General features: G+C 27.5%; 87 protein-coding genes and 1 other annotated feature (1 of these 88 running past the window's edge). Of the genes, 67 read left to right on the top strand and 20 right to left on the bottom strand.

The features are described 5' to 3' along the window. On the bottom strand, nt 1–848 hold an 848-nt coding region (locus CLPU_RS09760), incomplete at its 3' end, for a DMT family transporter (RefSeq protein WP_050355470.1). A gap of 164 nt (nt 849–1,012) precedes the next feature. Here CLPU_RS09760 and CLPU_RS09755 point away from each other — a divergent pair. From CLPU_RS09755 to CLPU_RS09725, 7 genes are all read left to right on the top strand, one after another. Further along, nucleotides 1,013–1,591, top strand: a complete 579-nt coding sequence (locus CLPU_RS09755) for a hypothetical protein (RefSeq protein ID WP_050355469.1) — start codon at nt 1,013–1,015, stop codon at nt 1,589–1,591. Nucleotides 1,592–1,691: 100 nt separating this feature from the next. Beyond that, entirely contained in the window at nt 1,692–2,552 is an 861-nt protein-coding gene (locus CLPU_RS09750; protein WP_050355468.1) for an ETX/MTX2 family pore-forming toxin, read from the top strand. 379 nt (nt 2,553–2,931) lie between these two features. After that, a complete protein-coding gene (locus tag CLPU_RS09745; RefSeq protein WP_050355467.1) occupies nt 2,932–3,765 on the top strand; it encodes a TrmB family transcriptional regulator in 834 nt (277 codons plus the stop codon). Between the two features lie 36 nt (nt 3,766–3,801). Then, on the top strand, nt 3,802–4,521 hold the full coding sequence (locus CLPU_RS09740; RefSeq protein ID WP_050355466.1) for an alanyl-tRNA editing protein: 720 nt from the start codon (nt 3,802–3,804) through the stop codon (nt 4,519–4,521). Between the two features lie 449 nt (nt 4,522–4,970). Beyond that, nucleotides 4,971–6,917 carry a ribosomal protection-like ABC-F family protein gene (gene abc-f / locus CLPU_RS09735; protein WP_050355465.1) on the top strand — a complete coding sequence of 649 codons (1,947 nt, stop codon included), beginning with the start codon at nt 4,971–4,973 and terminating at the stop codon, nt 6,915–6,917. 118 nt (nt 6,918–7,035) lie between these two features. Continuing rightward, on the top strand, nt 7,036–7,428 hold the full coding sequence (locus CLPU_RS09730; RefSeq protein WP_050355464.1) for an OsmC family protein: 393 nt from the start codon (nt 7,036–7,038) through the stop codon (nt 7,426–7,428). 208 nt (nt 7,429–7,636) lie between these two features. Next, complete coding sequence (locus CLPU_RS09725) at nt 7,637–8,071, top strand: S-ribosylhomocysteine lyase (RefSeq protein ID WP_050355463.1); 435 nt, start codon at nt 7,637–7,639, stop codon at nt 8,069–8,071. 38 nt (nt 8,072–8,109) lie between these two features. Here the strand turns inward: CLPU_RS09725 and CLPU_RS09720 are convergent, their stop codons facing one another. The 3 genes from CLPU_RS09720 to CLPU_RS09710 all read right to left on the bottom strand — a co-directional run bounded on the left by CLPU_RS09720 (nt 8,110) and on the right by CLPU_RS09710 (nt 10,222). Then, nucleotides 8,110–8,802: a 5'-methylthioadenosine/adenosylhomocysteine nucleosidase gene (locus CLPU_RS09720; RefSeq protein WP_050355462.1), complete on the bottom strand. Its 693-nt coding sequence runs from the start codon at nt 8,800–8,802 to the stop codon at nt 8,110–8,112. Nucleotides 8,803–9,047: 245 nt separating this feature from the next. Beyond that, on the bottom strand, nt 9,048–9,365 hold the full coding sequence (locus CLPU_RS09715; protein WP_050355461.1) for a MazG nucleotide pyrophosphohydrolase domain-containing protein: 318 nt from the start codon (nt 9,363–9,365) through the stop codon (nt 9,048–9,050). A gap of 269 nt (nt 9,366–9,634) precedes the next feature. Further along, nucleotides 9,635–10,222: a DJ-1/PfpI family protein gene (locus CLPU_RS09710; protein WP_050355460.1), complete on the bottom strand. Its 588-nt coding sequence runs from the start codon at nt 10,220–10,222 to the stop codon at nt 9,635–9,637. A gap of 458 nt (nt 10,223–10,680) precedes the next feature. Between CLPU_RS09710 and CLPU_RS09705 the strand changes: the two genes are divergently transcribed. The 8 genes from CLPU_RS09705 (at nt 10,681) to CLPU_RS09670 (ending at nt 18,293) form a co-directional block, all read left to right on the top strand. Beyond that, nucleotides 10,681–11,901 carry a Tm-1-like ATP-binding domain-containing protein gene (locus tag CLPU_RS09705; protein WP_050355459.1) on the top strand — a complete coding sequence of 407 codons (1,221 nt, stop codon included), beginning with the start codon at nt 10,681–10,683 and terminating at the stop codon, nt 11,899–11,901. 18 nt (nt 11,902–11,919) lie between these two features. Then, nucleotides 11,920–12,747: a phosphoenolpyruvate hydrolase family protein gene (locus tag CLPU_RS09700; protein WP_050355458.1), complete on the top strand. Its 828-nt coding sequence runs from the start codon at nt 11,920–11,922 to the stop codon at nt 12,745–12,747. 356 nt (nt 12,748–13,103) lie between these two features. Next, nucleotides 13,104–13,358 carry an acyl carrier protein gene (locus CLPU_RS09695; protein ID WP_050355457.1) on the top strand — a complete coding sequence of 85 codons (255 nt, stop codon included), beginning with the start codon at nt 13,104–13,106 and terminating at the stop codon, nt 13,356–13,358. Beyond that, a complete protein-coding gene (locus CLPU_RS09690) occupies nt 13,359–14,555 on the top strand; it encodes an aminoacyl--tRNA ligase-related protein (RefSeq protein ID WP_050355456.1) in 1,197 nt (398 codons plus the stop codon). Continuing rightward, a complete protein-coding gene (locus tag CLPU_RS09685) occupies nt 14,545–15,018 on the top strand; it encodes a GNAT family N-acetyltransferase (RefSeq protein WP_050355455.1) in 474 nt (157 codons plus the stop codon). The genes CLPU_RS09690 and CLPU_RS09685 overlap by 11 nt, the downstream gene beginning before the upstream one ends. A gap of 13 nt (nt 15,019–15,031) precedes the next feature. Next, the gene (locus CLPU_RS09680) at nt 15,032–15,916 is read left to right on the top strand and encodes a hypothetical protein (RefSeq protein WP_050355454.1); all 885 of its coding nucleotides are present in this window, start codon (nt 15,032–15,034) and stop codon (nt 15,914–15,916) included. 406 nt (nt 15,917–16,322) lie between these two features. Further along, nucleotides 16,323–17,171, top strand: coding sequence for an MBOAT family O-acyltransferase (locus CLPU_RS09675; RefSeq protein ID WP_157857720.1), 849 nt, complete (start codon nt 16,323–16,325; stop codon nt 17,169–17,171). A gap of 315 nt (nt 17,172–17,486) precedes the next feature. Then, nucleotides 17,487–18,293: an alpha/beta fold hydrolase gene (locus tag CLPU_RS09670; RefSeq protein WP_050355452.1), complete on the top strand. Its 807-nt coding sequence runs from the start codon at nt 17,487–17,489 to the stop codon at nt 18,291–18,293. Nucleotides 18,294–18,374: 81 nt separating this feature from the next. On the opposite strand, the gene CLPU_RS09665 is transcribed toward CLPU_RS09670, so the two are convergent. Then, nucleotides 18,375–20,282: an ABC-F family ATP-binding cassette domain-containing protein gene (locus CLPU_RS09665; protein ID WP_050355451.1), complete on the bottom strand. Its 1,908-nt coding sequence runs from the start codon at nt 20,280–20,282 to the stop codon at nt 18,375–18,377. A gap of 348 nt (nt 20,283–20,630) precedes the next feature. Here CLPU_RS09665 and CLPU_RS09660 point away from each other — a divergent pair, with 348 nt between their 5' ends. The 13 genes from CLPU_RS09660 to CLPU_RS09600 all read left to right on the top strand — a co-directional run bounded on the left by CLPU_RS09660 (nt 20,631) and on the right by CLPU_RS09600 (nt 32,566). Next, nucleotides 20,631–21,824, top strand: a complete 1,194-nt coding sequence (locus tag CLPU_RS09660) for a class I SAM-dependent rRNA methyltransferase (protein WP_050355450.1) — start codon at nt 20,631–20,633, stop codon at nt 21,822–21,824. A 654-nt stretch (nt 21,825–22,478) separates the two neighbouring features. Then, complete coding sequence (locus CLPU_RS09655; RefSeq protein ID WP_050355449.1) at nt 22,479–22,952, top strand: GNAT family N-acetyltransferase; 474 nt, start codon at nt 22,479–22,481, stop codon at nt 22,950–22,952. After that, the gene (locus CLPU_RS09650) at nt 22,949–23,476 is read left to right on the top strand and encodes a GNAT family N-acetyltransferase (protein WP_050355475.1); all 528 of its coding nucleotides are present in this window, start codon (nt 22,949–22,951) and stop codon (nt 23,474–23,476) included. Before CLPU_RS09655 ends, CLPU_RS09650 begins: the two co-directional genes overlap by 4 nt. 135 nt (nt 23,477–23,611) lie before the next feature. Then, nucleotides 23,612–24,175 (top strand): TetR/AcrR family transcriptional regulator, encoded by a 564-nt coding sequence (locus CLPU_RS09645; RefSeq protein WP_050355448.1) that lies wholly within the window; start codon nt 23,612–23,614, stop codon nt 24,173–24,175. Between the two features lie 83 nt (nt 24,176–24,258). Next, nucleotides 24,259–24,921 (top strand): hypothetical protein, encoded by a 663-nt coding sequence (locus CLPU_RS09640; RefSeq protein WP_050355447.1) that lies wholly within the window; start codon nt 24,259–24,261, stop codon nt 24,919–24,921. Between the two features lie 373 nt (nt 24,922–25,294). Then, on the top strand, nt 25,295–26,524 hold the full coding sequence (locus CLPU_RS09635) for a 4Fe-4S binding protein (RefSeq protein WP_050355446.1): 1,230 nt from the start codon (nt 25,295–25,297) through the stop codon (nt 26,522–26,524). 54 nt (nt 26,525–26,578) lie between these two features. Beyond that, a complete protein-coding gene (locus CLPU_RS09630; protein WP_050355445.1) occupies nt 26,579–27,043 on the top strand; it encodes an FMN-binding protein in 465 nt (154 codons plus the stop codon). Nucleotides 27,044–27,566: 523 nt separating this feature from the next. Next, nucleotides 27,567–28,280, top strand: coding sequence for a lysophospholipid acyltransferase family protein (locus CLPU_RS09625; protein ID WP_050355444.1), 714 nt, complete (start codon nt 27,567–27,569; stop codon nt 28,278–28,280). 277 nt (nt 28,281–28,557) lie between these two features. Further along, nucleotides 28,558–29,040, top strand: a complete 483-nt coding sequence (locus CLPU_RS09620) for a MarR family winged helix-turn-helix transcriptional regulator (protein WP_050355443.1) — start codon at nt 28,558–28,560, stop codon at nt 29,038–29,040. Nucleotides 29,041–29,128: 88 nt separating this feature from the next. Then, nucleotides 29,129–30,304 carry an ArsA family ATPase gene (locus tag CLPU_RS09615; protein WP_050355442.1) on the top strand — a complete coding sequence of 392 codons (1,176 nt, stop codon included), beginning with the start codon at nt 29,129–29,131 and terminating at the stop codon, nt 30,302–30,304. Beyond that, nucleotides 30,297–30,500 (top strand): hypothetical protein, encoded by a 204-nt coding sequence (locus CLPU_RS09610; RefSeq protein WP_050355441.1) that lies wholly within the window; start codon nt 30,297–30,299, stop codon nt 30,498–30,500. The genes CLPU_RS09615 and CLPU_RS09610 overlap by 8 nt, the downstream gene beginning before the upstream one ends. 243 nt (nt 30,501–30,743) lie before the next feature. Next, on the top strand, nt 30,744–31,262 hold the full coding sequence (locus tag CLPU_RS09605) for an RNA polymerase sigma factor (protein ID WP_050355440.1): 519 nt from the start codon (nt 30,744–30,746) through the stop codon (nt 31,260–31,262). Beyond that, a complete protein-coding gene (locus CLPU_RS09600) occupies nt 31,259–32,566 on the top strand; it encodes a DUF4179 domain-containing protein (RefSeq protein ID WP_050355439.1) in 1,308 nt (435 codons plus the stop codon). The genes CLPU_RS09605 and CLPU_RS09600 overlap by 4 nt, the downstream gene beginning before the upstream one ends. Nucleotides 32,567–32,776: 210 nt before the next feature. On the opposite strand, the gene CLPU_RS09595 is transcribed toward CLPU_RS09600, so the two are convergent. Further along, a complete protein-coding gene (locus tag CLPU_RS09595) occupies nt 32,777–33,283 on the bottom strand; it encodes a GAF domain-containing protein (protein WP_050355438.1) in 507 nt (168 codons plus the stop codon). A 198-nt stretch (nt 33,284–33,481) separates the two neighbouring features. Between CLPU_RS09595 and CLPU_RS09590 the strand changes: the two genes are divergently transcribed. The 3 genes from CLPU_RS09590 (at nt 33,482) to CLPU_RS09580 (ending at nt 38,533) form a co-directional block, all read left to right on the top strand. Beyond that, nucleotides 33,482–34,714 carry an ArsB/NhaD family transporter gene (locus tag CLPU_RS09590; RefSeq protein WP_050355437.1) on the top strand — a complete coding sequence of 411 codons (1,233 nt, stop codon included), beginning with the start codon at nt 33,482–33,484 and terminating at the stop codon, nt 34,712–34,714. Nucleotides 34,715–34,827: 113 nt separating this feature from the next. Continuing rightward, nucleotides 34,828–36,225 carry a DEAD/DEAH box helicase gene (locus CLPU_RS09585; protein WP_050355436.1) on the top strand — a complete coding sequence of 466 codons (1,398 nt, stop codon included), beginning with the start codon at nt 34,828–34,830 and terminating at the stop codon, nt 36,223–36,225. 121 nt (nt 36,226–36,346) lie between these two features. Next, nucleotides 36,347–38,533, top strand: coding sequence for a DNA topoisomerase III (locus CLPU_RS09580; protein WP_050355435.1), 2,187 nt, complete (start codon nt 36,347–36,349; stop codon nt 38,531–38,533). A 122-nt stretch (nt 38,534–38,655) separates the two neighbouring features. Here CLPU_RS09580 and CLPU_RS09575 read toward each other — a convergent pair whose 3' ends face one another. Further along, nucleotides 38,656–39,588: a DMT family transporter gene (locus CLPU_RS09575; RefSeq protein WP_050355434.1), complete on the bottom strand. Its 933-nt coding sequence runs from the start codon at nt 39,586–39,588 to the stop codon at nt 38,656–38,658. A 150-nt stretch (nt 39,589–39,738) separates the two neighbouring features. On the opposite strand from CLPU_RS09575, the gene CLPU_RS09570 reads away from it, so the two are divergent. Together CLPU_RS09570 and CLPU_RS09565 are read left to right on the top strand one after the other, a co-directional pair. Continuing rightward, nucleotides 39,739–41,091 (top strand): aminotransferase-like domain-containing protein, encoded by a 1,353-nt coding sequence (locus CLPU_RS09570; RefSeq protein WP_050355433.1) that lies wholly within the window; start codon nt 39,739–39,741, stop codon nt 41,089–41,091. Between the two features lie 80 nt (nt 41,092–41,171). Then, the gene (locus CLPU_RS09565) at nt 41,172–42,161 is read left to right on the top strand and encodes an ornithine cyclodeaminase family protein (RefSeq protein WP_050355432.1); all 990 of its coding nucleotides are present in this window, start codon (nt 41,172–41,174) and stop codon (nt 42,159–42,161) included. A 156-nt stretch (nt 42,162–42,317) separates the two neighbouring features. Here the strand turns inward: CLPU_RS09565 and CLPU_RS09560 are convergent, their stop codons facing one another. Further along, nucleotides 42,318–43,376, bottom strand: a complete 1,059-nt coding sequence (locus tag CLPU_RS09560; protein WP_050355431.1) for an acyltransferase — start codon at nt 43,374–43,376, stop codon at nt 42,318–42,320. Between the two features lie 704 nt (nt 43,377–44,080). Here CLPU_RS09560 and CLPU_RS09555 point away from each other — a divergent pair. From CLPU_RS09555 to CLPU_RS09495, 13 genes are all read left to right on the top strand, one after another. Further along, complete coding sequence (locus CLPU_RS09555) at nt 44,081–46,042, top strand: endonuclease MutS2 (RefSeq protein ID WP_050355430.1); 1,962 nt, start codon at nt 44,081–44,083, stop codon at nt 46,040–46,042. A 295-nt stretch (nt 46,043–46,337) separates the two neighbouring features. After that, nucleotides 46,338–46,634: a hypothetical protein gene (locus CLPU_RS09550; protein WP_050355429.1), complete on the top strand. Its 297-nt coding sequence runs from the start codon at nt 46,338–46,340 to the stop codon at nt 46,632–46,634. 12 nt (nt 46,635–46,646) lie between these two features. Then, nucleotides 46,647–46,931 carry a GNAT family N-acetyltransferase gene (locus CLPU_RS09545; RefSeq protein WP_157857719.1) on the top strand — a complete coding sequence of 95 codons (285 nt, stop codon included), beginning with the start codon at nt 46,647–46,649 and terminating at the stop codon, nt 46,929–46,931. 232 nt (nt 46,932–47,163) lie between these two features. Next, entirely contained in the window at nt 47,164–47,904 is a 741-nt protein-coding gene (locus CLPU_RS09540) for a spore coat protein (RefSeq protein ID WP_050355427.1), read from the top strand. A gap of 363 nt (nt 47,905–48,267) precedes the next feature. Then, nucleotides 48,268–49,479, top strand: coding sequence for an NADP-dependent isocitrate dehydrogenase (locus CLPU_RS09535; protein WP_050355426.1), 1,212 nt, complete (start codon nt 48,268–48,270; stop codon nt 49,477–49,479). A 188-nt stretch (nt 49,480–49,667) separates the two neighbouring features. Further along, a complete protein-coding gene (locus CLPU_RS09530; RefSeq protein WP_050355425.1) occupies nt 49,668–50,309 on the top strand; it encodes a lactate utilization protein in 642 nt (213 codons plus the stop codon). Nucleotides 50,310–50,414: 105 nt separating this feature from the next. After that, a complete protein-coding gene (locus CLPU_RS09525; RefSeq protein ID WP_050355424.1) occupies nt 50,415–50,822 on the top strand; it encodes a DUF2000 domain-containing protein in 408 nt (135 codons plus the stop codon). 55 nt (nt 50,823–50,877) lie between these two features. Beyond that, the gene (locus CLPU_RS09520; RefSeq protein ID WP_050355423.1) at nt 50,878–51,678 is read left to right on the top strand and encodes an AraC family transcriptional regulator; all 801 of its coding nucleotides are present in this window, start codon (nt 50,878–50,880) and stop codon (nt 51,676–51,678) included. 194 nt (nt 51,679–51,872) lie between these two features. Beyond that, on the top strand, nt 51,873–52,799 hold the full coding sequence (locus CLPU_RS09515) for a DMT family transporter (RefSeq protein WP_050355422.1): 927 nt from the start codon (nt 51,873–51,875) through the stop codon (nt 52,797–52,799). Nucleotides 52,800–52,912: 113 nt separating this feature from the next. Further along, complete coding sequence (locus CLPU_RS09510) at nt 52,913–53,497, top strand: RNA polymerase sigma factor (protein ID WP_050355421.1); 585 nt, start codon at nt 52,913–52,915, stop codon at nt 53,495–53,497. Beyond that, nucleotides 53,472–54,278 carry an ABC-2 transporter permease gene (locus CLPU_RS09505; protein ID WP_050355420.1) on the top strand — a complete coding sequence of 269 codons (807 nt, stop codon included), beginning with the start codon at nt 53,472–53,474 and terminating at the stop codon, nt 54,276–54,278. Before CLPU_RS09510 ends, CLPU_RS09505 begins: the two co-directional genes overlap by 26 nt. A gap of 11 nt (nt 54,279–54,289) precedes the next feature. After that, entirely contained in the window at nt 54,290–55,156 is an 867-nt protein-coding gene (locus CLPU_RS09500) for an ABC transporter ATP-binding protein (RefSeq protein ID WP_050355419.1), read from the top strand. Then, a complete protein-coding gene (locus tag CLPU_RS09495) occupies nt 55,157–56,368 on the top strand; it encodes an ABC transporter permease (protein ID WP_050355418.1) in 1,212 nt (403 codons plus the stop codon). It abuts the gene before it with no gap. A gap of 58 nt (nt 56,369–56,426) precedes the next feature. Here CLPU_RS09495 and CLPU_RS09490 read toward each other — a convergent pair whose 3' ends face one another. Next, a complete protein-coding gene (locus CLPU_RS09490) occupies nt 56,427–58,013 on the bottom strand; it encodes an ABC-F family ATP-binding cassette domain-containing protein (protein WP_050355417.1) in 1,587 nt (528 codons plus the stop codon). A gap of 372 nt (nt 58,014–58,385) precedes the next feature. Between CLPU_RS09490 and CLPU_RS09485 the strand changes: the two genes are divergently transcribed. The 4 genes from CLPU_RS09485 to CLPU_RS09470 all read left to right on the top strand — a co-directional run bounded on the left by CLPU_RS09485 (nt 58,386) and on the right by CLPU_RS09470 (nt 62,412). Then, entirely contained in the window at nt 58,386–59,486 is a 1,101-nt protein-coding gene (locus tag CLPU_RS09485; RefSeq protein WP_050355416.1) for a sulfate ABC transporter substrate-binding protein, read from the top strand. Nucleotides 59,487–59,563: 77 nt separating this feature from the next. Then, nucleotides 59,564–60,415: a sulfate ABC transporter permease subunit CysT gene (cysT, locus tag CLPU_RS09480; RefSeq protein ID WP_050355415.1), complete on the top strand. Its 852-nt coding sequence runs from the start codon at nt 59,564–59,566 to the stop codon at nt 60,413–60,415. A gap of 11 nt (nt 60,416–60,426) precedes the next feature. Further along, nucleotides 60,427–61,308, top strand: a complete 882-nt coding sequence (gene cysW / locus CLPU_RS09475) for a sulfate ABC transporter permease subunit CysW (RefSeq protein WP_082154168.1) — start codon at nt 60,427–60,429, stop codon at nt 61,306–61,308. Between the two features lie 30 nt (nt 61,309–61,338). Then, entirely contained in the window at nt 61,339–62,412 is a 1,074-nt protein-coding gene (locus tag CLPU_RS09470) for a sulfate/molybdate ABC transporter ATP-binding protein (RefSeq protein WP_050355414.1), read from the top strand. A gap of 147 nt (nt 62,413–62,559) precedes the next feature. Here CLPU_RS09470 and CLPU_RS09465 read toward each other — a convergent pair whose 3' ends face one another. Together CLPU_RS09465 and ilvA are read right to left on the bottom strand one after the other, a co-directional pair. Further along, the gene (locus CLPU_RS09465; protein ID WP_050355413.1) at nt 62,560–63,111 is read right to left on the bottom strand and encodes a DUF4240 domain-containing protein; all 552 of its coding nucleotides are present in this window, start codon (nt 63,109–63,111) and stop codon (nt 62,560–62,562) included. 116 nt (nt 63,112–63,227) lie between these two features. After that, a complete protein-coding gene (gene ilvA / locus CLPU_RS09460; protein ID WP_050355412.1) occupies nt 63,228–64,472 on the bottom strand; it encodes a threonine ammonia-lyase in 1,245 nt (414 codons plus the stop codon). A 128-nt stretch (nt 64,473–64,600) separates the two neighbouring features. Further along, nucleotides 64,601–64,851 (bottom strand) — a binding site (T-box leader). A gap of 237 nt (nt 64,852–65,088) precedes the next feature. Here ilvA and mntA point away from each other — a divergent pair. The 8 genes from mntA (at nt 65,089) to CLPU_RS18135 (ending at nt 73,311) form a co-directional block, all read left to right on the top strand. Further along, nucleotides 65,089–65,502, top strand: coding sequence for a type VII toxin-antitoxin system MntA family adenylyltransferase antitoxin (mntA, locus tag CLPU_RS09455; protein WP_050355411.1), 414 nt, complete (start codon nt 65,089–65,091; stop codon nt 65,500–65,502). Between the two features lie 244 nt (nt 65,503–65,746). Then, nucleotides 65,747–66,133, top strand: a complete 387-nt coding sequence (locus CLPU_RS09450) for a (deoxy)nucleoside triphosphate pyrophosphohydrolase (RefSeq protein WP_050355410.1) — start codon at nt 65,747–65,749, stop codon at nt 66,131–66,133. Nucleotides 66,134–66,421: 288 nt separating this feature from the next. Then, nucleotides 66,422–67,039 (top strand): DUF4004 family protein, encoded by a 618-nt coding sequence (locus CLPU_RS09445; protein ID WP_050355409.1) that lies wholly within the window; start codon nt 66,422–66,424, stop codon nt 67,037–67,039. Between the two features lie 9 nt (nt 67,040–67,048). Continuing rightward, on the top strand, nt 67,049–67,840 hold the full coding sequence (locus CLPU_RS09440; RefSeq protein ID WP_050355408.1) for a hypothetical protein: 792 nt from the start codon (nt 67,049–67,051) through the stop codon (nt 67,838–67,840). Between the two features lie 149 nt (nt 67,841–67,989). Next, nucleotides 67,990–68,928: an ABC transporter ATP-binding protein gene (locus tag CLPU_RS09435; protein ID WP_050355407.1), complete on the top strand. Its 939-nt coding sequence runs from the start codon at nt 67,990–67,992 to the stop codon at nt 68,926–68,928. Between the two features lie 12 nt (nt 68,929–68,940). Next, on the top strand, nt 68,941–69,684 hold the full coding sequence (locus CLPU_RS09430) for an ABC transporter permease (RefSeq protein ID WP_050355406.1): 744 nt from the start codon (nt 68,941–68,943) through the stop codon (nt 69,682–69,684). Next, on the top strand, nt 69,681–70,673 hold the full coding sequence (locus CLPU_RS09425) for an ABC transporter permease (protein ID WP_050355405.1): 993 nt from the start codon (nt 69,681–69,683) through the stop codon (nt 70,671–70,673). The genes CLPU_RS09430 and CLPU_RS09425 overlap by 4 nt, the downstream gene beginning before the upstream one ends. A 61-nt stretch (nt 70,674–70,734) precedes the next feature. Beyond that, entirely contained in the window at nt 70,735–73,311 is a 2,577-nt protein-coding gene (locus tag CLPU_RS18135; RefSeq protein WP_050355404.1) for a winged helix-turn-helix domain-containing protein, read from the top strand. A gap of 95 nt (nt 73,312–73,406) precedes the next feature. Here the strand turns inward: CLPU_RS18135 and CLPU_RS09415 are convergent, their stop codons facing one another. Continuing rightward, entirely contained in the window at nt 73,407–74,186 is a 780-nt protein-coding gene (locus CLPU_RS09415) for an ABC transporter permease subunit (RefSeq protein WP_050355403.1), read from the bottom strand. After that, entirely contained in the window at nt 74,179–75,087 is a 909-nt protein-coding gene (locus CLPU_RS09410; protein ID WP_050355402.1) for an ABC transporter ATP-binding protein, read from the bottom strand. The genes CLPU_RS09415 and CLPU_RS09410 overlap by 8 nt, the downstream gene beginning before the upstream one ends. 209 nt (nt 75,088–75,296) lie before the next feature. Between CLPU_RS09410 and CLPU_RS09405 the strand changes: the two genes are divergently transcribed. The 3 genes from CLPU_RS09405 (at nt 75,297) to modB (ending at nt 77,232) form a co-directional block, all read left to right on the top strand. Next, on the top strand, nt 75,297–75,638 hold the full coding sequence (locus CLPU_RS09405; RefSeq protein ID WP_050355401.1) for a winged helix-turn-helix domain-containing protein: 342 nt from the start codon (nt 75,297–75,299) through the stop codon (nt 75,636–75,638). 110 nt (nt 75,639–75,748) lie between these two features. Further along, nucleotides 75,749–76,552, top strand: coding sequence for a molybdate ABC transporter substrate-binding protein (gene modA, locus CLPU_RS09400; protein WP_200898556.1), 804 nt, complete (start codon nt 75,749–75,751; stop codon nt 76,550–76,552). 17 nt (nt 76,553–76,569) lie between these two features. After that, on the top strand, nt 76,570–77,232 hold the full coding sequence (gene modB, locus CLPU_RS09395) for a molybdate ABC transporter permease subunit (protein ID WP_050355400.1): 663 nt from the start codon (nt 76,570–76,572) through the stop codon (nt 77,230–77,232). A 120-nt stretch (nt 77,233–77,352) separates the two neighbouring features. On the opposite strand, the gene CLPU_RS09390 is transcribed toward modB, so the two are convergent. Beyond that, a complete protein-coding gene (locus CLPU_RS09390; protein WP_097677560.1) occupies nt 77,353–78,099 on the bottom strand; it encodes a carbonic anhydrase in 747 nt (248 codons plus the stop codon). Nucleotides 78,100–78,508: 409 nt separating this feature from the next. On the opposite strand from CLPU_RS09390, the gene CLPU_RS09385 reads away from it, so the two are divergent. From CLPU_RS09385 to CLPU_RS09370, 4 genes are all read left to right on the top strand, one after another. Continuing rightward, nucleotides 78,509–78,886 (top strand): PH domain-containing protein, encoded by a 378-nt coding sequence (locus CLPU_RS09385; protein ID WP_050355399.1) that lies wholly within the window; start codon nt 78,509–78,511, stop codon nt 78,884–78,886. A 186-nt stretch (nt 78,887–79,072) separates the two neighbouring features. Then, complete coding sequence (locus CLPU_RS09380) at nt 79,073–80,014, top strand: MerR family transcriptional regulator (protein ID WP_050355398.1); 942 nt, start codon at nt 79,073–79,075, stop codon at nt 80,012–80,014. 316 nt (nt 80,015–80,330) lie between these two features. Continuing rightward, entirely contained in the window at nt 80,331–80,825 is a 495-nt protein-coding gene (locus tag CLPU_RS09375; RefSeq protein ID WP_050355397.1) for a DUF2975 domain-containing protein, read from the top strand. A gap of 14 nt (nt 80,826–80,839) precedes the next feature. Next, nucleotides 80,840–81,070 carry a helix-turn-helix domain-containing protein gene (locus CLPU_RS09370; RefSeq protein WP_050355396.1) on the top strand — a complete coding sequence of 77 codons (231 nt, stop codon included), beginning with the start codon at nt 80,840–80,842 and terminating at the stop codon, nt 81,068–81,070. A gap of 784 nt (nt 81,071–81,854) precedes the next feature. Here the strand turns inward: CLPU_RS09370 and CLPU_RS17525 are convergent. The 5 genes from CLPU_RS17525 to CLPU_RS09345 all read right to left on the bottom strand — a co-directional run bounded on the left by CLPU_RS17525 (nt 81,855) and on the right by CLPU_RS09345 (nt 84,954). Further along, nucleotides 81,855–82,010: a hypothetical protein gene (locus CLPU_RS17525; RefSeq protein ID WP_164492057.1), complete on the bottom strand. Its 156-nt coding sequence runs from the start codon at nt 82,008–82,010 to the stop codon at nt 81,855–81,857. 39 nt (nt 82,011–82,049) lie between these two features. Continuing rightward, complete coding sequence (locus CLPU_RS09360) at nt 82,050–83,222, bottom strand: ABC transporter permease (protein WP_050355394.1); 1,173 nt, start codon at nt 83,220–83,222, stop codon at nt 82,050–82,052. Beyond that, entirely contained in the window at nt 83,212–83,940 is a 729-nt protein-coding gene (locus CLPU_RS09355; protein ID WP_050355393.1) for an ABC transporter ATP-binding protein, read from the bottom strand. The genes CLPU_RS09360 and CLPU_RS09355 overlap by 11 nt, the downstream gene beginning before the upstream one ends. A gap of 95 nt (nt 83,941–84,035) precedes the next feature. Further along, nucleotides 84,036–84,746: a DUF3169 family protein gene (locus tag CLPU_RS09350; RefSeq protein WP_157857718.1), complete on the bottom strand. Its 711-nt coding sequence runs from the start codon at nt 84,744–84,746 to the stop codon at nt 84,036–84,038. Continuing rightward, nucleotides 84,733–84,954 carry a helix-turn-helix transcriptional regulator gene (locus CLPU_RS09345; protein ID WP_050355391.1) on the bottom strand — a complete coding sequence of 74 codons (222 nt, stop codon included), beginning with the start codon at nt 84,952–84,954 and terminating at the stop codon, nt 84,733–84,735. Before CLPU_RS09345 ends, CLPU_RS09350 begins: the two co-directional genes overlap by 14 nt. Before the next feature lie 294 nt (nt 84,955–85,248). Between CLPU_RS09345 and CLPU_RS09340 the strand changes: the two genes are divergently transcribed. Together CLPU_RS09340 and CLPU_RS09335 are read left to right on the top strand one after the other, a co-directional pair. After that, the gene (locus CLPU_RS09340; protein ID WP_050355390.1) at nt 85,249–86,013 is read left to right on the top strand and encodes a nucleotidyltransferase domain-containing protein; all 765 of its coding nucleotides are present in this window, start codon (nt 85,249–85,251) and stop codon (nt 86,011–86,013) included. A 233-nt stretch (nt 86,014–86,246) separates the two neighbouring features. Further along, nucleotides 86,247–87,020 (top strand): methyltransferase domain-containing protein, encoded by a 774-nt coding sequence (locus CLPU_RS09335; RefSeq protein ID WP_050355389.1) that lies wholly within the window; start codon nt 86,247–86,249, stop codon nt 87,018–87,020. A 165-nt stretch (nt 87,021–87,185) separates the two neighbouring features. Here the strand turns inward: CLPU_RS09335 and CLPU_RS09330 are convergent, their stop codons facing one another. Continuing rightward, nucleotides 87,186–87,394, bottom strand: the 3' portion of a protein-coding gene (locus CLPU_RS09330; protein ID WP_050355388.1) for a hypothetical protein. 190 nt of this gene lie beyond the right edge of the window; only the last 209 of its 399 coding nucleotides appear in the window; the start codon falls outside the window, past its right edge; it ends in the stop codon at nt 87,186–87,188.

The raw sequence follows: 87,394 nt of genomic DNA, 5'->3' as shown, positions 1-87,394 counted from the left end.
ATGATATGATAATAATATAATCTTTCTTTCAAGAAAACAACACCAGCTATTATAGAGATAACAGTTCCTAAATTTACGAAAACACTCATCTTAGAAGCTTCGATTTTTGATAGAGCATAATTAGTAAGTAAAGAGCTAGCTAATGATGATAGTACTCCAAGATATACTACAGATATTATAAAATTTATATTACTAGCAGGAACGAAGAAATTACTTATATCTCCATGAATTAAATGTTTTAAAATAGATGTAACACCGAAAACTATAAAACTAATAGTACTCATCATGTAAGTTAATTCTATATTTGTGATATCTTTTATTAACTTTCTAGCCATAACACTATATCCAGAAAAAGATAGTGTTGATAATAATAGTAAAGCAATACCTTTAAAATTGGCAAAATTAAAAGATGAACCTTTCATTATCAAAATATAAATAACTCCTGATACTGACAGACCTACAGATATTTTTTGAAATATAGTTGTCTTTTCTTTTAAAAAATAAGTAGCTAAAATTAATGTAAATATAGGACCTGAGGCTTGAAAAATTGCTGCTTCAGATGATGTAGAGTGCATAAGTCCAAAAGTCTGAAGACTAAAAAACATTAATGGATATAGTAATGCAGCAGGAAGAATTCTCATAAGCTTTTCTTTAGTGTAGCTAACATTAATGCGTTTAAATAAAATAGGAATTGAAATAGCTATGAAAGATGCAGTAAAACGATATGCCAATACGTCAACTGGATCTGATGTTCTCAGAGCTATTTTTGTAAATAGAAATGAGAGCCCTACAATGATAGAATATGATATAGCTGCGATATAAGCTCGGCCATATTTATTGTTTTTCAATTTTATTCCCCGCCCTTTCTTATTTTCTATTTTATGATATTATAGCATAATTATGTTTATGAAAGAAATAATTGACTTAGATACTTGTTATATAATCTATAGAGACATCTATTTGTAAAATAAGAGTATTTTATGATTTTATTTTTAGAAGGAGTAAATAAGATATGAAGGTAAGATTAAAATCAAAATCTATATTAATGATTATTACTTTATTAATGATATTCGTAGGTTGTTCATACATTAATAAAGAAGTAAATCAAGTAGGAAAGACAAATTATAGGACAATTTCAGAGAAAGATATTTCATCATTTGTTAAGAGTCAAAACCCTAAACCAAATGAGGTAAAATTTATAGATAAAAAATCAGCAGTTGTCTTATATGATAATAAATTTGAAGTAATTCGTAAAAGTAAAGATATTAAAGTTATTAAGATGATAAAAATAGATAAAAACAATGATTTTAAGATAAATGCTTATTCTGTTAATTCAGGTAATCCTAATATTATTTTAACGATAAATAATAATGATTTAGCTAAGAAAACTTATGCTACAATAGTAAAATTTCCTGGTGAGGAACCAATTACGAAATTAACGTATCAAAGAAATATATTATGCTTTATAAAGAACAGTAAAAGTCAATCTAATTTCTTGAATGGAGATTTTGAGATTACACTATATGATGAAAAATGGAATCCAACTGGAACATATGATGGAGTAATAGTTGAAAGGAACATAATAAAATGATAGAGATAGGTAAGGTATCAAATATAACATAAATTTTATCTCTTCCTAATAGATATAGTAATAATCGGAATGGAATAAAGATTGATAAGGGGGGATAAGAATGAAAAAAGATTTTATTGATGGCAATGATGAAGATAGTACCTCGCTAGAAAAAGAAGTTTCATCTGATTCACAGAAATCGATAGTAGATATTGATGCCAAACTTAATAATATGGTAAGGTCTTTTGTTGATAACTTTAATAAACAAAGTAATTTTCATCTTATTTATACAGACTTTACTTATAGTAATGTTTTATTATCAGGTACGAATCTTGAGTCTACAAATGTTACGAAAACAAGGTCTTTAAGTTTTGCTTCTAGTACACTTCATAACGATACTGATCAAACTCAAACTCTGTATAGTGATGAATTTAGTTATACTTTTACTAATTCAAGGACCACAACTACAACACATGGAGGTACATTTGGAACAAATGTAAATACTAAAATCGGAATTCCATTTATTGCTCAAGGTGAATTAGAAATTAAACTCGAATATAATTTTTCAAGTTCTAATAGTAATACAACTAGTGAATCCTTTACATTAACATCACCACGTCAACCAGTTGAAGTTCCGCCTCATAAAATATATAAAGTTGATACTTACTATGAACAAAAACATACATCTGGAAATGTTCAATTAAATGCTGATGTAGAGGGTAATATTATTTTTCAAACTAATATTAATGGATTGCCAAGCAGACCAGAAGTTAAATACATTGGTAATATATATAAAGGAGCAAGTGATAGTGTATTAGATGGAATAACTAAGTCTCCACATCATCCATATGCAGTAAGGTTAATTGGACAAGGAAAATTTGAGGTTGAATACGGAAGAAACTTATTAGTAAAAGTCTACGATATAACTGAAGATAAAGATTCACCTTCGTTAGTAGACACTTTAACAATTAAATTAGATTAATATTAATGTAATACTACAACTTTATTTAGAAAAGTTATTTCTATAATTAAAAAGAATAGCTATTCCCTCATAAGTCAATATTATCTATGGATCTAGGAAAATTTTATAGATTTTATTGAACTTATCTTATTTTCTAAAACTAACAAAAAATAAACCAAGGATTTAAGAAATCTAAGGTTTATTTTTTTATTGGTAGTTTATTGACAATTACTTTAGTAGCTACTATAATAACAACTAATAGTAGTTACTAAAGTAACTACATATTCTGTTTTACCTAAGAATAAATAAAAAATATATAGCGTTACATGTGTAAATATTAATGATTTTGAGGTTAATTATAAGTTAAATAAAAGCTCAAAAGGATAGGTGAACAAAATTTATGAATAAGAATATAGGAATTATTGAAGATATGAAGATGCTTGGCTTAAGTGAATATGAGATTAAAGCATATTTAAATCTTCTAGAATATTATCCAGTTAATGGTTATACCTTAAGTAAGAAGTCAGGTATTCCAAGATCGAGGATATATGAGGTATTAGAAAACCTTAAAAATAAACAGATAGTATTTGAAGAAAAGGATGATAAAAATACTTATTATCAACCCCTTAATCCTAAATTGCTAATAAAAAAATTTAAGCAGAACTTTGATAACGTGCTAGATAATATTGAGCAATATACTGATAATATTTATTCAGAGGAAAATAGCGATAATAAGTTAATTGTTATTAAGGGAAGAAATAAAGTAATTGATTATTTAAATTTATTGATATCAGATGCTACGAAAAGAATCTCTCTTTCAATATGGGAAGAAGAAATAAATGATATTTATCATTCTTTATATAATGCTATTAATAGAGGAGTTGTAGTAAAAGGAATATATTTTGGAAGAAATAATCCTTTTAAGGAATTAGTTACACATAGGAGAATAGAAAGATATTTATCTGAGAAAAAAGAAAGATATATGACTGTTACTATTGATGGAGTCCATGTAATATATGGTGTCGTATCAAGAGGCGAAGAAAGTAAGGTTACATGGGCAAAGGATATAGATTTTGTTGACATGAGTGAGGACTATATTTCTCATGACTTAATGGTTAATCTCTATTCTAATAAATTATCAAAGAATGAAAGAGAAGAGTATGAAAATTTTTTAGATAATGTAAGAAAAGAATATTTTAATTATACAGAGGAAGAATTTAATAATTTCAAATAAATTTTAAATTAATTATTTAATAAGGAGGAAATAGAAATGAGTAGCCAATTAATATTTCAAGAAGATAGTTATGTAAGAGAATTTGATTGTAAGATTATTAGTGTAAACGAGGAAGAAAATGCTGTAGTGCTTGATAAAACTGCCTTTTATCCAGGTGGTGGAGGACAACCCTGTGATTTAGGTGTATTGGAAACAGCTTCAAATACATACACCATTACAAAAGTTAAGAAAAAAGGTGATCATATATATCATTATATTGATGGAAAACTTCCTGAAGTTAATGAAGCTTGTACAGGAAAAATAGATTGGGAACGTAGATACAAACTAATGAGAACACATACTGCAATGCATATTTTATCTGCCGTTGCATGGAGAGACTATAAGGCACAGGTAACTGGTGGTGATATGGAATTACTAAAGGGAAGAATGGATCTTGAATTTGAAAACTTTGATAAAGAATTAATATTAGAAATTGAAAAGAAAATTAATGAAGAAGTAGAGAATGGAAGAAGTATTAAGATAGATATTCTTGAAAGAGAAGAGGCTTTTAAAATACCAGACTTAATAAGGACAAAGATAAATCTTCTTCCAGAAGGAATTAGAGAAATTAGAACAGTTGAAATAGAAGGATTAGACTATCAAGCAGATGGAGGAACTCATGTAAAAAATACTACCGAGGTTGGAAAAGTAAAAGTGGTAAATTATAAAAGTAAAGGAAAAATCAATAAAAGACTTTATATTGAATTAGAAGATTAATTTATTTTACAAATAAAAACAAATTAGAGTAGCATTATTGAAATCGATATGATAAAGTAATAATAAGGATAAAGTAATATGAATATTATAAAAAAGGAGGATAGAAAATGGACTTTAATATTAGCAATATGACAGACAAAAAACAAAAGTATAGTAGTTCCATTGCAAAAAATGGAAATATCCCATTTCACGGGAGTAGTCTGTCCTTTTTTAAGTATATTGCTAATATAAGTGTGAATCCATAAGTCTATTTATATCTTTCTTAGTAGATAAAAATGATTTTAAAGCTCTATGGATTTTCCATAGAGCTTTTTTATACTTAAAAAGAACAGCTATTCCTAATAAGCCAGTATTATCCATAGATTTAGAGAAAATTCTATGGATTTTATTAGGCTTATTTTATTTTGCTAAAAAATTAATATTTTTAATACAAATAGGAGGAATTATACATGATAGAATTAGCATTAAACAAAGTTTCAAAATATTATGGAGCTACAATGGTATTAGAAGATATAACTTTTGAAGTGTATAGTGGAGAAAAAATTGGATTAATAGGAAGAAATGGTTGCGGAAAAAGTACTCTTCTGAAAATAATAGAGGGAATAGAAAATCATGATGAAGGAGAAATTGCTTTAAGAAAAGGAGCAACTATAGGATATTTAGATCAAATTCCAAGTTATGAGGAAGATATGAAGGTAATAGATGTTCTTAACTTAGCATTTGATGAAATTCATAAGCTCTCAGAAGAAATGAAATTACTAGAAAATAAAATGGCATTATCTCAAGGGAAAGAATTAGAAAAGATTTTATATAAATATGATGAGATTCAAAAAAACTTTGAAGCATCAGGAGGATATGAAATAGAAGAAAAGCTAAGTAAGATTTGCAATGGTCTAAAAATTACTGATAGCTTTAAAGAAAGAATTTTTAATAGTTTAAGTGGTGGAGAAAAAACTACTGTAATATTAGGTAAGATATTACTAGAAGCACCTGATATTTTACTTTTAGATGAGCCTTCTAATCATTTAGATTTAAACTCTATAGAATGGCTTGAAGACTATCTAAGAGATTATAAAGGAGTATCTATTATTGTATCCCATGATAGATACTTTCTAGATAGAGTTGTTAATAAAGTCGTAGAAATTGAGGATAAGATATCTACAGTATATATAGGAAACTATTCTGAATATGTTAAAGAAAAAGATGATAGAATTATGAAAATGTTAGAGGCTTATGAAAATCAACAGAAAAAGATAAAATCAATGGAAAAATCCATTAAGGATTTAAGAGAATGGGGGAGAAGAGCAGATAATAATAAGTTTTTTAGAAGAGCTGCTAGTATGCAGAAACGATTAGATAAAATAGATAGAATTTCAAAACCTAAAACTGAAAAGAAAAATATAAAACTAGAAGTTGAATTAAAAAATCGTTCAGGAAAAGAAGTTATAAGAGTTAAAGAATTATGTAAGAGATTTAATGATAAGGTTTTGCTAGATAATGCAGACTTTCTTTTAACTTACGGTGAAAAAGTAGCACTTATAGGGAAAAATGGAACAGGAAAATCAACTCTTTTAAAGATACTTTTAAGAAACTTTGATGAAAGGTTTAATTTTGAAGATTATTATCAAGACAGTGGTATAGCAGAATTAGGAGCTTCAATTAAGTTAGCTTATTTACCTCAAAATGTAGCTTTTCAAAACGAAGATGCTACAGTTTTAGAATGCTTTAGAGAAGATATCGTTATAACTGAAGGAAAGGCAAGGGAATATCTAGCAAGATATATGTTCTTTGGTGAGGAAGTATTTAAAAAGGTCAAAAATCTTTCGGGAGGAGAAAGAAGTAGACTATGTTTATGTAAGCTTATGTATAATGAAGTTAATTTGCTTATACTAGATGAACCTACGAATCATTTAGATATTGATTCTAGAGAAGTATTGGAAGAATGTTTAAGTGAGTTTGAAGGTAGTATCTTCTTTGTATCTCATGATAGATATTTTATAAATCAAATATGTAGTAGTATAGTTGAATTAAATAATGGAAAACTACAACACTACAATGGTAATTATGAGTATTATAAGTCAAAGGTAAAAGAGAATGAATTAAAAAGTACGTTAACTATAAAAGAAAAACCTGTTAATAAGACTAATCATAAAAGTTTTTATGAAGATAAAAAGATGAAGTCTGAAAATAAGAAGAAAGAAAAAAAGTTAAAAAATATAGAAGAAGAAATATCGTCTTTGGAAATAAGATTAAAAAATATTGAAATAGAAATGATATCAGATACTTTAGACTATGACAGTCTAAATACTTTATATGAAGAAAAGGTATCTATAGAGAACAAGCTGGAGAAACTTTTAAATGAGTGGGAAGAATTAATTAGTATAATAGATAGTTAAAAATTATAGAAAAGATTAATCCTATCATAAAAAGTAAAATTCTTATTCTTACTATGCTTATATATATAGGAAAGGGGTACAATATGTTATATAACTATAACATTAGGGAGTTGGTAATATGTCATTAATAGAAGTATCTTTTCCAGGGGGGAAAAAACTAGAAACGAATATAAAAGGATTTACAGTAGATACTGATCAACCTGTGAATTCAGGTGGTGGAGGTTCAGCTCCAACGCCTTTTGACTTGTTTTTATCTTCAATAGCAGCTTGTACTGGAGTAACTGCATTAAGCTTTTGCCAAAGTAGAAACATAGATACTAAGGGACTAAAGTTATCTTTAGATACGGAACGTGATGAAGAAACAGGTATGATTTCTGATATTAAAATGGAGCTTACATTACCAGAAAACTTTCCTTCAAAATATGAGGAAGCTATTAGAAAAGCTACAGACTCATGTACGGTAAAAAAACATATTATAAATTCACCAGACTTTAAAGTTATATTAAAATAATATAAGACAATGAATATATTCTATTATAAAAGAATAGATTTTTAGACCAAATAAAGTATACGTACTATAGGAATAGTATAGCATTTATATGTTATACTATTTTTATATTATAGTATATTCTAAGTTTATGGATGTATTTGTATTTAAAAAAAGCGAGTTTTAAGATAGAATATTGTTTAAACATATAAACAAATAGGGAGGGTTAAAAATGAAAGTAGAGAGTTTTGAGTTAGACCACACAAAAGTTAAGGCACCTTATATTAGAAAAGCATCTTTATATAAGGGAGAAAAAGGGGATGTAGTATCAAAGTTTGATTTAAGATTTATGCAACCAAATAAAGGAGAAATGCAAACAGGTGGTATACATACATTAGAACACTTACTAGCAGTTTACTTAAGGGACGAAGGAATAGGAGAAGAAATAATAGATCTATCACCTATGGGATGTAGAACAGGATTCTATTTTACTATATGGGGTGACAAAACAGAAGAAGAAATTAAAAAGCCTCTAGTTAATGCATTAAAGCTTGTAGTAGAAACAAAAGAAATTCCAGCTGCAAATGAAATTCAATGTGGAAACTATAGAGATCATTCATTAGAAGCAGCTATTGAATATGCAAGAGGATTTGTAAATAACATATAATAAATAAAAGCTAGTATTTCAAATACTAGCTTTTATTTTTACATATTATTCATCATTGTTTTTAATATATTACTTGAGTTTTCAACTGCTATATACTTGAACTTTTCAAAGTCCATGTGAGCTCCTGTATTTGCATTATCTGATATTGAACGTATAACTATAAAAGGTATTTTATTTAAATGACATACATGAGCTATACTTCCGCCTTCCATTTCACATGCAAGTCCTCCAAATTGACTATCTAACCATGATAACTTATCAGGACATGCAATAAATTGGTCACCAGTTAATATTCTACCTACATATGTCTTATGATTAGTTGCAGATTCACAAGCTTTTTTAGCCAATTCTACTAATTCTTTATCACATTTAAAGTCAAAAGTATCTAGTCTAGGAACTTGTCCATACTCGTCTCCAAAAGAAGTGGCATCAACATCATGTTGTACTAGATTTTCAGCTACTACAATATCTCCAGGAACAATGTCTTTACCTATTCCACCAGCAATACCTACGTTAACTACCTTATCTACATTAAATTCTGATATTAGTATCTGTGTACATACAGCGGCATTTACCTTACCTATACCACAAATTACAGCAACAACTCTTTTCCCTGAAAGTTCACCTATGTGAAATTCCATATTAGCACGAACTTCTGTTTTTTCTTTTTTCATTTCCTGATGAATTATTTCTAATTCTTCAGTCATAGCCACAATAATACCTAAAGTCATTTCAATTCCTCCATAAATAAATTATAAGATACATTCGATTATATCAGAAAAATAGAAGACTAGAAGAAATAAGTTGTAAATTTATTATAGTTTTTCCTTTAACATAGTGGTTATGAAAATAGTAAGAACTGTATATTTTTTTATTTGACTGTGTTTTAATTGAATGTTGAAATATTAGATGATTTTAGAGTATGATTTTTATTTAACCTCTAATTCGCTTTTTAGGAATATTGTATAATTAAATTTTATCTTCCGGAGCCTAAATTACCTTTATTAATAAACCTTTTTTCATATTTATCAAGAACATAACTTAAGCAATCTTTTAAATTAGTATTAGTTTCATTTGCTATACAAATAAGAGAAAAAAGCACATCTCCAATCTCACTTTCCCATTCTTCAGTTTTTTCAAATGGCTTGTTTCCATAGTTAGTTCCTTTTAAAATTTCTTTTGATAACTCTCCTACTTCTGATACTAAGTCGATTATTCTAGTATTAACATTTAATTTTAATTCTTTATCTTTAGTGAAATTACTTACTTGCTTTTGGGCATCTAGTAAATTCATATTTAACCTCCATAATTTTTATGGAATATTTTATAAATGTTCATTTAAGAATTGCTACGCTATATACTTGTGAAATATAACTTGAATAAAATACTTGACTTGTACAGATTTCGGTTACCTTTTTTAAGTTTTACGGATATATCTTTGCTTATTATACTTCTCATTTCTTGATACTGATTAAGAATGACAGTGTAGACAGATTTTTTTATATCTATATACACATTCTATAATAAATATCTATTTTCAACATTTATTTAAAACATAGCCTTTTATTTGATGAATCCCATAAGTTTTTTTACACGATTACAATTTTCTTTAGATGTTAGTAACTCAAGAAGCATAAAAGCTACATCAAAGGCTGTTGCAGGATTATAGGAGGTAATGATATTTTGATCAATAACTATAGGTTGATCTTTCATGACATTTGCACCAAATTCAGCAAGCTGTTTTTGTCTTATAGGATTGAGGTTATATGTTGTTGCACTTCTTCCTTCTAAAATTCCACTTTTAGCAACTACAAGAGCGCCAACACAGATAGAGGCAATGATTTTACCAGCTGAATTGAATTCCCTAATTAAGTTAAGTACATCTTCATCGTATGCATCATCATAAAATCCTGCTTCTTCAAATCCACCAGGTAAGGCTAAAGCTTCAAAATCATTAACATTTACTTCACTTATATGCATTTCCGGAATTACAGTGAAGTTCCATGTACATTTTAACTTTTCTCTAGTTCCAACTGTGACTAAATCTGTAGACCCATCACCTTGAAGCTTATTCCACCCTATAACGTCTGTAAAAACACTTGCTTCCACAGCTTCGAAGCCATTAGGAAGTAATAAACAAATCTTTTTCATAAAAGCACTCCTTTCTATATATAGATTATACTCAATCATATTAAAAAAATACAAGATACAATTGGTAGAATTTGTAATGAACTTTAATCTTATTTTAAAATGTAAAAAGACATTAATTAAAATATGTAAGACAATTGAAAGCAACAATTAAACATGTATTTAAAATAACATATGGTGAAAGAATAAACATAAAAGAATATTTTATTTAAGAAGATTGAAGTATATATTAAAAAATTATTTGATAAAAAAATTCTAAAATAATGTATATATAAACTCGATACATATATTTTTTATGATGTTGATTTTGTATCAAAATAGTGCTTATAAGAAAGAATTATAAGGTATAAGTTTAATAGGTATTGTTAATTTCGCAAAATTAAAGATATATGATTTATTTAGATATAAAAAACTATAGCTATAAAGTAATTATTATAAATATTTAAGATAGGAGGTTAGAAATGAAGAAGAACATTGTTATTATAGGAACTTTAGATACTAAAGGAAAAGAATTTCAGTTTGTAAAAGATATTATTGAAAGTCAGGGGATAAGTACAACAGTTATAGATGTAGGAGTGGTAGGAGAACCATATTTTACTCCTGATATAACTAAGGAAGAAGTTTCTTCAAGATGTGGAGTAACTATTGCAGAGCTAATAGGAAAAAAAGATAGAGGATATGCACTAGATGTTATGATGAGAGGCTGCGGAGAAATAGTGAAAGAGCTCTATGAAAATAAAAAGTTAGATGGTGTAATTAGCTTAGGTGGATCTGGGGGAACTAGTGTAGCTACATATGCCATGAGACAACTAGAAGTCGGGGTACCTAAGGTTATGGTATCTACTTTAGCATCTGGAGATACGACTCCTTATGTTGGAGAAAAAGATATTACAATGATGTATTCTGTAGTGGATATAAGTGGAGTTAATAGAATTTCTTCTAAGATTTTTTCTAATGCAGCAAATGCTATAGTTGGAATGGTGAAGGGAGAAGAGATTGAATTAGAAGAAGAAAGACCTCTTATAGGAGCTACTATGTTTGGAGTCACTACAGAAGCCGTAACTAAAGCAACTGAATACTTAGAAGATCAAGGGTTTGAAGTATTGATATTTCACGCTACAGGATCTGGAGGGAAAGCAATGGAACACTTAATAAGTTCTGGTTATATAAAGGGAGTTTTAGATCTTACTACAACAGAACTATGTGATGAATTAGTAGGTGGAGTTTTGAGTGCTGGTCCAGATAGATTGACTGCAGCTAGTAAGAAAGGAGTACCACAAGTAGTGTCTACAGGAGCTATGGACATGGTTAACTTTGGACCTATAGAAACAGTTCCTGATAAATTTAAAAATAGAAAATTATACAAGCATAATGCTACAGTTACTCTTATGAGAACAACTGTAGAAGAAAATAGGGAGCTAGGTAAAATACTAGCTGAAAAATTAAATAAGTCTGTAGGTGATACGGTTCTATGTTTACCTTTAAAAGGTATTTCAGCTATTGATAAAGAAGGGCAAGTTTTTTATGGAAAAGAGGAAGATGAAGTCTTATTTGAATCTATAAGAAATCACATAGACAATAAAAAAGTAAAGTTAGTAGAGATAGATAGTCATATAAATGACTCTAACTTTGCATTATACATGGCAAAAACTTTAACTGAATTAATAGATAAAAATAACTAATAATGGAGGTATGTTTAAATGGCATTTTCAAGACAAGAGATTTTAGATAGATTAAAAAAACAAATACAAGAGGGAAAAAGTCTTGTAGGAGCAGGAGCAGGAACAGGAATATCAGCTAAATGTGCTCAAGCTGGTGGAGTAGATTTGATAATAATATACAATTCAGGAAGATATAGAATGGCTGGAAGAGGTTCATTAGCTGGGCTTATGCCTTATGGAGATGCTAATGCAATAGTTTTAGATATGGCAAGTGAAGTATTACCTGTAGCTACTGAAACACCTGTATTAGCAGGAGTTTGTGGTACAGATCCATTTAGACTTATGGACAAATATTTAATTAAATTAAAAGAAACTGGATTTTCAGGAGTTCAAAATTTTCCTACAGTAGGTCTTATAGATGGGGTATTTCGTCAAAATCTTGAGGAAACAGGTATGGGATATGATCTAGAGGTTGAGATGATAAGAAAGGCTCACGAACTAGACCTTTTTACAACACCATATGTATTTAGTGAAGAAGATGCTATGAAAATGGCAGAAGCAGGTGCAGATATATTAGTAGCTCATATGGGACTTACTACTAAAGGAACAATTGGAGCTAAGACTGCTTTAACATTAGATGATTGTGTTAAAAAGATACAGGCAATAGCTGATGCAGGTAGAAAAGTAAATCCTGAAATATTAGTAATCTGCCATGGAGGACCTATAGCAGAACCAGAAGATGCAAAATATGTACTCGAGAGAACCAAAGGTGTTGATGGATTCTTCGGAGCATCTAGTGTAGAAAGGATACCTACAGAAAAAGCTATAACTAAACAGGTAGAAAGATTTAAAAATATAAGTAAATAATTGAAAATAAATTATATAACTAAAAACAAAGATTACTATTACCAAACCACACGTCTAAACTTAACAGATGTGTGGTTACTTAGTTTTTGTTAAATGTATATTATGAGCTTAATATGATTCTAAACTTTCTCAAACTTAGTAAAATAAATGTCTGAGAAATATGAAGTTTTTCAAATTGGGTTGTATCAGAAATTGAAAAAATGTATAATAAGAAGAAGATATTTGTGTAATATTGTAGAGTAGAATACATAAATTGTAAAATGGTGGATTGTAAAAAAATTCAGTTAGAGTAAAAATCTATCTGAATTAAATTTTATTTGATAAAGAATTATTATTATAAATGGGGGTTGTGTAAAATGTTTGATAGAACGGAAATAGTAGAAAAACTTACTGATTATATTGTTGAGGAATTTGAAATTGAAGAAGACGATGATTTTGATGGAGACGTACATCTATTTGACTATGGTTATGTAGACTCATTTGGCGCAGTAGAAATAATGTCTTTTATTGAAAAAACTTTTGGTGTTGAAATCACTAACAAAGATCTAATTATGTATCCAATGAATACAATTAATGAGATAGCTGAAGTTATTGAAATGAAGGTGAAGTAAATGGAGAAAATAATATTTGATATTAATGATATTGACGATAAAGTTTTGGGACAACTTTGTTATTCAATATATTTTATAGACGAAAATATTGAAGATGTTAGATTAGAAGAAGATTCTTTAATAATAGAGCATAAATCCATAAGAGAAGAAATAATTAAAGACAAAGTAAAAGAGCTAGTTGAAAGATATTCAAAAAATGAATTTCCTTTAAAAGATCAAATAGTATTTACTAATAATAAAGATGTTCCATTTAAAGAAAACATTATTGAAGTAATGGTAAATAAAAAGATCATAAAACAAGTAGATTTAGGTATGTATATTTTTCGTGAGCCTTTTATAACTTTATTAAAGTTTTTTGATGATTATTTTGTATCTAATATCGCGAAAAAGTTTAATGCTAAACATGAATATTACCCAGTTGTGATTAAGTCTGATACATTAAATAAGACAAATCACTTTACTTCATTTCCTGAACATGTTCATTTTGTAACACATCTAAATGAAGACATTGACTTGATAAAGTTATTTATCGATGAGATAAACAAGTCAAACGGATGGAACGATAACGTTGAAATAGACTTTAACGAATATTTTAAAAAGCCACAACACATGATTAATCCTGCTACATGCTATCATTGTTATGAGGGGATGAAGGGAGAAACATTAGATGGAGATGGAACTGTAGTAACAGCAGTTTCAAAAGTTCATAGATATGAGTCTAAAAACCATAAAGATATTGGACGCTTAATGGATTTTACAATGAGAGAAATTATCTTCGTAGGTAATCCTAATTTTGTTAAAGAGAATAGAGCTAAATCTTTGGATTTATTAAAAGAGATAATAGAACGATGGGAACTAGACTGTTGGATAGAAAATGCTAATGACATGTTTTTTACAAACGATTTTCAAGTAAAAGCGTCGTTCCAAAGAAAAAATGATATGAAATATGAGTTGAAGATGAATATACCATACTTTAATAAAGCCATATCAGTATCATCTTCAAACTTCCATAGTGCAACATTTGGTAAGGCTTTTGACATAAAATCAGGAAAACGTCCAGTAGTAACAGGCTGTTTAGCTTTTGGATTAGAAAGATGGGTAATAGCATTTTTATCACAATACGGACTAGATTCAGAGCTATGGCCAAAAGAGCTAAAAAAAGATTATGATAATTGGTGTGAGAAAAATGAAATATAACATTAGAGAAATGAAAGCAGAAGATATTGATACAGTAGCTAGTTTGTATAAACAAATGTATCAAGAACAAAAAACTATGGGAATGGTTTTTGATTTTAATGAAGAGACACTTGATAGTAGGTTACAAATATATTTAAAGTCTAAATTTAATATGTGTCTAGTATTAGAAGATATAGATGGACAAGTAGTAGGGATGGCTATAAATAGTCTAGTGAAAATTCCTAACAAATATACTTTAGAAAATGATAAACTAATAGGTTTTATTGATGATGTATATATAGAAAAATCACATCGTAAAAAGAATCTGGGCGGATTATTAGTAAAAGAAGTTGAAAAAAGATTTAGAGACTTAGGCATTAATTATGTAGAACTAAATGTTCTTAATGAAAATAGTGTAGGAAAGATGTTTTGGAAGTCATTAGGTTTTAATGATGTTATACAAGTAATGTATAAGAAACTGTAGGCTGGTGTTTAAATTGAAGGGAAATAAAAAATATAGTAGGTACTTTATAATAGCACTTGTATTAATTTTAACTGTATTTGAGTTCTTTATAACGAAACTAGATCCAATCAATAAGAATCTAGTTTTTTATCAAAATGATTTTTCAAAAACGGTTCATTCAAACCCAGAGATGCCATGGAAAAATATTTTCTATGGCAGTTCAATTGTGGCAGGGGCTTTTATGGATGAAAAGACAAGTACAGATTATGTGAATATGGGTATAAGATATGGAAAAATAACAGATTTAGAGGAAATGCTTAAAAAAAATATGTTAAAAGTTGAAGACAATATAGTTATAGGAATGAATGTATTTACATTTTTAGATGAGCTTCCTACAGACCCTTACTATATATGGCATAAGAAGATATATGAACCGTATCTATACTTTTATAGAGGACCTATTCTAAAATATATTGAGACTACTTACGAACAGTTAAAAAACAATGAGGAAATTAATCAAGTACCAGACTGGGTTCTACAAAAACAAATTAATCATGGGCGTTTATCTAAAGAAGAATTAGATAAGAAGAAAAATGAATATAAAAAGCGTTACGGAAATCTAAATATAGATGATTTCAATAAAAATATAGAATCATTAAAAAGAGTAATAGATTATTGTGACAAAAACAATATAAGACTTAGAGCTATCTGGATGCCTTGGAATCCTGTAGATACGCAATTTAGTTATGTTGATGAACTAAAAAAAGAAGTAAATTCGATATTTAATAATAACAAAATTGAAGTTTTAGATTGGACTAATAAGTACGAAGAAAAATACTTTCATGATTTAGGTCACTTAAACTTTGAAGAAGGAGCACCTAAATTTACGGAGGAGATAGATAAATGGCTAAGCAAATAGTAAGGAAAACTTTTGAGGTATTATTATATCTTGGAATGATTATATTAATACAAATCTTTTTTTCAGAGCAAGCAGCATTTATATATGAGGGATTCTAATGTGGTTTATCGATATTGGTAACCTGTTTTATTTACTCATATTTTCAGTTTTTATTATAGTTTGTAATAGTTTCTTAAAAGATAAGTTTATACTTATTAGAAGAATTTGCTTGCCTGTGTTTTTTATTTTTTTCATTTTTTCTTATAATAGAAAATTGCTTGTTTTCTATTTGGTATATATATTATTAAACTATGTATTTGCCCAAATAATATCCTACTTAGATAGGCTTAAGAAGGCGATATTTTTAATATCTATTGTTTTCAATGTACTCGTTGTAATTTTATTAAGATCTGAAGGTATCTATAAAATGGGGATCCCATGGTTAGATGTGGTATTAGTAGTTGGATTAATATATAATCTATTAAAAATGATAGATCTTCAATTTTATGCTTACTATATGAGTGAAAAAATAAATTTATTTGATTTAGTTACTTACATTTTATTTGTTCCTGCATTTACATCAGGACCGATAATGCCATATAGAGCTTTTAATCAACAGCTTTATAGTTATAAAGAGGTTGATAGTATAAGTATAGAAAAGTTTATCAAGAGAATAATAAGAGGATTATTTAAAAAGATAGTTATAGTTAAATTATTTTCTTATATATATTATTCTTTGCTAGGATTAAAGATAAATATCTTTATAAGTATTTTAATTTTGATGAGTTATTATATACTTTTATATTTTGACTTTGCAGGATATACAGATATTGCAATTGGATTTGGAGGATTGATGGGATTTGATGTACCTGAAAACTTTAAAAAACCATTTACATCGCCAACACTTACACAATTTTGGCGTAACTGGCATGCTACATTAGGAGATTGGTTCAGAAGTCATGTATTTATGCCTTTTGCTCAATTTAGTCAATCTAGGATTTTCGTTGGAGCTCTTTCTTTTATGATTATGTTTTTAATAGGACTGTGGCATGGATTCAATAATCTTTTCATTCTATGGGGTATATACCATGGGATACTGTTATTTTTAGAAAATGTGTTGAATTTAACTATGGTTAATAAAAGAAAGGTTAAAAAAAGTTACTTCATATTTAGATGTGTAGCTACCAATACTTTAGTTGGTTTTGGAACAATATTCTTTAGTGAGAATATTGAAATAGCAAAGAAGATACTACATGGGTTTACGAAATTGTGGTAAGATTTAAAAATATTTTTGTAGAGTATAATTAAAAAGCTAATAATTCTATATAATATTTGTTTGAAATAATTACCGTATCATAAGATTGATACGGTTTTATTTATATATAAATCTTTAAAATATATAAAATAGATATTAATGTATTTACATTAATACTACATGAATGATGAATGCCCTGCGAAAGACTTAGAATATTGTAGTATAGAATTATATAATAAGTAAAATAATATATTGAAGATATGAAGGAGCAAATTTAAATATGACTTAATATGTTATATATTTTCATAGGTATATTTTATATATCATGAAAAAGGAGTGATAGAAATAATAGTTGAACTTAATGGAATAAATCTATACTATGATGTAAATGGCGGTGGAACTCCAATTATATTTATACCTGGACTAGGTGCAACTCATACAATGTTTGAACCTCAAGTAGAATATTTTAAGAAAAAATATCAAGTAATTACACTTGATCTTAGAGGAAATGGTAAATCAGGAAAGTTAAATGTTCCTATACGAAAAGGACTTGAAACTCAGGCAAAAGATGTTAAAGAGCTCATGGATTACTTAGATATTAAAGAGGTAGTCTTTGTTGGTGTATCCTATGGGGGAATATTTTTGCAAAAGTTTTATTCTATGTTTTCAGAAAGAGTCAAGGCTTTAATAATAGTTGATAGTTTTTCTCATACACATCCTAATACATTGTTTGAAATATTAAATAAAATCAGTTCTTATAATGTCTTGTTATATTATACACCTAGAAAATGGATGGCTAGTTTCGGAAAGAAATACTGGGGAAAAAGATGGGGTAAAATTGTTGGTAAAGAGATTGAAAATATTGTACTAAACATGAGAAGAAGAGAAACTGTAAAACAAAGGCTAGAAATTAATTCTATTGATTTTAGAAAAGTACTTCCTAAAATTAATGTACCGACATTAGGTATAGTAGGAAATCATACAAAAACAGGAGTAAAGCTTATGAAAGATGTTATTTATAACATTCAAAATGGAAAATTAATAATATTTAAAGATTCGTTTGATCCAAGTAATTTATGTCAGCCTGATAAATTTAATAGAGTTGTCGATAATTTTTTAAGTGAAAATAACCTTAATATATAAGTTAGTCAGATGAATTTTATATGTGTTTAGAAAAGTTTAATTAGCAAAAACTAAAAAATCAGTCTAGTAAAGACTGATTTTTTAGTTTTTGTTATCATTGATTTGTTTTTCTAGATTAATAAAATACTCTTGACGTTCTAGTTTATATAAAAGTTCATCTTCAGTTTTTTCTTTTTTCTCTAATAATTCTTGTAACTTAGTAAAATCACTAGAGTATATTACTAGTTCGTTTTCTATTTTTGTTAATGCTTCTTCTAATTTTTCTATTTGTGAATCTATTTGTTCATATTCTAATTTTTCTTTATAAGAAAATTTAAGATTTTGAGATTTGGGCTTAGATTGTTTTTGAGTTTCTTTTTTCTTAGGAGCTTCTTCATTAATTACATTGCATATACTATCTTTTTTATCCATATAATCAGAGTGATTTCCTACGTTAACAATGATGTTACCATTACCTTCAAATGAAAATATTTTGTTACATATTACGTCTAGAAAGTATCTATCATGAGATACTGTTACGACAGGACCATTAAATTCTGATATATAGTCTTCTAGTACTTTTAAAGTATCAATATCTAGATCATTAGTTGGTTCGTCTAATATTAGAACATTTGGAGAAGTCATTAATACTTTAAGAAGATATAGTCTTCTTTTTTCTCCACCTGATAATTTTGAGATATATGACCATTGCATATCAGAGGTAAATAAAAATCTCTCCATCATTTGAGCTGCGCTTATCTTAGTACCATCTGCTGTAGTAACATATTCTCCACTTTCCCTTATATATTCAATAGCACGTAGATTGGTATTCATATCTTGAGATTCTTGTGAAAAGTATCCTATATTTACTGTAGATCCAGTTTCTATACTTCCTAAGTCACATTGAAGGTTACCCATAATAATATTCAAAAGAGTTGATTTACCTATACCGCTATTTCCGATAATACCAATTCTATCACCTCTTAAGAATGTATAAGTGAAGTCTTTTATAATTGTTTTTTCTTCAAATGATTTAGATATATTATTTATCTCTATAATTTTTTGTCCTAATCTAGATCCACCTACAGATATATCTAAGTTAGATTCACTTATATCTACTTTAGAGCTTTCTAAAGCTTCAAATCTTTGGATTCTTGCTTTTTGCTTAGTTGTTCTAGCCTTAACCCCTGACCTTATCCATTCAAGCTCTTTCTTATATAGTCTTTGCCTTTTATGCTCAATTACAGCTTCTAGATTTTGTCTTTCTAACTTTCTTTCAAGAAATTCAGAGTAGTTGCCTGTGTAAGTATATAGATTACCACCATCAAGCTCTAATGTTTTATTAACAATTCTATCTAAAAAGTATCTATCATGGGTAATCATAAGTAGAGCACCTTTTCTGCTTTGAAGATATTCTTCCAGCCAATTAATAGTATCACTATCCATATGGTTAGTAGGTTCATCTAGTATTAGTAAGTCACAAGGTGTAATAAGAGCACTGGCCAAAGCTACTCTTTTTTTCTGTCCACCAGAAAGTACTTTGATTTTTTTGTCAAACTCAGTGATTCCAAGCTTAGTCAAGATAGTTTTAGCTTGACTCTCAAGGTCCCAAGCATCTAGTGTAGTCATATCATCTGACAATTTAAGGAGACGTTCTTGTAGCTTTTCATTGTTTTCAGATTTTGAAATAGCACTTAATGTTTCTTCATATTGTCTTATTAATTTCATAATTTGAGAATCACCTTTAAATACTTGCTCTAAGACTGTTGCTTCAGGATTAAAGTCAGGATTTTGATGGAGATACTCTATAGTAATTCCTTTTGGGATAGTTATAGATCCACTATCTGGAGTTTCATATCCTGCTACTATTTTTAATAGTGTAGATTTACCAGTACCATTTATACCAATAAGACCTATTTTTTCATCATTACTTATATTAAATGAAATATCTTTAAAGAGAGTTTTGACTCCATAACTTTTAGATATATTTTCACCAGATAAAACATTCATTCAGATCATCCTTTTACGTTTAAATTTATCTCAATACATTCTATCATAAATTAATATAGACTTTAAATTTTATAACGAAATATTTCTTTATACAATAGGATTAATATGATATAGTCAATCAAAGTTAAGTTATAATGTATAGAATTGTTGATTTTAGAAAACATAATAATCAAGCTTTTAGTAAGATAAATTTTGACAATGACTTGTATCTTAATGAAAATAAGACATTTATATAAATGATAAATTAGTAGTTTATAATTAGTATATGATAAACTATTGAGTAGAAAGTATATAATCATATATTTATTTTACATAGATAATACAAAAACAATGGATAGGATGAAGAATATGAAAACAGAAGTTACTTTAAAGGTAAAATCAAAGTTTGTCAATAAATTTAAAAATGGATATCCACTAATATTTAAAGAAGCAATAATGAATATAAATGATGTTGATAAAGAAGGGGCTATAGTTAAGCTCATAGATGAAAAGAATAAATTTATTGGAAGAGGATACTATGGAAAACAAAATAAAGGATATGGATGGATTCTTAGTAGAAAAGAAAATGAAAAAATAGATAAAGCATTTTTCGAAAGAAAGATAGCATCTGCTTTAAATAAAAGAGCATCTTTCTATAACAGCCAAGATACAACTGCATTTAGAGTATTCAATGGTGAGGGTGATGGAATAGGAGGATTGACTATTGAATACTTTGATGGATATTACTTAATAAACTGGTATAGCAAAGGGATTTATAAGTTTAGAGATCATGTAATAAATTCACTAAAAACATTAGTAGAGTTTAAAGGTATATATCAGAAAAAGAGATTTGATACGGAAGGTAAGTATATTGAAGAAGATGGATTTGTTCTTGGCGAAAGAGGACAGTTTCCAATCATAGTTAAAGAAAATGGAGTAAACTTCGCTATATATCTAAATGAAGGAGCTATGGTAGGAGTATTTTTAGATCAGAGAGATGTTAGAAGAACTATTAGAGACAAATATGCAAAAGGAAAGACTGTTTTAAATACATTCTCTTATACAGGAGCATTTTCAGTATTTGCTGCTTTAGGTGGAGCTATTAAAACAACTAGTGTTGATCTTGCAAATAGAAGTCTAAGTAAGACTATTGAACAATTTAGTATAAATGAAATAGACTATGAGGCTCAGGATATAGTAGTAGAAGATGTGTTTAACTATTTTAAATATGCTGTAAAAAGAGAGTTGAAATTTGATATGGTAATACTTGATCCACCAAGTTTTGCTAAGTCGAAGAATTTCAAGTTTAGTGCATCAAAGGATTACAAAGACCTTTTAAAAGAAGCTATAGCTATAACAGAAGACAATGGTGTAATAGTTGCATCAACAAATTGTAGTTCTTTTGATATGAATAAATTTAAAGGATTTATTGATATGGCATTTAGAGAAATGAGCAAGAAATATAAGATTATAGAGGAGTTTTCACTTCCATCAGATTTTAGAACTATAAAAGAATTTGAGGAAGGGAACTATCTTAAGGTTTTATTTATTAAGGTGTACTGATATTTTATACTTATTAACAAGTTTTCTTAGAGACAGATAATCTTACTTTTATTTTCTTATATTCATGGATAATATATTTGATTTATAAATATATATGATAAGATTATTGTAATAAAGCACAGAATATATTACCAGAATTGTGATTAAACTTATTCAATAATATATAGAAGATTGATATTTATATATACCTATAAAACTTGAAAATAAGAAAAGTTTGGGTAGAAAATAGAGAGACTTTCAGCGGATACAACCAAGGAATATCTGTTAAAGAACTTAGTAAAGAGTACTATCTTACTGAGAATAGTATCAGAAGAATAATCAGACGAGAAAAAGAAAAAATATAAATACAAATCGGTATTTTGATATATTAACTTATATAATCAAATATCGATTTTTTATTTGAAATTTTAGAGTTAGATATAACCTGCTTTATTACATAATAGTTTATGCTCTTGAAATAGTAGTAAGAGAAATACTATAATTTTATTAAAATATAAAATTAAGTAAAGTTAAAGGATATATGTTAGTATATAATCATATAAATTTTGAGTTAAGTAAGTACAAAACTAAAAGAACAATGTGGAAGACTAGGTAAATCAAAAGACAGTGAAACTATACTATAAATGACCACAGCTTTGAAAGGAGACGGTATGTATGCTTATAAGAGAGATAGAAAAGAAAGACAATGAGAGAATAGAAGAAGTTATAAGAACTTGTCTAAAAGAATTTGGTGGAGACAGGGAGGGACTTGCTTGGGAAGATCCTGAGTTAGCATGTCTTTCTGAAGCATATAAAGATAAAGGATCACGATACTGGGTTGTAGAAAATGAAGGTGAAATTATAGGAGGATGTGGTATAGGTCCTATAAAAAAACTTGAAGGAGTATGTGAATTGCAAAAAATGTACTTTTTAAAAGAGAGTAGAGGTACAGGAGCAGCAAATAAACTTATGAAAATAGCTTTAGATTTTGCTAAAGAAAATTATGATAAATGTTATCTTGAAACCTTAAGCAATATGGAAGCTGCAAATAAATTTTATCAAAAATATGATTTTAAAAAACTTGAGAAACCTATTGTTGATACAGGACATTTTTCATGTGATGTATGGTATATAAAGGATTTAAAATGATCTATATAGAAACGGAACGACTAATTTTACGAGATTGGAAACAATCAGATTTAGAAGAGTTTAGAAAAATTAACTCAGATGAGGTGGTTATGGAGTATTTTCCAAAAACTCTTTCAGAGCAAGAAACAGATGCGATGTATGAAGCTATTCAAAAAGAATTTGAAGAATATAATTATGGATTATATGCAGTAGAAGTAAAAGAGAATAAAGAATTCATTGGTTTAATAGGATTTCATAGAGCAACGTTTGATTCAGATTTTACACCGTGTGTAGAAATAGGATGGCGTTTGAAGAAAGAAGCTTGGGGAAAAGGATATGCTACAGAAGGCGCAAAAGCTTGTTTAAAATACGGATTTGAACAGTTAGGTTTTGAAGAAATATATAGTTTTACAGCAAAAATAAATACACGTTCACAAAATGTAATGAAGAAATTAGGAATGAATTACGTAAAGGATTTTAACCATCCAAAAGTTGAAAGTGATAGCGTTTTATATAAACATGTATTGTATAATATTAGGGCTTAAATCTAGAATATTATGATTTATTATAATTTTGCTTAACTAAGTTAGATTGACAAATTTTTTTGATATGATACAATGAAAATGAACATTGTTCATATCAAAAAATGAATGTATAATTTTTTGAAAAGGATGTTTTAGATGGCAAAACAAAAGTTGAATTGTAAAGAAACTATATTGAATTCTGCAAGAGAGATTGCCTTTGAAAAAGGTCTTTCTAATGTAAATATTCGAGATGTGGCAAAAAAAAGTGATATTGCTTTGGGGACAGTTTATAATTATTTTCCTACAAAAGGGGACTTACTTGCATCGGTTATTGAAAGTTTTTGGATTGATGCAAGAAGTTATATATACCTACATTCAGATACAAACCACGATTTTTATGAAAACATACAAAATATGTATAAAAATTTAAGTTCCTATTTTTATGAATTTGAGAAAAACTGGCTGAATCAAATTGCTTTAATAAAATCGGAAGATAAAGTAACAGGTAAGCAGAAAATGGACGAATATTTATTAGAAATTCAAAAAGAAATCATTCATTTAATGGATATGGATCAAAACATAAAAAATCATAAATGGACAGAAGCTTTAACAAAAGAAAAATGTGCTTCATTTATTTTAAATAATTTTATGTTTATGATAAATAAAAAAGAGAATAACATTGATTATTTTATTGAAATTTTAAAACGAACATTACAATAATCATACACGTGCCCTTATACAAAATAAGGGTATATTTTGAAACAATAATGAACAATGTTCATAATAAGATTTGAGGTGATGATATGCAAGCGATGGGAGAAACTATATTTGATATTATTTACTTGTTTACTGTAATTTCAATGGGTTTCATCATGGTAAAGAAGGGTAAAGACGAAAAGCAATATAAGTTGTTTGGATGGATGGCTGTATTATTAGGATTCGGAGATGCATTTCATCTGGTTCCAAGATCATATGCATTATTAACAACAGGTTTAGAAGCTAATGCAAAAGCTCTTGGTTTTGGAAAATTTGTTACATCTATAACTATGACAATCTTTTATATCATATTGTATCATATATGGCAGATACGCTATGAGATAAAAGATAGAAGAAGTCTTACACAAATTGTTTATGCACTAGGTATTGTTCGAATCTTCTTATGTTTCTTACCACAAAATGAATGGTTTAATTATAATGCACCAGTAATTTGGGGAATTATTCGAAACATACCTTTTGCTCTTATAGGGTTAATTATTATTTATTTATTTTTTACAGAAGCAAAAAGGAATAACGATGTTAATATGAGGTTCATGTGGCTAGCCATTGTTCTTTCATTTGGATTCTATATACCAGTTGTTCTATGGTCAGACACAATTCCTCCTATAGGAGCACTAATGATTCCAAAAACAATTGCTTATGTATGGGTTGTTTTTATGGGATATAAAGACATGAAACAAAATATATAAAAATATATAAATGTAAATGGAGGTGTAACAGAATATTCTGTTGCACCTCTAATCATATTATATTTAGCTTTAACAATAAGAAATGTTTTATATGAAAAAAACATATTAAAATTTAAAAGATAAAATATATGAAATATATACGGACTTCCTCGACTCTAATATATATGAAGAAATGCCAAATATTATTGTTGATAATGTTTCTACATCAGTAAATTGCTAATGTATATTTATTCAAAGATTATTAAATTAAATTCTACTATTTAAACTTTGTATTAAATTTATCAATATAGAAAAATAGTTGTTGCAATTATCATAATATCTTTGGTAAAATAATGAAGTGAAAATGATAATCTATTTCAATAAGGAGGTGTAAATGATTAATAAATTAAAAAAAAGACAAAATATTCAAATATTCTTCTTTATTACACTATTTACCATAACAATTTCTAAAACAATGGAGTTAAATATTTTACCTGATAGACTTAATGCTCTAAATACACTATGCCCAATTGGAGGTGTAGTAAATACTGTTGACTTTTTTACTGGAGGAATGAGTCTTCTTAAAGAAGATGGGCTAATAATATTAGGAAGTATACTAATAACACTTATTTTAGGTCCAATTTTTTGTGGATGGCTATGTCCATTTGGAGCTTTTCAAGAGTTTATATATAAAATATCAAGTAAGTTATTTCCAAAGTCCAAAAGAAAATTAAAACTAAGTGAAGAAATGGATAAAAAATTATCAGTTTTAAGATATATATTACTTTTACTTGTAATTATATTAACTGTAAATGGATATCATTTAATACTTTCTACTATTGATCCTACATATTCTTTACTTTATATACCTTTAGGATATTTTAATGCTTTGGGAATAACATTATTTATTTTCATCATAGTTATAGGAATATTCATAGAAAGAGCTTGGTGTAAATACCTTTGTCCATATGGAGCCTTATTAGGGATTTTAAATAAGTTAAAAATATTTAAGATAACTAGAAAAGATCAAACATGTATTGGCTGTACAAAATGCAATAGAAAGTGTCCTATGGCAATAGATATTACAAAATATGATGAAGTAAATAACTTAAAATGTGTATCTTGTATGGAATGTATAGAAGATAAAGTATGTCCATCTGCAAATACATTAATATTAGAATCATCTATAAAGAATAAAAAAATTGAGAAATACGTGGTAAAAGAAGTACTATTACTATGGTTAGTTTTAATATTCATTATTCCTTTTTATAATGATATATCTAATTTTAGTAATTTAGAAGAGTCACAAGCTGTACGTGCTAGTACTGATAATATAGTGATGAAAAATAATGGTAGTTATAAAGATGGAGAATATATAGGAAAGGCAAAAGGATATAAAAGTATTATTAAGGTCAAGGTAAAAATACAAAAAGGAAAAATAATAGAAGTAAAAATTATATCTCATGATGAAACAGAATCTTATGCTAAAAAGCCAGTTGAAATTATACCGAATCAAATAATAGAAAAACAATCTACAGATGTAGATGTAGTATCAGGTGCAACATGGACAAGTGATGCTATAAAGAATGCAGTAAATGATGCTCTTATAAAATCAAAAAAGTGAAATATTTAACTTTGTATGTATAATTTTAATGGATTAAATAAATGGAGGGAATTTATGAAAAATAAAATGATGGGATTTATAGGTTTTATTGTAGCTATAGTTTTAATTGGAAACTTTTATTATTTAAATAATTTTAGAAGTTATATAGCTTCATTCAATCTTAAAGATACAGTAAAAAAGATTGAAGATTTAGAAAAGAAAAACAATGATCTTAATAAGAAAATAGAATCTTTAGAAGCTTCTGTAGGTTCTAGTGAAAAGTCATATAAAGATGGAGAATATACAGGAGAAGCAAAAGGATTTAAAAGTACTATCAAGGTTAAGGTAAATGTTAAAGACAGCAAAATAAGTGATGTAAAAGTCATTTCACACGATGACACTCCATCTTATGCTAATAAACCAGTAGAGGAGATACCAAAGTTAATAGTTGATAAACAGTCTACTAATGTAGATGTAGTATCAGGTGCGACAATTACAAGCAATGGCATAAAAGACGCGGTAAACAATGCTCTTAAATAGTAAAAAAATAAGCTTAAAATATACTGGGTAGAGTATATTTTAAGCAAAAAATAAAATTAAAAATAAATTTACATCCATTAAAATTATAACATAAAAAATAATTAAAAGATTATAAGATAATAAGATTATAAGAAGTAATAATAATCATTATAAATATTCTAACCTATATTCTTAATATTCTAGGAGAAGTATTAGTTATATAACTAATACTTCTCCTATTTAATATGTTAATTTATGTATTAGAATGTAGTTCTTATGTATACAAATTAGTAAGGTAAAGAGTTATATTAGTTATTTTTTTAAATTTTCATTATTAGTAATGGTTAATATTATAATTTAAATAAACATTTTGACAAAATATACAATTAAAAAAGATAAAAATATGTTATTATTATTTGATAGTATGATTTTATTTGAATACATACTTAAAGTATATTTTAGTATTTTAATTTTTCTATTTAAATATTAGATAAATATAATAAATTTATAATGTAAATATTCAAATTAGATAGGAGGAAAGGCTATGTTAAGGACGATAGTATGGTTTATTTACTTTTGGGTAAGTTTAGTTCTTCTACTACCATCTTTACTTAGAGTTAAGATACTAGATAAGTCAGGGAATATAGCTAAACGTGATGAAGTTGTTAATAGAAAGGTGAAAAAGTGGGCTAAATCAGTACTTGTATTAAGTGGATGTGAAGTTAATGTTATAGGTGAAGAAAATGTTCCTGAAGATGGTTCTGTGCTTTTTGTAAGTAATCATCAAGGAAACTTTGATATTCCTATATTACTTACTTATATACAAAAGCCAAAGGCATTTTTAGCAAAAAGTGAACTGAAAAAACTTCCCATGATAAATAAATGGATGAAATACTTAAACTGTATATTCTTAGATAGAAAAAATCCTAGAGAATCAATAAAAGCTATTAATAATGGAGTAGAAATATTGAAAGAAGGATATTCTCTTGTAGTATTTCCAGAAGGGACAAGAAGTAAAGATGGGAAATTAGGAGAGTTTAAATCAGGTTCATTAAAATTAGCTACAAAATCAGGAGTTCCAATAGTTCCTGTTACAATAAAAGGATCTAATAAAATAATGGAGAAAGGTAGTTTAATTATTAGACCTGCTAAGGTAGAAATTATTATTTCTCCTCCAATAGAGGTAAATGATAATCAAAGTAAAGATACAAAGGAACTTACAGAAGTTGCACGAAAAGCTATATGTGAAAATTTATAGTGAAAAAGATAAAAAATAAATTACTATAAAAGTAATTACTTATTACATAGTAAATGTCAAATATAGAGAAAGATTAACTTTAAAAAGAACTCTTACAACGAATAGGAGTTCTTTTTTATTTAATAACTAGCAACTTTGATTTAAGGGTTGCTTTATTATAGTATATTTAAAATAATATTATAATTAATTTAATACAGATAATTGACAATATTATAGTAATATAATATATTTATAAATAATACTACGTGTGACGAAATATTTATGAGGTGAAATTATAATGAAACAAGATCAAATTCTTAATATGTTTCTTGATAACATACAGAAAATTCTTTATCCTCAAGAATGGATCGATATAGATTTTAAGTTATCCAAAACAGAACTTTTTACTATGCTTATAGTAGATAGACACGGGGAAGTCATTATGAGTAATATAGCTAATAGCCTTAACATATCTATGAGTACAGCTACAGGTATTGTTGATAGATTAGTAAGTAAAAATTATTTAAAAAGAGAGAGAAGTACCAATGATAGACGTATAGTAGTTATAAAACTTTCTCAAGAAGGAAAAGAAATAATAAGCAATTTAAAGGATACTCTTAATCACTATATTAGTAATATATATGAGACTTTAACAGATGAGGAAGTAAAGCTTCTAAGTAAAATAATTCTAAAGGTTATAAGAGTATTTAGTGATGAAGACAAACAAGATAATGTAGAAAATGAAAACAAGAAAACTATTAAGAAAATAAATATTGAATAGATAAGCCCATTAATAAATGGGCTTAATATCAAAAAAATACTTCGTCAAACGTAATATTCGTTAGAAAAAATAATAGGGGGAATGTATAATGAGAATTATACTATATACTGGAAAAGGTGGAGTAGGAAAAACAAGTATAGCAGCAGCTACAGCAGCAAAGAGTGCACAAAGTGGTAAAAAGACATTGATTATTAGTGCTGATCCAGCTCATAGTCTAGGAGATGCTTTAGATATTTCATTAGAATCAGAGCCAATAGAAATTATGGAAAATATGTGGGCTCAAGAAATTAATACACTTTATGAAATGGAAAAAGGATGGAAGAAAGTTCAAGATTACTTGACATCACTGTTTACTGCTAAAACTGTAAAGGATATTACAACAGAAGAGTTAACTATATTTCCAGGGATGGAAGATCTACTAAGTTTACTTAGAATTTTAGATTATTATAAGAGCAAAACTTATGATGTTATTATAGTAGACTGTGCCCCTACAGGAGAGACTTTAAAATTATTAAGTTTTCCAGAAATGTTAAGATGGTGGATGGAAAAGCTGTTTCCACTAAAACGTAAAGCTCTTAAAATACTCGGACCAGTAGCACAACCAATATTAGGATTACCTATGCCAGATGACTCTGTAATGGGAGAAATAGAGAATCTTTATATAAAATTAGATGAAATGAGAAATATTTTAATAGATAGAGATACTACAAGTATACGAATAGTTGTTAATCCGGAAAAGATGGTAATTAAGGAATCACAGAGAAGCTTCACTTATTTAAATATATATAATTTCAATGTAGATTCTATTATTGTAAACAGAGTTATTCCTGATGACGTTAATGAAGGATACTTTAAAGAATGGAAGGAGATTCATAAGAAGTACTTGAAAGAAATTCATGATAGTTTTTCGCCTGTTCCTATTTATCATGCTCCACTGTTTGATCAAGAATTAGTAGGGATAGATATGTTAATTAAAATGAGTAATATTATATTTAAAAATGATAATGCAGTAGATATCAAATATAGTAATAGAACACAAAAGATTGAGAAAATTGATGACGATTATGTTTACTCAGTATATATGCCATTTATGAAAAAACAAGACTTAGATCTTAATCAAAAAGGTGATGAAATAATCGTTAGAGCTGGAGATATCAAAAGGAATATTATTCTTCCTAGAACACTAACTAAATTGTCTATCAAAGAAGCTAAATTTGATGATGAAGTATTAAAAATTCGATTTGGTGGTGAGGAAAATGAATAAAGAGTTATTTAAAGATTTAATTACTTTAAAGTTGAGAACAGTGGAAAAAATTATTAAAATATGTCCATTGAATATTCCTATAAATAAGGCTTATGAAGATTTAATTCATATTATAAATGAATCTACTTCTGAGTATATCCAAGAAACAAAAAAAGAAAAGGACAATGAAGAAATAAAGAATATCAATATTAACTAACTTTACCATTATGATAGTTTAGAATTAGATATAAATTTAATTAAAAGACATTAAAATTCTACTTTAAAATAATAAGTAGAATTTTAATGTCTTTTAAGGGTAATCATTGTTATATTTATATATAGGTTTATTAAGAAGAATATTAATAATAACGATAAAAATACATTTTATATCAAATATTTTATATAAAAATGAACTTTTCAATCTGAAACTTACTCTTATATATGAAAGAGAGGTGAGAATATGGATACTATTTTACTAGTAAAGAAAGCAAAACAAGGAGATAAGGATGCATTAGTTCAACTTATTATGTTAAAAAAGCAAGACTATTATAAACTTGCATACGTATATATGAAAAATCCTGAAGACACGCTAGATGTAATGCAAAATATGATCGTCATTTTGTATGAAAATATTGGTCAATTAAAAGATAACAGTAAATTTTATAGTTGGAGTAAGACTATTCTAGTAAATTGCTGTAAAAATTATTTAAGAAAAAATAAAAAATTGATTTCATTAGAATATGTAAAGGAACAGTGCTATGAGGAAAATTTTCAACAGAAAGATGAAGAAGTTATGATAGAAGAGTGCTTATCCCAATTAAAAGAAAAACACAGAGAAGTTATAAAACTGAGATATTTTCTGGATTTAGATTACAAGACAATTTCTAATATACTAAAAATACCTGTTGGAACGGTTAAATCTCGTATTCATATTGGACTTGAAAAATTAAAAGAGATATTTGGAGGTGAAGAACTATGAATAAAATTGAAGAAATCCTAAAAAAGAGAAAAAAAGAATTAGATAATATAGAAATACCAGAAGAATTAGAAATGAAATTACATGATGCGTTGAAGGATAAGAAAATATCTTCAACTAGACATAGAAAGTGGAAAATGAAAGCTGCGGCATTATTTCTTATAGTTATTTTTATGGGATATAATATTAATACTTTGGCTCTCTATGGCAAAAAACTAGTTGGATATGATGAGATTATGAATGAAACTTTAAAAGAACTTAATGAATTACAGAAAGGACAATCTATAGATAAAAGTTATACTTTTAAGAATGGAGTTACTATTACACTAGATGGAATAATGATAGATGATAATCAGCTTTTAGCTTATTATACTATAAAAGATCCTAATGGAAAGATTAATGATGCAAATAGTAACCTAACTATAGATATGATTGGGACTAAAGGTAATTATTCTATGGAAAGTAGTCAAGGATTGACTAGTAATGAAAAAACTGAGGCGAAATATATTGCTAGTTTTGCTCCTCCTAGTTTCTACGAAAAAAAATTAAAAATGAATATTACTTTGACAGAAGGAAATAAGAGAGAAACTGGAGAGATTACTTTCAAACTAGATAGGAATAAAGCTATGGGATATAGTCTAAAGAAAGATATTAATAAAGATATTAAAATAGATGAAGGTAAAATAAGATTTGATTCTATAACAGCTTCCCCTACTGCTACTGTTATTAAAGGAAGACTTCAGAATACCTTAGGTTTAGTTTTAGATCATGTTAATAAAAAACGTTTTAAACCGGAACAACTAGATGTAAGACTTATTGCTAACGGAAAAGAACTTTTAAATTTAAGTTCAGAAATAAGTACTAATATAGGCGGCATAAAGTTCAAACAAGAATATGATGCATTACCTGATAACTTAGAAAGTTTACAGATTTATATTATAAGTTTTAGCGCAGATCATGACGTTTATAAACAAATTAAGCTTGCAAGAAATAACAAAGTTAAATCTATAAAAATTCTAGATAATAAAATAGATATTAATAAAGTATATGAATCTAAAGGAAAAACATATGTTACTATTACTACTGAAGAAAATGTAGTTCTTTCAAAGGTACATTTATTAATAGACGATAAGAAAGTAAAACTAGAAAATACAATTTCAAATAAGCATGATAAAAAAGAAAATGGAGTTACCACTCATACTAGAACTCTTTGTTTTAAAGGAACGGGAAAAAGCTTAAAATTAGATATTAAAAGATTAAAATATAATAAGAACTATAATCAAATTATAGATATACCTGTAAAATAAGAAGGATTAACTTTAATACAGCATTTGAAAAGCATATCCAATATAGTTTTAAATTTATTGTATCAAAGACTAATTTAATTTTTATAAATAAAATGCTCTTCTAGTTATGTTTTAATAAAATTAAAAGCATAACTTATGAAGAGCATTTTAAAACTATAGAAGAGTTATATATTAACTTTCAAAAGGATAAATATAGTGATAAACGAAACATTATATTCTAGTAACTTCATTCCAATCAATATATTTGTTTAACTTTTCAACAAGTTTTTCCATATATTCAGCTTCAAGTTGTGTAAATCTATCAATTTCAGGGCTGTCTAAGTCTAGCACACCATATACTATATTATCTTTAATAATTGGTATAACTAGTTCAGAATTAGATGCATTGTCGCATGCAATATGACCTGGAAATTCATGTACGTTTGGAACTAGTTGAATTTTTCTAGTAGTTACTGCATTGCCACATACTCCAGATGATAGCTTTATCCTATTACATGCTGGAAGACCTTGAAAAGGACCAAGTACAAGTTCATTATCTTTAATTAAATAAAATCCTGCCCAGTTTAGTTTGTCTATTAATATATTTATGAGAGCAGAGACATTCGATAAATTTGCTAATGTATCTTTTTCTGAGCTTAATTGTCCTTCAACCATAAGAAGAAGGTAATTAAGCTTTTGTTTTTCACTCATTTTTTCTATACCATCTAATTTAAACATATTAAGTCTCCTTTTATTCTAATAATATTCATATAAAGATATTAGCATTTTCTAAGATATGAAGTATGTAGACTTTAAAGTTAAAAGATAAGATTAATTAATTGTAATGCAAAATATCTTAATATATAATAACACCGTATATATTAATTAAATATATTTTCATTTTATAACACAACACAGTTAGGAGAAAGCATAAAAATGATTAAAGCAATTATTATATTTATAATTACTTACATACTTATTTCAGGTAAACGATTAAACAGAATCAAGATAGGGCGCCAGGCAGGTGTGTTATTAGGGACAGTTTTAATGGTTATTAGTAGAGTGATAAAGCCAGAACAAGTATATCAATTAGTTAACTGGGATACTATTTTGCTTTTATTAGGAATGATGATCATTATTGAACATCTAGCTGAAGCAGAGTTTTTTACACTAGTAGCAAGATGGGTACATTCTAAAAATTTATCATCAAAGAAACTTTTAGCATTATTAGTTTTTGGTACAGGGATATTAGCTGCATTTTTAGTTAATGACATAGTGTGCATATTTTTTACCCCACTTTTACTAATAATGATTAAAGAAAGGAATCTCCCACCATTACCATTTTTACTAGGACTAGCTACATCTACTAATATAGGAGGAGTAATAGCTTTTACAGGAAATCCTCAAAATATGATTATAGGAAACTTATCAGGAATATCTTATGGAAAATTCTTTATTCTAATGTTACCAATAGGAATCTTAGGATTAATAGCTAATTATCTTATATTATTGCGTATGTATAATAAAGACATGTCAATTGACGTTAAAAATATAGAGTTAGGAGAAAAACCAAAGGCTAAACCTTTACTTAAACGTTCTTTATTCGTAACATTTTTAGTTATTATTGGATTCTTTATATTTAAGAACATAGCTTGGGTAGCAATAAGTGGAGCAACCCTCTTATTTGTAATTTCAAATCGAAATGAAACAACACTATTAAAAAAACTAGACTGGAATTTACTATTATTCTTTTCAGGACTTTTTGTTGTTATAGGTGGACTTCAAGTTTCAGGAGTAACAACTGCAATATTAAGTAAGACATCGAGTTTCTTAGAAGATGGATTCTTAAACTTTTTTTCTTTTGGTATTTTGAGTATTTTAGGCTCTAATCTTTTTGCTAATGTTCCGTATGTTCTAGTAGTAGCAGAAAGTATTCAGAAACTAGCTGATCCTACATTAATGTGGTTTACATTGGCTTTTACAAGTACAATAGCAGGTAACTTGACAATTTTAGGTGCCATAGCCAATGTTATTGTAGTAGAACGAGCAAGGGGAATTTGTAATATTAGCTTTTGGGATTTTTTTAAGTTTGGACTTCCATGTACTTTAATTAACTTTATAATTGGAATGTTATTTTTATGGGGATATCATTTGATAGGTTGGATTTAACATTTTTAAAGACTTATTTTTTGAGATTTTTGATATTAACAGTATTAATATGATAGAATAAATCTTCTAACTAATACTAATAATAAATAGAAAATAGAGAGGTAACTAACATAATGATGATTGATTTTGGAACTATAGGAATTAGTAATAAATTGAAAAGTATATTAAATCAAAATGGAATAACGAAACCAACTTCTATCCAAGTTAAGGCTATTCCAGAGATAATAAAAGGAAAAGATGTCATAGCACAAGCTCATACAGGAACGGGAAAAACTCTGGGATTTATGCTACCTATGATGGAAAGTATTAATGCAAGCCAACCTTTTATACAAGGATTAATTATCACTCCTACAAGAGAACTAGCGATTCAGATTACAGATGAAGCTAAAAAACTTGCGCCATATAAAGACGTTAATATATTAGCTGCATATGGCGGACAGGATGTAGAGAAGCAGATAAAAAAATTAAAGAAGGGTATTCATATAGTGATTGGTACTCCAGGTCGTTTATTGGACCACATTAGAAGAAAAAGTATTAATTTTAGTAAACTTAAAATGCTTGTACTGGATGAAGCTGATCAGATGCTTCATATGGGCTTTTTAAAAGAGGTAGAAGAAATAATAAATAAGACACCAAAAGGAAGACAAACAATGCTTTTCTCTGCTACAATGAATAATCAGGTACGCTCACTTGCTAGTAGATATATGAAAGAACCAAGTGAAATACAAGTTAAGGGAAGTAATGTAACTTTAGATGAAATAAAGCAGTTGGTTGTTGAAACAACAGATAGAGGAAAACAAGATGCACTTTGTAGTATTATTGATGAATACAATCCTTTTATGGCAATAATATTTTGTCGTACTAAACGTCGTGTAAGTGCACTTAATCAAGCTTTAAATAGACGTGGATATGATTCAGATGAAATACATGGTGATCTTAGTCAGGCAAAACGTGAGAAAGTAATGAAAGCATTTAGAAAAGCAGAGATACAACTTCTTGTAGCAACAGATGTTGCTGCTCGTGGATTAGATATAGAAGGAATAACACATGTATTTAATTATGATATAGCACAAGATCCAGAAAGCTATATCCATCGTATAGGACGTACAGGACGTGCAGGTCAAACTGGTGTTGCTGTTACTTTTGTAGCTCCTAAAGATAGACAAGAATTAGATATGATTGAAAGAAAAATAAAAATGACTCTAGAAAGAAGAAAGATAGTCAAAGAAAAAGATCATGAAAAGGATAAAGCAATAAATAAGTTTAATGAAAAAGAAGATAAGGCGCATAGTAAATATAGACGTTCTAATAATGATAGAGGTAATAAGTCTAGAAGTGGGAAAGGCAACAATACTAGAAAATCATCAAGAAGTAATAAGACTGATGAGAGAAGTAAAGACTATAAAGGAAGAAATTTAGGAGATAAAAAGCAAAATTTTACAGGTGGAAGATCAAGTAAAAGAACTCAAAATTCAAAGAAAAATAGATATTCAAAAGATAGAAAGTTTTAACTTTAAAATAAAACCACGACTATATTAAGTTAAGTACATAATATAGTCGTGGTTTTCCCTTTTGTGTTAGAATAGATTAATATGGACTATAAATTATAGTTGTTTTGAAAGGATTGTTAATATGAATAAGAAATTGGTGTTAGCTGAAAAGCCTTCTGTTGGAAGGGATATAGCTAGAGTATTGAATTGTAATAAGAAAGGTAATGGATACTTAGAAGGTCAAAAATATATAGTTACTTGGGCTTTAGGTCACTTGGTTACACTTGCTGATCCTGAAGATTATAATAAAAAATATAAGTCATGGAAAATTGAAGATTTACCAATGTTACCTTCTAGTTTAAAACTTAATATAATTAAGCAAAGTCGTAAGCAATTCTATAACGTTAAGGAACAAATGAATAGAAAAGATGTAAATGAAATTATAATAGCTACAGATGCTGGTAGAGAAGGTGAACTTGTAGCTAGATGGATAATAGAGATGTCTCATGTTAAAAAGCCAATTAAACGTCTTTGGATTTCTTCTGTTACGGATAAAGCAATTAAAGATGGATTTAATAAATTAAAAGATGGTAGAGCATATGAAAATCTTTATGCATCGGCTGTTGCTAGAGCAGAAGCTGATTGGATTGTAGGTATAAATGCCACACGTGCTTTAACTTGCAAGTATAATGCTCAACTTTCTTGTGGAAGAGTTCAAACCCCTACACTTGCTATGATTGCAAAGAGAGAAGAAGAAATTGAAAATTTCAAACCAAAAGATTTTTATGGTATTACGGCTTCAGCTAAAAATTTAAAGCTTATATGGCAAGACAAACATACTAAAGATATAAAAACTTTTGATAAGGGAAAGTGTGATAAAATACTGAAGTCTATAAAAGGAAAAGATGCGAAGATTGTAGCTATAGATAAAAATCATAAAAAAACATTCTCGCCACAACTATATGATTTAACAGAGTTACAAAGAGAAGCAAATAAAATATTCGGTTATTCTGCAAAGGAAACACTTTCTATTATGCAAAAACTTTACGAGCGTCACAAGGTATTAACTTATCCAAGAACTGACTCAAGATACATATCTGAGGATATAGTGGATACATTAAAGGATAGGGTTAAAGCTTGTAAAACTGGACCATATAATGCACTAGCTTCAAAAGTATTAAAAAGTAACATAAGAACAAGTAAGTCGTTTGTAGATAATAGCAAGGTTTCTGACCATCATGCTATTATACCTACTGAACAACCTGTATTTTTAAGTGAGTTAAATGATAAAGAGCGAAAAATATATGACATGGTAGTTAGAAGATTTTTAGCAGTTTTATATCCGCCTTTTGAATACGAGCAAACAACTATAAAAGCTCAAGTAGGAGATGAAATTTTTACAGCCAACGGAAAAGTAGTTATATCTCAAGGTTGGAAAGAAGTTTATGCAAATATATCCGAAGAAGATAGCGACTATGATGATGCTTTAGACCAAACGATTTCTAAATTAAATAAAGGAGATGTTTTAAATATATCTTCTGTTACACAAACTAAAGGACAGACAAAGCCGCCTGCACCTTTTAACGAAGGAAGCTTACTTTCAGCTATGGAAAGTCCAGTTAAATATATGTCTAATGAAAGTAAAGATCTAATTAAAACCATTGGCGAAACAGGAGGAATTGGAACAGTAGCTACAAGAGCAGATATTATTGAAAAGTTATTCAACAGTTTTCTTATTGAGAAAAAAGGAAAAGATATCTTTATAACTTCTAAAGGAAGACAACTTCTTGATTTGGTTCCTGAAGAATTAAGATCGCCTGCATTGACTGCAGAATGGGAACAGAAGTTAGGATATATAGCTAAAGGAAGTCTTAATAAGGATAGCTTTATTAGCGATATGAGAAGATATGCAAAATCAGTTGTTAATGAGATAAAAAATAGTGAAGATAAATTTAAACATGATAACTTAACAAGAAACAAATGCCCAGAATGCGGTAAATATATGCTCGAGGTAAATGGAAAAAAGGGAAAGATGCTTGTTTGCCAAGATAGAGAATGTGGACATAGACAAGGTGTTGCCAAGATAACCAATGCTAGATGTCCTAACTGTCATAAAAAATTAGAACTACGTGGTGAAGGAGAAGGACAGATTTTCACATGTAGATGTGGATATAGAGAAAAGCTTTCTGCTTTTAACGAAAGAAAGAATAAAGAAAGTAATAAGGTGTCAAAGAAAGATGTGTCAAAATATCTTAAAAAACAGAAGGAAGCGAGTAATGAATCAATTAACTCCGCTCTTGCAGATGCATTGGCTAAGCTTAAACTCTAAAAATTTTAAAGAGTAGAGTTGTTAGCGCAATAGGTTATTAATAATATTTATACTAATAACTATAAAGGCTATTCATACTCCAGACTGTGAGATGAATAGCCCATTTTTTATATAATATTGTCTTATAAATTTTGATCTAATCGTTTTCTACTGCCAGTAAAGCAATTTGCACCTATTACTCCAGCAATAATCATCAATGAACCAATTATATGATAACTATATATACGTTCTTTTAAAAAGACAGCTCCAGCAAAGATAGAAACAACAGTTGTTAAATTAACAAATACATTCATTTTAGAAGCTTCTATTTTAGAAAGAATATAGTTAGTTAAAGCTGATGTAACTAAACATGCAAGAATTCCAAGATATAGCATTGATAATACGAAGCTTAAATTACTAAAAGGAGTAAGGAATTGACTTAAAGTATTATCTGATACATGTTTGCCTATTGCAGCAATATTGAAAATGATAAATCCTCCAGTTATCATGTAATATGTTAGTTCTACAGCATTAAAATCTTTAGAAAGCTTTCTTGCAAGTATACTGTATCCTGAAAAAGAAAGACAAGATAATAGTAAAAATATAATTCCCTTATAGCTATTAAAACTTATACTCTCACCTTTCATCATAAACATATATAGAACACCGAAGAAAGATAAAAATATAGACACCTTTTGAACTAAATTTGTCTTCTCATTTAAAATTAGAGAAGATAAAACCATTGTGAATATAGGTGTAGTTGCTTGTATAATACCTGCTTCTGATGATGAAGAAAAACTAAGTCCAAAAGTTTGAAGACTAAGAAAAAGAGTTGGATAGAATATAAGTAAAGGTAAGACTTTAATAACATATTTTTTCTCGAATCTCACTTTTATCCATCCTAAAGCAACAGGGATAGTTAAAGCTATAAATGAAACTGCAAATCTAAGGGCTAAAACATCTAAAGGGCTAGAATATTTTAATGCAATTTTAGTAAACAAAAATGAAAAACCAATTATTACAGCATATAGAACTGCTAACATATATACAATAAAAATATTATTATTTTTTTTCATAAGTAAGCCTCCTTAAGCCATACTATTCGTAGAAATTGAAAATTAAATAATTTTGGCCGAATGATATAATTATAGTATGGCAATATTGAAAGGAAGAATACGCATTAATACAAACTGTACTGGTACACTTATATTGGGGGTTATTGAAGTATGAAGTATGAAGATATTACAAACTATATTAAACAAAAAATTGAAAAAGGAGAAATAAAATCAGGGGATAAACTGCCAACAATTAGAAAAATGGCAGAAATACATAAATGTAGTAAGAGTACTGTAGTAAGAGCATATGATGAATTAGAAAAAGAACATGTAATTTATTCTGTTCCTCAAAGTGGATACTATGCAATTGAAAAGAAAAAAATGCATAATAAAGCAAAAAATGAATATATTAATTTTTCATCTATATCTCCAGATCCAGATATATTTCCATATTTAGAATTTCAACATTGTATGGATAAAGCAATGGATGTTTATAAGCAAGATATATTCACTTACAATACTGATAATGGGCTTAGTTACTTGATTGATGTTCTTGAAAAACATCTTATGAATTATCAGGTGTTTACAAAACCTGATAATATTTATGTTACTTCGGGAATCCAACAAGCATTATCCATTCTAGCGGAAATGCCATTTCCGAATAATAAAAAATACGTTCTTGTAGAACAGCCTACATATAATATTTTTTTAAAGCTTCTTGAGTTAAAGAAGATACCTGTTATTGGAATAGAAAGAGGAGTAAAAGGGATAGATTTAAATGAGCTGGAAATGATATTTAAAAGAGATAATGTTAAGTTTTTTTATACTATGCCTAGATTTCAAAATCCATTGGGAACATCTTATACGGCTAAAGAAAAAGAAGCAATTGCTGATTTAGCTCGAAAATATGATGTTTATATTGTAGAAGATGATTATCTTGCAGACTTAGAAAATGATAGTAAGGCTGATCCTATTTATACATACGATCGCTCTTCTCATGTTATATACTTAAAAAGTTTTTCTAAAATACTATTTCCAGGTTTAAGATTGGGTGTTGCTGTTATACCTGACTCTATGAAAGATAAGTTTTATTTATATAAGAAGCTTACAGACTTGGATGCTTGTATGATATCTCAAGCTGCACTTTCAATTTATATTAATAGTGGTATGTTTGAAAGATATAGAAACAAGATATCAGAAATTTATTTAGAAAGAATTAATTGCTTAAATAATGCTTTAAACTATTATAATGACACAGAATTCTTGAAACATGAAAATATAACTTCTGGAATTTTTAATCACTTAACGTTGCCATTAACGTTTAACATTAATAAACTAATTAGTAACTTAAAGAAGAAAGGAATAAGGGTTCAATCAGGAGAAACTTTTTATCTATCTAACAGTTCTAACAATAATAAGCTAATTAGATTAAGTATAACTAGAGTAAATGAGGAACAAATTTATGAAGGTATAAGTGCTATAATTGATGAAATAAAAAAACTATATGATCTTTCATTTTATTAAGATTTTAATAAATAAATTCATGTTATTCGATTAAAATCACAATTCGATGGTATATAATATATGTTAAAGGAGGAATTAAAATGTTAGTTTTAACAGCGGAAGATATTAAAAAAGTTTTTAGCATGAATGATGCAGTTCAGGCTTCAAAAGATGCATTAAGAATGTACACATTAGGAAATGTAGAGATACCTTTAAGAGTGAATATAGATGTTCCTAAATTTAATGGACAAAGTTTATTTATGCCAGGATATGCAGAAGAGATAAACTCTGTTGGTATAAAAATAGTTTCAGTATTTCCACAAAACGCAAAGAAAGGAATACCATCTGTTCCAGCTAAAATGTTACTATTAGATGGAGAAACAGGGGATGTGGTTTCTATAATGGATGGAACTTTTTTAACTCAGTTTAGAACAGGAGCAGTTGCAGGCGCCGGTACGGACATATTATCTAGAAAGGACTCAAAGACTTTTGCTCTATTTGGAACAGGGGGTCAAGCTTCCTCACAGCTAGAAGCTGTCTTGTCTGTAAGAAAAATTGAGACAGTTAAAGTATTCGATATTAACAGTGAAAAGGCTAAAGAATTTGTGAATGATATGCAACAAAAGTTTAGTGACTATGGAGTTAAAATACTAGTAGCAGATAGCTCAGAGGATGCAATTAAAGATGCAGATATAATAACTACAGTAACTACAGCAAAAAGCCCAGTATTTGATGGAAGGCTAGTAAAAAAAGGAACACATATAAATGGTATAGGTTCATATACTCCTGAGATGCAAGAAATAGATGAGTTTATTTTAAAGAATTCTCAAGGGATATTCTTGGATACTAAGGAGGGTGTACTTAGCGAAGCTGGAGATTTAATCACACCAATGAAAAAAGGAATTATAGATGAAAGTGATATTACAGGAGAGTTGGGAGAAGTAATATTAGAGAGAGTTTCAGGAAGACAGTCACCACAAGATATCACTATATTTAAGTCTGTAGGAAGTGCAATTTTGGACTTAGTTACTGCATATAGAATATATGAAAAAGCTTTAGAATTAGGAGTTGGAACAAAAATAGAGATATAGTTTAGATATTTAGGATTTCTCTATTGATGATATTTAAAGCTTAAAATGGAGATACGAAAATAATAACTAACTTATTTTTCAGTAAGAAAAGCGTCAAATTATAAGTTTATAATTTGACGCTTTTTTTAATATTACTCTTATTATGAGAAATATTCACTATAATAATTTTTTAATCAAAGGAATCTTCTGTAAAATTTTCGTAATTATAAAACAGGCTATAAAAATTAGTAGCTGAAAGACTAAACACGCTAATAACCAATTTAAGTTATTGTTTAGGAACGATGCAACATTATCCAAACGTATTATTAACATATTGTGTAAGAGATAAATGCCAAATGTAGCAGATGAAATACTAGATAATATACTTTGTATTCTATCTGAAAAAACTATATTAGAGAAAATGTGTTTAAATAAAAAGAACATAGGTATAGCTAAAGACATAATTGTAGCCAATCCAACATTGTCTAATTTTAATATAACTTGACCATGACTATAGTATTCTCTCGATGTTAGTATAACTTGAATAGCTAAAGAAAATATAAATAAAACGCTCAATATAATCATGGCTTTTTTATATTTTTTTTGAGGTATCTTTATATTGTCTATAAAGTATCCAAGTATAAAATAACCGATATAAGTTGAAAAAATTGGTATAGTGAAAAAGCGTGAGTATTGAATTGTAGGAAAATATAATGTTACTAGAGGATATATTCCACTAAATATAATAAATACTACATTAAAATATATAAAGTCCTTATAATTAAAGTTTTTAATCATTTTTCTAATCATAGGTGTCATAATATATAATCCTAAGAGCATGTACAAATACCAGTATGGAATAGTTACTGGTTCTTTTATAATCTTTCCTAGAAAGACTATAGGATTAAATAAATTAAAATTTTCTACAAAGATAAACTGATATGTAAAAGAAAATACAATAATAGTAAGAATTATCCTAAGTATTTTTTTGGAAAATAATTGTTTATAAGTGTAATCCTTTCTTAAAAGTAATGCTCCAGAAAGCATGACAAAAATGGGTACAGCAGCTTTACTTACAAAAAAATATGTTATCGATAAATACCAAGTAGGTGATGGTTTAGTAGATAAAAATATAAAGCTGACAGTATGATTAACTATTACTAAAAAACAGGCAAATGTTCTTAGAAAATCATAATAAAGTACTTTGTTTGTAGTGTTTTCTTTAATTTTTATCATAATATTCTCCTTATTTATAAGTTAAATTTGCATTAAAACAACTAATTAAGTTTAGCTTTAAAACTAGCAAAGTGTGTATTTTAAAATTAGAATGATTTGGGGAATACCCAGTATTGCATATTATAACATTATAATATAAAAATTGACTAAATTGTTAATATTTATTATAAAATAGTGATTTTATTGTAGAAAATGTATGAAACTTCAATTTTACTCAAAGGAATATTAGTTCTATTAAGTTAATTTCAAAGATTATATTGTAAATTACTTGGAAAAGAAGTATAATATAGTTATACTCAAGTTAAAGGAGATTGTTTTATGAATGAGGTTGTTCTTAACTAAGCGAACTTAATATCGAGTCTTAAATAATTTTTTAAAACCTACGTTTGATAGGTTTATTTGTTGACGCATTTTTTAGGACTTGAGCTTAGAATAGAACACGGTTATACAGTCTCTTTATTTATATGTTATATGAAGGAAGGATTCCGTGCTTTTGCACGGTTTTTTTGTACCTTTTTATAACTATGCCTTGAGTTATAATTCCATTTAAAGGAAAACTATAGTAAAGATGATTTTAAGGCTGTAGATAGACATGTGTTTATCTATGGCCTTTATTTATTTTAAGGGGGAGTGAAGCATGTTAAGTGTGCTAGTAAAAATAACTAATATTAAAACAGTAATAAAAAAAGGTGGAGGGATAAAAATTGAATGAAAAATCTATAGAAATATTAGAATACAATAAAATAAAAGAACAACTTAAAGGATTTGCATTATCAGATATAGCGAAGGAAAGAATAGACAGACTTGAACCATCAGTAGACATAAAAGTAATTGAAAAAGATATGAAAGAAACTAGTGAAGCAAGAGCTATTATAGATATAACTTCTAGTATTCCAATCAATAGCTTGAAAGGAATAAAGCAAATTAAAGAAAAATTAGAAAAAGGAGCTATATTATCTCCAGAAGATTTAGAGTCAGTGTCAGACCTTTTAAGAGAAATTGAAAGACTAAAAAGGTTTATGAAAGATAAAGAATACAATGCTCCAACTATAACTACTTTTGCTCGTTCCACTTATGAACTTTATACAATAAGAGAAGAAATCGATAGATGTATTTTAAGAGGAAGAGTAGATGATAGAGCAAGTTCAAAACTTTCTAAAGTAAGAAAAAGAATAAATATATTAGAAGACAGAATAAAAAGTAAACTAGATGGTATTTTAAAAAATGAAAGTTATAAGGGATATATGCAAGATCATCTTGTAAGTCAAAGAGGTGGAAGGTATGTAATACCAGTAAAAAGTGAATATAAAAGACAGGTAGATGGAGAGATTCATGATAAGTCTCAAACAGGATCAACATTGTTTATTGAGCCTAAAGAAATAAAGAAAATTCAAGATGAACTTAATATATGCAAAATAGAAGAAGAAAAAGAAGTATATAAAATATTATCTTATTTAACTGATATTTTGTTTAATAATAAAAAAGAACTAAATATTAATATTGAAGCTATGGCATACTACGATTTTATATTTGCTAAAGGTAAATATAGTAAATCAATAGATGGAGAAGAAGTTTCTTTTAATAATAGAAACTATATAAATATAAAAAGAGGAAGACATCCACTAATAGGTAAAGAAGCAGTACCACTAGACTTTACTGTAGGAGAAAATTATCAAGGAGTAATAATTACAGGTCCAAATACAGGAGGAAAAACAGTAGCACTTAAAACAGTTGGATTACTCACGATGATGGCTCAGTCAGGACTCCATGTACCAGTAGATAAAGAAAGTGAGTTCGGAGTATTTATTGATGTTTTAGTTGATATAGGAGATGGGCAAAGTATAGAACATAGTTTAAGTACATTCTCATCCCATATAAAAAATATTATTAATATATTACACTGTGCTGATAAACATACTTTAGTTATAATGGACGAAGTAGGTTCAGGAACAGATCCAGCAGAAGGAATGGGAATTGCTACAGCTATACTTGAAAAACTCTATGATAAAGGAGCTACAATCTGTGCAACAACTCATTATAGTGAGATAAAATATTTTGCACAAGATCATCCAGGATTTATAAATGGATCTATGGCTTTCGATATAGAAACTTTAAGACCTCTTTATAAGCTTAATATAGGAAAAGCTGGTGAAAGTAATGCTTTTCTAATCGCATTAAGACTAGGAATGAGTAAGGATATAATAGAAAAAGCTCACCAAGTAACTTATAAAGAATATAAAGATTATTCAAATTATGAATATAAAAAGGATGAAAGCAAAGAGACTTTAGATAAAGATATTGTTAAATCTCATAAAGAGCAAAAAGTAAAGTTTAAAGAGGCTAAAGAGCGAAGTAAAATATCAGAAGGATTAAATAAGACTTCCGAATTTGCTATAGGAGATAGTGTATATGTAAGTTCTATGAAAAAGACAGGTGTTGTTTGCGAACTTGAAAATTCAAAGGGAGAATACACTGTTATGATAATGAATAAAAAGCTTAAGATAAATAAAAAAAGACTTTCATTGCATATAAAGAAAGAAGAATTATATCCTGAGGATTATGATCTAGATGTAGTTCTTAAAAGTAAAGAGTATCGTAAGAAAGACAAAATGATGAAGAAGAAACATGTAAAAGGAGTAGTGATTGATGTAGATAATGAGAACTAGAATATTGAATGTGAAAATGTAGCTAACTTAATATTCTATAAAAGAAGGAACTTGGCTAAATAGCCAAGTTCCTTTTTATAAGCTATGTTTTAATATAATGTTTAAGATGCTGCATCATGCTAAGTATGGAGTCAACATATTAAATAACGAATGAAATTAATACAATAAATACAATTTATTGGAAGCGATGATATAATTACTATATAAACAAGTGTAATAGTTAGTAGGTAATTTTCTTAAAGAGCAAAGTAAAGAGTATTTATATTTTATATATGAAGAAAGGATTGAAATTTACATGGAAAGCTATAAGATAATGAAGTTAAGAGACTTAGATGAAACCTATATTTACAAAACAGTTAAGCTCTTTGTTGATGGATTTCACAATGTAATAACTGTTTCAAAAGACAAAGAAATATTGCGCCAACTGTTTTATTCTACAATAATACCTGATATGTTTTACGTTTGTCTTGATGGTGAAGAAGTAATAGGACTTTTAGGATATGGGAACAAGCAGAAACGTGCTGTTTATTTTAACAAAGAAATATGTAAAAAACTTTTTGGAAAGCTTAAGGGTAGTTTAGTTTGTTGGTAGATGAATATGATTATGGGAAAACCTGTAGTAAAAGAAGACACAGAGTGTTCTATCGACTTTCTTACTACGGATGTCAATTATAGAAGAAAAGGCATTGCTACGCAACTTATTGGTTACATATATAAAGATATGAATTATGAAAGTTATCTTCTAGAGGTATTTAGTACTAACACAAATGCAAAAAGATTATATGAAAAACTTGGATTTGAAACACAAGAAATTCAAAAAAACATTTTTATAAGGTTACGTGGTTTAGGTTCAATAATAAAGATGAAAAAATACGTAAACAAGAAATAAGTAAGTAAATTTATTTTCAATAAAATATAAGGTAGAATAAGTGTAAAAATATATAGTATCAGGATCATTATAAAACTTAGCTTTTTTATGATAAAATAAACATAAATCAATTACAATTAAATCAAGATAGTTGTTTCTTATAATAGAATATAAATAAATATTTTTCTAATGTGTTCCTGTTTGTATCAAGTACATATTATATCAATAAGAATCTAAAAAAGGAGGATATAATATGTACTACTATGACCATTTTTATTATCAAAATGAAATACCAGCTGATAATAAGTTCTATGTATTAGATTCCAAACAAGGAGATGTAAATGGAGATGGAATATTAGATGATGTTTTTCTAATAGGAACTAGACCTTATGGAACAGAAAGTCCTTTTAGAGATAATATAACCTTAGTTATTCAAGATGGTAAGAAAGGTAGATATATAAGAGTACGATTAGAATCAAATGCAGGATATAATCCAACTATATTTTTAGGAGATTTTACAGGGGATAAAGTAGATGATATATTAATTAGTATTGATTCAGGAGGCAGTGGTGCTATTGGCTATTACTATGTATATTCAGCCTTAAATAATCAACCTAAAAAGATATTTGATTACGAAAAGTTTAATGAAGAATATAAGTATGAAGTGAATTATAGAAATAATTATAAAGTAGAGGTAGTAAGTAAAAATTTAAATAAAAGATATATTATAGATATTAGATATAAAGGTAAAGAATACTTATCAGAAATATATGATGCAAATGGAAAATTAAAAGAACCTATTAAAGGAGATGTAATGGCTTTAAGTGGATTATATCCTATTGATTTTGAAAGAGATGGTACTTATGAGTTATATGCAATACAAAGAATCATAGGAAGATATAATGCTGATGGATTAGGATATGTTCAAACTTCGTTAAAGTGGAATGGTTCTAGATTTATTCCTTTCTCACAGAATGTAGCCATATTTGGATAAAGAATATTATAGAAAATACATTCAAAATTATTATTTTTAAAGATCAAAAAGAATAATTATACACATTTATAATAAACTTGCTCTTATGTCAAACATAAGGGCTTTTATCTTTTAATACTACTGTTCTTATTGATAAAATGACAAACCAATGTTAAGATTATATATATTGTGAATTATTAGAAAAAATTATTAAAATATTAAAATACCTTAATTTAATATATATAGTCAGTTATTTTAACTTTTATAGATGATTAAAAACTTAGTATATATTCAATTTTAAAAATTGAGTTTTTAAATATTTACTTAAGCTTATTTATTTTCAGCACTAATATATGATAAAAATTAAAGAAAAGAGGGATAAGAATGGTTGATAAAATTAAGATGAACTTGCCAATCGTAGAGATGGATGGCGACGAAATGACTAGAATAATATGGAAAATGATTAAAGATACACTTTTAGAGCCATATATAGATTTAAAAACAGAGTATTATGATCTTGGATTACAAAAAAGAGATGAAACAGATGACCAAATTACTGTAGATGCAGCTAATGCAATAAAAAAATATGGTGTTGGTGTAAAATGTGCTACTATAACTCCAAATGCTGATAGAGTTAAAGAATATAACTTAAAGAACATGTGGAAAAGTCCTAACGGAACAATCAGAGCGATTTTAGATGGTACTGTATTCCGTACACCTATTATAGTTGATAGTATAAAGCCTTATGTGAAAACTTGGAAAAAACCTATTACAGTTGCAAGACATGCATATGGAGATATATACAAAGATGTAGAATGTCGTATAGAAGGACCTGCTAAAGTAGAGCTTGTAGCTACTTATGAAAATGGAGAAGTTTCAAGACAAACTATACATGAATTTAAAGGACCTGGTGTTACATTAGGTATGCATAACCTAGATAAGTCTATTGAAAGTTTTGCTAGAGCTTGTTTTAACTATTCACTCGATATTAAACAAGACTTATGGTTTGCTTCAAAAGATACTATTTCTAAAACTTATGATCATAGATTTAAAGACATATTCCAAGAAATATATGATAGTGAGTACAAAGAAAAGTTTGAGGCTGCTGGAATATCTTACTTCTATACACTAATAGATGATGCAATAGCTCGTGTTGTGAAATCAGAAGGTGGAATGGTTTGGGCTTGCAAAAACTATGATGGTGATGTAATGTCTGACTTAGTTGCTACAGCTTTTGGAAGCTTAGCAATGATGACATCTGTACTTGTTTCACCAGAAGGATACTATGAATTTGAAGCAGCTCATGGAACAGTTCAACGTCACTATTACAAACATCTTGAAGGAGAAACTACATCAACTAACTCAATGGCTACTATCTTTGCATGGACAGGAGCTTTAAGAAAAAGAGGAGAACTTGACAATATCAGTGAATTAGTTGAATTTGCAAATAAACTTGAAGCTTCATGTATAAGAACTATAGAAGAAGGGGTTATGACAAAAGACCTTGCATCTATTTCAGAAGTTCAAGATAAGAAAATCGTAAACACTGAAGAATTTTTAACTGAAGTTAAAAAGAGATTAGACGAAACTCTTTAATATATAAAAATAGCTATGGATCAGGGACTCCATAGCTATTTTTAATTTGTACATTTTAATTAAGATATTTAATGTCCATTATTTCTAATATATTATTAATGTTATAATTATATAAAATATTTAGCTTTATTTAAATTAGAATATAAAAATAATATCTATAGATAATATGTTATATGGGAGTGGTAAATTTGGATAACAATGTCTTATGGTATATAGATAAGCAGATTGAAAGAACTATCAGTAATCTTAAAAAACGTAATATGGAAGGTTACTATGTTAAGGATGAGAAAGAAATAATAGAAAAGTTAAAAGAGCTTATACCAGAAAATTCTATAGTTGGTGTAGGAGACTCTATGACGTTATTTGAAGCTGGTGTTATAGATTTTCTTAGAAAGGGTAATTATAAATTTTTAGATAAATATAAAGAGGGTATCACAAGTGAAGAAAAGAAAAATATATATTTGCAAAATTTTTCTTCTGATACTTTTCTATGTAGTACAAATGCATTAACTGAAAATGGAGAATTATATAATATTGATGGAAATGGAAGCAGAGTAGCCCCTATGATATATGGGCCTAAGCAAGTGATTATAGTAGCTGGAATAAATAAAATAGTTAGAGATATAGAAGAAGCTGAGAAAAGAGTTAGAAATTATGCTGCCCCTATAGATGCTAAAAGATTAAATAAAGATACACCCTGTACTAAATTAGGACAATGCGTAGACTGTAAGAGTCCAAATAGAATATGTAATGATTTTGTGACCATTACAGGACAATTTGTTAAAGGAAGAATAAAAATAATCATCGTAGGAAAGCAGTTAGGATATTAATAACTATATATTTAATTTCTTTGCTATAGCAATTTTTTACTATACTTCTTTTTATAATTTTTCTATAATACTTTTCAAGCAGGAAATAAAAAGGAGAGAAGTATTATGAAATGTGTAATGATAATAGATAAAGAATTGCCAATAGGACTAATTGCTAATACTACAGCTGTTCTTGGTTTAAGCCTAGGGGGAAATACTGATGGACTAATAGGACCGAAAGTTGAGAATAAGGATAATTATACACATATAGGGATTACAAATATTCCTATACCTATTTTATCTAGCACTAAAGAACAGATTAAAGAAATACATAATAGACTAGCGTTAGAAAATCACAATGATATAACTATAATAGACTTTAATTCATTAGCTCAGAAATCAAAGAGTTATTGTGATTATGTAGAAAAACTAAACAACACTTATTTAGATGATTTAAATTATTTAGGAATATGTATATATGGACCTAAAAAATTAATAAATAAAATAAGTGGCAACATGAGTATTTTGAAATAGGTTGTTTTTTATATGTAATTTCACTTTGGTATACTTATAAATGAGGTGAAAACTAATGAGGGAAGTAGAGTATTATAGGGATAGGAACTTTCCTGTTTTTGAGATAAAGAGTTGCGATGAAATGATACATTCTTCTAAACAACATGCACATCAAGAACTATCTGTAGGAATAGTGTATAGAGGTTCGAGTGTAGTGTACTGTGAAAGAATAAAAAGAAAGGTTGAATCAAATAATGCTGTTTTTATAGATTCTGGAGTTATGCATGATTGTAATCCAACAAATATAAATGAATGGAAGTTTAAGATGTTATATTTAAAAAGAGATTGGTTTGAATCTATAATGAGTATGAGACATAAGGGATTTACTATGAATATAAAGAAAATGGATGATAATGATGTTAGCCTCATAAATAATATGATACACGATCTTCAAAGTAATTGTAGTGAAATAGAAAAGGAAACAATACTAATATCTATACTAGATTATCTGTTTAAGATAGAAGACTACTTTAGTTACAAGTTCTATAAAGATGGTCATGATATAGACGCAAGTTACAAAATTAAAAAGTTTATAGATAACAACTTTACAGAGAAGATTTCACTAGAGAACCTATCAGAGTATAGTGGATTTAGTAAGTATCATATAATTAGACTTTTTAGACAAAACTTTAATACTACTCCACATGAATATCAAATATTGTTACGAATTAATTATGCAAAAGAAGAATTAAAAAAGGGAAAGAACATTTCAGAAATTACTCAAAGTACAGGATTCTTTGATCAAAGTCATTTTACTAAAAAATTTAAGCAATACTTCGGAATTACTCCACTAAAATATTTATTATCTACTAACTAGTATCTTAGTAATTTCACATTATAAAAATAATTTTATTTGATGATTAACAATTCTAATACTTCTATTTACATCAAGTAAGAGAAATAATGTACAATATATAGATTAATTTAAATACAATTGAGCTTAAGAAAAATTGATATATGAACTAAGCTTTTAACTTTAGTTATAATAAACTATTTAAAGAGGAAAAATATATGAAAAATAAACGATTATTAGGACACTTAATGGCTTTTACAACTATATTAGTATGGGGAACAACATTTACTTCAACAAAGGTTTTACTTAGAAATCTTAGTCCTATAGAAATACTATTTTATAGATTTTTAATAGCATACTTAGCTTTATTGTTGATTTATCCTAAATTTAATAAAATAAATAATATAAAAGAGGAACTACTATTTTTATCATTAGGAGCAAGTGGTGTAACATTATATTTTCTAGCTGAAAATACTGCTTTAAAGTATACCTTAGCATCAAATGTTGGATTATTACTAGCAGCATTACCTATAATAACTGCAATTCTTGCTCATATTTTTATTAATGATGAAAAGTTTCATAAGAAACTGTTAGTCGGATTTATTTTTGCAGTTCTAGGTGTATTTTTAGTTTTATTTAATGAAAGATTGGTTCTAAATGTAAATCCAATAGGAGATATATTAGCAATAATTGCAGCAGTTATTTTTTCTGTATATTCAATTTTGTTGAGAAAAGTTGATATCAATTATAGCCATATATATGTTACTAGAAAAGTATTTTTTTATGGATTAATGTTTATGGTACCTGTACTCTTAATAAGCGATTTTCAATTTAGAATTAGCTGGGTTAAAGATCTAAATATATTATCTAATATGTTATTTTTAGGATTAATAGCTTCTGCTGTGTGTTATGTTATGTGGAACAAATCTATTAGTATAATAGGTGTGGTAAAAACAAGTACTTATGTTTATCTTTCACCAGTCATCACTATGATAGCGTCATCATTAATTCTTAAAGAAAAAGTAACCTTAATAGCTATTTCAGGGATGTTACTTATATTATTAGGAGTATGTGTTTCAGAGCATGGGGATAAGTTATTTAAAAATAAGAATAAAGTTAAATATAAATCACAAAAGCTTTCTTAGAACTTATTTTCTAAGAAAGCTTTTATTATTTTAAGTTTTAATATAATAAATCTTTGATAAAATTAAACTTTTTATAGTTTTATATCGTATCATATACGAGAGGAGGGAAAATATTGGCAATAAAAGATGAAGAATTAGTACGAGAGATTCTTAATGGAAATCAATCATCGATGGAAGTTTTAGTAAACCGTTATTATAAACTGATTCACGCGGTTATATATAGGAACTTTGGAGATTATCATATAGCTATGGATTTAACTCAAGAAACATTTGTTAAGACACTTAGAAAATTAGAAACCTTCGAAATTGATAAAGGAGACTTTAAAGGATGGATTTTAAAAATAGCTATAAATACTTCTAAAGATTATTATAAGAGCTCATATGTAAAGCATAATTTGCCTCATGAATCTCAAAGTGTTTACTTTTCTAAAGAAACATCAGAAAAAGATAATATAATCAATATTTTAGAAAAGAAAGAAAAAAGATTACAGGTGAAGAACGCTATCTTATCATTACCATATGAGCAACGATTAGCACTTATATTAAGGTATTATCACGACTTAAAGATAAAAAATATAGGAGACATAACTGATACAAATGAATCTACTGTAAAATCAAGGCTAAGACTAGGAATAGAAAAACTTAAAAAATTGCTAGATAGAGGTGAAAAAAATGAAAAATTCAAAAAAGAAATTTAAAGATACAGACTTTCTAGAAGTTTCAGATGAAGATTTAATGAAATTTATAGATGAAATAAATGAATATAGTATTGAGGTTCCTAGTCAAAATGAAATAAACACGTGTATAGAAAATTTAAGGAAGCATGTTCCTAAGAAGAAAAATTTGCTAGATATTTTAAAAAATATCACAAAAAGAATTGAGATAGATTTAAGTTATATGAATAAACTTTACTGGACTATAAATATCTTAATATTTTTAATATCTTATTTATTTATTATAACTAAAAATATAAGTCCTTATGGAGTAATAGTTTTTATATCTCCTATACCTCTGATATTAGGATTCACAGAGATATTTAAGGGAAGAGAGAATGGCATGATCGAACTTGAGCTAAGTTTTAAAGTTTCAGCTAGAGAGATAATTTTATCTAGAATGATTATACTGGGAGCTTTCAATATTGCTCTGAATTTAGTCATGGCTATTATGATTTCAAGAAGTTACACAGGGTTAAATCTATTAAAAGTAAATATAATGTGGTTAACTCCCTTTATATGGGTTAACTTTGTATCTTTTATGATAGCAAAAAGAATTAGAAGTCAATATGTATCATTTGGAATGATAGGAACATGGATATGTTCAATTTTATTAATATTTAACAGTCCAAAAGTTGTAGAAAAATTTATTAATATAAATACTGGAATATACATTTTAATTATATTAGTTGGTATTACTTTGATGGCTATTCAAGTTAAGAAATATATTAAAGAAGGACTAATTAATTTTGATTATCATAGTTAGGAGTTGACTTAATGAAACTAGAGATGTTAAATATAACAAGGAAATTTTCTGATAAAGTTGCTGTAAATAACTTTTCTTTTACTATGTGTGAAGGGGTATATGGATTATTAGGTCCAAATGGTTCAGGAAAGACAACTTTAATGAGAATCCTAGCGGATGTATTAAGGCCTACAAGTGGAAAAGTTCTCGTAGATGGGATAAATAAAAGTGATATGGGAGAAGAATATAGAGACCTATTAGGTTATCTTCCACAAGATATAGGATATTATAAAAACTTTACACCTCAGAAGTTCTTAGAATATATAGGTGCATTAAAAGATATAAACAAAAAGGAGGCCAAAGAAAGAATTGATACTCTTTTAGAAATAGTAGGTCTTACCAATGAAAGAGGAAAAAAAATTAAAAAACTTTCTGGTGGAATGAAACAGAGACTTGGAATAGCACAGGCTCTTTTAAATGACCCTAAAATTTTAATATTAGATGAGCCTACGGTAGGTCTTGATCCTAAAGAGAGAATTAGATTTAGGAAATTAATTTCCGATATATCAAAAGACAGAATAGTTATTTTATCTACTCACATAGTATCAGATATAGAGTATATAGCAAAAGAGATAGTTTTAATAAAAGAAGGTAACTTTATAAAATCATCGACCTGTAAAGGATTGTTAGAAGAACTAAATGGAAAAGTATGGAGTATAACTATAAATGAAGAATCTCTGAGTGACTATGAAGCTAATTATCAAATTGTAAATATGATAAGAAAAGAAGATGGAATTGAGCTAAGAATATTAAGTAATCAAGAGGTTGATAATACAATAGGGATTCAGCCTAACCTTGAAGATGTTTATATGTATTACTTTAATGAAAGGGTGAATTAGATGGAGCTTTTAAAATATGAATTATATAAAATATTTTCGAGGAAAAGTATATATATAGTCTTTATACTAATGATTTCAATTACTTTTTTACCAAGAATTATAAGTGAAAACCAATGGATAAAAAAAGCATATGAATATAGTCAAGAAGAACTATATAATTACTTGAAGCAATTTGAAGGTAGTATAAATAAAGAGAAAGAAAACAAGCTTAAGGAATTAGTAGATGAAAATAATAAGGATAAAGAGTATTATAAAAAAAGTAAGTATGTATATTTTAACTATATGGTTCAAAGTAGACCAAGAGTAATAGCTATTTCAGATATATTGAGACATGAAAAAAAGCCCTTTAAATTAGAAGAATATAGTTACCTTAATAATGATTTTAAAGGATATACAATGGATGAACTTGAAGAAAGTTTAAGCAATCTTAAAAATGAGGGAAAAAAGGATACATATGACTATAAAAATAAATTATTGGCAAAACAAATGTACGAGAAGTTAAAGCAACCTGAGTTCAAATATGCAGAGGTAGGAAGTATTATCTATGACAATAATATAATATTTGCAGTACTTTTTGGTATAATGCTTTCTCTAGGTATTTCACCTATTTTTTCAGAAGAGTATAAAGATAACGTAGCACCCTTAATATTGTCAAGTAAAAAAGGGAGAAAGAATATTGTTAAAGTAAAGATTATAGCATCAATTATATATTCTACACTTATAGTATTACTGATTCATTTTATGGAGATTCTTACTACAATAAAGACATACGGTATTCATGGATATGAAGCTCCTATTCAAAATATGCTTGGATTCATTAATTCACCATATAATTTAAGTATAGGTCAGTTTTGGGGAATATATGTATTAACTAGTATTATAGGAGCAATATTATTTTCATTAGTTATAATTTTAGTATCACAAATTAGTAAATCATCAATGATTACATTATTTACTTCAGCATGTATACTTTTCTATCCTATAATTTTAAAAGATATAATACCAAATAAAATAGAATTCAAGAAGGCATTAATCGATATAAGTATTACTCAAATTTTAAATGTTAAAGGTATATACCAATTGTTTAGTACTATTAATATATTTGGAAAACCTATACTTTATCCATATTTTATACTAATTTTTAGTATTATATTAGGAGGAGTGCTGTGTCTATTTATACATAATAGTGTGAAAAAACAAGAAATATCATAGACTATATTTCAAATAAAAAGAGTACCAGGATTTTAGATCTGGTACTCTTTAAAATATATTACTTTTTACTTTCTAAATATTCATCATATGTCGTTTGCTTATCAATTAAACCTTCAGGAGTAATTTCAATAATTCTATTTGCTATAGTTTGAATAAATTGATGGTCATGAGAAGCAAATAAAATATTACTCTTATAGTCTTTAAGACCATTATTTAGAGCAGTGATAGACTCAAGGTCTAAGTGGTTTGTAGGTTGATCAAGAATTAATACATTTCCATTACTTAACATCATTTTTGAAAGCATACATCTAACTTTCTCTCCTCCAGAAAGAACTTTTGCTTGTTTTAAAGCTTCTTCTCCAGAGAATAACATTCTTCCTAAGAATCCTCTCAAATAACTTTCAGATTTTTCTTCAGAGAACTGACGTAACCAGTCTACAAGATTTAAATCTACGTTATTGAAGAATTCAGAGTTATCTTTAGGGAAATAAGAAGTAGTGATAGTAACTCCCCATTTGAAAGATCCACTATCTGGTTCCATTTCACCTGTTAATATTTTAAATAAAGTAGTATTAGCAAGTTCGTTTTCACCTACAAATGCAATTTTATCATCTTTACCTACTGTAAAGCTTATATTATTTAGAATTTTTTCACCATCTATTGTTTTAGATAAGTTTTCAACCATCAGTATATCATTTCCAACTTCTCTTCCTATAGTAAATCCTACATAAGGATACTTTCTACTAGATGGCTGGATATCATCTAAAGTAATTTTATCAAGTAATTTTTTACGAGAAGTAGCTTGTTTAGACTTAGAAGCGTTAGCACTAAAACGTGCAATGAATTCTTGTAATTCTTTAATTTTTTCTTCTTTTTTCTTATTCTGATCTCTCATCATTTGAAGGGCTAATTGACTTGATTCATACCAGAAATCATAGTTACCAACATATAACTTAATTTTTCCAAAGTCTACATCAGCTATATGAGTACAAACTTGATTTAAAAAGTGTCTATCATGAGATACTACTATAACTGTACCTTCAAAATTTATTAAGAATTCTTCTAACCAGTTAATTGAGTTAATATCTAAGTGGTTAGTAGGCTCGTCCAAAATCAAGACTCCTGGTTTTCCAAATAAAGCTTGTGCTAGTAATACCTTCACTTTTTCAGCACCTGTTAATTCTGATACTGTTTTATAGTGAAGTTCTGTACCAATACCAAGACCTTGAAGTAAAGAAGAAGCTTCTGGTTCTGCTTCCCATCCATCTAATTCTGCAAATTCACACTCTAATTCTGAAGCTTTTATTCCATCTTCATCAGTAAAGTCGGGTTTTGCATAGATAGCATCTTTTTCTTTCATGATTTCATAAAGTCTAGCATTTCCCATTATAACAGTATCTAAAACTGGATAATTATCATACTGATAATGATCCTGTTTTAAAACAGACATTCTAATATCAGAAGGAATACTAACTTCTCCTGTATTTGGATCTATTTCTCCAGATAAAATTTTTAGAAAAGTACTTTTACCAGCACCATTGGCACCTATAACACCATAACAATTCCCTGGAGTAAATTTTATATTTACATCTTCAAAAAGTTTTCTTTCTCCGTACCTTAAACTTACATTAGTTACAGTAATCACAGCAATACCATCCTCTACCTAAATTTTAGTAATCTCTGCGTATTATATCATAAATCTGCTATGATTTCATCTATGAAAATTAAGATTTAATAGAATAAAGTGGAGAAGTAATATATTTTATTACACTGTTGAAATTCTCCACTTAAAAGCTTATCTATTATAGAAAAGATAGATGAAATAGAAAATTATTCTTGACAATACATAAAATGGACACTAAAATAGGATTAACCAATAGGAATAGTATGAATTAAATTGAGTTAAAACTTATAATTTTTATAAGATAAATAAAAATTAATATTTTATTTTTAATTAATAGTATTATCAAGCATTAATGGTCTTTTATGATAATCAGAATATAAGGGGGATGGGATTATGCCAAAGTTAAAGAAGGGAAACAAGAAATTTTTAAAAGGAAAGCTTAGAATCATATTATTAGTTATAACTATTATAGCCACTTTAGGAACACTAGCAGGTTGTGGAAAGAAAGAAACTAAAAAAAGTAAAGATAATAAAACACAACAAGCTTCAAGCTCTCAACCTATAAAATTGCTTAATGTTTCATATGATCCAACTAGAGAATTATATAAAGAATTCAATGAATCATTTATTAAACATTGGAAAGAGAAAACAGGAGAAGTCGTTGATATACAACAGTCTCATGGTGGATCGGGAAAACAAGCACGTTCAGTTATCGATGGATTAGAAGCTGATGTTGTTACGTTAGCACTTGCATATGATATTGATTCAATTAATACGAAAAAGGAACTTATTAAATCTGACTGGCAAAAACGTCTTTCAGATAATTCAACACCTTATACATCTACTATTGTTTTTCTAGTACGTAAAGGGAATCCTAAGAACATTAAAGATTGGGATGATTTAGTAAAACCAGGCGTTTCAGTTATTACACCAAATCCAAAAACTTCTGGAGGAGCTCGCTGGAACTATCTCGCAGCTTGGGGATATGCATTAGAGAAAAATGGTAAGGACCAAAATAAAGCCAAAGAATTTGTACAAAAGTTATTTAAAAATGTACCAATTTTAGATACAGGGGCTAGAGCTTCTACTACAACATTTGTTGAACGTGGTATAGGAGATGTTCTAATAGCTTGGGAAAATGAAGCTTATTTAGCTGATAAAGAATTTGGAGAAGGAAAGTTTGAGATAGTTATACCTTCGGTAAGTATCTTAGCAGAACCACCAGTATCAGTTGTAGATTCTAATGTAGATAAAAAAGGAACACGTAAAGTTGCTGAAGCATATCTTGAATATCTTTATTCAGATGAAGGTCAAGAAATTGCTGCTAAGAATTTCTATCGTCCAAGAAGTGAGAAAGTATCTAAAAATTATGAAGATAAGTTTCCTAAGATAAACTTATTTACAATAGACGAGGTTTTTGGAGGATGGCAAAAAGCTCAGGAAGAACACTTTAATGATGGTGGTATCTTTGATGAAATATATATAAAGAAGTAATGAAATGAATAGAATGATGGACCTTTTAGGTTCATCATATCTATATTAAGAACTATTTCAAGTTAAGAGGTGTTTATATGAAGTCATTTGTTAAGTCCTTAAAAATTAAAGAATATAGTATAATACCAGGTTTTGGACTGACAACAGGCTTTACAATATTGTATATAAGTTTTCTGATATTAATCCCTTTATCTATGGTATTTATAAATTCATCAAACATGGGATGGGATAATTTTTGGAAGGTAGTTACTGAAGAAAGAGTTTTAGCTTCTTTTAAAATAACATTTGGAGCTGCTTTCATAGCTACTCTTATTAATACAATATTCGGATTGTTGTTAGCATGGACGTTAGTTAGATATGATTTTGTAGGTCGTAAGATTATTGATGCTATTATTGATTTGCCATTTGCTTTACCAACAGCAGTAGCAGGTATAACTTTAACCACATTATATTCTCAAGAAGGTTGGATAGGTAAATATCTTAATTTACTAGGAATAAAAGTTTCTTTTAGTTTTCTAGGTATAGTTGTAGCACTTAGTTTTGTTGGGTTTCCATTTGTAGTTAGAACAGTTCAACCAGTTTTATTAAATCTTGATAAAGAATTTGAAGAAGCTGCATCTACCTTAGGAGCAACACGAATACAAACTTTTATTAAAGTTATATTTCCAGAAATGTTACCAGCTTTATTAACAGGATTTTCTTTAGCATTTTCTAGGACTTTAGGAGAATATGGATCAGTTGTATTTATATCTGGAAACATGCCTATGAAAACGGAAATATCGCCATTAATCATAATGACTAAACTAGAACAGTATGATTACTCTGGAGCTACGGCAGTTGCTGCTGTAATGCTGATAATATCCTTTATTATGCTCTTTATTATAAATTTATTTCAATGGTGGAATGCCACTCGACATAATATAAGATAGGGGGTGAGGATGTGAGCGAAAGTATTGCTATTGAAGAAAAGAAAGTTCCTACACCTAAAGTAAAAAATAGTTCGATAAAGGAATCGAAGATAGTTCGTAACATATTAATATTTATTTCTATGATTTATGTTGCACTGATATTAATAGTACCATTAATTGCTGTTTTTACTAAAGCATTTGAAAAAGGATTTTCTGTATATATGGGTGCTATTACCGATCCTATGGCATTAGAGGCACTAAAATTAACCTTATTAACTGTAGCAATATGTGTCCCTATAAATACTATTTTTGGAATAGTTGCTTCATGGGCAATAGCTAAATTTGAATTTAAGGGAAAAAATTTATTAATTACTATTATTGACTTGCCATTTGCAATTTCACCAGTAATAGCTGGATTTATTTTTGTACTACTATTTAGTGATACACACGGATTATTTGGAAATTGGCTATCATCTAATAATATAAAGATAATTTTTAATACACCTGGAATCATTATTTCTACTATATTTGTTACTTTTCCTTTTGTTGCTCGTGAGCTTATACCATTAATGCAATCTCAAGGGAGTTCTGAAGAAGAAGCAGCTTTGACTCTTGGAGCAAGTGGATGGAAGACTTTTTGGTTAGTTACATTGCCAAATATAAAGTGGGCTCTTTTGTATGGAATAGTGCTCACAGCAGCTAGATCAGCTGGAGAGTTTGGAGCAGTATCTGTAGTTTCAGGACATATTAGAGGAGTTACAACTACGCTACCTTTACATGTAGAAATATTATATAACGAGTATAACTTTACATCTGCATTTTCTGTAGCATCTTTACTAACTATCATAGCTGTGATCAATCTTATAATTAAAAATATCGTTGAGAAACAGAACAGAAAAGAGTTAGATAAGTAAAATCAATATATGAAGTAAGGGGAGATTGTTGTGGGTATAGAAGTAACTAATATATCTAAAAATTTTAAAGATTTTAAAGCTCTGAACGATGTTAACCTAAAAATCAATACAGGAGAACTGGTTGCACTATTAGGTCCTTCTGGTTCAGGAAAAACCACTTTATTAAGAATTATTGCAGGTCTTGAGAATCCAGATGAAGGGAACATATCTTTTGATGGAGAAGATCTTACGGATAAAAAAGCACAGGATCGTAATGTAGGATTTGTATTTCAACATTATGCCCTATTTAAACATATGACTGTTTTTGAAAATGTAGCTTTTGGATTAAAGGTACGTTCACGTAAATATAGACCTAGTAAAAGTGAAATTAGTCAAAAGGTTAGTGAATTATTAGAACTTGTAAAAATGAGAGAACTAGCAGACAGATATCCTTCACAGTTATCAGGTGGTCAAAGACAAAGAATTGCTCTTGCTAGAGCTTTAGCAGTAGAGCCTAGAGTGCTTTTACTTGATGAACCTTTCGGTGCACTTGATGCTAAAGTTCGTAAAGATTTGAGAAGATGGTTAAGGAAGCTTCATGACGATATGCCAATTACCAGTATATTTGTAACTCATGATCAGGAAGAAGCTATGGATGTAGCAGATAGAATAGTTATATTAAATGGTGGAAAGATAGAACAAATAGGAACACCTGAAGAGGTTTATGAAAATCCTGAAAATCCTTTCGTCTATAACTTTCTTGGTAATGTAAATTTATTTCATGGAAGAGTTCATAATGGTAAGGTACAAATTGGTGGACTTGAACTTGATGCTCCAGAATATAATAATACTACTAATACTGAAGCAATAAGTTACGTCCGCCCACATGATATAGAAATAAGAAGAGAAAATAAAGGAGAAGATTTCATAAAATCAAAAGTGTTCTTTATTAGATCAATAGGACCTATAGTATATTTGGAACTAAAAAGAGAAGATACAGGAGAATATTTAGAAGCAGAATTAACTAGAGAAACTTACCTAAATTTAAATCTTAAAGTAGGAGAAGAAGTATTTGTAAGACCTAAAGATGTAAAGGTATTTATACCAGAGGATTATGTTATTTAGTAGTTAATGTTTTACTATAAGTGTTTGACAAGAACTACATTAATATATAAAAAAGCCTTTTAAAGTATATGATATAAAAAACTATGTTTACTTTAAGAGGCTCTTTGTTTTATGAGAAATGAGAATAAGTTACATATATTATTTATATTAACCTAATGGATTTTCTCCAAAACGATCCCATAACTTTGGAAACAGAACCATCAAATCGTCTTCATCTTCCCAATCAAATTCTATGTTATCTCGATTACATTCATATTCTCTTTCTTCTACTCTTGATAGAAATTCATCTGAGGCTTCATCACAGTCAACATCACCTGTCTTTTTCAATGAATAAGCTTCCATTGCAATATAAAGCATATCTTCTAGTTCTGGAACAATTTCTTCTTCTTCATAAAAATCTGGAATGCATTCTGCAAGAAATTCAGGGTTTTCTAATGTTAATTCAAATATTTCTTGTCCCTGTGCAATAAGCCAACATCTGAAATATTCAAAGCAATCATCTGAACATCCACCCATAATCAAATATCCCGCACCCCATAAATGAGATGTGTAAGATTTATCTAAAGCATTTTTTAAGTGAATTTCATAATCTATAATTTCATCATCTGTTTTTTTAGATAAGTGTTCAATCAGCCATTCAAAAGGTTCATCATAAGACTGCATCTGTTTAATAATATCCCAAAATTCTTTTTCATTCATTTGTGTATACTCCTTTATCCAATTTTAGTTCTAATATTGCTATATAATCTTTTACTTTAATTTAACTATATCTTATTATGGAGTATAGGTTAAAACTAAACAATAGTTTTTTATAATTAATAAACCCTAGTTATACTATATCCTTTTTGTTGTAATACAGATAGAATCTGCTCAATATGCTTATGTCCATTAGTTTCAACAGTTACTTCAAGTTGTACTTGAACAAATCTATCAATAGCTTTAAATTGATTATGCTCTAGTTTAACTATATTTGCATTCAAGTCCGAGAGTATTTCAGAAACTTTTAAAAGTTCTCCAGGCTTATCAGGTAAATCAACAGAAAAACAGAAGATACGTCCACGTGATAATAGACCTTGGTTAATCATAGATGATATATTTAGAACGTCTATATTACCACCACTAACAACACAGACTACTTTCTTATTAGTTTCTTTAACTTTCTTAAGTCCTGCTAGAGATAGAACTCCTGAATTTTCCCCTATGAATTTATGCTTTTCTAAAAGAATTAAGAAAGATTCCATGATGTCAAAGTCTGAAACAGTAACAATTTCATCTACATATTCTCTTATAATTGAAAAGTTCAAATCACCAGGTTCTTTTACAGCAACTCCATCAGCAATTGTATTAACTTTATCAAGATAGGTAAGTTTATTATTATCCACAGATAATTTCATAGCTTTTGCCCCTTCAGGCTCTACCCCTATAATTTTAACATTAGGATTAGCAGACTTAGCAGCTATAGCAACACCACTGATAAGACCACCTCCACCTATAGGAACTAGGATACAGTCTACATCTTTTAGTTCTTCTAATATTTCAAGTCCAATAGTTCCTTGACCTTCAATTACATCTAAGTCATTGAAAGGATGAATAAATACATATCCGTTTTCTTTTTCTAATCTTCGTGCTTCTGCATAAGCTTCGTCATAACAATCGCCACATAGCACTACATTTGCACCATAACTTTTAGTTGCTTCAACTTTAATTAGTGGTGTTGTTTTAGGCATTACAATAGTCGCTTTTACTCCAAGCTTTTGAGCAGCATAGGCAACGCCTTGAGCATGATTTCCAGCAGAAGAAGCAATAAGACCTTTCTGTCTTTCTTCTAAAGATAATTTGCAAATTCTGTTGTAAGCACCACGAATTTTAAAAGAGCCTGTAGTTTGTATATTCTCTGGTTTTATATAAACTTCATTTTCATATTCTTCACTAAAAATATTACTATATATTAAATTAGTTTTCTTTAGTGTACCTTCTAGATTCTTTCTTGATTCTGGAAAGTTTAAGTGTTTTACAATATTATTAACATCAAAAGATTCTTTTTTATTTAAAACAGCCATGATTTGATCCCTCACTATTATTATTTTATATAAACAATTAATTTCTAATCTTATCTTATTAGATAAGTAAATTTTCGATTTAAAGGTAACTTATATAATAAAAAAGCTCGCCCATGAAAGATAATTCTTTCAAGGACGAGCATAACTCGCGGTACCACCTTGATTATATTCATTAAAAAATGAATATCCCTTTTTCAGTTCCAGCAAACCTAAGTCGTTAACGAGACTAGTCGATATCTTCTAATAGTAAAAAGTTATTTTTACGTTCAAAGATATAGCTCAGGAGTGATCTGTATTTTTGCACAGTATTGACTTTCACCAAACGTCAACTCTCTTGAACTGTTAAACATAAAATACCATTCTCCATCTTAGCAAATATTGACCAAATTTTTAGAATATTTTATTTAATAACTTAACATGATTTCTAAATGTTGTCAAGAAAAATAAAAAAGTTAAGTATGAATTTTAAAAATAAGTAGTTTTATTTATAAAGTATGTTTAATTAAGAAAATATTATAAAGACTTCTATTCACAACTATGAGAATAATAGGTACAATATGATATATATGGTAATTACTTTAAAAAGATCGACCTGATAATATAAAGTTATCAAGGAGTGAAAAAAGTACAAAAAAATTTTAATGAAGTTAATAATATTTTAAAAGAAAATATAGGTTATTTAGCGGAGAAGTATAATATTGTTCTGATATACGTTTTTGGCTCATATGCAAAGGGAACAAATAATCATAATAGTGATTTAGATATAGCTATCTTGACAAAAGAAAAGTATGATTCCTTTATTAAGTTAGAAATACTAGGTGAGCTTATAGATATTTTTAAAAGAGATGATATAGATCTGGTTATATTGAATAAAGCAACATCTGTTATGAAGCATCAAGTAATAAAATATGGGAAACTAGTTTATATGAAAAATGAAAACATAAAAGTGGAATTTGAATCAAAAGTTCTAAGTGAATATATGGATATGGAGTACTTTAGAAGAGTTCAAAGAACTCTAATTTATAAATAAGATATTATTTTAGATGTTTTAAATAATAGATTATATGACTTTATTAACTTTATAGGCTATATAAATAGATGGATAGATACAACTAATATAATTTAATATTATCTAAATAAAAGGGAGATAATTATATGTATACATTTGTTCCTATAAATACAGTTATAATTATACTATTTACCATAATATTAATATATGGTATAGGAAAAGTTATATTTAAATATAAACGAAAGTAAAAAGAAAGGAAACACAAATGATAGACGTTGTTGCTGGTATATTAATAGATAATAATAAAGTACTTATTGCTAAAAGAAAAGAAGGAAAAAGTATGGCTGGATATTGGGAGTTTCCAGGAGGAAAAGTAGAATCAGAAGAAAAACCAGAAGATAGCTTAATAAGAGAACTAAGAGAAGAGATGAATATTAAAATTGATATTGATAAAAAGTTCGGTGAAAGTATATATGACTATGGCAATATAGAAATTAAACTTATTGCATTTTTAGGAAAGATTATAGAAGGAAACATTACTTTAAAAGATCATGATGAATATAGATGGGTCGATTATAAGGACTTGGATAAGTTTACTTTTTCACCTGCAGACATTTCTTTTGTTAAAAAGTTATGTATTAAAGGACTATAGATTTAAAATGATTTATCATTAAGAGCATTATTATAAAATCTTATTATATTTTAATTTAAAAGCATATTGAGTAATAGACTATAAAAAAGTGGCTATTGTAAGTAAAAACAAATAGCCACTTTTAATATATAGATATTTATATAATGTTGTGGACAATTATATAGATTAATTTTAGCTTTTATGTAATAAAGTAAACAAGATTAATATTGTAAAAAAATAGCTTTTAGTTATTAAAAAAATATTTACAACGTAACAATGTTATGTTACATTAATTATAGGGGTGATTTAATGAATGAGGAGCTAATATCTAAGAAAGAGTTGTTAAAATCAACAGGTATATCTTATGGTCAACTCTATAGATGGAAAAGAAAAAAACTAATACCAGAAGAATGGTTTATAAAAAAGAGTAGCTATACTGGGCAAGAAACATACTTTCCTAAAGAAAGTATATTACAAAGAATAGAGACTATAATGAACTTAAAGGATGATATATCTTTAGATGAATTAGCAGAGATGCTTTCTAATAAAGGATTAAAAAGAAAAATAATGAGAGAAGAATTACTTGAGAGAGGCATAGTTTCTGAAAAGATTCTAGAAAGTTACGAAACAATGTTTCGTCATCAAGAGTCATATGATTTTGATAGAGTAGTTATAATAAGTTTATTTAATGATATTCTGAATTCTAACAAAATCTCTATATCAGAGACTAAAGGTATGATTAATTTAATAAATAATACTTTTGATAACATTACAAATGATACAAGAATTATATTTATAAAGTCACTAGGAATTGGTGGATGGATACTTACAAAAGACAGTGAAATAATCATAGATAATTCATTTGAAAAAGTATTTGATATAAATATTTCTCAATTTATAAGTAATTTAAAATTAAAATTTGATTAGGAGGTAATTATGAATTCTTTTGATAATAAAGATTTAAAAATAAATGGATCCGGATCTTTTGCAGGAGGAGAGTTTGATACTGTAAAAGTTAATGGCTCTGGTAGAATAACTAGTGATGTAAAAGCAAAATTTATAAGAATAAATGGTGACGTTTTATTCTCAACTAATGTAGAAGCAGGAGAATTTAAAGTTTATGGAAATTGTAGAATAGATGGAAATCTAAATGTTGATACATTTAAAGTATATGGATCTAGTAGTATAGAGAAAGACATAAAAGCTAATGAAATGAAGATTTATGGTGATACGATAATAAAAAATAATTTATCAGTAAACAGATTGTCTATTACAGGTTCCGTAAGTTGCGATAAATCTATTAAAGGTGAGAATATTGATATATATGGAGAACTTATTACAGACGAGGACTTAGAAGGTGAGAACGTAAAGGTATTAGGAGCTATTGAAGTCAACGGATTATTAAATGCTGAAGAATTACTCATAGAGAGTTATGGTACATCGAAAGTTAAAGATATAGGGGCTACTACAATATCAATAAAAGAAAACTTAGAAATGGATTCTTTATTTATGAAACTTGTTAGACTATTTAAGAGAAAGACAGGAAACCTAATTGCAGAAACTATAGAAGGGGATAATATTTATTTAGAAAAGACGACAGCTAAAATTGTAAGAGGAAATAATATAGTTATAGGAAAAGGATGTAACATAGAATTAGTGGAGTATAGAGATTCATTAAATATAACTGATGATGCTAAAGTAGACAATTCAAAAGAAATAGATGAATAATCAAAAATTATATCAAGAAGGTTATCATAATTTTAATTACAATTTGATAATTAAAATTCTAAAAATATATTTAATCAAAAATCAACCTAACGGTTGATTTCTTTTTTTAGTTTATTTTCTATAATAAATTAAGAAAGGAGATGCGATACATGGAAGCAATGATATGTGTAGAAAATATAAATAAAAGCTATAAAGATAATAAGGTATTAAAAAATATATCTTTTGATGTGAATAAAGGTGAAATTCTATGCTTTCTAGGACCTAATGGAGCAGGCAAGAGTACAATGATCAATATTCTATCAACTGCTCTAGATTATGATAATGGAGAGATCAGATTTTATGGGAGAAAAGTAAGAAAAAACGATAGAGATTTTAAAAAAAATCTTGGAATTGTACCTCAAGACTTAGCTATTTATGAAGATATATCAGCAGAAGAAAATGTTAAATTTTTTACATCTCTTTATGGAATAAAGGGAAAAGCACTAAATGAAAATGTAGAGAAAGCATTAGATTTTGTTGGACTGTTAGATAGAAGAAAAGACAAACCTAAAACTTTCTCAGGTGGTATGAAAAGAAGACTTAATATAGCGTGTGCAATAGCTCATAATCCCAAAATAATTATAATGGATGAACCGACAGTAGGAATTGACCCACAATCTAGAAATCATATACTAAATTCTATTAAAATGCTAAGAGACAAAGGAGCTACAATTATTTATACAACTCATTATATGGAAGAAGTTGAAGAGATATCTACCAGAATTATCGTTATAGATCATGGAGAGATTATAGCAGAGGGCACTAAGGAAAAGCTTAAAGAAAAGTTTGATAATGAAAAGATCTACTATATTGAAATAAATAATGTGGAAGATTTGAATAAAGATGAGTTTTTTCATATTGAAGGTATAAAGGATGTAAGTATACAGAATGGAAGTATTAAGGTATCTACACTAAGGGGAATAGAAAATCTAGATAAATTAATTGCTTTTATAATGAAAAAAGGACTAAAAATCAATAATTTAATTACTGAAACTCCTAGCTTAGAAACAGTATTTTTAGAGCTTACAGGTAGAACTTTAAGAGATTAGGGGGGTTATAAAATGGTTTTTTATACTCTGTTTAAGAGAGACTTAATAAATATTGTCTTAAATCCTGTGTTGTTTTTATCTAATACGATATTTCCTTTTCTACTTGTGTTATCATTAGGATATTTAATGAACGGGAATTATCAAGGAAATGAAGTAACTTCATATGATTACTATGGTATTACTATGCTGATATTTACTACATTGAATGTTTCTATGACGTCAGCTAATAGCTTCATGGAAAAGAGTTTAAAGAATAGTAACTTAAGAGTTTTGTATTCTCCTATTAGAATTTCATATGTTTATTTATCTAAGATTCTAGCAACTTTTGTATTCACTTCTATATGTCTATTACTTCTAATGATATTTTCCAATATAGCTTTAGGTGTAAACTTCGGAGGGGCAAAAGTTATATATGTTATTATGATGATTTTATCCTTTAATCTACTATCTTGTACTATAGGTGTATTTTTCTGCTGTATTTTTAAAGGTGAAGAGTTATCTAATAAAATATTAAGTATAGTAAATAATATTCTTGCAATTTTAGGAGGGTTATTTTTTCGAATAAGTGGTTTTGGTAAATTAGCAGAAAAACTTTCAAGTATATCCTATGTTAAATGGATACTAGAAGGAATATTCAAAGTCATATACGATCAAGATATAAGTTATTTCTTACCTGTTACAATAGTTCTTTTAATGCTCTCTGCTATTTTAATGTTAGGCTGTAAATTTGTCTTTAGAATGGAGGATTATGTATGATGGGTGTGTGGGTTATATTAAAAAATAATTTTCGTAGAGCATATAGTAATAAAAATTATGTTACTAACTTTCTAATAATGAGTTGTTTATCCCTTATTCTTGCAGTATACTTTACATCTCATTTAAAAACTGATTTAAATATAGCTTGGGTTACGAGTTCTAATGATATTCCTAAGATATCTTCATACTCAAATATAGAAATATTAAAAGAAACTCCTAGCAAATCTGAACTTGTTATGAATAAGTATGATGCAGTAGTTATTGAAAAAGGAAATAAGAAGTATGAAGTGAATACTATTAAGGGTAAAGACTTTAAAGCAAAAATTGAAAATTTTATTAAAAATCCATCTGAATTTAATCCGAATAATGAAAATGAAAATAAAAGAGGAGTGGGCACTAATATATTAGGATATATGCTTATGTTCATATTATTACAAGGTGTATTTTTTATGAGCTTTTTTACAGAAGATAAAGAAAATAAAGCTTTTAAAAGAATTATTACCTCTCCTATATATATGAGAAATTATATAGCTGGACATTGTATTTTTAACTTTATTATAGTTTATGTTCCTATATTGACTATGCTATTTATAATAAAACAAATTTTTAAGATAGATATAGGGTTTAGTTATTCACAGTATGGGTATTTATTAGGAATTATCGTATTGTTTTCAGTAGCTTTCTCTTTATTCATATCAACTGTAGTTGAAAAAATGGATGATGTTATGAGCCTATCTTCTAGCATTATTGTTTTAACTTCAATTTTTTCAGGGAGTTTTTATTCTATAAATAATACTAATATATTTTTGAAGAAACTTATAAATTTACTTCCACAAAAGAATTATTTAGATCTAGCCCAGGGTATAGAGAGTGGAAAGCCTATTATGAATTACGTACCTCAAATTGGGTATCTATTAACTTTAGTGATTTTACTTTATGGTTGTGGAATAATTATCTGTAAAAGAAAATTTAATGAAGGGCGATATTAATATGTTATTGTAATATAATAAAAATTAAAGAGATATATTAATCGTTGATTAGGGTGATTATATGAAGTCTAATTTGAAGTTCATATCTACAAAGCTAAAAATGCCTTCTCCAAGAAAAAACTATATTATAAGAGAAGAATTATTTAAAAAGCTAGAAAATATTTTTAATTACAAAGTTACTATGATTAGTGGTATGGCAGGAAGTGGCAAAACCACTCTGCTAACTTCATTCATTAAAGAAAAAGAATTTACTAATTTTAGATGGGTTACATTAGATGATGATAACAATAACGTGTTTTCATTTTGGTATTATTTTTTAGAAGCAGTTCAAGGTATTCTAGGAGATCAAAGTAAAGATATCATAGATTTATTTGAAAAAATAGTTCATAAGGAAGATATAGAAAATATAGTAACTATTCTGATTAATCAACTTCAGATAAATGAAGATATATTTATTATTTTAGATGATTTTCAATATATAAAAGATGAATACTTAATAAAGACTATAGAACTTTTCATAAAATATTCTTCTGAAAAGATTCATTTAATAATATTAACACGTGAAGAATCAAAGATTTACTTAGGACATTTAACTATATCTGGAAGTCTTTTAGAAATATCTGAAAGAGAATTAAAATTATCTAGTGATGAAGCAATGAGCTTCTTAAAAGGTACGTTAAATTTAAACTTAGAAAGTACACTTATTAATAAGATGGAAAAGATATCAGAAGGCTGGATAGGAGGACTGCAGCTTATTGCTTTAGCATCATCTAATAATAAGAATTGGATAAAAGATATTAAAGTGTTAAATAAATATGTCGTTGAATATCTGTCCAATGAAATATTACAATCCCTAAAAGAAGAAGAAAAGAACTTTTTAATTAGAACTTCTATTTTAAGATATTTCAATGAAGAAATTTGTAACAATCTTTTAGACAAAAACAATTGTGGCGAGATTATAGATGTATTATTAAGTAAAAATCTATTTTTAATTACTATAGATGAAGATAAACATCTATATAGATACCATAATATATTTGGTAGATTTCTAAGACTACAATTTTCTAGTCTTGATGAAAATATAAGAAGGGATATTCATTTAAAGGCGTCTGAAATATATGAGCGAATAGGGGACTTAGATGAAAGTATAAGACATGTACTAGACATAGAAAACTATAAACAGGCAATAAGAATCATAGAAAAAATGGGACAAAATCCGAAAGGATGGGAATACTTACATCGAATACCTTTAGAATATATTAAACATAATAGAGATATTACTTTACAAAAGATTTTTTATCATTTTTGTAATATGGAATTTGAACAAGGAAAACATATGTTAGATGTATTAAAAAATCAAATAGAGGATGAAAAAGTATTAAGAATTCTCCAGTTTTCAATGTTATTTATTGAAGATAAATATTTAGATGAAGATACTATATCTCTACAAGATATAGAGGAATTAAATTTAAGTAATGTAACAAAATCTATAGTTTATTTAGAAATGTCTGTTTTCTTAAGTATGAGAAGTAAATATAAAGAAGCATTAGAACTAATAAATAAAACTATAGAAATAGAAAAACATATTGAAAACCCATATATTAGATTCTTTATGTTAACTTTAAAGGCCCAAATTAAAGAAGAATTAGGGGATTTAAATGAGTCTGAGGTAATTTATAAGGAAAACTTCAAATTAATTGAGAAACATGCTTTCTTATATCCACTATCTGCTAATAACTATATAGCGGCTACAGGTGTATACCTAAAAAACTTAAACTTGGATAAAGCAGAGGAATTTTTAAATAAAGGTAAATTTGTAATGCACAAAAGTTATATTTCTTTGAATAGAGGATATATGCATAACCTTATGGAGCTCTATATTTTAAGAGGTAGTAGAAAAGAAGCATTGGAACTAATTAACGAACTTGTAGAACTTGATACTCATGAAAATTCTATGTATGTTGCATCTATATTAAAATACTTACTTATTTTAGATAATATGGATAATGAGCTATTGAAGAAATTTATAGATATGTATAAAAGTAATAATGGAAAATCAATTAGATTAGAAGACCATCTCTTATATGCAAGGATATTGTTATCAGAAAATAGAAATGAAGAAGCATTAGAGTTAATTGATACAATTCTTTATATTACTAGAAAAGATAAAATTAAAGTTGCATTGATAGAAGGATTATTTTTAAAAATAAATATTTTAGAAAAGGATTTTCAATATAATAAAAGAGAAATTATAAACTTACTGAGAGAAGCAGTTTACTATAGCTATGAAAATAATATTAAGTTTTCATATATTTTGGTAGGAGATAAGGTTAAATCGTGGATTAATCTACTTAAATCTGAAAGAAAAGAAGATCTGAGTACACCTGAAATAAATTTTTTAAATGAGATTATGTTGATTTTAAATAAAGACTGTGAAGAAAAGATTTTAAGTAATAGAGAAATAGAGGTTTTAGATGAAATAGTTACAGGGGCTTCTAATAAAGAAATAGGAGAAAGACTAAATATATCTATTTCCACAGTAAAAACTCATATTATAAACATTTATTCTAAGCTCCAAGTTTCAAACAGAGTGGAAGCTATAGAGAAAGCAAGAAAAAAAGGTATAATAACTAGCTAAATATAAGTAGAGATATAGGCTAAAAGGCAAATAAATTATATTAATATAATTTATTTGCCTTTCAAGCTTTTGAGTTTTAACTTATTAGATTATATTTAAATTAACTTTTCAATACTAAATGATTTTGATACTTTTTTGAATAAAAATATATCAATCAAAATAATACAAGCACCTAAGATTAACAATAAAGGAGTATCTAAAAGAAATAAACCTGTTCCTTGACCTACCATAAGAAGTACCACTGGTATTACAATAAAGCCTACCATTTGCTGAGATTCTTGAAAATTAGAGGCTTTAGCTGATATTAAGATAATAAATAGTAATCCTAGCGTTGTAATTGCAGGACACAGCCAAAACAATAAGATTAGCCATTTAACATTTGGAAATATCAGTTTTCCAAAATACATTATGCCTCCTATATTTATTACTATACCAAATAGAAAAAAAGAAATAACAGTTACAATATAAGAAGGAATTAGTATACCTATAGCTTTAGATAGAAATAATTCTTTTATATCAATAGGGGTATATAATATAGTTTCAAGAGTTTTTCTTTCTTTTTCTCCTACTATGCTACTAGCGCCGATAATACTTGAAGACATTATTGGAATGATAAGAAAAAGTACAGGAAATATATAGTTCATAACAATGTAAATTATTCTTTGAGAGTTTCCTTTAATTTCAGCATTCATTGGTATAATTTTTAGTAATTGGTCTATATCAGAAAAATTGCCGTATCCTCCTAAGAATATCATGATGATAGGTAGTATTACAGATAATACAAGAGGAACTATTATCATAGGAATCCAAATTTGTTTACTTGAAAATAGCTCTTTAATATCTTTATATATTAATGCCTTCTTAATACTACTCATTGCCTTCACCCCTTTGATAAGCGAAATATAGATCTTCTAAGTTCCAACGAACTTGTTTTGCCTCATAAATTTTTCCGTTTTGATTAATAATTTGCGCTAATATATTAGGAATATCTTTTTCATTATTAATAGAAATTTTAAAAAGATCATCTTGTGTTTTTTGTAATCCATAAATTGAAGGAATATCTTCACCTTTAATTTCTAATGTAATATTTTCATCCTTTTTTGATAATAGTTCTTGAAAAGTTCCGAAGCCTAATAGTTTTCCTTTATCTATAAATCCATATAATGTACAGATTTCTTCTGCATATTTTAATTGATGAGTACATAAAAAAACAGTAACTTCTTGCTCTACAGCCATTCTTTTTATTAAATCAAGAACAGTCTTTGAAGATTCAGGATCAAGTCCAGAAGTTGGCTCGTCTAAAAATAATATTTTAGGACTATGAAGTAGAGTACGAGCTAAAGATAGTCGTTTTTTCATACCTGTACTAAATGTTTTTACCTTTTTATCTTTGGCTTCTAATAGTTTAAATTCACTTAAAAGATAAGAAGACTTACTTTCTATTTCATGGCTTTTCATGTTAAACATACTACCAAAAAAGTGTAAGTTTTCTTTTGCACTTAAGCTTTCATAAAGTCCAGCATTTTCTGTCATTACACCACAGATGCTACGAATATTTTTTCTTGATGTTACAATATCATCTCCAAATATTTTCCCCTTTCCTTCTGTTGGGTCTAATATTCCATTTAAAACTCTTATGAGAGTTGTCTTTCCAGCACCATTAGGTCCTAAAAAACCAAAAACTTCTCCTTTTGGAATGGAAAAAGTAATATCCTTTAAGACATACTGATTTTTATCATAACTTTTTGATAAGTTATTAACTTCAATGGCATACACAATTAATCCACTCCTTAATTACATATTTAGATAAATATCTAATTATATTTTAATTCATTTTTAAAATAACTGCAATACCTATAGAATATTTAAATAAGAATTACCTTTATATAGTGCTATAATAATATTAACGTCATGTATTACTCGGTTAGTTTATTTTTTAAGATAATATCGTATAGTTTATATAATAAAAGATAGGGGTGCTTTTAATGCTAGAATTAAGATTTAAAATTTGGCTAGAGAAAGATGGAAAAGCATTTGGATTAGGTCCATATGAACTTTTAAGAAGGGTAAGAGAAATGGGATCATTATCAGAAGCTGCTAAAAGTATGAAGATGTCATATAATAAAGCACATAATTTAATGAAGTCCATAGAGAAACAATTAGGCATTAAGCTTTTAGTTACTAGAGCTGGAGGGTCTAAAGGTGGCGGTTCAGAACTTACAGAGGAAGCAGAGAATCTTATGGAAGCCTATAAAGAATTTCTAGATGAATGTACAGAAGCTTTAAATAATATATTCCAAAAACATTCCCAAAATATGAAATTCTAGCATAATTAGACCAAATGTCGAAAAAAACATTTTACAATACTTAAAAAAAACGTTATACTTAAGTTGGTATAACGTTTTTTTATTATGAAGATAAAAGGAGGATATAAAAAATGAAAATTAAAATGAAAAGCATGTTGTTGATTTTAACAATCTTGCTTAGTACATTATCTTTCGCAGGTTGTTCTAAAGCAAAGGAACAAACTCCAGATAAAACTTCTAAAGAACCTTCTAAAACTATTACTGTATCTGCAGCAGCAAGTCTTAAAGAATCATTAGATGAAATCCAAAAAGATTTTGAAAAAGAAAAAGGAATAAAACTTACATTTAACTTTGGCTCATCAGGAGCATTACAAAAGCAAATTGAAGAAGGAGCACCGGCAGATGTATTTATATCAGCAGGTAAAAAACAAATGGATGCTCTTGAAGAAGATAATCTTATAGACAAAGATACTAGAAAAGATTTACTTGGAAATAAACTTGTATTAATAGTACCTAATGAATATAAAGATAAAATTAAATCAATTGACGATTTAGCTAATAGTAGCGAAAAAATTAGTTTAGGTGAAACTGAAAGTGTTCCAGTAGGGCAATATTCGAAAGATGCTCTTACATACTTGAAGCTATGGGACAAGTTTACTGATAGAATTGTATTTGCAAAAGATGTAAAGCAAGTTGTTTCTTATGTTGAGAAAGGTGAAGTAGCAGGAGGAATAGTTTATAATTCTGATGCTACTGTAATAAAAGATAGCTTTATTGCACAAACTTTTGGAGAAGACACACACAAGCCAATAGTATATCCAGAAGCAGTAATCTCATCAAGTAAAGATAAAGAATCAGCAAAAACATTCTTAGAATACTTAGATACTAAAAAATCTAAGGAAATATTTGAAAAATACGGATTCGTTGTTAAATAAAAAGTAGGTAGATAATAATGATACTAAGCCCAATACTCATATCTATTAAAGTAGCTTCCATAGCAACTATTTTTACTATTATTTTAGGAGTTTTTCTGGCACACGTATTTATAAAATATGAATTTAAAGGTAAAGGGCTACTTGAAGTTTTAGTTACATTACCTATGGTGTTACCACCGTCTGTTACAGGATATGGGCTATTAATACTTATAGGTAAGAAAGGATTATTTGGGAAATTACTTTATAACACATTTGGGATAAATCTTGTATTTACTTGGGTTGCGGCTTGTATAGCAGCAACTATTGTTTCACTACCTCTTATGTATCAGAGTTGTAAAGCAGCATTTTTGAATGTAAACAATACTTATGAAAATGCTGCACGAACTCTAGGTGCGAGTGAAAAAAAGATATTTTGGAAAATAACATTACCATTAGCTATTCCAGGAATTATAAGTGGGATTGTACTCTCCTTTGCAAGGGCTATAGGGGAATTTGGAGCAACTCTTATGGTTGCAGGAAATATTCCAGGAAAGACTGAAACTATTCCATTAGCAATATACTTTGCTGTTGAAACTGGAAATACGAAAGTTGCTAATACATTAATGGGGGTAGTAGTATTATTTAGCTTTATACTTATATATAGCCTTAATGGTTGGTTAAAGAAGAAAAACTATAAATAAAGTTGACAATTATAATATCTAACCGTTTTAATATGTTTTTATATAATAAAAACTGGACATTATGATAATGTCCAGTTTTTTGTATGACTAATAATTATAAGTTAAAATAACTAGTATAAACTAGTCCATAAATTTAATTTCACCAGTTTCAATGTTATACTTTGCACCTACAACTTCAATTTGTTTATTTTCTAAAAGATTTTTAATAACATCACTTTTCTTTATTTCATCTATGCTATTTCTGATATTTTCATCTTCAGAATTTTTATATACTTCTTCATTTTTATTAGAAGAAGCCTTTACCTTTTCATATGAAGGCTTTATCTTGTTAACAACTTGAGCAATATTTTCTGAAACAGAATGGCCATCTACAGTAGCTTTAACAGCTCCACATTTTTCATGTCCTAATACTACAACTAAAGGAGCTTTTAATTCACCAACACCATATTCTATACTTCCTAATGATATAGATTCAACAACATTTCCAGCATTACGTATTACAAATAAGTCTCCTAATCCTTGATCAAAAACAGTTTCAGGTGGTATTCTTGAATCTGAGCAAGAAAGAATAACAGCAAAAGGTTCTTGACCTTTTTGTGAAAGCTCTCTAATTTTTTTTACGCTAAAATCTTTATTTGATATTTTTCCAGTAGTAAACCTTTTATTACCTTCTAATAACAGGTTTTTAGCTTCTTCTGGACTGCTTATATTTGCAGGTCTACTATACATACTCTCATTCTTAGTAGACTTATTTTCTACATCAACTTTCTTTTCGGGCATAGGTTTCTCGCATCCTGAACTCAAAATCATTATTCCCCCTAAGCATAGAGCTAAAATTATATCTTTCAATATAAACTTTTTTTTCATTTTTTTCAAGACCTCCTTTTAATTTTTATAATAATCAGTAAAATAATTAAGAAATTACAAGTAAAAGAATAAAAATGCAATTAATTTAGGAATAATCAAGACAACTCATTTGAAAAGATTATTATTTATTGAAATTTTGATAAGGGAAATTTAATTTTGATTCATTAATAATGATAAATATAAATGTAAAAATATTCAATGAGACTAATTTCCTAATTATTAATGAATATCACTTATATATTCTTATAATAGGCAAATATTGATAATAAAATCATAGAAATAAGGAATATTATATATCCTATAATTTCCACAATGCTTACTAAAAATAACATGTACTTATTATAATAAGTAATATATAATTTATGTTATTAAAAATACGAATCAGATATATTACTTAGGAGGTTATATAATGGGACTATTTAGTGGATTGATGGGAAATGCTTCGGAAGCTAAAGTAGAAAAAGTACAATCAGAATATGAAGATATACTATCTTCAAGTGAAAGAGTAGAAAAGGCATATAAATTAGTTCGTGATATGTTTATTTTTACAAATAAAAGATTGATTTTAGTTGATAAACAAGGGATGACAGGAAAGAAAGTTGAGTATCATTCAATTCCATATAGAAGTATTACTCATTTTAGTATTGAAACTGCAGGACATTTTGACTTAGATGCTGAGTTGAAAATATGGCTTTCAGGAACAGAATTTCCTATAGAAAAACAATTTAACTCACAATTAAATATATATGAACTTCAAAGAGTATTAGCTGAATATGTTTTAGGATAAGTAAAAAAGCAAGGTTTGATAAATCTTATTTTAGTGAATATGAGATTTAAAAACTTTGCTTTATTTTTCGATTTAACCAGAGTACTAACTTTATAAATACATATATACTAACTTTAAAATTGATTATAAAGAAAGTATTGACTATTACCTAACGTCATAGATTATATTATCTTTGAGGTGATAAATTTGAAAATTAGTGAAGTATCAAAAATAACTGAGCTTACTAAAAGAGCAATCAGATATTATGAAAACGAAGGATTAATAAATCCTAACATAAATGAAGAGAATAATTATAGAGAATATGATGAAGAGGATGTAAATAAATTAATTAAAATTTCATTACTTAGACAGCTTGACTTAAGTATAGATAATATAAAAGATATAATAAATAAATCCATTAATATAAGAAATCTTTTAAAAAATCATGTAAATAAGCTTGAAGAAGATATTAGTCAAATGGAAAAAAGCAAGACTCTAATAGAATCTATTATTAATGATACTAGTAACATAGATTCAGAAAAAATTATAGAAAAAATGAAACTACTAAGAAATTATATTGATTCAAATGATAAGCAAAAACAAGGTTATATAAAAAGACAACTGCAAAGGATTTTTCCAGATAAGTTTGGTATAATTCTAACACTTAGATTTGTTCCTTTCTTAAATGAACCTATAGATAGTCCTGAAAAAGAAAAAGCATGGATTGAAATAGTTAAATTTTTAGATGAGGCAGAAGAAATTAGTTATCCTGAAGAGATAGAAAAATCCTTTGAAAATATATCATATGATGATTTAGAAACTATAATGGAAGGAACTTATAAAGAATTAAATGTACTTATTAATCCTACAAAAGAAGAATTAGAAGAATATAAGAAAAAGTTAATAGAGTTTATGGAAACATCAAGTAAAGATAAAGAGTTTAGAAAAGCTTACTCTGAATTAGCTAAACCACGTAATAAAATGAGAAAACAACTATCAGATATTGGCTACTATGATAAGTTTACTGAGAATATGAAGATATTAAGCAAAGATTATAAAAAATATCATGAAAATCTCATAAAATTAGATGACGAACTTGGATTAGAATATGATGAAGAAGGATTTGTAATTTTAAAAGAAGATTTATAAACGCAAGATTGGTATAAAAATTTTCCCGGGAAATGTTGCTGAAAAATCTCAATTTGTCACTAATTTAGAATATATTTGTTAAAAGATAAGTCCTCATAAATATAATATATATCTATAATAGTATGTTTTTAAATTTATATTTAGAAGGTATAGAAAATGTAGAGTAATTAGTTAAATTATCTTTAAAATACATATATAGAATAAAAAAGAGAACTTTTATAAAAGTTCTTTTTTATTGTTTAACTTTATATATTTATTGACAAACGATAAATATATGTGTAAAATAATAAAAAAAAGAAAGTTGAGGTTAATAAATATGAAGAAAAACATAAATTCTAAAATATTAGATTTAATTGTAGCTTTAGGGATTATACTTACATTAATATCACTCTTAGGAACACCATTAGTTTTAACTGCTTTTTTCAAAACACAGCTTTTAGATCCAGAGATATATCATAGTTTAGTAGTAGACATTACAGCCTGTATTTATATATGTGCGGTACCTTATCTTATAGCATTGTTTAAACTTAAAAGATTGTGCAAACTAGTAGTAAAAAACAATCCTTTTTCAATAGAGGTTCCTAAATCTCTAAAGATTATTTCCACATGTGCTTTTAGTGAGGTAATATTATTCAATGGATGTTTAGCGTATCTTTACTATCTTCAAAATATATACTTATATGCATTAACTGTTGTACCAGCGATCATAGTTACATTTGTGTCTATATTTATAGGTTTTTTAGGATTAGTACTAGCACAACTATTTGAAAAAGCTATAGCTATAAAAGAAGAAAATGATAAAACAATTTAGAAGGGAGTATTTTCATGCCAATTATAGTTAATTTAGATGTAATGATGGCTAAAAGAAAGATTAGTTCTACAGAACTTTCTAAGGAAATGGGTATAACTATGGCTAATCTTTCAATCTTAAAGAATAATAAGGCAAAAGCTGTACGTTTTTCTACACTTGAATCATTGTGTAAAATTTTAGACTGTCAACCTGGGGATATATTGGAATATGTAGATGAAGAAGACGATGTAACTAAAGATTTTTAAAGAATATATTAATATAGATTTAGGTTGTTAAATGACTAAAATTACAACTTAAAAAAGCATGGTGATGAGTATGTCAAGAAATGTTAAATGGCTATTTATTGTATGGGCTTCTATATTAGCTTCACATTTTATTGCAATGATTTGCATGGCTTCTAACGATGTAAATATTAGATTTATGATTATTATCCCTTTTTATATAGAATTACTTGTGCTTGTATTTATCCATTTAATTATGGTTCACAAAATTAATTGGAAAAATACTCTCCTAAATATTGTAATTGCATTTTTAATCTATATACCATTTATCTTTTTTCTAGATTACCTTAATTCAATAGGTCCCGAAACTTACGACGCTATTTTTTTACGAATACAAAGATCGATCTTATATTCTTGTCGTTATTATTTAATTCCATCTATTATAGGCTTTATACCAGCTTATATTTCCACGAGAAAATAATGACTCTATCTCAATAGTCAAGGAGTAATATTCTTAGGAATTGCTCCCTGATTTTTTTGTATGCAAATGAATCTAAAACATATCCAGCTATTTCAATTTATTGAATTTTAGTATGAATTAATTTTTATTGGTAGAATTCTGTTTTAGAAATTATCAAAGTTTTTGTACTCACAAAATTATTCTTTTTATAATTTTAATTTCTGTGTGTAGTTCTTGTTTTTTTCATATAAAAACCTCCTAAAGTAGATTATATTAAGGACTTTAAAAAATATCTACTTTAGGAGGTTTTATAATTACCAAGGTGAGTTTTAATTTATAGCTATAAAATTATCTTTTCTCAGTTAATAAAAGTAAAAATGTAGCTAAAGGTCCTAAAAATAAAGATAGTAAAAACCAATTAAAACCAGATCTATTTTTACATTGAGCTAATCCAGCATTAATTAAAGACAATGTACCCCAGCCAACAAAAAATTCACTTTTCATAAAGAACATACCCCTTACTATTTATGTTGATACCTAATTTTAATTTCTAAATAGTACAGATTCTTTTTTTAACATATTTGTTGTAAATAAAAGTGATACTACTAAATATAAGACAATCCATCCTACTACTATCATTATGTGATTTACATTAATTACGTTAACTATAGATTCTTTCATTAAAGCTATAATATTAACTATAGGTATATGGAAGTAGTATTTCGGTATAGATTGACCATCCAAAAACATTCCAAAGTAAGCAGGAACCATTGCGATGAAAGTCATAGGGGCAAGATAAGTTTGACCTTCTTTGAAATTCCTAGCATAAAAACTTATAGCTAACTCTATTCCAGAAAATACTAAAGTTAAAGCAATACATGATAATATGGCTACCACGATAAATAGTGGTTGCATCTTTACTCCTTCACCTGCAAAATTTGGGTTTATCTTAGTGGCTATTACAAAACCAATTATAGATGCTATAGTTCCTAATATACTACTTAAAACTACTGCAAGATACTTACCTGCTAATATAGAGGTTCTACTAGCTTTAGTAGTAAAAAGAGGTTCTAAAGTTTGTCGTTCTTTTTCACCAGCTCCTAAGTCAACAGCAGATGCTATACCCCCTACAGCACTCCAAATAACAAGGATCATAGGAGCTATTAGAGAAAACATCATAATATTTTGACCATCTTCTTTAGAAACTGATTTGGTTTCTATATTTAAAGGTTCTAATAGGCTAGTATCAATACCTTTACTTTGAAGTCTTTGATTAAGAATATTGGCAGAATATTGTTGTAAGATCACTTGAAGTCTACCATATGCTGAACTAGATTTCTGACTAGTTTGATTATAAGTTATTTTAATATTTCCTTTATATCCACTTTGTATACTTTTATCAAAATCATTATCTATATTAACTATGGCTTTGATATCAAGCTTTTCTAAAGCTTTATTAGGATCATTTGTATTTACTACTTTTATATCTTTATTATTAGAAAGATAGTTATAAAGACTATTGTTTTCTCCAACTAAAGCTATTTGAACAGGTTCTTTGCCGTCTTTTTCAAAATCAGACATAGCCAATCCCATAACAAAAGCTATTATAGGAAATATAATTATGGGTATAAGTATTTGAGATATAACTGTTTTTTTATCTCTAAAGATATCTTTAAGTTCTTTCATTAAAACTATTCTTATATATTTAAATAGCACTTTTATCACCTACCAATTCAACAAAGATTTCTTCTAAATCTTTGTCATATTTATTTTTAAGTTCATCTAAAGTACCTACATAGACAATTTTACCTTTATTAATAATTCCTACACTATCACATAATTTTTCAACTTCATCCATATGATGACTAGAGAATATTATAGTTTTACCTTCTTCTTTTAATGATTTTATAAAGCCGTGTACTAATCTCGTTACTGTAACATCTAACCCTGATGTTGGCTCATCAAAAAGCATTATTTCAGGGGAATGAACTATGCTTCTGGCTATAGCTACTTTTTGTTTCATACCTTTAGAAAACTTTCCAACTCTTCTATCTATATATTCATTCATATCTAATATATCAGACAACTCTTTTATTCTTTTATTAATATCAGTTTTACTCATACCGTTTAACAAACCAAAGTATTCCATATTTTCTCTTGCTGTAAGTCTGTCATATAGTCCAGTTTCACCACCAAATAATATTCCTATTTTACTCCTAACACCCTCAGGATTCTTGACCAAGTCATATCCTCCTATATTAGCAGTACCAGAGGTAGGTTTTAGCATTGTTGAAAGTAGTCTTAATGTAGTAGTTTTTCCGGCACCATTTTCACCTAGAAGACCGAATACTTTTCCTTTTTCTACTTTAAAAGATACATTTTTAACTGCCTCGAAATCTTTAAATTTCTTTTGCAAATTTATAACTTCTATCACGTTACCACCATCCTTGTCACTTTTTTATATAAAAAGATTTAGTATTTTAAAGAATTAGATAAATATGAAAGTTTATGCTACTCAATACAAACATACTATTCATTATTAAATTTTCTAGCTTCACAGAAATAAATAAGTTTTTGTGATATCCATAATAAAGTTACTATTACTATACTTAATGAAGATAGACTAAAAAGCATAGATGCTAATATTATAAAAGTTAAAACGATGGAATATATGAAGTCCATAACTCTAAATGTTTTATAAGATGATTTATAAATCATCCATTTTTCACCTTCATCTAGTTTATCAAAGCGATCTTTATCTGCATTTAAGGACATAGGATCAATAGCTTTTTTAGGATATAGTTTATTATGATATTTAAATACTATACCTTGTAAAATAGCACCTGTTAATATGATTATAATGCCTGTTGATATATGAAAAATATTATTAAGAGTTGTAATAAAAGATATTAAAACTCCATACCATCCAAGAAATAAAATACTAAAAGAAGTACTTGTGAACATAGTAAATTCAAGCTTTTTTTCTATATTTCTAGCAACTTCACTATTTTTGTCATGGGATTTTGAATATTTAACTATATCAATTAGATTTTTTGTAGTTATTAAAATTGTAACAATAAAGAAAACTATTCCTAGCTTATAGAATAAATTATATGAAAACTTACTAAAAGGAATAGACAATCCATTATATTTTGATGATAGAAATCCCACTATACCTCCAATAAATGCAAATATACCCGTAACAATAAAGAAATGAATTCTTTTTTTACTGATCTTCATCATCTTCATCCTCCTCTAGTCGAAAAATTTCTTCCACACTTGATTCGAATACTTTAGCGATTTTTAAAGCTAGAAATACAGAGGGAGAATAGTCACCTTTTTCAATGAGTCCAATAGTTTGTCTAGAGACATCAACTAGCTTACCAAGTTCTGATTGACTTAAGTTGAATCTAGCCCTCATTTCTTTTACTCTATTCCTTAGTTCCAATAAACCACCACCTGAGCTCTGAAGTTCATATTTAACTAGTTACTTTTACATAATTATATGCATATAACTCCAAAATGTCAACTAAAGTTGTCATTTTGTTAAAGAAAGTTTACATCATCCTTAAGAAAACTACTATCTACTTTTAAAACTTTATATTATTATTTAGAAAAAACCATTATAGAATATTAGAGAAATTATTTAGCAAATAGTTTTAGTTATGGTATAAGTTATATTAAAATGGAGAATAAGAATCTGATGTAAAAATACAACATTAAATATAAAGGGAGAATTAAAATGAGAGAAAATATAATTGAAAAGTTAAAATATATAGAAGAGAAAGAAAATATAAAAATATTATTTGCAGTTGAATCTGGAAGTAGGGCATGGGGGTTCCCTTCTAAGGATAGTGATTATGATGTTAGGTTCATATATATACATCCAATCGAATGGTATTTATCTATTGAAGAAAAGAGAGATGTAATAGAATATCCTATAGATAATCTATTAGACATAAGTGGATGGGACATAAAAAAGGCACTAGGACTATTTAAAAAATCAAATCCTTCTTTTATGGAATGGATAAATTCTCCGGTAATCTATAGAAAACAAGGAAGTTTTTTAGATAGAGTAAAGGATTTAAGTAGCATATACTTTTATCCTAAAGCCAGTATGAATCATTATTTGAATATGGCAACTAGTAACTATAAGCATTACTTAATGGGAAATCAAGTAAAAATAAAGAAATATTTTTATGTATTAAGACCTATCTTAGCATGTAAATGGATAGAAAATGAAAAGACAATAGTTCCTATGGAGTTTGAAGTACTTTTAAATAGTCAAGTGAAAGATGATGAACTATATCATGAGATAAAGACACTATTAGATATGAAAAAATTAGAAAAAGAGTTTGATACTAGGGCTAAAATTAACATTATTAATAACTATATTGAAAAGGAACTTAAACATTATAATGAATATGTTAAGTCTATAGAAGATAAAAGAGAATTGAGCTTTTCGGCTTTGGATCAGTTGTTTATGGATGTTCTAAAAGAAAGTTAGGATGAATAAGGTAATACTTTTATTTCTAAAATATATAAAGTTACATAGAATATAAAAACAAACTCAAATAAAAATGTAAGGGATTTAAACTAAGAAGAAAGGAGATTAAAATTTGTATATTTATTATATTATGTATGGATTGTAACAAACTATAAGAGGTCCTCCTTAAGTATATCAAAATAGCTTTATCAATTAACTAGATAGGAAAGATTTTAGTAAATAGGAGGGACTATATGAATTATAATAATCTTTCTAGTAAAGATTTATTTGATTTTTTAATAAAAGAAGTAAATGTGAATTTTGAAGGATGGGACTTTTCTTATATAGAAAGTACAGGAAGAATGCAGGAATTTCCTTTAACTTGGAGCTATAGAAATAAAATAATATCAAAAATTGAAAGTGCGAAATCTTTACTTGATATGGGGACTGGAGGCGGAGAATTTCTTTCTTCTATAAAACATATACCAAATTATACTTGTGCAACGGAAGGATATAAACCAAATATTACTGTAGCAAAGAATAAATTAGAACCATTAGGAGTTAAGGTTTATGAATTAGAAGATGATAGTAGATTACCCTTTGATGATAAGACATTTGATATTATAATAAATAAACATGAATCTTACTGTATAAAAGAGGTAAGTAGGATATTAAAAGATAAAGGTAAATTTATAACTCAACAAGTTGGAGGAGAAAATGATAAGGAGATAAATATTATTTTTAAAACTTCTAAAGGTACTGACACTAACTGGAATTTACAAATAGCAGTTAATGAACTCAAAGACTTAAGTTTAAGAATATTAGAACAAAAAGAAGACTTTGTAAAAACTAGATTTTATGATATAGGAGCAGTAGTATACTATCTTAAAGCCACACCATGGCAGATTCCTGATTTTACTGTTGAAAAATATTTTAATCATCTTCTAGAAATATATAAGATTATAGAAAGAAAAGGATATATAGACTTTACGTGTCATAGATTTTTTATAATAGCAGAAAAAGAATAAATACTATTAAAATATCTTCTATAATTATAGAAGATATTTTTTATGAGCTAAAGCAAGAGTAGAGTAAAGTTCTGTTTTAAACCTATTGCTGCTAATAAAGTATAAATCAAAAGACAAGTTTAAACTTGTCCTTCTTGTTGTTTAATTCGTCTATTATGAACAATACTATTTATTGTTTTGTACTTCGCTAATTGAATCTTTATTGTTTAAATAAAAAATTGCCAAGAAAATTATTAAAGCAAAGCTTGTTGCCATTATATCATTTATATCAAATGGGCTATTAAAAAATAAATCATGAATAATTTCTGAACCTAAACTTAATACCCAAATAGCTATGGATGTTACAAGAGCGTACTTAAATGTAAACTTTCTTT

The organism is Gottschalkia purinilytica (assembly GCF_001190785.1).
GTDB classification, from domain to species: domain Bacteria; phylum Bacillota; class Clostridia; order Tissierellales; family Gottschalkiaceae; genus Gottschalkia_A; species Gottschalkia_A purinilytica.
This window is presented reverse-complemented; position numbering and strand designations above follow the sequence as displayed.

Coding starts and splice junctions, on each gene's coding strand:
- CLPU_RS09575 (WP_050355434.1), bottom strand. CDS start 39,588: ATGAAAAAAAATAATAATATTTTTATTGTATATATGTTAGCAGTTCTA.
- CLPU_RS09385 (WP_050355399.1), top strand. CDS start 78,509: ATGGGACTATTTAGTGGATTGATGGGAAATGCTTCGGAAGCTAAAGTA.
- CLPU_RS09750 (WP_050355468.1), top strand. CDS start 1,692: ATGAAAAAAGATTTTATTGATGGCAATGATGAAGATAGTACCTCGCTA.
- CLPU_RS09640 (WP_050355447.1), top strand. CDS start 24,259: ATGCAAGCGATGGGAGAAACTATATTTGATATTATTTACTTGTTTACT.
- CLPU_RS09745 (WP_050355467.1), top strand. CDS start 2,932: ATGAATAAGAATATAGGAATTATTGAAGATATGAAGATGCTTGGCTTA.
- CLPU_RS09655 (WP_050355449.1), top strand. CDS start 22,479: ATGCTTATAAGAGAGATAGAAAAGAAAGACAATGAGAGAATAGAAGAA.
- CLPU_RS09700 (WP_050355458.1), top strand. CDS start 11,920: ATGGCATTTTCAAGACAAGAGATTTTAGATAGATTAAAAAAACAAATA.
- ilvA (WP_050355412.1), bottom strand. CDS start 64,472: ATGGCTGTTTTAAATAAAAAAGAATCTTTTGATGTTAATAATATTGTA.
- cysT (WP_050355415.1), top strand. CDS start 59,564: ATGAAGTCATTTGTTAAGTCCTTAAAAATTAAAGAATATAGTATAATA.
- CLPU_RS09540 (WP_050355427.1), top strand. CDS start 47,164: ATGTACTACTATGACCATTTTTATTATCAAAATGAAATACCAGCTGAT.
- CLPU_RS09370 (WP_050355396.1), top strand. CDS start 80,840: ATGCCAATTATAGTTAATTTAGATGTAATGATGGCTAAAAGAAAGATT.
- CLPU_RS09675 (WP_157857720.1), top strand. CDS start 16,323: ATGGGGATCCCATGGTTAGATGTGGTATTAGTAGTTGGATTAATATAT.
- CLPU_RS09630 (WP_050355445.1), top strand. CDS start 26,579: ATGAAAAATAAAATGATGGGATTTATAGGTTTTATTGTAGCTATAGTT.
- CLPU_RS09665 (WP_050355451.1), bottom strand. CDS start 20,282: ATGAATGTTTTATCTGGTGAAAATATATCTAAAAGTTATGGAGTCAAA.
- CLPU_RS09620 (WP_050355443.1), top strand. CDS start 28,558: ATGAAACAAGATCAAATTCTTAATATGTTTCTTGATAACATACAGAAA.
- CLPU_RS09605 (WP_050355440.1), top strand. CDS start 30,744: ATGGATACTATTTTACTAGTAAAGAAAGCAAAACAAGGAGATAAGGAT.
- CLPU_RS09715 (WP_050355461.1), bottom strand. CDS start 9,365: ATGAATTTACTAGATGCCCAAAAGCAAGTAAGTAATTTCACTAAAGAT.
- CLPU_RS09590 (WP_050355437.1), top strand. CDS start 33,482: ATGATTAAAGCAATTATTATATTTATAATTACTTACATACTTATTTCA.
- CLPU_RS09585 (WP_050355436.1), top strand. CDS start 34,828: ATGATGATTGATTTTGGAACTATAGGAATTAGTAATAAATTGAAAAGT.
- CLPU_RS09720 (WP_050355462.1), bottom strand. CDS start 8,802: ATGACTTTAGGTATTATTGTGGCTATGACTGAAGAATTAGAAATAATT.
- abc-f (WP_050355465.1), top strand. CDS start 4,971: ATGATAGAATTAGCATTAAACAAAGTTTCAAAATATTATGGAGCTACA.
- CLPU_RS09335 (WP_050355389.1), top strand. CDS start 86,247: ATGAATTATAATAATCTTTCTAGTAAAGATTTATTTGATTTTTTAATA.
- CLPU_RS09595 (WP_050355438.1), bottom strand. CDS start 33,283: ATGTTTAAATTAGATGGTATAGAAAAAATGAGTGAAAAACAAAAGCTT.
- CLPU_RS09340 (WP_050355390.1), top strand. CDS start 85,249: ATGAGAGAAAATATAATTGAAAAGTTAAAATATATAGAAGAGAAAGAA.
- CLPU_RS09710 (WP_050355460.1), bottom strand. CDS start 10,222: ATGAAAAAGATTTGTTTATTACTTCCTAATGGCTTCGAAGCTGTGGAA.
- CLPU_RS09600 (WP_050355439.1), top strand. CDS start 31,259: ATGAATAAAATTGAAGAAATCCTAAAAAAGAGAAAAAAAGAATTAGAT.
- CLPU_RS09405 (WP_050355401.1), top strand. CDS start 75,297: ATGCTAGAATTAAGATTTAAAATTTGGCTAGAGAAAGATGGAAAAGCA.
- CLPU_RS09650 (WP_050355475.1), top strand. CDS start 22,949: ATGATCTATATAGAAACGGAACGACTAATTTTACGAGATTGGAAACAA.
- CLPU_RS09635 (WP_050355446.1), top strand. CDS start 25,295: ATGATTAATAAATTAAAAAAAAGACAAAATATTCAAATATTCTTCTTT.
- CLPU_RS09705 (WP_050355459.1), top strand. CDS start 10,681: ATGAAGAAGAACATTGTTATTATAGGAACTTTAGATACTAAAGGAAAA.
- CLPU_RS09645 (WP_050355448.1), top strand. CDS start 23,612: ATGGCAAAACAAAAGTTGAATTGTAAAGAAACTATATTGAATTCTGCA.
- CLPU_RS18135 (WP_050355404.1), top strand. CDS start 70,735: ATGAAGTCTAATTTGAAGTTCATATCTACAAAGCTAAAAATGCCTTCT.
- CLPU_RS09390 (WP_097677560.1), bottom strand. CDS start 78,099: ATGAAAAAAAAGTTTATATTGAAAGATATAATTTTAGCTCTATGCTTA.
- CLPU_RS09550 (WP_050355429.1), top strand. CDS start 46,338: ATGGAAAGCTATAAGATAATGAAGTTAAGAGACTTAGATGAAACCTAT.
- CLPU_RS09725 (WP_050355463.1), top strand. CDS start 7,637: ATGAAAGTAGAGAGTTTTGAGTTAGACCACACAAAAGTTAAGGCACCT.
- CLPU_RS17525 (WP_164492057.1), bottom strand. CDS start 82,010: ATGAAAAGTGAATTTTTTGTTGGCTGGGGTACATTGTCTTTAATTAAT.
- CLPU_RS09430 (WP_050355406.1), top strand. CDS start 68,941: ATGGTTTTTTATACTCTGTTTAAGAGAGACTTAATAAATATTGTCTTA.
- CLPU_RS09740 (WP_050355466.1), top strand. CDS start 3,802: ATGAGTAGCCAATTAATATTTCAAGAAGATAGTTATGTAAGAGAATTT.
- CLPU_RS09565 (WP_050355432.1), top strand. CDS start 41,172: ATGTTAGTTTTAACAGCGGAAGATATTAAAAAAGTTTTTAGCATGAAT.
- CLPU_RS09350 (WP_157857718.1), bottom strand. CDS start 84,746: ATGAAGATCAGTAAAAAAAGAATTCATTTCTTTATTGTTACGGGTATA.
- CLPU_RS09485 (WP_050355416.1), top strand. CDS start 58,386: ATGCCAAAGTTAAAGAAGGGAAACAAGAAATTTTTAAAAGGAAAGCTT.
- CLPU_RS09730 (WP_050355464.1), top strand. CDS start 7,036: ATGTCATTAATAGAAGTATCTTTTCCAGGGGGGAAAAAACTAGAAACG.
- CLPU_RS09425 (WP_050355405.1), top strand. CDS start 69,681: ATGATGGGTGTGTGGGTTATATTAAAAAATAATTTTCGTAGAGCATAT.
- CLPU_RS09570 (WP_050355433.1), top strand. CDS start 39,739: ATGAAGTATGAAGATATTACAAACTATATTAAACAAAAAATTGAAAAA.
- CLPU_RS09545 (WP_157857719.1), top strand. CDS start 46,647: ATGGGAAAACCTGTAGTAAAAGAAGACACAGAGTGTTCTATCGACTTT.
- CLPU_RS09415 (WP_050355403.1), bottom strand. CDS start 74,186: ATGAGTAGTATTAAGAAGGCATTAATATATAAAGATATTAAAGAGCTA.
- CLPU_RS09435 (WP_050355407.1), top strand. CDS start 67,990: ATGGAAGCAATGATATGTGTAGAAAATATAAATAAAAGCTATAAAGAT.
- CLPU_RS09500 (WP_050355419.1), top strand. CDS start 54,290: ATGAAACTAGAGATGTTAAATATAACAAGGAAATTTTCTGATAAAGTT.
- CLPU_RS09515 (WP_050355422.1), top strand. CDS start 51,873: ATGAAAAATAAACGATTATTAGGACACTTAATGGCTTTTACAACTATA.
- CLPU_RS09625 (WP_050355444.1), top strand. CDS start 27,567: ATGTTAAGGACGATAGTATGGTTTATTTACTTTTGGGTAAGTTTAGTT.
- CLPU_RS09525 (WP_050355424.1), top strand. CDS start 50,415: ATGAAATGTGTAATGATAATAGATAAAGAATTGCCAATAGGACTAATT.
- CLPU_RS09685 (WP_050355455.1), top strand. CDS start 14,545: ATGAAATATAACATTAGAGAAATGAAAGCAGAAGATATTGATACAGTA.
- CLPU_RS09660 (WP_050355450.1), top strand. CDS start 20,631: ATGAAAACAGAAGTTACTTTAAAGGTAAAATCAAAGTTTGTCAATAAA.
- CLPU_RS09375 (WP_050355397.1), top strand. CDS start 80,331: ATGAAGAAAAACATAAATTCTAAAATATTAGATTTAATTGTAGCTTTA.
- CLPU_RS09580 (WP_050355435.1), top strand. CDS start 36,347: ATGAATAAGAAATTGGTGTTAGCTGAAAAGCCTTCTGTTGGAAGGGAT.
- modB (WP_050355400.1), top strand. CDS start 76,570: ATGATACTAAGCCCAATACTCATATCTATTAAAGTAGCTTCCATAGCA.
- CLPU_RS09495 (WP_050355418.1), top strand. CDS start 55,157: ATGGAGCTTTTAAAATATGAATTATATAAAATATTTTCGAGGAAAAGT.
- CLPU_RS09690 (WP_050355456.1), top strand. CDS start 13,359: ATGGAGAAAATAATATTTGATATTAATGATATTGACGATAAAGTTTTG.
- CLPU_RS09610 (WP_050355441.1), top strand. CDS start 30,297: ATGAATAAAGAGTTATTTAAAGATTTAATTACTTTAAAGTTGAGAACA.
- CLPU_RS09465 (WP_050355413.1), bottom strand. CDS start 63,111: ATGAATGAAAAAGAATTTTGGGATATTATTAAACAGATGCAGTCTTAT.
- CLPU_RS09505 (WP_050355420.1), top strand. CDS start 53,472: ATGAAAAATTCAAAAAAGAAATTTAAAGATACAGACTTTCTAGAAGTT.
- CLPU_RS09755 (WP_050355469.1), top strand. CDS start 1,013: ATGAAGGTAAGATTAAAATCAAAATCTATATTAATGATTATTACTTTA.
- CLPU_RS09535 (WP_050355426.1), top strand. CDS start 48,268: ATGGTTGATAAAATTAAGATGAACTTGCCAATCGTAGAGATGGATGGC.
- CLPU_RS09440 (WP_050355408.1), top strand. CDS start 67,049: ATGAATTCTTTTGATAATAAAGATTTAAAAATAAATGGATCCGGATCT.
- CLPU_RS09560 (WP_050355431.1), bottom strand. CDS start 43,376: ATGATAAAAATTAAAGAAAACACTACAAACAAAGTACTTTATTATGAT.
- modA (WP_200898556.1), top strand. CDS start 75,749: ATGAAAATTAAAATGAAAAGCATGTTGTTGATTTTAACAATCTTGCTT.
- CLPU_RS09520 (WP_050355423.1), top strand. CDS start 50,878: ATGAGGGAAGTAGAGTATTATAGGGATAGGAACTTTCCTGTTTTTGAG.
- CLPU_RS09695 (WP_050355457.1), top strand. CDS start 13,104: ATGTTTGATAGAACGGAAATAGTAGAAAAACTTACTGATTATATTGTT.
- CLPU_RS09445 (WP_050355409.1), top strand. CDS start 66,422: ATGAATGAGGAGCTAATATCTAAGAAAGAGTTGTTAAAATCAACAGGT.
- CLPU_RS09615 (WP_050355442.1), top strand. CDS start 29,129: ATGAGAATTATACTATATACTGGAAAAGGTGGAGTAGGAAAAACAAGT.
- CLPU_RS09450 (WP_050355410.1), top strand. CDS start 65,747: ATGATAGACGTTGTTGCTGGTATATTAATAGATAATAATAAAGTACTT.